The 99,802-nt window shown below is 64.2% G+C and carries 100 protein-coding genes, 1 tRNA gene and 1 pseudogene (1 of these 102 only partly in view); 24 read left to right on the forward strand and 78 right to left on the reverse strand.

Annotated elements, in window-relative coordinates; translation table 11 throughout:
* The 3 genes from ACFO5X_RS25605 to ACFO5X_RS25615 form a co-directional block, all read left to right on the forward strand.
* Positions 1–236, forward strand: the 3' portion of a protein-coding gene (locus ACFO5X_RS25605; RefSeq protein ID WP_380723028.1) for a flavin monoamine oxidase family protein. It extends 997 nt beyond the left edge of the window; only the last 236 of its 1,233 coding nucleotides appear in the window; its start codon lies off the left edge, out of view; the stop codon is at positions 234–236.
* 98 nt (positions 237–334) lie between these two features.
* The gene (locus tag ACFO5X_RS25610) at positions 335–535 is read left to right on the forward strand and encodes a hypothetical protein (protein ID WP_380723030.1); all 201 of its coding nucleotides are present in this window, start codon (positions 335–337) and stop codon (positions 533–535) included.
* Entirely contained in the window at positions 504–980 is a 477-nt protein-coding gene (locus tag ACFO5X_RS25615) for a hypothetical protein (protein ID WP_380723032.1), read from the forward strand. Before ACFO5X_RS25610 ends, ACFO5X_RS25615 begins: the two co-directional genes overlap by 32 nt.
* A gap of 178 nt (positions 981–1,158) precedes the next feature.
* Here the strand turns inward: ACFO5X_RS25615 and tsf are convergent, their stop codons facing one another.
* Together tsf and rpsB are read right to left on the reverse strand one after the other, a co-directional pair.
* Positions 1,159–2,064, reverse strand: a complete 906-nt coding sequence (gene tsf / locus ACFO5X_RS25620; RefSeq protein WP_380723035.1) for a translation elongation factor Ts — start codon at positions 2,062–2,064, stop codon at positions 1,159–1,161.
* 80 nt (positions 2,065–2,144) lie between these two features.
* Positions 2,145–2,927, reverse strand: coding sequence for a 30S ribosomal protein S2 (gene rpsB / locus ACFO5X_RS25625; RefSeq protein WP_380723037.1), 783 nt, complete (start codon positions 2,925–2,927; stop codon positions 2,145–2,147).
* A gap of 210 nt (positions 2,928–3,137) precedes the next feature.
* Between rpsB and ACFO5X_RS25630 the strand changes: the two genes are divergently transcribed.
* Positions 3,138–3,731: a 2-hydroxychromene-2-carboxylate isomerase gene (locus ACFO5X_RS25630; protein ID WP_380723039.1), complete on the forward strand. Its 594-nt coding sequence runs from the start codon at positions 3,138–3,140 to the stop codon at positions 3,729–3,731.
* On the opposite strand, the gene olsA is transcribed toward ACFO5X_RS25630, so the two are convergent.
* The 3 genes from olsA to ACFO5X_RS25645 form a co-directional block, all read right to left on the reverse strand.
* Positions 3,728–4,558 carry a lyso-ornithine lipid O-acyltransferase gene (olsA, locus tag ACFO5X_RS25635; RefSeq protein ID WP_380723041.1) on the reverse strand — a complete coding sequence of 277 codons (831 nt, stop codon included), beginning with the start codon at positions 4,556–4,558 and terminating at the stop codon, positions 3,728–3,730. The two genes, ACFO5X_RS25630 and olsA, sit on opposite strands and share 4 nt — an antisense overlap.
* Complete coding sequence (olsB, locus tag ACFO5X_RS25640) at positions 4,555–5,304, reverse strand: L-ornithine N(alpha)-acyltransferase (RefSeq protein WP_380723043.1); 750 nt, start codon at positions 5,302–5,304, stop codon at positions 4,555–4,557. The genes olsA and olsB overlap by 4 nt, the downstream gene beginning before the upstream one ends.
* Before the next feature lie 109 nt (positions 5,305–5,413).
* Complete coding sequence (locus ACFO5X_RS25645; RefSeq protein ID WP_380723045.1) at positions 5,414–5,602, reverse strand: DUF3553 domain-containing protein; 189 nt, start codon at positions 5,600–5,602, stop codon at positions 5,414–5,416.
* 30 nt (positions 5,603–5,632) lie between these two features.
* Here ACFO5X_RS25645 and ACFO5X_RS25650 point away from each other — a divergent pair, with 30 nt between their 5' ends.
* Positions 5,633–6,232, forward strand: coding sequence for a histidine phosphotransferase family protein (locus ACFO5X_RS25650; RefSeq protein ID WP_380723047.1), 600 nt, complete (start codon positions 5,633–5,635; stop codon positions 6,230–6,232).
* On the opposite strand, the gene ACFO5X_RS25655 is transcribed toward ACFO5X_RS25650, so the two are convergent.
* The 9 genes from ACFO5X_RS25655 to ACFO5X_RS25695 form a co-directional block, all read right to left on the reverse strand.
* Positions 6,229–7,494, reverse strand: coding sequence for a glutamate-5-semialdehyde dehydrogenase (locus ACFO5X_RS25655; RefSeq protein ID WP_380723049.1), 1,266 nt, complete (start codon positions 7,492–7,494; stop codon positions 6,229–6,231). The two genes, ACFO5X_RS25650 and ACFO5X_RS25655, sit on opposite strands and share 4 nt — an antisense overlap.
* A gap of 18 nt (positions 7,495–7,512) precedes the next feature.
* Positions 7,513–8,619, reverse strand: a complete 1,107-nt coding sequence (gene proB, locus ACFO5X_RS25660) for a glutamate 5-kinase (protein ID WP_380723052.1) — start codon at positions 8,617–8,619, stop codon at positions 7,513–7,515.
* The gene (obgE, locus tag ACFO5X_RS25665) at positions 8,607–9,668 is read right to left on the reverse strand and encodes a GTPase ObgE (RefSeq protein WP_380723054.1); all 1,062 of its coding nucleotides are present in this window, start codon (positions 9,666–9,668) and stop codon (positions 8,607–8,609) included. Before obgE ends, proB begins: the two co-directional genes overlap by 13 nt.
* Positions 9,669–9,701: 33 nt before the next feature.
* Positions 9,702–10,238 carry a GNAT family N-acetyltransferase gene (locus ACFO5X_RS25670; protein WP_380723056.1) on the reverse strand — a complete coding sequence of 179 codons (537 nt, stop codon included), beginning with the start codon at positions 10,236–10,238 and terminating at the stop codon, positions 9,702–9,704.
* A gap of 72 nt (positions 10,239–10,310) precedes the next feature.
* Positions 10,311–11,708: an RtcB family protein gene (locus ACFO5X_RS25675; RefSeq protein WP_380723058.1), complete on the reverse strand. Its 1,398-nt coding sequence runs from the start codon at positions 11,706–11,708 to the stop codon at positions 10,311–10,313.
* A gap of 150 nt (positions 11,709–11,858) precedes the next feature.
* On the reverse strand, positions 11,859–12,128 hold the full coding sequence (gene rpmA, locus ACFO5X_RS25680) for a 50S ribosomal protein L27 (RefSeq protein WP_380723060.1): 270 nt from the start codon (positions 12,126–12,128) through the stop codon (positions 11,859–11,861).
* A 12-nt stretch (positions 12,129–12,140) separates the two neighbouring features.
* Positions 12,141–12,776, reverse strand: coding sequence for a 50S ribosomal protein L21 (locus tag ACFO5X_RS25685; RefSeq protein WP_380723062.1), 636 nt, complete (start codon positions 12,774–12,776; stop codon positions 12,141–12,143).
* A 189-nt stretch (positions 12,777–12,965) separates the two neighbouring features.
* Complete coding sequence (locus tag ACFO5X_RS25690) at positions 12,966–13,790, reverse strand: DUF2059 domain-containing protein (RefSeq protein ID WP_380723064.1); 825 nt, start codon at positions 13,788–13,790, stop codon at positions 12,966–12,968.
* A 2-nt stretch (positions 13,791–13,792) separates the two neighbouring features.
* The gene (locus ACFO5X_RS25695; protein ID WP_380723066.1) at positions 13,793–14,647 is read right to left on the reverse strand and encodes a DUF2059 domain-containing protein; all 855 of its coding nucleotides are present in this window, start codon (positions 14,645–14,647) and stop codon (positions 13,793–13,795) included.
* A gap of 119 nt (positions 14,648–14,766) precedes the next feature.
* On the opposite strand from ACFO5X_RS25695, the gene ACFO5X_RS25700 reads away from it, so the two are divergent.
* Positions 14,767–14,856 (forward strand) — tRNA-Ser (locus ACFO5X_RS25700).
* A gap of 166 nt (positions 14,857–15,022) precedes the next feature.
* Here the strand turns inward: ACFO5X_RS25700 and ACFO5X_RS25705 are convergent.
* From ACFO5X_RS25705 to ACFO5X_RS25760, 12 genes are all read right to left on the reverse strand, one after another.
* Positions 15,023–15,535 carry a PDDEXK-like family protein gene (locus tag ACFO5X_RS25705; RefSeq protein ID WP_380723067.1) on the reverse strand — a complete coding sequence of 171 codons (513 nt, stop codon included), beginning with the start codon at positions 15,533–15,535 and terminating at the stop codon, positions 15,023–15,025.
* Positions 15,535–16,410: a hypothetical protein gene (locus tag ACFO5X_RS25710; RefSeq protein WP_380723069.1), complete on the reverse strand. Its 876-nt coding sequence runs from the start codon at positions 16,408–16,410 to the stop codon at positions 15,535–15,537. The genes ACFO5X_RS25705 and ACFO5X_RS25710 overlap by 1 nt, the downstream gene beginning before the upstream one ends.
* Positions 16,411–16,523: 113 nt before the next feature.
* Positions 16,524–17,270 (reverse strand): hypothetical protein, encoded by a 747-nt coding sequence (locus ACFO5X_RS25715; protein ID WP_380723071.1) that lies wholly within the window; start codon positions 17,268–17,270, stop codon positions 16,524–16,526.
* The gene (locus tag ACFO5X_RS25720; protein ID WP_380723073.1) at positions 17,270–19,840 is read right to left on the reverse strand and encodes an N-6 DNA methylase; all 2,571 of its coding nucleotides are present in this window, start codon (positions 19,838–19,840) and stop codon (positions 17,270–17,272) included. Before ACFO5X_RS25720 ends, ACFO5X_RS25715 begins: the two co-directional genes overlap by 1 nt.
* 10 nt (positions 19,841–19,850) lie before the next feature.
* Positions 19,851–22,400, reverse strand: coding sequence for a DEAD/DEAH box helicase family protein (locus tag ACFO5X_RS25725; RefSeq protein WP_380723075.1), 2,550 nt, complete (start codon positions 22,398–22,400; stop codon positions 19,851–19,853).
* A gap of 96 nt (positions 22,401–22,496) precedes the next feature.
* Complete coding sequence (locus ACFO5X_RS25730; protein ID WP_380723077.1) at positions 22,497–23,516, reverse strand: tyrosine-type recombinase/integrase; 1,020 nt, start codon at positions 23,514–23,516, stop codon at positions 22,497–22,499.
* A 49-nt stretch (positions 23,517–23,565) separates the two neighbouring features.
* Positions 23,566–23,991 (reverse strand): helix-turn-helix domain-containing protein, encoded by a 426-nt coding sequence (locus tag ACFO5X_RS25735; RefSeq protein ID WP_380723079.1) that lies wholly within the window; start codon positions 23,989–23,991, stop codon positions 23,566–23,568.
* Positions 23,992–24,286: 295 nt separating this feature from the next.
* Positions 24,287–25,006, reverse strand: coding sequence for a hypothetical protein (locus tag ACFO5X_RS25740; protein WP_380723081.1), 720 nt, complete (start codon positions 25,004–25,006; stop codon positions 24,287–24,289).
* Positions 25,003–26,304 (reverse strand): tyrosine-type recombinase/integrase, encoded by a 1,302-nt coding sequence (locus ACFO5X_RS25745; protein WP_380723083.1) that lies wholly within the window; start codon positions 26,302–26,304, stop codon positions 25,003–25,005. The genes ACFO5X_RS25740 and ACFO5X_RS25745 overlap by 4 nt, the downstream gene beginning before the upstream one ends.
* 346 nt (positions 26,305–26,650) lie before the next feature.
* Positions 26,651–27,169 (reverse strand): hypothetical protein, encoded by a 519-nt coding sequence (locus ACFO5X_RS25750; RefSeq protein WP_380723085.1) that lies wholly within the window; start codon positions 27,167–27,169, stop codon positions 26,651–26,653.
* Positions 27,170–27,404: 235 nt separating this feature from the next.
* Positions 27,405–28,049 carry a ComEC/Rec2 family competence protein gene (locus tag ACFO5X_RS25755; protein WP_380723087.1) on the reverse strand — a complete coding sequence of 215 codons (645 nt, stop codon included), beginning with the start codon at positions 28,047–28,049 and terminating at the stop codon, positions 27,405–27,407.
* Between the two features lie 89 nt (positions 28,050–28,138).
* Positions 28,139–28,300, reverse strand: a complete 162-nt coding sequence (locus ACFO5X_RS25760) for a hypothetical protein (RefSeq protein ID WP_380723089.1) — start codon at positions 28,298–28,300, stop codon at positions 28,139–28,141.
* A 138-nt stretch (positions 28,301–28,438) separates the two neighbouring features.
* On the opposite strand from ACFO5X_RS25760, the gene ACFO5X_RS25765 reads away from it, so the two are divergent.
* The 6 genes from ACFO5X_RS25765 (at position 28,439) to ACFO5X_RS25790 (ending at position 32,677) form a co-directional block, all read left to right on the forward strand.
* Positions 28,439–28,834 (forward strand): hypothetical protein, encoded by a 396-nt coding sequence (locus ACFO5X_RS25765; RefSeq protein WP_380723091.1) that lies wholly within the window; start codon positions 28,439–28,441, stop codon positions 28,832–28,834.
* A gap of 60 nt (positions 28,835–28,894) precedes the next feature.
* Entirely contained in the window at positions 28,895–29,113 is a 219-nt protein-coding gene (locus tag ACFO5X_RS25770) for a hypothetical protein (RefSeq protein ID WP_380723093.1), read from the forward strand.
* The gene (locus ACFO5X_RS25775) at positions 29,110–30,522 is read left to right on the forward strand and encodes a TolC family protein (RefSeq protein ID WP_380723095.1); all 1,413 of its coding nucleotides are present in this window, start codon (positions 29,110–29,112) and stop codon (positions 30,520–30,522) included. The genes ACFO5X_RS25770 and ACFO5X_RS25775 overlap by 4 nt, the downstream gene beginning before the upstream one ends.
* Positions 30,519–31,871, forward strand: a complete 1,353-nt coding sequence (locus tag ACFO5X_RS25780) for a multicopper oxidase family protein (protein ID WP_380723097.1) — start codon at positions 30,519–30,521, stop codon at positions 31,869–31,871. The genes ACFO5X_RS25775 and ACFO5X_RS25780 overlap by 4 nt, the downstream gene beginning before the upstream one ends.
* A gap of 61 nt (positions 31,872–31,932) precedes the next feature.
* On the forward strand, positions 31,933–32,232 hold the full coding sequence (locus ACFO5X_RS25785) for a copper-binding protein (protein ID WP_380723099.1): 300 nt from the start codon (positions 31,933–31,935) through the stop codon (positions 32,230–32,232).
* 154 nt (positions 32,233–32,386) lie between these two features.
* Positions 32,387–32,677, forward strand: coding sequence for an SHOCT domain-containing protein (locus ACFO5X_RS25790; protein ID WP_380723101.1), 291 nt, complete (start codon positions 32,387–32,389; stop codon positions 32,675–32,677).
* A 21-nt stretch (positions 32,678–32,698) separates the two neighbouring features.
* Here the strand turns inward: ACFO5X_RS25790 and ACFO5X_RS25795 are convergent, their stop codons facing one another.
* The 6 genes and pseudogenes from ACFO5X_RS25795 to ACFO5X_RS25820 all read right to left on the reverse strand — a co-directional run.
* Positions 32,699–33,127: a c-type cytochrome gene (locus ACFO5X_RS25795; protein ID WP_380723103.1), complete on the reverse strand. Its 429-nt coding sequence runs from the start codon at positions 33,125–33,127 to the stop codon at positions 32,699–32,701.
* Positions 33,124–33,558: a c-type cytochrome gene (locus ACFO5X_RS25800; protein ID WP_380723105.1), complete on the reverse strand. Its 435-nt coding sequence runs from the start codon at positions 33,556–33,558 to the stop codon at positions 33,124–33,126. The genes ACFO5X_RS25795 and ACFO5X_RS25800 overlap by 4 nt, the downstream gene beginning before the upstream one ends.
* Positions 33,559–33,582: 24 nt before the next feature.
* Positions 33,583–33,804: a multicopper oxidase domain-containing protein gene (locus ACFO5X_RS25805; protein WP_380723107.1), complete on the reverse strand. Its 222-nt coding sequence runs from the start codon at positions 33,802–33,804 to the stop codon at positions 33,583–33,585.
* A gap of 62 nt (positions 33,805–33,866) precedes the next feature.
* On the reverse strand, positions 33,867–34,295 hold the full coding sequence (locus ACFO5X_RS25810) for a c-type cytochrome (protein WP_380723109.1): 429 nt from the start codon (positions 34,293–34,295) through the stop codon (positions 33,867–33,869).
* A gap of 85 nt (positions 34,296–34,380) precedes the next feature.
* The gene (locus ACFO5X_RS25815) at positions 34,381–34,713 is read right to left on the reverse strand and encodes a hypothetical protein (protein ID WP_380723112.1); all 333 of its coding nucleotides are present in this window, start codon (positions 34,711–34,713) and stop codon (positions 34,381–34,383) included.
* Positions 34,714–34,791: 78 nt separating this feature from the next.
* A pseudogene (locus ACFO5X_RS25820) lies at positions 34,792–35,133 on the reverse strand (MauE/DoxX family redox-associated membrane protein); the annotation flags it as partial.
* A 162-nt stretch (positions 35,134–35,295) separates the two neighbouring features.
* Between ACFO5X_RS25820 and ACFO5X_RS25825 the strand changes: the two are divergent.
* Positions 35,296–35,571, forward strand: coding sequence for a hypothetical protein (locus ACFO5X_RS25825; RefSeq protein WP_380723114.1), 276 nt, complete (start codon positions 35,296–35,298; stop codon positions 35,569–35,571).
* 4 nt (positions 35,572–35,575) lie between these two features.
* Here ACFO5X_RS25825 and ACFO5X_RS25830 read toward each other — a convergent pair whose 3' ends face one another.
* Entirely contained in the window at positions 35,576–36,232 is a 657-nt protein-coding gene (locus ACFO5X_RS25830; protein WP_380723116.1) for a L,D-transpeptidase, read from the reverse strand.
* Positions 36,233–36,522: 290 nt separating this feature from the next.
* Complete coding sequence (locus ACFO5X_RS25835; protein WP_380723118.1) at positions 36,523–39,048, reverse strand: calcium-binding protein; 2,526 nt, start codon at positions 39,046–39,048, stop codon at positions 36,523–36,525.
* Between the two features lie 103 nt (positions 39,049–39,151).
* Between ACFO5X_RS25835 and ACFO5X_RS25840 the strand changes: the two genes are divergently transcribed.
* Entirely contained in the window at positions 39,152–39,292 is a 141-nt protein-coding gene (locus ACFO5X_RS25840) for a hypothetical protein (protein ID WP_380723120.1), read from the forward strand.
* A gap of 14 nt (positions 39,293–39,306) precedes the next feature.
* Here ACFO5X_RS25840 and ACFO5X_RS25845 read toward each other — a convergent pair whose 3' ends face one another.
* The 4 genes from ACFO5X_RS25845 to ACFO5X_RS25860 are packed head-to-tail and all read right to left on the reverse strand — an operon-like array spanning position 39,307 to position 43,860.
* Positions 39,307–40,683: an HlyD family type I secretion periplasmic adaptor subunit gene (locus ACFO5X_RS25845; protein ID WP_380723122.1), complete on the reverse strand. Its 1,377-nt coding sequence runs from the start codon at positions 40,681–40,683 to the stop codon at positions 39,307–39,309.
* Positions 40,680–42,443: a type I secretion system permease/ATPase gene (locus ACFO5X_RS25850; RefSeq protein ID WP_380723123.1), complete on the reverse strand. Its 1,764-nt coding sequence runs from the start codon at positions 42,441–42,443 to the stop codon at positions 40,680–40,682. The genes ACFO5X_RS25845 and ACFO5X_RS25850 overlap by 4 nt, the downstream gene beginning before the upstream one ends.
* 53 nt (positions 42,444–42,496) lie before the next feature.
* Entirely contained in the window at positions 42,497–43,015 is a 519-nt protein-coding gene (locus tag ACFO5X_RS25855; RefSeq protein ID WP_380723125.1) for a hypothetical protein, read from the reverse strand.
* Positions 43,012–43,860: a helix-turn-helix transcriptional regulator gene (locus ACFO5X_RS25860; protein WP_380723127.1), complete on the reverse strand. Its 849-nt coding sequence runs from the start codon at positions 43,858–43,860 to the stop codon at positions 43,012–43,014. Before ACFO5X_RS25860 ends, ACFO5X_RS25855 begins: the two co-directional genes overlap by 4 nt.
* 948 nt (positions 43,861–44,808) lie before the next feature.
* On the opposite strand from ACFO5X_RS25860, the gene ACFO5X_RS25865 reads away from it, so the two are divergent.
* Positions 44,809–45,459, forward strand: a complete 651-nt coding sequence (locus tag ACFO5X_RS25865) for a helix-turn-helix transcriptional regulator (protein WP_380723129.1) — start codon at positions 44,809–44,811, stop codon at positions 45,457–45,459.
* Between the two features lies 1 nt (position 45,460).
* Here ACFO5X_RS25865 and ACFO5X_RS25870 read toward each other — a convergent pair whose 3' ends face one another.
* The 12 genes from ACFO5X_RS25870 to ACFO5X_RS25925 form a co-directional block, all read right to left on the reverse strand.
* The gene (locus tag ACFO5X_RS25870) at positions 45,461–45,553 is read right to left on the reverse strand and encodes a DUF2474 domain-containing protein (RefSeq protein WP_380723131.1); all 93 of its coding nucleotides are present in this window, start codon (positions 45,551–45,553) and stop codon (positions 45,461–45,463) included.
* Positions 45,553–46,557, reverse strand: coding sequence for a cytochrome d ubiquinol oxidase subunit II (gene cydB, locus ACFO5X_RS25875; RefSeq protein WP_380723133.1), 1,005 nt, complete (start codon positions 46,555–46,557; stop codon positions 45,553–45,555). Before cydB ends, ACFO5X_RS25870 begins: the two co-directional genes overlap by 1 nt.
* 3 nt (positions 46,558–46,560) lie before the next feature.
* Positions 46,561–47,967, reverse strand: a complete 1,407-nt coding sequence (locus ACFO5X_RS25880; RefSeq protein ID WP_380723136.1) for a cytochrome ubiquinol oxidase subunit I — start codon at positions 47,965–47,967, stop codon at positions 46,561–46,563.
* A gap of 138 nt (positions 47,968–48,105) precedes the next feature.
* The gene (locus ACFO5X_RS25885) at positions 48,106–49,497 is read right to left on the reverse strand and encodes a TRAP transporter large permease (protein WP_380723138.1); all 1,392 of its coding nucleotides are present in this window, start codon (positions 49,495–49,497) and stop codon (positions 48,106–48,108) included.
* The gene (locus ACFO5X_RS25890) at positions 49,497–50,075 is read right to left on the reverse strand and encodes a TRAP transporter small permease subunit (RefSeq protein WP_380723140.1); all 579 of its coding nucleotides are present in this window, start codon (positions 50,073–50,075) and stop codon (positions 49,497–49,499) included. Before ACFO5X_RS25890 ends, ACFO5X_RS25885 begins: the two co-directional genes overlap by 1 nt.
* A gap of 150 nt (positions 50,076–50,225) precedes the next feature.
* Positions 50,226–51,320, reverse strand: a complete 1,095-nt coding sequence (locus ACFO5X_RS25895; RefSeq protein ID WP_380723142.1) for a TRAP transporter substrate-binding protein — start codon at positions 51,318–51,320, stop codon at positions 50,226–50,228.
* A gap of 153 nt (positions 51,321–51,473) precedes the next feature.
* On the reverse strand, positions 51,474–52,532 hold the full coding sequence (locus ACFO5X_RS25900; protein ID WP_380723144.1) for a dipeptidase: 1,059 nt from the start codon (positions 52,530–52,532) through the stop codon (positions 51,474–51,476).
* The gene (locus ACFO5X_RS25905) at positions 52,529–53,299 is read right to left on the reverse strand and encodes an ABC transporter ATP-binding protein (RefSeq protein ID WP_380723146.1); all 771 of its coding nucleotides are present in this window, start codon (positions 53,297–53,299) and stop codon (positions 52,529–52,531) included. Before ACFO5X_RS25905 ends, ACFO5X_RS25900 begins: the two co-directional genes overlap by 4 nt.
* The gene (locus ACFO5X_RS25910; RefSeq protein WP_380723148.1) at positions 53,296–54,129 is read right to left on the reverse strand and encodes an ABC transporter ATP-binding protein; all 834 of its coding nucleotides are present in this window, start codon (positions 54,127–54,129) and stop codon (positions 53,296–53,298) included. Before ACFO5X_RS25910 ends, ACFO5X_RS25905 begins: the two co-directional genes overlap by 4 nt.
* Complete coding sequence (locus tag ACFO5X_RS25915; RefSeq protein WP_380723254.1) at positions 54,126–55,028, reverse strand: ABC transporter permease; 903 nt, start codon at positions 55,026–55,028, stop codon at positions 54,126–54,128. Before ACFO5X_RS25915 ends, ACFO5X_RS25910 begins: the two co-directional genes overlap by 4 nt.
* A gap of 2 nt (positions 55,029–55,030) precedes the next feature.
* Positions 55,031–56,095 carry an ABC transporter permease gene (locus ACFO5X_RS25920; RefSeq protein ID WP_380723150.1) on the reverse strand — a complete coding sequence of 355 codons (1,065 nt, stop codon included), beginning with the start codon at positions 56,093–56,095 and terminating at the stop codon, positions 55,031–55,033.
* Position 56,096: 1 nt separating this feature from the next.
* A complete protein-coding gene (locus tag ACFO5X_RS25925; protein ID WP_380723152.1) occupies positions 56,097–57,692 on the reverse strand; it encodes an ABC transporter substrate-binding protein in 1,596 nt (531 codons plus the stop codon).
* 344 nt (positions 57,693–58,036) lie between these two features.
* On the opposite strand from ACFO5X_RS25925, the gene ACFO5X_RS25930 reads away from it, so the two are divergent.
* Positions 58,037–58,798 (forward strand): sulfite exporter TauE/SafE family protein, encoded by a 762-nt coding sequence (locus ACFO5X_RS25930; protein ID WP_380723154.1) that lies wholly within the window; start codon positions 58,037–58,039, stop codon positions 58,796–58,798.
* 95 nt (positions 58,799–58,893) lie between these two features.
* On the opposite strand, the gene prfB is transcribed toward ACFO5X_RS25930, so the two are convergent.
* The 6 genes from prfB to ACFO5X_RS25960 form a co-directional block, all read right to left on the reverse strand.
* On the reverse strand, positions 58,894–60,021 hold the full coding sequence (prfB, locus tag ACFO5X_RS25935; protein WP_380723156.1) for a peptide chain release factor 2: 1,128 nt from the start codon (positions 60,019–60,021) through the stop codon (positions 58,894–58,896).
* Positions 60,022–60,146: 125 nt separating this feature from the next.
* Positions 60,147–62,189 (reverse strand): calcium-binding protein, encoded by a 2,043-nt coding sequence (locus tag ACFO5X_RS25940; protein WP_380723160.1) that lies wholly within the window; start codon positions 62,187–62,189, stop codon positions 60,147–60,149.
* A 344-nt stretch (positions 62,190–62,533) separates the two neighbouring features.
* Entirely contained in the window at positions 62,534–62,968 is a 435-nt protein-coding gene (locus tag ACFO5X_RS25945) for a hypothetical protein (RefSeq protein ID WP_380723163.1), read from the reverse strand.
* A gap of 207 nt (positions 62,969–63,175) precedes the next feature.
* Positions 63,176–65,767, reverse strand: a complete 2,592-nt coding sequence (locus tag ACFO5X_RS25950) for a penicillin-binding protein 1A (protein ID WP_380723165.1) — start codon at positions 65,765–65,767, stop codon at positions 63,176–63,178.
* Between the two features lie 97 nt (positions 65,768–65,864).
* Positions 65,865–67,076, reverse strand: a complete 1,212-nt coding sequence (locus tag ACFO5X_RS25955; protein WP_380723167.1) for an N-acetylmuramoyl-L-alanine amidase — start codon at positions 67,074–67,076, stop codon at positions 65,865–65,867.
* Positions 67,073–68,218, reverse strand: a complete 1,146-nt coding sequence (locus tag ACFO5X_RS25960) for a pyridoxal phosphate-dependent aminotransferase (RefSeq protein ID WP_380723168.1) — start codon at positions 68,216–68,218, stop codon at positions 67,073–67,075. Before ACFO5X_RS25960 ends, ACFO5X_RS25955 begins: the two co-directional genes overlap by 4 nt.
* 95 nt (positions 68,219–68,313) lie before the next feature.
* On the opposite strand from ACFO5X_RS25960, the gene ACFO5X_RS25965 reads away from it, so the two are divergent.
* A complete protein-coding gene (locus ACFO5X_RS25965; protein ID WP_380723170.1) occupies positions 68,314–69,066 on the forward strand; it encodes a DsbA family protein in 753 nt (250 codons plus the stop codon).
* Here ACFO5X_RS25965 and ACFO5X_RS25970 read toward each other — a convergent pair.
* The 5 genes from ACFO5X_RS25970 to hemA form a co-directional block, all read right to left on the reverse strand.
* Positions 69,063–69,683 (reverse strand): RES family NAD+ phosphorylase, encoded by a 621-nt coding sequence (locus ACFO5X_RS25970; protein WP_380723172.1) that lies wholly within the window; start codon positions 69,681–69,683, stop codon positions 69,063–69,065. The genes ACFO5X_RS25965 and ACFO5X_RS25970 overlap by 4 nt on opposite strands.
* 50 nt (positions 69,684–69,733) lie before the next feature.
* Positions 69,734–70,231 (reverse strand): MbcA/ParS/Xre antitoxin family protein, encoded by a 498-nt coding sequence (locus ACFO5X_RS25975; RefSeq protein ID WP_380723174.1) that lies wholly within the window; start codon positions 70,229–70,231, stop codon positions 69,734–69,736.
* 59 nt (positions 70,232–70,290) lie between these two features.
* Positions 70,291–71,412 carry a flavodoxin-dependent (E)-4-hydroxy-3-methylbut-2-enyl-diphosphate synthase gene (gene ispG, locus ACFO5X_RS25980; protein ID WP_380723176.1) on the reverse strand — a complete coding sequence of 374 codons (1,122 nt, stop codon included), beginning with the start codon at positions 71,410–71,412 and terminating at the stop codon, positions 70,291–70,293.
* Positions 71,413–71,471: 59 nt separating this feature from the next.
* The gene (locus ACFO5X_RS25985; RefSeq protein ID WP_380723178.1) at positions 71,472–72,710 is read right to left on the reverse strand and encodes a helix-turn-helix domain-containing protein; all 1,239 of its coding nucleotides are present in this window, start codon (positions 72,708–72,710) and stop codon (positions 71,472–71,474) included.
* A gap of 128 nt (positions 72,711–72,838) precedes the next feature.
* Positions 72,839–74,062: a 5-aminolevulinate synthase gene (gene hemA, locus ACFO5X_RS25990; RefSeq protein WP_380723180.1), complete on the reverse strand. Its 1,224-nt coding sequence runs from the start codon at positions 74,060–74,062 to the stop codon at positions 72,839–72,841.
* Positions 74,063–74,630: 568 nt separating this feature from the next.
* Here hemA and ACFO5X_RS25995 point away from each other — a divergent pair.
* Complete coding sequence (locus ACFO5X_RS25995) at positions 74,631–76,007, forward strand: M20/M25/M40 family metallo-hydrolase (protein ID WP_380723182.1); 1,377 nt, start codon at positions 74,631–74,633, stop codon at positions 76,005–76,007.
* Positions 76,008–76,010: 3 nt separating this feature from the next.
* Positions 76,011–76,886: an alpha/beta fold hydrolase gene (locus ACFO5X_RS26000; protein ID WP_380723184.1), complete on the forward strand. Its 876-nt coding sequence runs from the start codon at positions 76,011–76,013 to the stop codon at positions 76,884–76,886.
* Here ACFO5X_RS26000 and ACFO5X_RS26005 read toward each other — a convergent pair.
* The 6 genes from ACFO5X_RS26005 to ACFO5X_RS26030 all read right to left on the reverse strand — a co-directional run bounded on the left by ACFO5X_RS26005 (position 76,883) and on the right by ACFO5X_RS26030 (position 82,818).
* Positions 76,883–77,251, reverse strand: coding sequence for a c-type cytochrome (locus tag ACFO5X_RS26005; RefSeq protein WP_380723186.1), 369 nt, complete (start codon positions 77,249–77,251; stop codon positions 76,883–76,885). The genes ACFO5X_RS26000 and ACFO5X_RS26005 overlap by 4 nt on opposite strands.
* Before the next feature lie 63 nt (positions 77,252–77,314).
* Positions 77,315–78,271: an ABC transporter permease gene (locus ACFO5X_RS26010; RefSeq protein WP_380723188.1), complete on the reverse strand. Its 957-nt coding sequence runs from the start codon at positions 78,269–78,271 to the stop codon at positions 77,315–77,317.
* A complete protein-coding gene (locus tag ACFO5X_RS26015) occupies positions 78,268–79,299 on the reverse strand; it encodes an ABC transporter permease (protein ID WP_380723190.1) in 1,032 nt (343 codons plus the stop codon). The genes ACFO5X_RS26010 and ACFO5X_RS26015 overlap by 4 nt, the downstream gene beginning before the upstream one ends.
* Positions 79,299–80,819: a sugar ABC transporter ATP-binding protein gene (locus tag ACFO5X_RS26020; protein WP_380723192.1), complete on the reverse strand. Its 1,521-nt coding sequence runs from the start codon at positions 80,817–80,819 to the stop codon at positions 79,299–79,301. Before ACFO5X_RS26020 ends, ACFO5X_RS26015 begins: the two co-directional genes overlap by 1 nt.
* 58 nt (positions 80,820–80,877) lie before the next feature.
* On the reverse strand, positions 80,878–82,011 hold the full coding sequence (locus ACFO5X_RS26025) for a sugar ABC transporter substrate-binding protein (protein ID WP_380723194.1): 1,134 nt from the start codon (positions 82,009–82,011) through the stop codon (positions 80,878–80,880).
* Between the two features lie 78 nt (positions 82,012–82,089).
* Entirely contained in the window at positions 82,090–82,818 is a 729-nt protein-coding gene (locus ACFO5X_RS26030) for a FadR/GntR family transcriptional regulator (protein WP_380723196.1), read from the reverse strand.
* A gap of 198 nt (positions 82,819–83,016) precedes the next feature.
* Between ACFO5X_RS26030 and ACFO5X_RS26035 the strand changes: the two genes are divergently transcribed.
* Both ACFO5X_RS26035 and ACFO5X_RS26040 read left to right on the forward strand, forming a co-directional pair.
* Positions 83,017–83,916: an SMP-30/gluconolactonase/LRE family protein gene (locus tag ACFO5X_RS26035; RefSeq protein ID WP_380723198.1), complete on the forward strand. Its 900-nt coding sequence runs from the start codon at positions 83,017–83,019 to the stop codon at positions 83,914–83,916.
* A gap of 53 nt (positions 83,917–83,969) precedes the next feature.
* A complete protein-coding gene (locus tag ACFO5X_RS26040; RefSeq protein ID WP_380723200.1) occupies positions 83,970–84,239 on the forward strand; it encodes a DksA/TraR family C4-type zinc finger protein in 270 nt (89 codons plus the stop codon).
* Here ACFO5X_RS26040 and ACFO5X_RS26045 read toward each other — a convergent pair whose 3' ends face one another.
* The 9 genes from ACFO5X_RS26045 to ACFO5X_RS26085 all read right to left on the reverse strand — a co-directional run bounded on the left by ACFO5X_RS26045 (position 84,240) and on the right by ACFO5X_RS26085 (position 95,208).
* Positions 84,240–85,337 carry a mandelate racemase/muconate lactonizing enzyme family protein gene (locus ACFO5X_RS26045; protein WP_380723202.1) on the reverse strand — a complete coding sequence of 366 codons (1,098 nt, stop codon included), beginning with the start codon at positions 85,335–85,337 and terminating at the stop codon, positions 84,240–84,242.
* A 3-nt stretch (positions 85,338–85,340) separates the two neighbouring features.
* Positions 85,341–86,948: a GMC family oxidoreductase gene (locus ACFO5X_RS26050; RefSeq protein ID WP_380723204.1), complete on the reverse strand. Its 1,608-nt coding sequence runs from the start codon at positions 86,946–86,948 to the stop codon at positions 85,341–85,343.
* Positions 86,949–87,086: 138 nt separating this feature from the next.
* Complete coding sequence (locus ACFO5X_RS26055) at positions 87,087–88,970, reverse strand: PhoX family protein (protein ID WP_380723206.1); 1,884 nt, start codon at positions 88,968–88,970, stop codon at positions 87,087–87,089.
* Positions 88,971–89,065: 95 nt separating this feature from the next.
* Entirely contained in the window at positions 89,066–89,746 is a 681-nt protein-coding gene (gene phoB / locus ACFO5X_RS26060) for a phosphate regulon transcriptional regulator PhoB (protein WP_380723256.1), read from the reverse strand.
* A gap of 5 nt (positions 89,747–89,751) precedes the next feature.
* Positions 89,752–90,471, reverse strand: a complete 720-nt coding sequence (gene phoU / locus ACFO5X_RS26065; RefSeq protein ID WP_380723208.1) for a phosphate signaling complex protein PhoU — start codon at positions 90,469–90,471, stop codon at positions 89,752–89,754.
* A 5-nt stretch (positions 90,472–90,476) separates the two neighbouring features.
* On the reverse strand, positions 90,477–91,274 hold the full coding sequence (gene pstB, locus ACFO5X_RS26070) for a phosphate ABC transporter ATP-binding protein PstB (RefSeq protein ID WP_380723210.1): 798 nt from the start codon (positions 91,272–91,274) through the stop codon (positions 90,477–90,479).
* Between the two features lie 14 nt (positions 91,275–91,288).
* The gene (gene pstA, locus ACFO5X_RS26075) at positions 91,289–92,629 is read right to left on the reverse strand and encodes a phosphate ABC transporter permease PstA (protein ID WP_380723214.1); all 1,341 of its coding nucleotides are present in this window, start codon (positions 92,627–92,629) and stop codon (positions 91,289–91,291) included.
* Complete coding sequence (pstC, locus tag ACFO5X_RS26080) at positions 92,626–94,098, reverse strand: phosphate ABC transporter permease subunit PstC (RefSeq protein ID WP_380723216.1); 1,473 nt, start codon at positions 94,096–94,098, stop codon at positions 92,626–92,628. The genes pstA and pstC overlap by 4 nt, the downstream gene beginning before the upstream one ends.
* 66 nt (positions 94,099–94,164) lie before the next feature.
* Positions 94,165–95,208 carry a substrate-binding domain-containing protein gene (locus ACFO5X_RS26085; RefSeq protein ID WP_380723219.1) on the reverse strand — a complete coding sequence of 348 codons (1,044 nt, stop codon included), beginning with the start codon at positions 95,206–95,208 and terminating at the stop codon, positions 94,165–94,167.
* A 407-nt stretch (positions 95,209–95,615) separates the two neighbouring features.
* Between ACFO5X_RS26085 and ACFO5X_RS26090 the strand changes: the two genes are divergently transcribed.
* Entirely contained in the window at positions 95,616–96,011 is a 396-nt protein-coding gene (locus ACFO5X_RS26090) for a BLUF domain-containing protein (protein ID WP_380723221.1), read from the forward strand.
* Between the two features lie 108 nt (positions 96,012–96,119).
* Here ACFO5X_RS26090 and ACFO5X_RS26095 read toward each other — a convergent pair whose 3' ends face one another.
* Complete coding sequence (locus ACFO5X_RS26095; RefSeq protein ID WP_380723223.1) at positions 96,120–96,416, reverse strand: HigA family addiction module antitoxin; 297 nt, start codon at positions 96,414–96,416, stop codon at positions 96,120–96,122.
* A gap of 436 nt (positions 96,417–96,852) precedes the next feature.
* On the opposite strand from ACFO5X_RS26095, the gene ACFO5X_RS26100 reads away from it, so the two are divergent.
* Both ACFO5X_RS26100 and ACFO5X_RS26105 read left to right on the forward strand, forming a co-directional pair.
* Positions 96,853–97,098, forward strand: coding sequence for a hypothetical protein (locus tag ACFO5X_RS26100; protein ID WP_380723225.1), 246 nt, complete (start codon positions 96,853–96,855; stop codon positions 97,096–97,098).
* Between the two features lie 70 nt (positions 97,099–97,168).
* Positions 97,169–97,741, forward strand: a complete 573-nt coding sequence (locus tag ACFO5X_RS26105; RefSeq protein ID WP_380723227.1) for a VPLPA-CTERM sorting domain-containing protein — start codon at positions 97,169–97,171, stop codon at positions 97,739–97,741.
* Here ACFO5X_RS26105 and ACFO5X_RS26110 read toward each other — a convergent pair.
* A partial coding sequence (locus ACFO5X_RS26110; RefSeq protein ID WP_380723229.1) for a hypothetical protein occupies positions 97,725–99,802 on the reverse strand: 2,078 nt, incomplete at its 5' end. The genes ACFO5X_RS26105 and ACFO5X_RS26110 overlap by 17 nt on opposite strands.

Below are 99,802 nucleotides of genomic sequence, written 5' to 3' on the forward strand. Positions count from 1 at the left end.
GCGCCAAGGTCGGTCGCTCGCTGATGACCAATTGGGGCGGAGAGCGCCTGACCCGCGGCGCCTATGCCGCCGCCCGCCCCGGCAAGGCTGCCGCGCGCGCGACCCTCGCCCAGCCTGTGGGCGACCGCATCTGGTTCGCCGGCGAGGCACTGGGCGGCTCGCTGGTCCAGACCGCCGGCGGCGCCCGCCTCTCGGGCGAGGCGGCGGCGCGCGCGGTTCTGGCCCAACTTGGCTGAACCGCCCGCCATTGGGCGCAGATGCGCTTCGTCCGCTGAGCCGAGCATGACCGGTAATTGACCCCGTGAAGATCAGACGGAAAGGCTCGGATGACTGCTTGGAGCCCTATCTCACCGATGCTTCGATCAGCTTGAAGCCGAAGATCAAGCCTGCCAAGATGCTGCAAGCCCATATCTCATGGCAGGCAGATCCCGCATTTGAAGTCAATTCTCAAAAAGCTACTGAATTTACGGAAGAGAGAGATTTCGAACGCTCACCGTTCGGGCATGGCAGGTTCTTCATCTTCGGATGTCATTGATGTCAAAGTCGTCGGTTTCCCTCTGGTTCCTGACGACTTTCATCTTCAGCACGTAGGTAAGACCGCACAAGGCAACGGTTTCTGGATCACGCCCCAACTTTCAGTCGAAGACGGTGACACCCGCGATTTCGTTGCAGCGTATCTATTTGACAAACTGGGGAACCTCATATCTTGCGAAGTGATGGATTTGGGTATGCGCAGGAAGTCCGCGGGGATATCGACTGACACGATTATCCAGGGATTAAGACGCAAGATTGACGCAAATGAAAATGGGGAAATCTGGGTGAAGCCGTTTTCAACCACGTTCTACGGACACACCTTTGGTTTGATTGTCCGCGAAACAGACGAGCTTGAAGCGGGTTCCGGCGAAACCGTTGTTGATGCAATGCCGGGGTCGACCTTGATGTTCCATGGCCCATGGAGCCACTGCAACTACGACAGCTAAAGGTAGTCGAAAGCCATTCGGTCGACGAAACGGCAGCTACGTTCGCATAGCCGACATTTATGACGGCATCCTTATTCCCATGCCCTGAAGCAATGCCCGCTTGCCGAGACTCACCCCCCCAAAACAAAAGGGGCGGCGACCTCTCGGCCCCGCCCCTCCGCAAACCTATTTAGCCGGCTCAGCCCTTGGCGGCCTTGGCAACCTCGGCGGCAAAGTCTTCCTTCACCACTTCGATGCCCTCACCCACCTCGAAGCGGACGAAGCCGGTGATGGTCGCGCCGTTCTGGGCGGCGGCCTGGGCGACGGTCTGCTTGTCGGCCGAAACCACGAACTGCTGGTCCAGCAGCGAAACGTCGGCGACGAACTTCTTCATCCGACCCGGGATGATGTTGTTGTGGATCACCTGCTCCGGCTTCGGCTTGTCCGAGGCGGCGTTCTCTTCCAGCGCCTTGGCAGTCTGGATTTCCAGCTCTTTCGCCATGATCGCCGGGTCCAGTTCCGACTCGTTCAGCGCCTGCGGGCGCGGGTCGGCGGCGGCGATGTGCATCGCGACCTGACGGCCGAAGTCTTCCGAACCGCCGGTCATGGCGACCAGAACGCCGATCTTGCCCATGCCGGGCGCAACCGAGTTGTGGACATACGAGAAGACGTTGTCGCCCGACACCTTGGCCATCCGGCGCAGGGTCATGTTCTCGCCGATGGTGGCGATCGCTTCGGTGACGGTCTCTTCAACGGTCTTGCCATTGACGGTTGCGGCCTTCAGCGCGTCCAGATCGTCTACATTGATCGCGGCGGCCGCGATGGCGCCGACCATCTTCTGGAAATCCTCGTTCTTGCCGACAAAGTCGGTTTCCGAGTTCAGCTCGATCGCAACGCCCTTGCCACCGTCGACAACGACGGCCACCAGGCCCTCGGCGGCGGTGCGGCCGGCTTTCTTGGCGGCCTTGGCCAGGCCCTTGGTGCGCAGCCAGTCAACGGCGGCGTCCATGTCGCCGTCGGTCTCGGTCAGCGCCTTCTTGACGTCCATCATGCCTGCGCCGGTCGCTTCGCGCAGTTCCTTGATCATGGATGCAGTGACTGCCATGTCTGGCTCTCCTCAAATCTAGCGGGATTGGGGCAGGTCATGCCTGCCCCAGATGTCATTTACGTGACGCTGCGGGCCGATCAGGCCTCGGCAGCGGCCTCGGTCTCGATCTCTTCGACCGCGTCCTCGGCCGGAGCCTCTTCCATCGCGCCGATATCGACACCGGCCGCGCCCAGCTGGGCGCTCATGCCGTCCAGCGCCGCACGGGCGGCGAGATCGCAGTAGAGCGAGATGGCGCGGGCCGCGTCATCGTTGCCGGGGATGATATAGTCGATGCCATCGGGCGAGCAGTTGGTGTCGACCACGGCCACAACCGGGATACCCAGCTTGTTGGCTTCCAGGATCGCCAGCGCCTCTTTCTTCACGTCGATCACGAACAGCAGGTCCGGCACGCCGCCCATTTCACGGATCCCGCCCAGCGAGGCGGTCAGCTTGGCCTGGTCGCGTTCCATGCCCAGCCGTTCCTTCTTGGTCAGGCCTTCGAAACCGCTGTCCATCTGCTCGTCGATCATCTTCAGACGGCTGATCGACTGCGAAACGGTCTTCCAGTTGGTCAGCGTGCCGCCCAGCCAGCGGTGGTTCATGAAATACTGCGCCGACTTCTCGGCGGCTTCGGCGATCGGCTTCTGCGCCTGGCGCTTGGTGCCGACGAACAGGATGCGGCCGCCGCGCGCGACGGTGTCACGGATGACCTTCAGCGCCTGGTCCAGCATCGGGACGGTCTGGGTCAGGTCCATGATGTGGATGCCGTTGCGGTCGCCGTAGATATACGGCCCCATGCGCGGGTTCCAGCGTTGGGTCTGGTGGCCGAAGTGAACGCCTGCTTCCAGCAGCTGGCGCATGTTGAACTCGGGAAGAGCCATGCTCGTTTTCCTTTCCGGTTTGGCCTCGGCGGGGACTGTCACTGGGTGACAACCGGCGGACAGCTGGGGATGTCTCCCCCAACGGCCCAAACCCCGCCTGCGGGTTTGAGTGGCGCGCGTATAGGCCAGGGCGCGGACGGGCGCAAGAGGCGTTTGACACGGCCTGCAATCGCGGGCAACTCTAGACCGACCGGTCCAGAGGAGTTGCCGATGTCCAAGCCCGTTCTGCACTTCTGGTTCGAGTTCGCCTCGACCTATTCCTATCTCTCCGCCATGCGGGTCGAAGACATGGCCACGGCGGCCGGAGTCGAGGTCGCCTGGCACCCTTTCTGGCTCGGCCCGATCTTCAAGGCCCAGGGCTGGGACACCTCGCCCTTCAACCTCTATCCGCTCAAGGGCGCCTATATGTGGCGCGACATGGCGCGGATCTGCGCCGCGCGCGGCCTGCCGCTGCGCCAGCCCGATCCTTTTCCGCAGAACGCGATCCTGGCCGCCCGCACCGCGCTGCTCGCCCTTCAGCACCCGCAGGGCCCGGCCTTCTGCCGCGCGGTCTATGCGGCGGAGTTCGGCCAGGGCCGGCGGATCGACAGTCAGGAGCTGATCCAGGAGCTTCTGGCCGAAACCGGTCTGCCCGCGCAGCTTGCCGAAGAGGCCAGCGGCGACGCCGCCAAACAGGCCCTGCGCGACAGCGTGGCCGAGGCGATGCGGCTGGGCATCTTTGGCGCGCCCTCCTTCATCGCCGATGGCGACCTGTTCTGGGGCGACGACCGGCTCGAAATGGCGCTGGCGCGGCTGAGCGCCTAAGGCGCCAGCGCTTCCCTGTGGCTCTCGCGGATCACCCGCTCCACATGCGCCGCCAGCGCCTTGCGGTCGGCGAAATCGGCCACCCGCACCGGCGGATGATAGAGGATTTCGACCGATCCCTGCCGTGCCGCGCCCAGCACCTTCAGCAGATGCGGCCCGAAATCCATGTCGCCCCACCAGCCGTAGAAATCGGCCCGCGCGCCCGGCGGCGCGTGATAGATCACCGTGACCGGCTGGATCGCCATCTGCGCGCGCAGCCCCGGCGCGAAGAAGGCAGCAAACAGCGTCGTCTTGAACGGCAGCACGCGGCGCCCGTCGGTCGAGGTGCCCTCAGGAAAGAACAGCAGCTTGTGCCCGGCCAGCAGCCGCGTCGTGAAAAGGTCGGTGTGCTCGCGCGCGCGTTTGCGGTCGCGCTCGATGAACACCGTGCCGGTGGCCCGCGCCAGCCAGCCGATCCCGGGCCAGCCCGCCACCTCGGCCTTGGACACGAAATAGATCCGCTTGCGCGCGTTCAGCGCGAAGATGTCGAGCCACGAACTGTGGTTCGCCACCACCGCGCCCCGCGTGTGCATCAGCTCCCCCCGGGTTGAGAAACCGATGCCCATGATGCGAAAGGCATTGCGGCAGACAAACTGCGTGATGAAGGGCGTAACGGGGCGATGCAGCCCGCACAGCGGCCGCTCCACCAGCCGCACCATCAGCAACAGCGCCAGACAGCCGAAGACCAGCACCGCCAGCACCAGCCCCCGCCCTAGCGCGCGCAGCCAGCCCAACGGCGACAGGCGCAGCGGCTCGGGCGGTTCGTCCCTGTGCCAGGTGCCGCTCATGCGCCGCTGTATCGCCGCCGTTGCTGGTCGCTCATCCGCGCGGTGTCGAGGATCAGGCAGATGTCCGTCGTGTTGAAGGCGTGGTCGACATAGGCGCCGTCGCCGACAAAGCCGCCCAGCCGCAGATAGGCCTTGATCAGCGCCGGCGTGCCGACGATGGCGCGCTTGCGGTCGATCTGATCGGATGGGATCAGGTCCATCGGCTGATAGACCCGCGCCCGCACCCGCAGCTCGGGCGGCGCCAGATGTGCCGCGTGCAACAGCGACAGCGGTTCGGCCAATGCCGCCACGTCGGTGCCGTGGAACGAGGCGACGCCGAACAGGATCTCGATCCCCTCGCGCGCCACATACTCCGACAGCGCGGTCCAGAGGTGATACAGCGCCAGCCCGCCGCGATAGTCGCGGTGCAGGCAGGACCGGCCCAGCTCCAGCAGGCGGCGGCCGCTCTGGCGCAGCGGGGTCAGGTCGTATTCGCTCTCGGAATAGAACCGCCCGGCCGCCTGCGCATGCGCCTCGGTCATCAGGCGATAGACGCCCACCACCGCGCCCCGGCTCTCGTCGCGCAGCAGCAGATGCGCGGCATGGGCGTCGAAGTCGTCGCACTCCAGACCCTGCGCGTGATCCACGCCCGCGCCGCTGCCGCCCAGTTCGCGCACGAAGACATCATAGCGCAGCGCCTGCGCGGCGCGCAGGTCTTCGGGCGTTCTCGCGATGTCGACGCTAAAGGCGGGTCCGGCATCCGGCATGTGACTGCGTTTTCCGGCAGGGTCTGGAACGGTTGCAGGCACATAGCGCAGGGCGGTCCGTCTTGGCAACAGCGCTAACCCCGACCCGCGCGCATTAACCCATGGTTAATCAGTTTCCCCCATCAAAGACCGGCAGCAATTCGATGCGGGATCCGTCGATGACCACCTTGCCCTCTTCCCGGAAATTGACGGTGATCCGTCCGCCAATGTTCGACTGCACCTGCCCCGTGCCCCAGTCGGGCCGCTCGGGATGGCGCACCAGCATTCCGGGCGTTAGGATGGCGTTCAGGTCGGTCATGGCGCATGGGTCTCGATACGGAGGGAGGACATGAACGACACTAACGCACGTCTGGCGACGCTGATAGGGTCGCGTATCTGCCACGATCTGATCAGCCCGATCGGGGCGATTTCGAACGGGCTTGAATTGATGGGCCTCGCGGGCCAGATGAAAGGCCCGGAATACGACCTGATCGCCGACAGCGTGCAGAACGCCGGCGCGCGGATCCGCTTCTTCCGCATCGCCTATGGCGCCGCCGGCGACCAGATGCTGGGCCGGCCCGAAATCATGTCGGTGCTGACCGACATGAACCATGGCAGCCGCGTCAAATTCGCCTGGCGCCCGGCCGACCCGCAGGCGCGGGCCGATGTCCGGCTGGCCTTCCTCGCCATGCAATGCTGCGAGGTCGCCCTGCCCTATGGCGGCACGGTCGAGGCCTTCGAGACCGATGGCAGCTGGACGGTCACCGGCACCGGCGAGAAGATGGCGCACAACCCCGACCTCTGGCGCCTGCTCGACACCCGCCTGGAGGAGACAACCGAGATCACCCCGGCCTTGGTCCAGTTCGCCCTTCTGCCGCTGGCGGTCGCCGATGCGGGCCGCCCCCTGCACCACGAGGCCGGGCAGCGCCGGATCACTGTCTCGTTCTAGCCTCGCAGGGTGCCCTTGCCGGTGACCAGATACTTGAAGCTGGTCAGCTGTGTCGCCCCCACAGGCCCGCGCGCATGCAGCTTGCCGGTCGCGATGCCGATTTCCGCCCCCATCCCGAACTCGCCACCATCGGCGAACTGGGTCGAGGCGTTGTGCATCAAAATCGCGCTGTCCAGCCGCTCGAAGAACCGCGCCACCTCGGTGGCATCCTCGCTGAGGATGCATTCGGTATGGTTCGACCCATACTGCCGGATATGCGCAATCGCCGCATCGACCCCGTCGACCAGCTTGGCCGCGCAGATCATGTCGAGGAATTCGTGCCCGAAATCCTCGGGCGCGGCCTTCACCGTGCCCGGCACCTTGGCAAGCTCGCCCTCGGCGCGCACCTCGACGCCGGCTTTCAGCAGCGCCTCGATCAGGATCGCGCCGTGCTTGGTGTAGAACTTCCAGTCGATCAGCAGGCATTCCAGCGCGCCGCAGATCCCGGTGCGCCGGGTCTTGGCGTTCAGCACCACCTGCACCGCCATGGCCGGATCGGCCGAGGCGCCGACATAGGTGTGGCAGATGCCCTCCAGATGCGCGAATACCGGCACCCGCGCCTCGCGCTGCACCAGCCCGACAAGGCCCTTGCCGCCGCGCGGCACGATCACGTCGATATACTGTGTCATGGTCAGCATCTCGCTGACCGCCGCACGGTCGCGCGTCGGAACCAGCTGGATCGCATCGACCGGCAGATTGGCCGATTTCAGCCCCTCCACCAGACAGGCATGGATCGCGCCCGAGGAATGAAAGCTTTCGGACCCGCCGCGCAGGATCACCGCATTGCCCGATTTCAGGCACAGCGCCCCGGCATCGGCGGTCACATTGGGCCGGCTTTCATAGATCACGCCGATAACACCCAGCGGCGTGCGCACCCTCTGGATGTGCAGGCCCGACGCCATGTCCCATTCGTCCATGACCTCGCCCACCGGGTCCTTGTGCTCGGCCACCGCGCGCAGGCCGTCGACAATGCCGCGAATGCGGTCCTCGTCCAGCATCAACCGGTCCATCATTGCCTTGGACAGGCCCTTGTCGCGCCCGTATTCCATGTCGCGCGCATTGGCGGCGATGATCTCGTCGCGGCGATTCCACACCGCCTCGGCCGCGCCCAGCAGCGCGGCGTATTTCCGCTCCTGGCTGGCAAAGGCCAGCTCCTGCGAGGCCGTCTTCGCACGCGCGCCGATATCGGCCATCAGGGCGGGGATATTGTCGAGGACTTTCATGATCGTGTCTCCCTGCGCTCAGAGTGCCATATCGTCACGATGGATCAAGGCCGACCGCCCGGGATAGCCCAGGATCGGCTCGATCTCTGTGCTGCGCCGCCCCTTGATCTGGGCGGCCTCGGCGACGGTATAGCGCGTCAGCCCCTGCCCCAGCTTCTCGCCCGCCGGTCCCAGGATCGCCACCGGATCGCCGCGCCCGAACCGACCGGCAACGGCGGTCACACCTGCCGGCAGCAGGCTCTTGCCGCCCGACAGCGCAGCGACCGCGCCCGCATCCACGGTGATCTCGCCGCGCGGCTTCATCGCCGCGATCCAGCGCTTGCGCGCCGCCTGCGGATCGTCCTGCGCGGTGAACCAGGTCGCGTTCGCCCCGTTCTCGAGCAATCTCAACGCGTTAAGCGGCGATCCTTCGGTGATCGCCATGGCGCAGCCGCCGGCGGTCGCCATCTTCGCCGCCATCAGCTTGGTCTTCATCCCGCCCTTGGACAGCCCCGACCCGGCATCGCCGGCCATCGCCTCGATCTCGGGCGTGATCCGCTCGATCAGCTCGAACCGCTTGGCCGTCGGATCCTGCGTCGGGTTGGCCGAATAGAACCCGTCCACATCCGACAGCAGCACCAGCACATCCGCGCCCACCGTCACCGCCACCTGCGCTGCCAGCCGGTCGTTGTCGCCATAGCGGATCTCGTCCGTCGCAACAGTATCGTTCTCGTTGACGATCGGCACCACGCCGAAGCCCAGCATCGTCTCCATCGTCGCACGCGAATTCAGATAGCGGCGGCGGTCGGCGCTGTCTTCCAGCGTCACCAGCACCTGACCCGTCGTGATGCCATGCGGCGCCAGCCCTTCCTCATAGGCCCGCGCCAGCCGGATCTGCCCAACTGCTGCGGCGGCCTGCGACTGTTCCAGCGGCAATGTCCCCGCGCCCAGCCCCAGCACGCTGCGCCCGAGCGCGATCGACCCCGACGACACCAGGATCACGTCCGACCCGCCGCCGCGCAGCCAGGCCACGTCCTCGGCCAGCGCGCGAAGCCAGTCAGCGCGCAGGGCGCCACTGACCCGGTCGACCAGCAGGGCCGACCCGATCTTGATCACAACCCGGCGCGCGCCGATCAGGGACGCCATTTTTCTTCCGCCTCGGGCTCTTCCGCCGCCTTGGTCTCGGTCACCTTCTGGCGCAGCCGGCCGTCGTCGATCTGCGCCCGCAGCGCGCGCAGCACCTCGGTCACGCCCTCGCCGGCGGCCCCGGACATAAGGTGCACCGTTTCCCCGTCCGACGCCTTCTCCAGCTTGCGCCGCCCGGCCGAGCGGCCCTTGGCGTCCAGCGCGTCGATCTTGTTCAGCACCAGCACGATGGGCTTGTCCTCAAGCCCCGCGCCATATTCCACCAGCTCCTTGCGGATGGTGCGGAAATCCTTGGTGATCGTCTCGGAGGTGCCATCGACCAGATGCAGCAGCACCGCACAGCGCTCGATATGGCCCAGGAATTCGATCCCCAGCCCCTTGCCCTCATGCGCGCCCTCGATCAGGCCCGGAATGTCGGCCACCACGAACTCGACCCCATCCACCCCGACGACGCCCAGGTTCGGGTGCAGCGTGGTAAAGGGATAATCCGCCACCTTCGGCCGCGCGTTCGACGTTGCCGCCAGGAAGGTGGACTTGCCCGCGTTCGGCAGCCCGACCAGCCCCACGTCTGCGATCAGCTTCAGCCGCAGCCACAGCGTCCGCTCGACGCCCTCCTGCCCCGGGTTGGCGCGGCGCGGGGCCTGGTTGGTCGCCGTCTTGAAATGCAGGTTGCCGAACCCGCCGTTGCCGCCCTTGGCCAGCAGCACGCGTTCGCCCACCTCGGTCAGGTCGGCGATCACCGTTTCCTCGTCCTCGTCCAGGATCTCTGTGCCCACCGGCACCCGCAGGATGATATCCTCGCCGGTCTTGCCGCTGCGCTGGCGGCCCATGCCGCCCTGACCGTTCCTGGCAAAGAAATGCTGCTGATAGCGGAAGTCGATCAGCGTGTTCAGCCCCTCGACCGCCTCGGCCCAGACCGAGCCGCCATTGCCGCCGTCACCGCCGTCCGGCCCGCCGAACTCGATGAACTTCTCGCGGCGGAAACTGACACAGCCGTTACCGCCGCTGCCAGAGCGGACATAGACCTTGGCCAGATCGAGAAATTTCATGATATCGACTTCCGTTGCGCCGGCGCGCGGGGATCAGAGCTTCCGGCTGTAGGTCCAGGTGGGTAGCGTCGCGTTGCGCGACAGGCAATAGCTTTCGGCATCGCCCAGATACTTGAACCCGCAATGGGTCAGCACCTGCGCCGAGGCGGGGTTGTCCTGAAACACGCTGGCGAACATGGTGGCATTGCCCAGCGGATTGGCCTGCACCAGCGCGGCGACGGCTTCCGAGGCCAGCCCCGTGTTCCAGAACACCGGCGCGACCCAATAGCCGACCTCCGACTGGTTGCGGTCCAGCCGGACCAGCGAAATCAGCCCCATCATCTCGGAGCCGCCCGTGCGGCTGGCGTCCATCGCCCAGACATCCTCGGCCCGGTTCTCGGTCAGCGAGCGCGCGATAAAGGCCTCGATGGTGCCCGGCGGCAGCGGATGCGGAATCGACGTGGTCATCCGCGCCACGCGCGGATCCCCGGCATAGAGCTCGATCAGGCCCAGGTCCGAACGGCGCAGCGGCCGCAGGTCAAAGCGCTCTGTCTCGACCACGGGTTGGACGACGATCTGATCCAGTTTCATTTCCCTTTACTCCTCCAAACTCTTCATAACCCGCCGGCGTGGTGTTTACCAACACCGGCGGGCCGCCTCCTGTTACCCTGCGATTGTGCGCGCCGCATGACGGGCTTGCGCCTTTTTTCGCCACGGCGCATCGCGCTCCCAGTCGCCCGCCATGATCGAGCCGTAGGGGCGGATCTCGTCCACTACATCAGCCAGACCGAAGCGGCGCATCTGATCCCGCACGCTGGCCGCCGGCTTGTAGGCCGAGGGCAACTCGGAGATGTCGATCTTGCCGCTGTAGAAGCGGGCATCGAGCCCCTCCGTCTCCTCCGCAAAGATCGACTCCGCGCTGCGGCCCGCCTTGGTCCGCTTGTGGGCGGTCCGCGACATGTTCCGCCCCGCCCCATGCGGCGCGAAGCCCAGGTTCGCGTCGTTCGGCGCGCCCCGGATCAGCAGCACGGGCTCGGCCATGTTCATCGGCACGATCTGCGTCCCGTTGGTGTCGGGCAGCAGGGTCGTGTCGATCGGCGTCGCGCCCTTGGCGTGCCAGAACAGATCGCCCTGACGGAACACGAAGTTGTGCTCGTTCCAGAACCGCTCACGCACCTTGGCCCCGGCAAAGACGGTCGCCGCCTGATGGAGGGCGTTGTGGTTGCTCTTGGTCCACTTGCGGACCAGTTGCAGCGCCTCCCAATAGGCCAGCCCGTCGGCGCTGTCCGCGGGAATCCAGGCGTTCTCCTTCAGCACCCCGACCGACAGTTTCTTGCGCCAGCCCTCGGCCACGCGCATGCCCAGCTTGTACAGCCCCGCCCCCGGCCCGCGCGAGCCGTGGTGCGTGACCAGACAGGTGGTCCCGTTGGCCGCCGAGACGCCGACAAAGGCAAAGTGGTTGCCGTCGCCCTGGGTGCCCAGATGCTCCTGCGCGGCCTGAAGGATCTTCTTGTCGCTCAGGAAGGCATTCGCCCGGAAGGCGTCATAGAGATCGGGCGACATGGTATAGCGCTGCCCGTTCGGGCGTCCGCCGGGGCCGAAATGTGTGGCCTTGTGCACCGCGTCCAGGATGTCCTTCGGACTGGCCTCGGCAAATTCGGTGATCATCACCGAACAGCAGATGTCGGCCGAGTGCATCCCCGGATGAATCGCGTTCTTCGCCGCCACGACCCCGCCAACCGGAATCGTGCCGACCGGACCCGCCGGACAGGCGTCGGGCATCACCGCCCCCTGGCGCAGCGTGGGCGTGCGCATCAGCACATCCATCGTCTCGCGCACCTTGGCGACGTTCTCGGCCTCGGCCTCGTCCTCGGCGTCCAGATTGAACCGGTAGGCGGGCGCCTCCTGCAGGCCCGCGCGCGGCGACGGCTTGTTGCGCACCACCCACTCGGCCAGCGCCGGGCCCGAAAGCCCGAGCGCGTTCACCGCGTCGATGGCGCGACCGAGGTCCGCGCCCTGTTCAAATCCGAGTGCCATCAGGTCCTTGCCGGTGACGGTCATCTTTCTGGTCCAGTCCTGTTGCGGGGGGACGCCTGTGGCGTCCGTCAAGACCGGTCCCCGTGTTCCTGCGGGAGCATTCCCGCGAAAACGAAAAAGGGGACCGGCGTTATCGCCGATCCCCTGGATTTTCAAACCCGTTGCGGTTTCGGCTTACTCAGCGGCCTCCGCCACTGGGAGAACCGAAATAAAGGTGCGGCCCTTGAGGCCCTTGTGGAAGGTCACGGCGCCCTCGGTCACGGCGAAGATCGTGTGATCCTTGCCGATATCGACGCCATTGCCCGGCCAATACTTGGTGCCGCGCTGACGCACGATGATATTGCCGGGGATGGCCGTCTGGCCGCCGTAGAGTTTCACGCCAAGGCGTCGGCCCGCGGAGTCGCGGCCGTTGCGGGAGGAGCCGCCTGCTTTTTTATGTGCCATGCTAGTCTCTCCTTAACCTTTAGCCAGTTCCTTGGCCTGTTCGATCCAGCCTTCACGCTCGATCCGGCCCTTGAACGACAGTTTCTCGTCCATAGCAGCAACGTCCGCTTCCGTCCATGCCGCGATCTGCGCGAAGGTGGTCACGCCAGCTTCGTTCAGCTTCTTTGCCAGCGCCGGGCCGACGCCCGACAGTTTCTTCAGGTCGTCGCCACCGGCTGCGGCGGCTTTCTGCGCGGCCTTGGCCGGCTTCTTCTCGGCCTTCGGAGCAGCGGCGGCGGCGGAAACGCTCACCGAACCGGCGCCCACGGCGGCCTTGACGCCCGACTTGTCTGCGCCCGACGACAGGATCTCGGTCACGCGGATCAGCGACAGCTTCTGCCGGTGGCCCTTGGTGCGCTGCGAGCTGTGCTTGCGGCGGCGCTTGACGTAGTGGATGACCTTGTCGGCCTTCACGAGGTCGACGACCTCGGCCTGCACGCCCGCACCCGCGATCATCGGGGCGCCGACGACAAGGCTGTCGCCGCCGAGCATGAGGACTTCGTTGAACTGGACGGTTTCGCCGGCATCAGCTGCAAGTTTCTCGACACGGAGCATATCCCCGGACTGAACCTTGTATTGCTTGCCGCCGGTCTTGATGACCGCGAACATGGCGTCTTCCTTATCGTTGCCGCGTCCTGGGGTCCCCCTTGGCGGGGCGTTCGCAGCCCTTGGGCCACCCGTGAACAGCGCGCCCCTTGCGGGCGGAATGAGAACAAAGCCCGGCGCGAGAGTTCGGCCGGGCGCCGCGCTTATCCGCATTTCGCCCCCGACTGTCAACCGCAATGATCGCGCGGCGCGTCAGATATCGCGCGAGTTCAGAACGCGGCCCGCCGCCTGCCCCAGCTCGTAATAAATCCGGTCAAAGGCCGAGTCGAACCCGGCAAACAGCGCCTTGTTCAGGCTCTGCCCCGCCGGTGTCTCCGAGAAATCGACATAGGCGCGCATCTCCTCGTCGCTCAGCGGCCCATAGGCCATGAACAGGAACCCGTTCATCCAGTCGACCGTGTCCCGGCGCACCTCCGCTTCCTGCTCCCAGACCCGGTCCATGATCTCACCTTCGCTCATCTTCTCCGAACTGGCATCGCTCAGCCCCCGGAAAAAGCGATAGTTCGAGCTTAGCGCCCCCGCGACGTTATGGTCGATCAGCGCATTGACCTCGATGAACCGCGCGATCAATTGCAGCCGTGGCAGCCCCTCCGCCTCGGCTTTCGCATAGGACTCCTTGGCGAAATCGGCCACCTCCGTGTCCGTCATCGCATCGCGCGCGGTGACCTCCAGACGCAGGATGCGCTGCCCGACGGGGGATTCGAGGAAGTCCAGGCAGGCATCCATCTCCTCAGCCGTCAGCCCCTCGCCCAGCTTGGTTTCCATCGTCGCCAGAATGCGGCCGGTGTCATAGATCTCCGACACCTGCGCCGCGAAATGCGCGCCGCCCGCGCCGCCCAGCATGTCGGTGTCGATGTCTTCGCCATAGGCCAGCCCCTCGACCCGCAGCGTGTCGACCACCTCGGGGAACATCAGCGCCCGGGCCAGCCGGGCCACCTCGTCCGCCGCCGCCGCCGGCAGGGCCAGACCCAGCGCCGCAACCACTCCCAGCACTGCGCGCCGCGTAAAGCCCGTCATGATCAGAGCGACTGCTGCGGTTGCAGGTCGGCCATTTGTCGCGCCAGTTCCTCGAACCGGTTCGCGGTGATCTCGAACTGCACCGCGTTCAGCAGCTCATAGACCTTGCGCATCTCCGGCCCTTCCAGCGCCTCGGTGTAGTCGGTCAGTTCCTCGACCGAGAAATCGCGATAGGTATAGGCCGAGGCCGCCAGCGAGGATTCGCGGATCGCGCGCAGCACCTCGCCCTCGCGCGTCTTCATCATCGCCCGCAATTCGTCGATATCCACCTTCAGGTCGATCACCCCCGCCGCGCTTGCCGCCAGCAGAAAGCGCACCTGAATCTCCTGATAGGCCCGCAGGCCCGCCTCGGCCCCGCCGATCGCGGCGCCCATCCGCTTGTAAAGCTCCAGCCGCGGATCGCCCGACTTGACCATCTCGGCCACAAGACGCGCCCCCTCGGTGCGCTTCATCTCGTCATCCGTGCCATGCGACTCGTTCTCTACCGCAACCAGCCGCTGGCCCAGATCGCTGGCGTAGAAATCCACCGCGACGTTCAGCATCGAATCGTCCAGCGTCTGCTCCAGGATATCCAGCGCCATCGCCCGCATGACCTTGGTGTCGAACACCTTGCCCGCCATCCGCGTCCACTCGATGCCGAAGTCCTGCGCCTCGAACCCGAGCATCCGCGGCGCGCTCTCGGCCGACTCGGCGATACTGTCCAGCGCCACATCGAAGCCGGTCACGTTCAGAAAGGCCTCGATTCGCGCCCGATCCGCGGCCTCGGCCATGCGGAACGGCCAGGCCAGGGTCAGGGCGACCACCAGCAGAAGCGGCAGGAAGACGGACGGGCGGGGCAAGGCGGACAGCTGTCTCATGGCCTGAATCTAAGCTTTTTGCCCGTCACGGCAACGTCAAAAAAGCGGCACGCGACAACCTGCCCGAAACGCCCCTTGCCAGCCCCCCCAATCCCGGCTAAACGCACACCCCAGACCGCGGAGAGGTGCCGGAGTGGTCGAACGGGGCGGTCTCGAAAACCGTTGAAGGTGCAAGCCTTCCCAGGGTTCGAATCCCTGTCTCTCCGCCACTATCCCCTGAAATCTATGCATTTTATTGGGTATTTTTCGACTTACCCATCATTGAACCCCACAAAGAAAAATCGCTTGATTGGGGCCGACCTTTGACCTTCGAAGTCAACGCGGGGCGGAAGGTCTTTCTCAGATACTGCAGCGGTGTTCGACCGATGCCGCGGCCTAAGTCTGAGGCTCCGTTAAGGCATTTTCGACCAAGGCCCAGTTGTCGCGATACGCTTCCAACTTCGCAAGCGATAGGCCGATATGGGTAGATTGCGGATTGCGTGGTCTGATCCCCCCATGCTTTGCCAGCCATGAAATGTGGCCGTCATGGATCAACTCCCGCAGCTGGTGGTCCTGGATCAGGTAGAACTCATCGTAGCCCAGTACATCCCCAATGCCGACGAAGACATAGATCAGGCCTTCACCCTGTTTTGCGGCTTGCTCGGTCACGATTTGCCGGTCCCCGTCAAAGTCGATCTGCATGAATCGTCTCGCATCGAAACTGACCGAACCGGAGCGCAGAGCCTTGACCTGGAGCGCGATGGTGCGTCCGTCGCGATAGGCAAGAATGTCGATGTCAGGCACGTTGCCGGTGAAAGACGTGGCGACAATGCCCCGCCGTCCCAGCTCGGCCACCACAAGGCCTTCGCCGATCTGCCCGGCGAGTTGCGTCTTGAAACTGCGTGGCATCAGCCTTCGCGCCTGTCACGGGCTTCGTCGATTAACTGTCTGAAAAGGTCAGTGTGTGTTTTGATATCTTTTTCCGTCACGCGAATGCGGTAGTGATTCCAACGCGTCGCATATTCGAGCGTTTCAAGACCAGCGGCCTCAAGCATTGCATCCGTTTCATCGGTTCGGGGTAGCTTGGGCTCCAGTGTCATGGAAGTTCTGTTTGGCCGAAACGTCACATAGTTCTGGGCGCGGCCCTGCTTGATCAGCCCGACATAGAACTTGTTGTATTTCAGCTCGACCTCGGGATCGGCTTCCTTGACCAGATCGAACACCTTTTCCATCAGGGCCAAAGTCTTTGGTGTCGCCTTCTGGTTCTCCCAATAGGAACGGTCAGTGGGTGCGCTGATGGCGTCTTCGTCTTCGTCGACAAGACCACGCTCAACCTGATCAAGAACTTTTGTGAAGACTAGGGTCGTGTGCCCGCTGACTTCATAGGCCTGCAATTGAATGGCTATGATCGGCAGAGCACCGTTGAACAGCGAAATCACATTCAGAAAGCGGCTTGTGATGTCTTCCGCTACGATCACTGCACAGTGTTCGTATTGGGGGTAACGTTTGCGCTCGATGTCCCAATATTCGATTGTTCGGATAATATGGTTTTCGTCTGTCGCACCAAGCTGCAACTCGACCTCGTATCGTTTGTAGGTTTCCGGGTCTTGCAACAGCAAGTCCAGGCGCCCTGCGCGGGGGTGGATACGTTCCCGATCGCGCAGGACCAGGTCGCCAAGGCCCAACACCGATGGGTCAGCGGCGATGATGTCCTGCACCCAGTTTTCCGACAGAACGGGGTGTTGCCTCAGCCAGATGCGCTTGGGCTTGGTGTATAGTGTCATGTGGCAAGTTCCATTGCGTTCGTTTGCATGATCTGGTCTATCTCGGCCATGATCTTCTGGATGTCCCAGCAATGCTTCATGTCATCGTCTTTCAGCGATTGCGAAAAGTGATGTCATGCTGCCGCCTCAGCTTCTTCAGGTGGATAGAGGGCAATGAGGGCTTGGTGGAGGGTCTGCTTCGCGACGTGCCCCGGTTCAGCTTGTAGACTGGCAATGTCAAACGTCCGGCAGAATGCGAGGTCGGCAGCCGACATGTAATTGGCGTGCAGGAGGTTCGCCGTCACCTCGTCGCCAGGCGCTGAGAACTGCCAGAGTTCGTCGTCGGCCCTTTCAGTCAGGAAGCGGCGATAGAGTTCGAAGATAATCGGCTGCATGTGTGCCTCGATGTTGCGAACTTCTTTCATCATGTCGGCGATTTCGGCGTCGATGGCGGGCCGGTCGTTGAAGAACACCGTTCCTGTAGGGTGGGCAATCTTGTTGCGGCGCTTAACGAATTTGGCGAACTCGCCGACCTGCTGGTTGGTGCAGCCGATCAGTTTCAGGAACCGGAAAATCTGGCTCTCTTTGAGCCGGTCGTAGAACTTGAAGGGGCTTTCGCAGTCCATCAAGCTGCCCTCTTCGTCCGAACGGAAACCGACCATGGCCATGGCGAATTGCTCGGGTTTGGCCAGCCTGATCTGCCAGATCGAGAAGCTGACGAAGCTCATATAAAGCAGGTGGAAGGCAAGGCTGGCGAACTCGTAGCGTTCGGCCTCGTAGTTTGTCTGAAAAGCTGACCAGAGGAAATCAAGGTACCTCTGTTCGTCCGCACTCGCAAAGGACTGCGGCAGGTAGGTGCCCAGTTCCAGCGCCTCGTCCATCAGGCTTCGCCCTCGGCCTTCGCCTCGCCCCAGACGCGGGCGATGGCAGCGTCGATCTTTCTTTCGAAGCGGGCGATCAGGTCGCGGTTGCCGTTGACGAGGGCCTGCTCGGTTTCGATTTCTGCGACGATCGCCTGTTGTGTCTCAACAGGCGGGATCGGAATGCTGATGGTGTTTAGGCTTCGTATCGGAAGCTGAGGCTGAGCAGAACCGGACGCCACCGATTCCCGCTGCATCACAAAGTTCTCAGATTGGAAAAATGCAAACAGATAGCCGCTTTCCAGCTTGTCCCGATCGGGACGAAAAATCAGCATTCCAGAATTAATGCGAACGTTTTCATAGGGCACTGAACCATCATAGATACCTGTGTTTCCGATTGTTCCCCTTGTCGTCAGGACGACATCGCCTCGAACCAATTTTCCTTTTCGAAGCGCTGCGTCTTTGCCTTCAGAAATGAACTCAAGACGTTCGAACAGAAATCCATCGGGTCGGACGTTTGCGGTGCTTAAGAAGAGGCAGTGCCCTGTTGGAGTGAAATCCTCTTTTGAGGGATAGTTAGCGCCCCGGTCACCGTCGATGATTTCCAGAGGGGCTTCCGCAAGCCTCATTATTGGCCACTCAGGATCAGCCGGGATGTGGGGACGGTAGTTGTCAAGGACCGCGCGGGCACCGTCGATGACGCGCTGATAGCCCTCGACCTCAGCCACAATCTCGCGCTGCACCTCAAGCGGCGGGAGGGGGATGGGGATAGCTTCGACATCTTTTCGGTTGATGGCGGCGAACGCAGCACCGCTTTGCCCGACAATTGTAGCCTCGGCAGACCTGAGGATTGCAAAAAGGTAGTTTCCATCGACACGCTCGCTTGGTCGAATAGCGGCAAGGCCGCGCCCCACACACATCCGATAAGAAGTCAAATTAACTGGGCCAACTGGTGCACGAACTGACATTAAGATGTCGTTCGGTTCGGCAAACTTCGTCGGTGCCGTTGTCCATTTTCGCGGAGGCAGTATCCAACGGTCGCCGAAATCGGTCTTGCCTTGGTGAAACGGAACGCCTTGACCGCTGTCGTTGACGGTTTCGCCATCGGGAGATTGACCGGAAACGACCTCCGCGATTTCGCCCAAGCTGACAATTGGAAATAGCGACTGCCGAGCATCCTTCTCTGTGTATCGCTCTCCGCTCAGGTTATAGTCCCCACCCTCCGCCAGCCGTTCTCGCTCCACCGCGCTGCCAAGGCTGCTTTCCAGCCCCTCACCACCGCCTGCCCGTGCGGCATGCAACCAAACCTCAAGCTCGGCCTTCACCTGCGCCAGTTGCGAACCTTTAACTGCCTTGCGCTGTGCGCCAAGGGCGAAGCCGTCATTCTCGATCTTGAAGAAGGCAACGTGCTTGCTGGCTTTGGCCACGGCGCGGTCGAGGATCAGGATCGAGGTCTTAACACCCGAATAGGGGTTGAACACGCCTGCGGGCAGCGAGATGACGGCGGCAAGGTGGTTTTCCACCAGCATCTTGCGCAGGGCCACATAGGCGCTTTGGCTTTGAAAGATGATGCCCTCGGGCACGACGATAGCGGCGCGACCGTTCGGCGTCAGGTGCTCGGCGATGTAATCGACAAACAGCACTTCGCTGCGCTTCGAGTGCACCTGAAAGCGGGTGTGCGGCTTGATCCCCCCTTTGGGCGACATGAAGGGCGGGTTGGCGAGGATGACATCGGCCGTCTCGGTCCATTTGTCCTCGGAAGTCAGCGTGTCGTATTCCTCGACCTTCGGGTCGGCAAAGCCGTGCAGGTAGAGGTTCACCAGCGACAGGCGCACCATGTCGGGCGAGATGTCATAGCCCTTGATGTTGCGGGCAAGGCGGGCGCGGTCTTCGGGCTGCAACAGGTCACCCGGATAGCGCATCGGGCTTTCCAGCGCCTGATCGGTGGCGTCGCCCTCAGCACCTGCGCCATTGCCGTTCACCACCCCGGTCGAGTTCTGTTTCAGGATGTGCTTGTAAGCCGAGATCAGGAAGCCCGCCGTGCCACAGGCCGGGTCCATGATGACCTCGGTCTTCTGCGGGTCGATGATTTCGACAATGAAGTCGATGATGTGGCGGGGCGTACGAAATTGGCCCGCATCGCCTTGGCTACCCAGCACAGAAAGCAGGTATTCGAAAGCATCGCCCAACTTCTCGCTGTGGTCATATGTGAAGGTGTCGATCTCCCGCAGGAAAGCGCGCAGCGTCTCTGGGTCGCGATAAGGCAGATAGGCGTTGCGGAATATGTCGCGGAATAGCTTGGGAAGCCCCTCGTTCTGAACCATGTTGGTAAGGGCTTCCGAATAGGTGTTCAGCATGTCTTGGCCTGACACTCCTGGGGCGACCAATTTTGCCCAGCGGTAACGCTCGAAGTCCTTGGTGAAAAACGTGGGCTTGCCGTCCATTTCAATTGCGTCGGCGTCCATGTCGTCCATGAACTTGTAAATCAGGGCGATGGTGATCTGTTCGACCTGACTCTTCGGATCGGGGACCTTGCCCACAAGGATGTCGCGGCAGGTGTCGATGCGGCGCTTGGTATCGGTGTCAAGCATGGCAGCTCTTTCAAAGGAACGGGTTCAGGGACACGTAGTCCTTGATGTATTCGGGGATGCGCTTGCGCCACGTAGCCGGGACGTCCTTAAGGTCGCGCGTGGTGAAGGTGGGGTTTACGTTCAGATCGGCGAAATGGCCAGCATCGATCTTGGCGCGGACATGGGCATCGCGGATGTAAGCCTCGAAGAAATAGCGCATTTCGCGGATGCGGTCGGCCTCTTCGGGCTGCTGGTCGGCAAGGAACTTCTGGAACTCGTCCTCGATCAGTTCCGCCTTGCTCTTGAAGCCAGGGATGAAGCCGAAGGCCTTTTCGATCAGCTCACGCACCGAGATGCGGCGATCCACTCCCGCAGCGCGGCGCAGCTTATCGAGGGTGTAAAACTCGTTCGGCTTGTTGAAGATTTCTTCGATGACGTGGCGGGTCGCGGCCTCCCAGTTCTGGGCGGCGACCAGATCGGCCAGAGTTGTGTCAGAGCGGGCGGCATCCTCGAACTTGCGGAAAAGTTCGCGGTCAATCCGCATGCCGTCCGCGCCGATCTGGGTCTCAACCTGGCTAACCACATCGTCGGGGTCGAAGTGCTCATAGGTGCCGATCCCGCCCGTGACGGTTGTTGGTCCATCCCCGCCGTCGCCGCCCGTGGACAAGGGCATGGAGGGCGGTGTGGGCAGGCTGATTTCCTCGTCGTAGTCGAAGGTCTCTTCGAAAAATTCGCAGTTGGCGAAAAAGTCGAAGAGGCGGAAGGCCGTCTTCTTCACCTCGCCAAGCGCGGCCTTCTGAGCCGGATCGAACATTTCTTCCGCGAAATTATGCTTGCGGGTTCCCCGTCCTTTGATCTGCACGAAATCGGAGGGCGAGAAGATCGGCCGCATCATGGCAAGGTTTAGAATGTCCGGCGCGTCATAGCCGGTGGTCATCATACCCACGGTTACGCAGACCCGCGCCTTGCTAGTGCGGTAGTTCTCAACAAATCCGCTGTGCCCGGCGAGGTTGTTGTTGGCGAAGTTCACGGTCATCTTCTGTGCGTCGGTGACATGGCTTGTCACCTGCAGAGCAAAGTCTGATTTGTAGCGACACGGCCAAAGCTGATCAGCCATCTCGTTCAGGATTTGCACGATCTTGGCCGCGTGGTTCTGACTCACGGCGAAGGCGATGGTCTTACCGAACTCGCCCGAGATCGGATCGCGAAGCCCATGCTGCAAGAGAGTCTTGCAAAAGGCCCGGTTCGTGTGTTCGGCAAAGAACTTCTTTTCGAAGTCACGCCCAGCGAAGGCTTCTTCAAGCTCGTTTCCATCGGCATCAGTCGTGGTGACCACGAAGCCCTGATCTGACAGAAGTTGTGTCGTCACGGCCGTCCGGGCATCCACGACATAAGGGTTGATCAAGAACCCATCCCGCACTCCATCGATAAGCGAATAGCGATAGGTGGGCTCGCCTGCTGCACAACCGAAGGTCTTGTAAGTGTCCAGCAACATCCGTCGCTCTGTTTCGCGAGGATCACGCTCTATTGAACGGCTGCTGGATTGCTTGAGATAATCCTTTGGTGTCGCGGTCAGGCCAAGTTTGTATCCGATGAAATACTCGAAGACAGCTCTGGCGTTCCCGCCAATTGATCGATGCGCCTCGTCTGAAATGACCAGATCAAAGTCGGTCGGCGCAAACAATCGGCGATACTTGTCACTGAACAGCAGCGACTGGACAGTGGTAACGAGAATATCCGCCTTGCGCCAATCGTCCTTCTGCTCCTTGTAGACTACCGAGGTAAAATCGTTCTTTAGATAAGCCTTGAATGCTTTGTCGGCTTGAATCTCCAATTCGAGACGGTCCACGAGGAACAGAACTCGCTTTGCGTTTCCAGTCTTGAGAAATAGCTTAATGAGCGCCGCCGAAGTTAGCGTCTTTCCCGTTCCTGTTGCCATTTCGAACAAAAAACGTGTCGATCCTTTCAGGGCGTCTTCTTGAACCCGCTCAATTGCACGTTGTTGATAACGCCGAAGGAATCGAAGCTTGTTCCTTTCGATGAATAAGGTGCGCTCTGCTTCGACCTTCCATCCAGCTTCCTCAGTGTAGGAAGGCATTTGCGTTAGAGCGATATAGTCAAGACCTACCTGTTCACCCGAAAGCCGCTGTGCATCAGGCGCGAAGGCATAGTGGTTCCCAATTTCCTTAGGACTGGGGAACTTAGAAATGACCACTGGGTTTCCCTGCTCGAGATCCCAAAGATAGTGGATGTTTCCATTGCTTAGTATCACGAAACGCGCGTTCTGTGATCGGGCATACTTGCGCGCTTGCTCTTTAGCCGACAGCGGGTTCTTATCTTCTGACTTAGCTTCTAGAACGACAAACGGCTTGCCACTACCATCAAGCAGTAGGAAATCAACAAACCCGTTCTTGGTCTCTTCAAGGTCCGCGCCAAGCGCGTCGAGATTAGGCTGCGAAATCTTGACGTTGGGTTCGAGAACTATATTGGCGGGGCCGCTCGAATCATCGAAAAAGCGCCAACCGGCTTCATCGAGAAGGCGATTGATCTTGATTCTGGCTGCCGCCTCCTTGCCCGCCACGTCGACGCCTCCCTAAGCTCGAAACCTTTGAGATTTATAGGGGATTGCTGAGGTAATGCCAGAGCTGGCGATGGGATGGCGGTTGATGAGTTAACTTTAAGCCATGCCGCGGATCAGCTGCCCCTGCCGTTGCGGGGATACCGGGCAATAGGCGCTGAGAGTGGTGGCGATGTTCTCGTGCCCCAGATTGAGCGACCAAGCCTTGAACTGTTCCGGCGTTTTGCAGTGATCATTCGCCAGAACGCCCAACGTCTTGCGGAAGCTGTGAGGGCCAAAGGACGGCAGGCCCGCGCCGATGAAGGCGTCCTTAATCACGGCACGGATTTTGCCCGCGTTGCCATAGTTGCCTCGGGACAGGCCCAGACATGCGAATTCGCCGTCGCGCAGTCCCATTAGCGGCTTAGGAAACAGGGCGTCGCCGGAACCAAACAGCTGATCATGACGCAAGAAGCCCACCCAGTCCCGGAGCGTATCGAGATAAGCAGCATCGACCGGGAAGAACCACGTAGTGAAGGTTTTGGCGAACTTCGTGTTCACGTCGCGCCCGTCCTGATATACGCAGCCCTCTACAACATTGATGTGCTTGAGGCGCAGGGACGCAACCGCGCCATCCCGCGCGCCGGTCAGCATGAGGAAGGCGAACAGGGCTTTGTCACGGCGCTGCAAGGGTGTGGTGGCGGGCATCTGGCCAAACGCATGGCGGCATTGTTCTGGTGTCGGAAAGGGCGTGTCGCGCTGAGCATGGGCGACGCGAGCGTCCTTGGCGTTCAGGTTGAAGTATTGGGCGTCGGCGTAGGCGATGCGCGACTTGTAACCAGGTTGACCCGCCACCCAAAGGAAGAAGGCTTTGATAGCACGCAAGGTGCTGTCGATAGTAGCCTTTGCAAGGGGCGCTCCCGTGCGCGCATTCTTTTCAGTCGTCAATTTTTGTTTGAAGCTGATGGCCTGATCGATATGGAAGCGTTTGAAGGGCTTGAACCCGGTGCTGCGTTCAAAGCGCACGATAGCCTCGGCGGCCTTGTCCACCGTGGCCATGTCGCAGCCCTTGGCTTCGCGCAAAAAATGCATGTAGCGGCGCTTGATTCGTTCATTATCTTCGTTGAACTTCCGGGCCATGTTCTTGCCTTTGTGAAGTGACAGTTTCAGAGGGGTTTGTCGGTATCCTTTAAGCTGTCGAACCGTCCTTCATGGCGACGCTGAAAATCCGGACGATTTGCTCAATCTGCGCGTTGCCGATCATGCGGTTGCAGGTGCCGCCGCAGACGTCACACAGGCCCAACAAGCGCGCGGTTTTGTCCGTCTGAGGGATGCAATCGACCATGTGGCCCATAGGTGTGCGGGCAGCCTTGCAGGTCAGGCAATAGAGCTGATCGGGCTGCAGCGTGACCTTGGCACCTGCTGCCCTGTCCTGAAGGAAGCTGCGCAGGGTGTCGCCCAGGATCAGGAACGGCCGTTGCGACTTCATAAGGGGCAGGCCCGCCTTGACCCAGCTTCGCACGGTGCCGGTCGATACACCCAGCGCCGTCGCGGCTTCGTCAATCGTGTATGTGCGTGCGGCGCGAATGACGCGGGAATTGGGACGCTTAGCCATAGAGCGCCGCCGCACCCGGTGACGGCCAACCAATCATGCCACGGGCCGATTGCTGGCTTTTTCAGCTTCCCAAGCTTCGATTTCAGATAGTTTCCACCTTGAGCAGCCAGGTGAGAGCTTAACGGGGCGTGGAAAGGACGGGTCTTCGCGGACCCATCGACGCGGCGTTAGATGATGAACGCCGAAGCGCTCGCCGATCTGACGATCAGAAAGGTAGGTTTCATGCATTCGATCACATCCAACTTGTTGCGACTGAATGCTTCTTATCTGGCCCTGAACCTTACCGCATGGTCATCTAAAATGGTGTTTTCTTGTCACCACGGGTCAACCAAACTCGCTTCACGCTGGAAAACGTAGCCGGTTGCATCCCCATTTCGCGAAGAAACCCGGCGACGACGTCACAACCAGATTGTTCCAAAGTCGCATCGTTGCGGGTCGGCATCAGGCCGAGCGCTCGGCCCACCTCAAGAGCATCTACAATCAATTTGTCCCTTCGATAGTTCATTGTTGAGGACACGCCACGTTTCTCCTTTGGTCGCTGAATGTCGCGTCGAAGCAGGTCCACCACAAACGCTATGACATCCGGACGGATTTCCGACGATTGCCTAATGTACATGCTTGCAATATCGCAGGTAACGTCGAATGCAATCGGATCAAATTTCGCCGCTTCCCTATAAACCGAAAAATCGACTGGTGCAGCTTTGTATTTTCCTCGAATATGCGCTTGCGTTGTTGGTTCAAGGTTACTCCGATAAAAGGAAAGGAACGCCCTGACCATCGTCTCGGCAAGCTGTGCCCCCTCTACGCCGAGTTCCTGGGCCTCTGTTTCAATTCGGTCAACGTAGCGAATTAAAGATTCAACCTCGTCAGCGTAACTAAGGCTTGCACTATGAGGCGAGTACGAGCGAAACAAAGCGATCTCATTTAACGCTTTTAATCGCTCCATTGCGCTTAAATGGAAGGCATGCGAATCGAAGTAAACAATCCGCTTGAAAGATTCCTCTCTCAACTTCACTTGGAGACTGACTTATTTTGAGACGCGTCACCAGGAACCAACGAATGATTAAGAAACTGTTCCCAAGCCGTCATCATGCTGCGCCGTTTTTCGATCATGTCGCCGCGCCGGTAACTGGCCTCTACCGCATTGCTAATGCGGTGTGCTAAGGCAACCTCGGCCATGTCGCCGGGGAAGGTAGTGCGTTCGGCTACCCAGTCGCGAAATGTGCTGCGCAAGCCGTGGGGAACGGCAGTTCGCTTTGACGTCCGGTCCACAAAACCCGATCTACCCTCGGCGACTTCGCCCTCGTGCATGCGCTTCATAGTAGCGGAAAGGGTCATGTCGGACAGTTTTCCTCCACGTGGCGCCGGAAACACCAGTGGATTGTCTTCAAAACGGGGTAGCGCCTCCAAAAGCGCTTTGGCTCCGGAGGGCAACGGCACGCGATGTTCTTTGCCCATCTTCATCCGCGCGGCGGGAATAACCCACAACGCCTTGTCCAAGTCGATTTCATCCCACTCAGCACCGCGCACCTCCTGCGACCGGGTAGCAGTCAGGGCCAGAAACTCCAAGGCCCGCGCCCCGAATCCATCCCGGTTCTGCAACGCCACGAACCAACGCTTTGCATCGTCCAAGGAGATAGCGGGGTGATTGCCTTCCGTCGCCACTTTGGAAGGTGCAGGCAGTAGTTCCTTAAGATTGCCAGCCCAGCGCGCCGGGTTGTCGCCCACACGGTGGCCCGCCACGGTGGCCCAGCTTAGAACCGCCTCGATCCGCCCACGCAGACGTGAGGCGGTTTCGGTCTTCTCCAACCAAAGGGGGTGGAGCACGCGTAGCACGTCTTGCGTGGTTATATCCTGCACCAGCATCTTTCCCAATTCGGGGCTGGCGTAAGTCGCGAGAGTGTTTTCCCACTGCTGGCGGTGCTTTGCATTCTTGAAGGCTTCCAATTTGGCCACAAGGCACTTCTCGGCCGCCTTGTCGAAAGTCAGTCCCCGGCGCTGGGCGGCAATAAGCGCGGCCTTTACAGCCTTGCGTTGCTCCACTGGATCGATCCCGCGTTCGATTTTGGCGCGGGCATCACGGGCCTTGTCTCGGGCCTGTGAGAGGGTCACGCCGGGAAAGCTCCCCAACCCAATATCGCGTCGCAGGCTGCCCACCTTAGCGCGCAAGACCCAAGACCGCCCGCCGCCGGAGGTAACCTGCAGGTGAAGGCCAGGAACTCCACCGACCGAATAGAGGACGTTCCGCTTTCCGCCCGGATGGGCCAGCCGTTTCACATCAAGAGCGCTAAGTTCGGCGGCAACCTTGGGCATCTAATTATCCTACATCCCACCCCACATAGGAAATATAACGGGATGCATCGGATTGCACAAGCTTGTAGCTTGAGAAGTGGGATATCGCCTTATTTTCCTCCCATCAGGGAAGGCTTATGCATATGATTGAAAGAGGAAAAAAAAGCATCGTGGCGGCCTGTCTCTCCGCCACTTGCCCCCCTGCGGGTGATGGCAACATCCTGAAAAGCTAAGACTTTAAGGGCAACGCCCATTCTTGGGGCGAATTTTTGCTCCACATTTTGCTACACATTTTTCGTCGAGAAAATGTTCGACCCACGCGGCAATCGTTTCAGATGCTTCTGCTACTCGCCCCGAAAGTCGCGTTTCAGTCGATGCCGTTGAGCTCACAGTCCAGGCTGTCGACGCTGACCCGCATCACCTGACTGTAGGAATAGAAATCGACTGAAAGCGTCACGGTCTCGCGGTCCGTTCCCGATCCCCAGAAATCAAGCTCGGCGTCTTCACTTACTGTCTCATACTTCCGGAAACCATTAGCGTCGGTAGTCGTGAGCGACATCTCACAAGTAAATTCGAGAGACGCGCTACGATCATCCTCGCTGTCGGCGTAAGATGTTCCCTCGATTTCCACATCCAGTTGGCAGGAACGGAAACCACCGTCGTAGTTTTCGTCGCAGTCCAGCTGACCTGGGTCGAACTCATAGTCAAAGCCTCCTTCGACAACTGGCTTCCGGGATAGCATACGAATGAGGTAATATAGGTCTGGATCGCTGTCCTTTAGAGCCTCGAGACGGCGCATTGTATCCTGGATTGGCTCTGCGTTGGCGACACTTGCCATCGCGAAGGCGACGCCGAAAACGCCCTGTAACATGCATCTGGAACCCATGTTTTCCTCCTACCCCCCCCTCTTCACCGGCTAAAGACCCCAAGCTACCCGCCGTTAGGCCTACTGACCGCAATCGTTTTAACTACGGTCCTGATTACGAGTGGCTCGTCAACCTTTTCTCGAGAAGCATTCCTCCATTGCCCGTCAGCCTATTGCCGACGACGCATCATGTTCCATGTAAAGAGATTTGAGACTGATAGGCTGTATCAGAACGGATCACTCTCATCGAAAAACTCTACGCTGTCAGCAGATCGCCGATGCGCAGCTTCGTGCGGTCTTTCGAAGGCGTCACGACATAGTTTCCCCACACGCCTACTGTGATGGAAATCGTTCCAACACTCCGTGTCGTGTAGACATGCCGCAGATCTCGGACACCGAAAGCATTTTCCGTGCCGAAAACCGGTATTCCGTTTACACGGTCCCGATACCCCTGTGTAGACTTCGGCTGCGTGCCGTATCGGATGCCGTCATCGGACATCACAGCAATGTCGGGGCGCAAGATCTGAAATAGCTCGGGGCATTTCCCATTCTCACGCCCATGATGAGAAGTCACGAACACGTGTGTGCCTACCAGCAGATGACGGAAATCCTGGTTCCTCAACATCATCCGCCACCCTGCGGTTTCGAGGTCGCCACCGAAAAGGATCGTGAAGTTTCCCCACCTGAAAAAGGTCGCCAGGCTCAGGTCGTTCGTGTCCGTGAAGTGCGGCCCGAAACGGCGGTAGAAATGAACGACTTCAACTTCGCCAGTGTCAGGCCATTGCCCGATCAGACCCGGACCGAAGTCGCTCAGGACATCGTGCGCGGTCGACACACCCGTCCGCATCCCATCGGGCTTCATTGAGGCGAGAACGTTTGCTGTCACCGACGGATTGCTCACGATGCTCCGAACGGCGACCCTCCGGCACGCTTCGCCCCTCCGCAGTCGATCATGTATCTCGCACCATTTGGCCAGGCCCAGGATTTGCGTTAATCGAGGTCTACGGTGTGGACGATCAATGTGACCGGCGCCGCAGCATTCGGGCCGAAGCCGGTCGTCTGCTTTGCTTGTTGGGATGCAAGGTGAATCTCGAACCCGGTTACGATGTGTTCACTGTGCATCCCACCCGCGCCGAGATGGCGCACCAGCATCTCAGGGCCCTCAAAGTCGTGCGTAGCGCACGATAAATCGGCGGGTCGGACGACAGCGGCGGATTTGCACCAATGCCCATGTTGCTGAAGCGCTTGTGACTTGCCACGACGCCCGCGCTGCAAGATGATGCGATCACGATGACGAAATACCTGCTCGCACTCTTCCTGGCGCTGACCGGGCTGATGACGGTGGCCGCCCCGGTCGCCGTCATGGCCATGTCCGGCTCCATGCTGTGCGAACAGCAGGCAAGCGTCAGCATGAAGCTTGCCGCGCACCAGCCTCCGGCTGCCGCGATGGACCATTCCCACCATGCAGCGGACCACGGCATGAAGCAGGTGGTCGAGACCTCGGGTGAAGCCTCGACGGACTCGACGCCGATCTGCTGCGATCATGCCTGCGTTGCGGAGCTGACGGTGATGCCCGTGGTGCTGGGCAATGGCCAGATCGCATCACGCGCGCCGCATGATCTGTCTTCGGCCGACCTGGCCGAACTGACGCACCCGAACGGGCTGCGACGACCTCCGAAAGCGTGATCGCGCTGTCGTAGGGCGCTGTCCGGCGCCTGCTCTGCCGATCCCTTCCGGAGACCCATCATGAAGATTCTCTTGGCGGCCACGGTGCCGCTGGCGCTCGCGGGCTGTTCACAGCCGTTCGAGCCCCCGTTGGCTGCCCCGCTCATCCGGGCCGCCGATCCGATGACCGCACGCGCCGCCCCCGCCGGGCCAGCCGTCACGCATACCTCACGCGCCATCGAGGCGCCGGGCGATTGGCGCCAGCTGAACGACGCGCAGGCGCCGGGAGGGTCGTCATGAAGAGGACCTTGAAGATGGGCGTGGCACTTCTGCCGCTGGCCCTTGCGGCCTGTGCGGATGCCGGGCTGGTCGGCCAGGCATCGGCCCCCGGCGTGGGGTTCTCCCTCGTGGCGAGCGGGTCAAAACAGGCCACCGGCGCGTCGGGCGTCTGGCCTCAGTCGGCCGCCGAGGTGGCCGCGAACGAGGCGCGGGCCCGGGCGCTGGTGCACCGGAAAACCATCGGGCCCGACACGGCCGTGCAGGTGGCGCTGATGAACAACCGTGGACTTCAGGCGGCCTATGCCGATCTGGGACTCTCGGCGGCGGACCTCTGGGAGGTCGCCATGGGTCCGGTGCCCTCCTTCGGCGTGACCATCTCCGGGATCGGCGACGTGGGGCTGGCCCGCTCGCTGGAAGCTGTGGTGACGGGCGCGATCCTCGACGCGGCGACCGTGAAGCCCCGCCGGGCGATTGCGCAGACAAAGTTCCAGCAGGCGCAGTTTGCTGCTCTCGGGGCGACCATCGCTCTGGCGACCGAGACCCGCCAGGCGTGGATCGACGCGGTCGCGGCCTTCGAGGCCGCCGCGCTGATCGGGCGGGCGCAGGGCACAGCAGATGCGGCGTCGGAACTGGCCGCCGAACTGGGGCGCACCGGGGCGATGAACCGGGCCGATCAGGCGCGGGAGCATGTGTTTACCGCCGAACTTGCCGCCGAAAGGGCCGATGCCCGGCTGGAGGCGCAGCTTGCGAAGGAGAGGCTGACCCGGCTCATGGGGCTCTGGGGCGCAGATATCGACTTCTATGTGCCGGATCGGCTGCCGGGACTGCCCGGTCGCAGGCCCGGCCGGTCGGATGTCGAGAAGCTGGCGCTTGAGCACCGCACCGACCTCGCCATCGGGAGGCTGGAGCTGGAGGCCATCGCGCAGGAATACCGGCTGGAGGGTCAGACGCGGATGCTCTCGGATATCGAGATCACCGCGGGCGCTGAAGTCGAACGCTCCGACACGCCAACGGGACGGGAGACGGAGACCTCGCGCGTTCTGGAAGCGAGCTTCGAGATCCCGCTCTACGACACCGGCAAGCTGACCAGCCGCCGGGGCGAACTGGCCTACATGCGCGCGGCGAACGAACTGGCGCAGTCGGCCGTGAACGCCCGGTCCGAGGCGCGGTCGGCCTATGCCGCCGTCACCGGCAAATATAACATCGCCCGGCACTGGCGGGACGAGGTGCTGCCGCTGCGCCGCATCATCGATGCAGAGGCGCTGAAGTCCTACAACGGCATGCTCACCTCGACCTTCGAACTGATCGCCGACGCCCGCGAGGGCCTTGAAGCCGAACTCAGCTATGCCAAGGCAAGGGCCGATTATTGGCGTGCCGAAACCGCAATGACCGCAGCCATCTGGGGTGGCGCGACAGGAGGTGCAGAATGAACCGCAGACAACTTCTTGCCGGCGGTGCCGGCCTTGCCATGGCGTCTGCCGCGCAGGCGCAGACCCGATTCCGGGACCTTCCTGAGGCCGCGAGCAATGATAGCCCCAATACGCAGGTCCCGCCACGCCCGTCCAACGGCCCCGACTATAACCCGGTCGTGACGCTGAACGGCTGGTCGCTGCCCTGGCGCATGAACGGCAATGTGAAGGAGTTCCACCTCGTTGCCGAGCCGGTCGAACGCATCATGGCCAACGGCATGATGGCGCGGCTTTGGGGCTACAACGGCCAATCCACCGGCCCGACCATCGAGGCGGTCGAGGGCGAGCGGGTGCGCATCTATGTCACCAACCGCCTGCCCGAGCATACCTCGGTCCACTGGCACGGGCTGATCCTGCCCTCGGGCATGGACGGCGTCGGCGGCCTGTCGCACCCGGCGATCCCGCCCGGCAAGACCTTCGTCTACGAGTTCGACCTGACCAAGTCCGGCACCTTCATGTATCACCCCCACGCCGACGAGATGGTGCAGATGGCCATGGGGATGATGGGCCTCTTCATCGTGCACCCGCGCGATCCGTCCTTCATGCCGGTCGACCGGGATTTCGCCTTCCTCCTCGCGGCTTACGACATCGATCCCGGCACATACATCCCGCGCGTGGCCGAGATGACGAACTTCAACATGTGGACCTGGAACAGCCGGATCTTCCCGGACATTGACCCTCTGGTCGTCAACAAGGGGGATCGGGTCCGCGTGCGTTGCGGCAACCTGACCATGACCAACCATCCGATCCACATGCATGGCTATGATTTCGAGGTCACCTGCACCGACGGCGGCTGGGTGCCCGAGAGCGCCCGCTGGCCCGAGGTCAGCATCGACATCCCCGTCGGCGCCATGCGCGCCTACGAGTTCGACGCGATCCACGAAGGCGACTGGGCCATCCACTGCCATAAGTCTCACCATACGATGAACGCCATGGGCCACGACCTGCCGACCTTCATCGGGGCCGACAAGCGCAAGCTGACCGGCATGATCCGGAAGGAGACGCGCGGCTACATGCCCATGGGCACCGCCGGGATGGCCGACATGGGCGAAATGTCGATGGAGCTGCCCGAAAACACGATCCCGATGATGACCGGCTGGGGCCCCTACGGGCCGCTCGAGATGGGTGGCATGTTCAGCGTCGTGAAGGTGCGCGAGGGCATCGCGCCCGGCGATTACTCCGACCCCGGCTGGTATGAGAACCCGCCCGGCACCGAAGCGTGGGAATGGACCGGCGAGCTTCCTGAAGAGGCCCGCAATACCAGCCCCGACACCATCATCTCACCCCGCGACCATGTGCGTCGCGGGTGATTTCCCCCGGCGGCCGGCCTGTCCGGACGCATCCCCCCTCAAGTCTTGAAAGGACACCCCTATGAAAACCCTGATGACCCTTGCCTTCGCCCTCTTCGCCACCACCGCCGTCGCGGAGGGCACCAACAGCCATGGCGACATGAAGATGAGCATGGGCAAGATCACCAAGATCGACACCCAGTGGAACCGTCTGACCATCGACCATGGCCCGCTCGCCAACCTGGAGATGGAAGCAATGACCATGGTCTTCGAGGTCGCCGATCCCGCGATGCTGGACGGCCTGTCGGAAGGCCAGGAGGTCGAATTCATGGCCGACCGCGTGAAGGGCAAGCTGACCGTGACCGAGATCATCGCCGAGTAATCCATCCGGCCAGCCATGTGACGGTGACGGGGCGTTCCTGGAAACAGGGGCGCCCCTTCTTCTGTCACGATCGCCTGCGGTTGCGATGGATCAAGGACATTCACAGCAGTCTGCCAGACTATGAAGGCGCGATATCTCACCCCAGGAGGGTAACATGAAACGACTCGCACTTTCCCTTGTCCTGCTCGCGCAGCCGGCTTTGGCAGACCCGGAGGGCTATGATCACATGATGAACTACGGTCCCGGGATGATGTTCGGACCGGTTCTCTGGCTGATCGTCCTTGGCCTGGTCGTGGCCGGGATCGTCTGGTTCGTCCGCCGCATGGATGGGCACGCCCCGGTCGGCAAGGCGCCCGGGGCGCTGGCAGAACTCGACATGCGTTTCGCCCGTGGCGAGATCGACGCCGAGGACTATGCCGCCCGGAAGAAGCTGCTGGCCAGCTGACCGGCGCCCACAGTCAGGCTGTCAGTCGGCGGCATGCGTCCGCTGGCTCTGCACCTCCTGCGCCCGCTCGGGCCAGGTCGACCGGATGAAGGCGAGGATATCCAGCACCTCGTCTTCGGTCAGCGTCTCCTCGAAGGCTGGCATCCCGCTCTTGAACCCTGTGACGCCACGCGCCTCCAGCGCGGCCTGACCACCCTTCAGCGTGTATTCCAGGAGGAGCGGCGTGTCGTGATGCCATGTGTGGCCCGTCACATCATGCGGGGGCGCGGGTAGAACGCCGTCCTCCCCGGGCGCGCGCCAGTCGGGCTGGCCTTCCAGCTTGGCGCCATGGCACGACGCACAGGACTCGGCATAAAGGGCGGCGCCGACCGAGAGGTCCCGGCCTTCGAAACGGTGATCGGCCTGTGCAGTCGTCGCCACGCAGGCCAAAAGTGCAGCCCGCAGCCTCATTTGGCCCGGAAATCGGAATGGCAGGCACCGCAGGCCCGGCCGATCTCGTGCATGACCTGCATCAGGTCTCCTGAGCCTTCGACCGTCCCGGCAAGGCCTGCGGCCGTGGTCCGGAGCGCTTCGGCGCGGGCCGTGAAGGTCGCGAAGTTGTCCCAGATCACCGCTAGCGCCTCGGATTTGGGATCGAGGGCTTTTTTCTCAAAGAGCGAGGGAATGTAGGAGGCTTCCTCCGCTATCTTCTCGAGCGCAGCATTGACCGCCGCCTCGTCGAACGAGGCCTGACCCATGTGCATGCTGCCGATGACCTTCATCTGCTTGGCCAGTTCCGACATGCCCATCATGCGGTTCATCACATCGGGATCCTTCACGCCGCTATGTGCGAAGGCCGCCGTGCCGGTGGCGATCACAGCAATGGCGATGTATTTCTTCATTTTATTTCACTCCTGTTGAGGGGATTAGCTTACGTTGATCCATGTGGTCATGCCCGACGACGCATGTCCGGGCATGTGGCAGTGGAACAGCCACTTGCCGGGGGTGTCGGCGACAAAGGCGATCTCCAGCGGCGGCATGTCGGTCATGCCGACCTGCCCGGACAGAGCCCGGAACTGGCCCTGCCCCGCCATCTCGCGAAACCCCATGGAGCGGCCGTGCATCATGGCGCCGGACATGCGGCCCATGCAAGCCGGCCGTTCCCGCCACCGCGCCGCAGAAGCTGCGGCGTGTCATGCGAAGGGTCATGTCACTCGATTCCATTGGCGCGCTGAAGTTCGCGGACATAGGCGACGATATTGCCGACATCGGCCTTGGTCAGCCCAGACTGGGCGGGCATGTCGCCGAAGGTCCAGTGATGCGACCGGACACCGTTCTGGACGGCCATCAGAAAGGCCATGTCCGCGTGATGGTTCGGTTCGTAGATCTTGTGGACCAGCGGCGGGCCGAAGCCCTGCTTGCCGGTTGCATTGGTGCCATGGCAGGCAGCACAGGTCGCGTCGAAGGCCCGCTGGCCCATAATGGCATCGGCCGACAGAGTTTCTGGCACCGTGATCGAGACGAGCGGTTCGCCTTTTGCTGGCGGTGCGCTTGGCTCCGGGGCATCGGGCCGGGTGAAGTAGTAGGCTCCGCCTGCGATGGCGACGACGGCCAAGGCGGCGGGAATGATCTTGTTCATGGGTCATGATCCTGAAGGGCTCGGCCGGGGAGGCCGAACAAATCGAAGAACTGCGAACAGGGTCGCAGTCGCGGCTCCAAAGCCGTCAGGATCGTGGAGGCGGCAGGTCTCGGGGGAGGCAGACGGATTTAAGGTCAATCGTGTCGTGCGGACGCAAGCTGCGGGACGTCGCCGGTTCCAGAGTGAAAGCCAGGGATGTCGTCAAGGCGTGGACCGCCGGACCGCAACCCGCCCAGTTATGACAGTCGACGCCCGGGGCGTGCCCGCCCAAGTCGTCCATGCCCGGGCAGTCGGCGCAGTCGCTCTCCATCGCAGCGGCGCCTGTGTCAACATGCGGCATGTCATGCGCCTGCGCCGCTCCGGGCAGAAACGCCCAGGCGGTGACGATCAGCGCGATGATGACGAAGATATGCCGCACGAGACCTCCGGATGAATGACCGGACTATGACGCGATGCGCGTTGCAAGGTCAACCGTGGCAGGCGATCCCCCTTCGGCTCATCCGGCGAAAGCCCGCACGCCCATCCAAATCCCCATGAACATCATCGAGAGGTTCTCGGTCAGCGAGATGAACCCGAGCGGCACATTCGAACCCCCGCCTACGCAGGCGCATGTCAACTCGCGCTTGTCGATATAGACCGCCTTGAACACGCTGACCGCGCCGATCGTCCCGATGAAGAGTGCCACCGGGGCCGAGTTCCACGGCAGGATCCCGGCCGTCATCAGGATACCGGCCAACGCCTCGCCATAGGGATAGATCTTGCCGTCGGGCACCCATCTTTTCGCCAGCAGGTCGTAGTTGAGGATCATGGTCGAGAACTGATCCACATCCTGCAACTTCTATCTCCATGACTCCGTTGGGGATTAGTCCATCTGGGGTTATGCGCGCTTTCCGCCACGCCCCTGCCCCCATCTCCCGCGCCCAACCACAGCACAAATTGCAGCCGCGCGCGTGACGTGCGAAGGTCGCCTTCAAACCTGACCTTTGAAGGACCAACACCCATGAAAGCACTTCTCGGCCTGGCCCTGCCCGCCTGCCTCATCCTCGCGGCCTGCGTCGAACAGCCGGTCGACGCAACCACCGGCGACCGTCTCGTCGATGCCTCCAAGCTGCCTGAGGATGTGCGCGCGATGGCTGCGCCCGATCAGAACCTGTCCGACGTGCGGGTCATGGCGACGGATGGCTGCTACTGGTATCGCTACAGCGGCCCGGTCGAAACGACCTATCTGCCGCTGCGCACCGTGGACGGCCGCCCGATCTGCACCCGCCCGCAGTAACCGCTCAGCTCGCCGCGGCCAGCAGCGTCTCGGGCGGATAAAGCACCGCGGTCGAGCCGATGGCGACATCGTCATACAGGCTGATGATGTGCGGCATCGCCATCCGCACGCAGCCTGAACTGGCGCGCCCGCCAATCGACTGCGGCTCGGGCGTGCCGTGGATGCGGAGCAGCGTGTCGCGGTTGCCTTCGAACAGATAGAACGCGCGCGACCCCAGCGGGTTGTTCGGCCCACCCGGCATCCCGTCGGCAAATTGCTTGTAGGTGCCCGGATCGCGCTCGATCATCTCGGCCGTGGGCGTCCAGGTCGGCCATTTCGCCTTGCGTTTGATCGTATAGGTGCCGGCCTCGTAGAGGTTGCCGCGTGCGATGGCGACGCCAAAGCGCAGCGCGCTCCCGTCGGGCTGGATGTGATAGAGATAGCGTGCCACCGCATCGACGTGGATGGAGCCTGGCTCCAGCCCCGGATTGGCCTCCACCCGGGTGGCCAGGAAGCGGGGATGCATCCCCCAGGGGTTGGACGTTGCCGGATCGAAGAACGGCGGCGTCACCTGCGCGTCCCAGGCTGCCCATTGCGATTCCGACGCCGCCAGGGCCGGGCCCGCGAGGGGGGCGGAAAACAGCGCGGCACTCGTGGCGATGAAATGGCGTCTGGTCAACATGGTTCTGTCCTCTCGATCTGACACATCTCTCCGGGCGCACGCCCTGAATGACGGGCCGGAGAAGGATAGGACAGCGCAGCGCATCCCGAAAGAGCCCGGCGCCGCCGATCACCTGAAACTGAACGCTGCGCGGCGCAAACCGTTCCCTGTGCCCCAAAAGGGTGCGCCCCGACCCGTCCCGGAGGCAGGAACCCGTTTGGGGGGATCTGCCCGTGGAGAAGGATCGAGGCGCTGGATTGCCAGAGGGCCGGAGCGGCTACTGGCAATCCATCCGGTACGCGAGTGTCAGATCAGGACGAGCCGGTGACGCTGCAGAACCAGTCTTCCACTTCCGGAAGATCCGGGCAGTAGATGTCGTTGGCCTGGTCCCAGGACCCGATGGCGGTATAGCCGCCCGAGTCCAGTCCGTTGGCCGTCGAGTTGATGCCGACACCGCCGTTCAGGTTCGAATCCTGCCCCAGCGAGCTGAAGGTCGTCGCCGGGATCGGGAAGGCCGTCACATCCTGCCAGTTGATGTCCTGCAGGATGATCGTGTGGCCGCCGATCTGGATCGTGGTATCCGCGGCTCCGGTACCGACGCCGGCATTGCCCTCGCTGACCACCGCCTGCGCGTCCAGCAGCTCGAAGATCTTCGTGCGCACCTGGGCCATCGTCGAGCCAAGGGTGCCAGCCGCCGAGTCATCCACCGTCACACGGAAGCCGATCACATCCTGGTCTTCGTTGAAGTCGAAGTCGCGGATGATGTCCGTCCCGTCGGTCGAGCTGAACGAATAGTCGTCGCCGTCGAAGGACAGGGTCAGATCCGAGAAGAAGACGTCCTTGCCCTCGCCGCCGGTCAGGTCGTCGTCGCCTTCACCGCCAAGGATGAAGTCGTCGCCGCCACCGCCGTGCAACGTGTCGTCGCCAACGCCGCCGCCCAGGAAATCGTCGCCGTTCCTGCCATAGATCGAGTCGTCGCCCTCCTCGCCGAACAGGATGTCGTCATCGGCGCCGCCATCCACGGTGTCGTTGCCGACGCCGCCGAAGATCACGTCGTTGCCCCAGTCGCCGGAGATTTGGTCTCCGCCGGCCTGACCGAACATGATATCGTTGCCCGCGCCGCCATACATCTCGTCGGCCGCGTCCTCGCCCGGATCGGCCGACACGTCCGGCCCCTCGACGCAATCATAGGGGATCTGCAGTTCGGGCACCGGAGAATAGTCCTCGCAGATGCCGTTCTGGTCCAGATCGAGATCGCTGAGGCCATCGCCGCCGAACATGATGTCGTCGTCATCGCCGCCATCCATCCGATCCGAGGCGGCATTGCCCTGAAGCACGTCATCGCCGTCCTCGCCCAGGATCCTATCGCTCTGGTTGCCGCCTTCGATCCAGTCGTCGCCTTCGCTGCCGAACAGCTTGTCATTGCCGTCGTTGCCCTTCAGCGTGTCGTTTCCGGTGTCGCCGACAAGCTTGTCGTTGCCCGTGCCGCCATAGGCCGTGTCGTTGCCGGCGCCGGCATAGATCTTGTCGTCGCCCTGATCGCCCGCCAGCAGGTCGTCGCCGACGTTGCCCTTGATCAGGTCGTCGCCCTGGCCGCCCGAGATGGTATCGTCACCGAACTGACCATACAGGCGGTCATCGCCACCTTCGCCGAAGATCATGTCGTGGCCGCCGCCGCCGTGCATCAGGTCGTTGCCGATGTCGTCGCTGTCGCCTTCCGGCGGAAGCGCTTCCGGGCAGGCTCCGTCATGCTTGAGCGCCTGGCTGCCAAAGTTGATCGGCGCGCAGCTCCAGTCGATATCGCAGTCATACCCATTGATGCCTTCGATGTCGCCGTTGTCACCGAACAGGATATCCGACCCGGCACCGCCGTCGACGATGTCCGAACCGCCGCCGCCGCGCATGGTGTCGGTATGAGCGTCGCCGTTCATGGTGTCCTTGCCTTCGCCACCACTCATCTGGTCCTTGCCCCGGCCGCCGAACATCAGGTCGCGATCGTTACCGCCGAACATCGAGTCGTTGCCGCCCTGACCGTCCATCTCGTCGTTGCCGTCACCGCCGAACATGCAGTCGTTGCCATCTTTGGTGGTGTCGGTGCCGTAGTTCAGGTTCGGACCCAGGCCAACGCGGTTGTCGCCGAACATCTCGTCGTCGCCGGAACCGCCCAGCATGAGGTCGTTGCCCAGGCCGCCCGCCATCCGGTCGGCTTCGCTCTGACCATCCATCCGGTCGTGACCCGTGCCGCCATACATGAGGTCCTCGCCAGAGCCGCCCCACATGCAGTCGTCTCCGCCTTCGCCGTCCATGCAGTCGTCGCCGGCGCCGCCATCCATCCAGTCGTTGCCGTCACCGGGGTTGTTGGTGTCGATGGTGCCGTCGTCGCCCATCATCACGTCCGCACCGTCGCCGCCCCACATGGAGTCCGCGCCCAGCCCGCCGAGCATGTCGTCGTCGCCGTATTCGCCCCAGAGGCAATCGTTGCCGGTCTCGCCGTTCAGATAGTCGTCGTCCGACGCGGGATAGCCGAGATAGTTGAAATCCCCGTCATAGCCATAGAGGAAGTCGTCATCCTCGCCGCCGAGGATATAGTCGTCGCCGTCCAGACCCCAAAGGGTGTCGGCGCCCTGTTCCCCGTCCATGTAGTTGAAATTTTTGTTGCCAAAGATGCTGTCGTTGCCCTTGCCGGCCTCGATGTGATCCGCGTCATAGTCCGAGGTCAGGGTGCCGACGTTGTCGTCGTCCCCAAGCTGGAGCACCGGCGGAACAAGATCGGGCGGCGGCTGGTTCGGATCGCACTCACCCCAGTTGTCGTATGCGACATCGTTTCTGTCAGACATGATAGTATCTCCACTGAAAAACAACTCTCAGGCCGGGTTCCCACCGCCTCGAGCCATCGAACGCCGGCGTCCGCCGGCAGGATCACGAGCAGGGAATGTGCTCATGACCCCGATTGAACCCCTGAAAGCGCCCGCGCTCTGCCCCCATTCAGGGATGAATGCAGGCACCCGCAAAATACTGATCGGAAAAAACAAAACGCTGCGACCGCTGGCCGGGATCGATCCCGCCAGCGGCCGCGACTGAAGACTTGGTATGGTTCAGTTGCTTTCGCGCATTGCGGTTTCGATACCGCTCAGGATCGGCCCCAGCAGGTAATTGGCGACCGTCTGCTCGCCCGTCGCAATCATCACCTGCGCCGGCATCCCCGGCGCGATCTCGACGCCCGGAAGATCGTCCAGTGCGGTCTCCGGAAGGCGCACGTTCACCTTGAAGAAGGCCGCGCCCGTCCGCGTATCGGTGAAACTGTCCGCCGAGACATAGCTCACCACCCCCTCGACCGGCGGCGTGGTGCGGTAGTTGTAGGCCGTCAGGCGCACATGCGCCTTGTACCCCTCGTGCACCTGGTCGAAATCCTCGGGCCGGATCTGCCCCTCGACCACATAGCTCGCCCCGTCCGGCACGATCCGCAGGATGTCCTGCCCGTTGCCGATCACCTCGCCCGGCGCCGTAAAGCCCAGGTCGATGACGCGCCCGCCCACCGGGGCGCGCACCAGCAGCCGCTGTTTCACGTCCTCGTTCGCCACGATCCGCTGGCGGATGTCGAACAGCTGCGCCTTCACCTGCTGGCGTTGCTCGGACAGCGCCCGTGCCCGGTCGCGCTTGACCTGCAGCATCCGCTCGCGGGTTTCCGACATGCGCTGCTGCAGCCCGTCGATCTGCGACGAGACATAGTCGATATCCCCGATCAGCGAGACCTCGGCATCGCGCCGCGCCAGCAGCCGCGACTTGGTCACCAGCCCGCTGGAAAACAGCCCCTCCAGATCCACCAGCTCGTCCTGAACCAGCGCCAGCCGCTTGTTCAGCGCCCCCAGCCGGGAAGTCATGCCCGAAAACTGGTTCTCCTGCTCGGCATATCGGTCGCTCAGGATCGAAAACTGGCCGCGCCACATCTGGTTGTTGGACTCAAACAGCTCGTGCTGCGTCTGCACGGCCTCGGCAAAGGAGGGATCGCTCGCCACCAACGCCTGCAACTCACCGCTCAGCGCCATGTCGGGCGCATCAGTGAACTCGGCCGCCAGACGCTGATCCTGCGCCAGCGCGTTCACCAGCTGGTTCATCAGGATGCGGTCCTGCGCGGTCGGCAGCGTATCGGCCAGCTCGACCAGCACCTGCCCGGCCACCACCCCCTGGCCCTCGCGCACATGCACCTTGCGCACAAGCCCGCCCTCCAGGTGCTGTATCACCGGCAGGCTGCCCTCGACCTTGAAGGTCCCCGGCGCGACCACCGCGCTCGCGATCGGGGTCCAGGCGGCCCAGAGCACCAGCCCGCCCCAGAAGGCGCCGGTCGCCACCAGCAGCGCCAGCACCAGCGGCCAGATGTTGGTCGGCGGCCGCGGCGGGGCCGCATCGGCCTGCGGCATCAAATCCGGCAGCGACAGCGCGCCGCCCCGATGCAGGTTCACAGCCGTGCTCATGATACACCTCCCTGCCCGCTCGCGCGGTTCTTGCCTCCGGCAATCGGCTTGCCCGGATCCAGCGGCGGCAGCTTGCGCCCCATGGTGTCGGTCGTGACCCGCCCCGCCATCGGCAGCACGTTGTCCGCGCCGAACACCGCCTTCGCCTTGCCAAACCGCACCATGCGCCCCTGCTCCAGCACCGCGATGTGATTGACGGCCTTCAGCACGCTCATCCGGTGCGACACCACCACCACGACGGCCCCCTCGGCCGTCGCCTGGGTGATTGCCTCGGCCAGCGCCTCCTCGCCCTCCGGGTCCAGGTTGGCGTTCGGCTCGTCCAGCACGATCAGGCAGGGCGCGCCATAGAAGGCCCGCGCCAGCCCGATCCGCTGCCGCTGACCCGCCGAGAGGAAATCGCCGTTGCGACCGACCTGGGCGTTATACCCGCCCGGCAGCGACAGGATCAGCTCGTGCACCTGCGCCCGCTTGGCCGCCCGCACGATCTCCGAGGGTTTCGCCTCGGCGTCCATCAGCGCGATGTTCTCGGCGATGGTCCCCTCGAACAACTCCACCCGCTGCGGCAGGAAGCCGATGTGGCGCCCGATCTGCTCGGCCGGCCAGTCCTCCAGCGCCGCGTCGTCGATCCGCACATGGCCCCGCGTCAGCGGCTGCAACCCCACCAGCGCGCGCACGAAAGTCGTCTTGCCCGCCCCCGACGGCCCGAACAGCCCCAGCGAATCCCCAGGCCGCAGCTCCAGGCTGATCCCCATCACCAGCGGATCCTGCCGTCCCGGCGACACCACCGTCGCATCCTGCACCGACAGCCGCCCCGTGGGCTCGGGCAGGCTCATCCGGCTCTCCTGCGCCCGCGTCTCGGCCAGCACCGCGTTCAGCCGCTGCACCGCGACCCGCACCGCCAGCATCCCGCGCCAGCCGGCAATCGACTGCTCCACCGGCGCCGCCGCCCGCCCCAGCAGGATCGAGGCGGCGATCATCATGCCCGGCGCCAGCGCACCCTCCAGCACCAGCCAGACGCCCGTCGCCATCACCGCGATCTGCAGCGCCATCCGCACCATCCTGGCCAGCGACGACATCCGCGACATCCGGTCATGCGCCCGCGTGCCCGTCGCAATCGCGGCGAAGGCCTGCCGCTGCCAGCGCGCCACCAGCGTCGAGGTGCGCCCCATGGCCCGCACGATCTCGGCATTGCGCAGCACCTCATCCGCCGTCGCGTTCGACTTGCGCACCGACTCCGACGCCGCCCTGGCCGGCACCCGCCCGGCAATCTCGCTCATCACGCCCAGCAGCAGCAGGATCGCCAGACCCACCGTCGCCACCAGCCCCAGCAGCGGATGGAACAGATAGATCACCCCCAGGAACAGCACCGACCAGGGCGCATCCAGCAGCGCAGTAAAGGACGGCGACATCACAAAGGCGCGCACCTCGTGCAGGTCGCGCACCGCCTGCGTGTCGGCGCCGCCCGCCCCCTGCACGACCGATCCCAGAACGATCGGCCCGATATCGGCCTCGATCCGATTGCCCAGCCGCGTCAGCAGCTGCGCCCGCAGCGCATCGAAGATCATGTAGAACACCAGCGCGATGCCTGCCGCGACCGTCAGCGCGGCCAGGGTGGCCAGGCTGTGCGACGACATCACCCGCGTGAACAGCTGCAGCATGTAGATCGGTGCGGTCAGCACCAGAAGATTCAGGCACAGGCTGGCGAAGAAGATCGCGCCGACAAGCCCGCGCTGGCCGTGAAAGACCCGACGTGGAGACATGGTTGTCCTCCTGATTCAGCCAGTCGGCCCGAAGGCCCCGGCCTTTGGGGCCCTTACCGGCCCGTGAAAGACGCGAGATAGGGCGAGACCCTCGCCTGCACCCCGGCGGCCTGACGCTCGATGGCCGCGTGCCAGACCGTGCCGATGGCCACGCCACCGATCAGGCCCAGACCCAGCCACAGCCCGCGCCACCGTCCCGGCCGCCTGCCCGCGCTCTCGCGCACCGCCGCGCTCACCGCCTTGCCAAGATAGGGCGCAAGCTCGATTCGCAGCGCGCCTTCCAGCCCGTCCAGCGAGGCGGCCAGCGCCTCCAGCCGGGTGTCGATCTGCTTCAGCCCGCCCGTCACCGCCACGGGCGGCTCACGGATCTGCTCCGCCAACTCCTGCGGCAGCTTGGCGAATTTCTCGCCGATCCGGCGATGGAGCTCGACAAGATCGCCCTGCCGGGCAAAGCCCGACAGCCCCTGCGGCTGCGCCGCAGGATCCGGCCGCGCCGCCTCAGTCGCCGGCCTCTCTGCCTCGGACACCGAAAGCTTGATCCGCGGCTGCGTTGTTTGAGTTTGCGTGTTCATAGCGGACGCTCCATTGCGGTTTGCCAGGTCAGCATCTGCGCCATCTCGGAACGGCAACTGACGTTCATTTTGGACAGCACGCGCTTGGCATAGGTGTTGAAAGTCTCGACCTTCAGGCCGGCCACCTCGGCCGCGCTGCGGTTCGACAGGCCCGACCGGATCAGCGCCGCGACCCGCGCCTCGACCGGGGTCAGCCCCAGTTCCACCGCGATCTTCTCGATCCACTTCTGCTCGGGCGGCAGCGGCAGCATCGCCAGGAACAGGGTTCGCTCGCCCGCCGAGTCGGGATAGACCGAAAGCGACATCGGCACGTGGGATTTGCGCTGGGCACCGCGAAGGATCAGGATGAATTCCGGCCGCGCGCCCTCGTCCGCCGCGCATTCGCTGACCGCGGCCCTCAGCGCGCGGGTCTCCTGCGGATTGGAACAGACCAGAGCGCCGTTCCGCACCGCCAACAACTGCCCCTCGCGCAGCAGCTGCCCCCCGGCGTCATTGCACTTCAGCAGGCCCAGCCGCGCATCCATCACCAGGATCGCTGCATTCACCTTCTGGTCGATCATCCACAGCATTGCGTCGTCGGACATGTCCTTGGTCCGCACGGCCGAGTGCTGCAGACAGAACCGGCGCAATCCCGGCCAGGCCGACTGCAGGAAGGCCGGAAAGACCGCGCAGTCGCCTTCGGCGCAGATGTGGACCCGGTCCTCGATCCCCGAAGGAAACCGGCAGCGGAAGGAAAACCAGACGCCGGCATCGGCCCCTGCCGAACCCACCCCGGCCAGTTCCGCGATCCTGCGTGCCGGAATGTCGTTGCGCACCGCGATCATGAGATCGCGGATATCGGGCATCTCGCCACCGGCCGCACCGGGCCGCCTGGCATGTCCAGCCGTCGCAGAAACGACGTCAAGCTCGATCCCGACGTGATGTATTTTCGATTTCAGAACCGGTTCAAAAATATCCCGGATCGTATTGCATAAAATGTCGTCCGCAAGTGCTGCGGTCGGTTGTGTCAAACGCATGGCATCCCCCCAGTTCACCACGTGACGTTTATAAATGTACTAGATTTCCAGTTAATTTGCGCTCCAGTAATGACAGTATCCAGACAATTGTAAGTTGGCGGCCGGAATTGACAAAGCGATTGAACGGGTTAATTCGAACGTTTCCCAGACAATTCAAGGAAATCTGACTCAAATTTTTGGAATCCCTCCTCCGGCAATACGATTGGCATACTCCTTTTGGCCAGGGACCCCAGACAACGGGCTACGTCTTTCGGGTCCGACATCGCGGCTGGGCGGCATCACCGGCAGGCCGGCTTCCTGCGGACCCGCCATCGCGATCTTGCGGATAGAGTGGGATATCAGAGATATACCGAGATAATCCAGGTACTTACAGCAACTACCTCACACGGGCGGACTTTTTGCCGGGGCGCATAGGCAAAAAGTTGGCCAGAGAAATCACCCGTTCCAAGCTCAACCTAGGGCCACCCAGGTTGTGCAGAGGTTTCAACACGATAGCAAAATCCGAAAGGTGTTAGAATCTACTCTGCTCAATCCATGGTTGCATTGACAGGCACATTTCACCGCGGATGATTTACGAATCACCCATTTTGAAGTAGATTGATTTTCCGGGAGGGGGTCTGCCGCAATTTTGGCGGCAGGCGCCTAATATTGTACAATTTATTATACATTTTTTGGGGGATTTACCAAATGCCCTTAATTGTCGCATCTGAAAGTAATCTATTTGGGGAACTCCTCAGCCAATCGTGCCGCGCAAACGGAATCTCCGTCGACGGAGTGGTGCGAAACCTGTCGCAGGTCGATTGCACGCAATCCGATCTGATCGTCCTTCTGCATGTCGAACGCGACGCTACCGTAGAAAGCCTGCATCTGGACAGTCTGAATGCACCCGCCTGCGCCGCGCGCGTGATTGCCATCGTCAACGCCAATGTCGCGCCCGAGGTCGTGTCGGTGCTCTCCGCCCGGGTCGAGGCGGTGTTGAACGAAGACACCTCAAGCCGGGTGCTGGTCAGCGTCCTGACCGTGGTATGCGAGGGCTTCCAGCTGTCCGGTGCCGTTCCGCCGGCGAGCCCGGCGGCTCTGGTCTCCATGATCGAACCGGAACCGCAAGCGGTGGACATCCATCGGGGAAATTCCGGCTACGCCGGAAACCATCCGGCCGCGGAAAAACCGAACGCGCGCGCGTCTCCGGAAATGACCCTCTCGGCGCGCGAGCTGGAAATCGTCCGATTGCTGCTGCAGGGCGCCTCGAACAAGGAAATCGCCAAGAACCTCGACATTGTCGAGAACACGGTAAAGGTGCACCTGCGGTCCTGCTATGGCAAGATCGGCGTGCGCAACCGAACGCAGGCGGCACTCTGGGGCTCGCGCCATCTGGCCCGCACCACCTCCACCCGCAAGAACGGCCTCTTCAACTGTCCGCCCGGCTAGGTCACATCAGGACGGATCGGATCAGGAAGGCGATACTGCCCAGCACGGCCAGCCCGGCAAGGTAGAGACCCGCGAACCACAGCCAGCGGCGCATCAGTGATAGCCTTCCCCGGGCCGGACCTTGCCGCGAAACACCCAATAGGAATAGGCGGTATAGGTCAGGATCATCGGGATCAACACCACCGCCCCGATCAGCAGGAACCTCAGCGAGACATCCGGCGCGGCGGCCTCGGCGATGCTCAGCGACGGCGGCACCAGGTTAGGATAGAAACTGACGCCCAGCCCCGAATAGGACAGGACGAAGATCCCGACCGTGGCCAGAAACGGGCGCAGGTCGTCTTCGTTGCGCAGCCCCAGCCACAGCTGCCAGACCGCCACCGCCAGCAGGAAGGGCACCACCGCGCTCCAGATCCCCGTGGGCCAGCCGAACCAGCGTTCCATATACTGCGGATGCAGGAACACCGTGGCGAGGCTTACGGCCCCGATCAGCAGCACCAGCGCCGCGCCCAGCGGCCGAGACCACTGCCGCGCCCGTTCCTGAATGCCGCCCTCGGTTTTCAGGATCAGCCACGTCGCTCCCAGCAGGGCATAGCCCGCGACCAGCGCCACCGCCGTCAGCACCGAAAAGGGCGTCAGCCAGTCCCAGTTGCCCCCGCCATAGGCGCGGCCTTCGACCGTGATGCCATGCACCAGCGCACCCAGAGCCATGCCCTGCGCGATGGTCGCGATCAGCGAGCCGCCCCAGAAGCCGAACTCCCAGAACCCCTGTCTCCGACGCGTCCGGAAGGTGAACTCGAAGGCCACGCCGCGAAAGATCAGCCCCAGCAGCATGGCAATGATCAGCGGATAAAGCGCGGGCATGACAATGGCATAGGCCAGCGGAAACACTGCGAACAGCCCGCCGCCGCCCATCACCAGCCAAGTCTCGTTGCCGTCCCAGACCGGAGCGACCGTGTTCATCGCCAGGTGCCGTTCCTCGCGGTTCTTGAGGAACGGAAACAGAAGGCCGATCCCGAGGTCAAAGCCGTCCAGCAGAACATAGGCCAGTACCGCAAAGGCGATCAGCCCGGCCCAGATGAAGGGAAGATCGAATTCCATGTCCTATTCCCCCGGATGACTTTGCGTCGCCGCCCGCCCCGGCGTCGTGCCGGCCGACCGCGTCAGTCCGATGTCGTCGATGTCCACCTCCCTCGGCCGCATCGCCATCAGGCGCAACACGTAGATCGTGCCGCTGCCGAAGACGAAGAAATAGACGAGGATGAATGCGACCAGCGAGGCGGCCACCGCCTCCGCCTGCAACGGCGCCATGCTCTGGTCCGTGCGCAGCAGGCCATAGACGGTATAGGGCTGCCGCCCCACCTCGGTCGTGATCCAGCCGCAGAGCACCGCCAGGAACCCCGAGGGCCCCATCAGCACCGCCGCCCGGTGCAGCCAGCGCGCCTCCAGCAGCTTGCCCCGCAGCCGTGCCCAGGCCGACCACAATCCCACCCCCAGCATCGCAAAACCAAGCGCGACCATGATCCGGAAGGTCCAGAAGATCAGCGTCGCCGGCGGCCGCTCGTCCTCGGGAAAGGCGTCCAGCCCCTGCAGCGGTTTGTCCAGCGCGTGGGTCAGGATCAGCGAACCAAGCAGCGGGATTTCGACCTTGTAGCGCGTCTCCTGCGCCGCATCGTCGGGCAGGCCGAACAGGATCAGCGGCGCCCGTCCCTCGGGGAAGCTCTCGTAATGCCCCTCCATCGCGGCGATCTTGGCGGGCTGGTGCTCCAGCGTGTTCAGCCCGTGCATGTCCCCTGCGACGATCTGGATCGGCGTCACGATCAGCGCCATCCACATCGCCATCGAGAACATGATCGCCGCGCCCCGGCTGTCGGGATGGCGCAGCAGATGCCAGGCCCCGACCCCGCCGACGACAAAGGCGGTGGTCAGATAGGCCGCCAGCACCATATGGACCAGCCGGTAGGGGAAGGACGGGTTGAAGATGATCGCCCACCAGTCCTCGGGCACGAACTGCCCGCCCTCGTCGTAGGAAAAGCCCTGCGGCGTGTGCATCCAGCTGTTGGCGCTCAGGATCCAGAAGGCCGAGAACAGGGTGCCGACCGCAACAATGGCCGTCGCCGCCATATGCAGCCGCTCGCCCACCCGCTCGCGCCCGAACAGCATGATCCCCAGGAACCCCGCCTCCAGGAAAAACGCCGACAGCACCTCGTAGCCCATCAGCGGCCCCATCACCGGCCCGGCCTTGTCGGAAAAGACCGACCAGTTGGTGCCGAACTGATAGGACATCACGATGCCCGACACGACGCCCATGCCGAAGGTCACGGCAAAGATCGTCTTCCAGTAGTCGAACAGCCGCAGATAGGCCCTGTCGCGCGTCCACAGCCAGCAGGCGTTCAGCACTGCCAGATAGCTGGCAAGACCGATGGTAAAGGCCGGAAAGATGATATGCGCCGACACCGTGAAGGCGAACTGAAACCGGGCCAGCTCAAGGGCGGTGAAAAAGTCGGTCATCCGGAGCCTCGCGACGGGAACGTCCCTGCGCAAGACTTAAAGCCGTGGGAAGCAGGCTCAAGCGGATTGGCCGTGACAAACCCGCGCATGGCCCGCGCGGATCGGGCGGCACAACGGCTGCGCCGCCCGATAGGCGCACTATCCCGCGATCAGCTTCGGCAGCCAGGTCACGATCCCGGGGAAGGCGAACAGCAGCGCGATGGCGACGATCTGCAGGCCCACGAAGGGGACGATCCCGCGATAGATCGCCGAAGTCGGCAGATCGGCCGGCGCCACGCCGCGCAGATAGAACAGCGCGAACCCGAAGGGCGGCGTCAGGAAGGACGTCTGCAGGTTCACCCCCACGATCACGCCCAGCCACACCGGATCGACATCCAGCGCCAGCAGCACCGGCGCCGTCACCGGGATCACGATGAAGATGATCTCGAAGGTGTCCAGGATGAACCCGAGGAAGAACATGATCAGCATGACCACGGCCACCGCCGCCAGCCGTCCGCCCGGCAGGTTGCCCAGGAACTCGTGCACCAGGTTGTCGCCGCCCATCATGCGGAACACGACCGAGAAGACCGAGGCCCCCAGCAGGATCACGAAAACCATGCTGGTGATCGTCGCGGTCGAGATCACGGTCGATTTCAGCACGCCGAACGACAGCCGCATCCGCAGCGCCGCCAGGATCATCGCGCCCACCGCACCGACCGAGGCCGCCTCGGTCGGGGTGGCAATCCCGCCCAGTATCGACCCCAGCACGGCCAGGATCAGCAGCAGCGGCGGCACCAGCGCCACCAGCACCTCGCGCCCCAGCGAGCCGCGCTCCGAGGCCGGCACCGGCGTCGCCGGGCAGGACTCGGGATCCGTCACCGCCTTGAAGATCACCCAGGCCAGATACAGCGCGACCAGCAGGAACCCCGGCAGCAGCGCCCCGGCGAACAGGTCGCCCACCGACACCGGCACCGGCGCGAAATTGCCCTTGGCCATCTGCACCTGGCTGTTGATCCCCGACAGCATGTCGCCCATGAAGATCAGCACGGTCGAGGGCGGCACGATCTGGCCCAGCGTGCCGCTTGCGCAGATCACGCCCGTGGCCAGCCGCGGGTCATACCCGGCGCGCAGCATCGCGGGCAGCGAGATCAGGCCCATCGTCACCACCGTCGCGCCCACCACGCCGGTCGAGGCGGCCAGCATCGCGCCCACCACGATGACCGAGATGCCCAGCCCGCCGCGCAGGTTGCCGAACAGCCGGCCCATGGTCATCAGCAGCTGTTCCGCGATCTGGCTGCGCTCCAGCATCACCCCCATGAAGATGAACAACGGCACCGCCACGAGCACCTCGTTGGTCATGAAGCCGATATAGCGGTTGGGCAGCGAACCGAAGTTGCTCGGGTCGAAGACGCCCAGCGACATGCCCGCCAGCCCGAACAGCAGCGAGACACCCCCCAGCGTGAAGGCCACAGGAAAGCCGATCAGCAGGAAACCGATCACGCCAAAGAACATGAACGCGGCGAGCAGCTCGCCAATCATCACGGGATCCATCAGGCCGCCTCCTCATGGGTGCCAACCGGGGCCTGATCGGTGGAATATTGCATCAGCGCCGGCACCAGGTCGGGCCGCCCGGCCAGCACCAGGATCGACCGGATCGCCATTGCGACACCTTGCAGCGCGATCAGCACCGCAAAGGCGATGATGAACGCCTTGAGGATATACAGCCCCGGCATCCCGCCCACATTGGCCGAGGCCTCGCCATAGCCCCAGGCGCGCACGACGAAGGGAATGGAATAGGTGTAGACCACCCAGCAGAAGGGCAGCAGGAACAGCAGAACGCCGAGCAGGTCGGCGATCGCGCGGCTGCGCATCCTGGCCGGGCGATAAAAGATGTCGACCCGCACGTGATCGTCCCGCAGCAGCGCGAAACCGGCGACGGCGGTGAACATCGCACCGTTCATCCAGACGTAAAGGTCCTGCATCCAGACATGGCTGGTCGCAAACAGATAGCGCTGCACCACGACGGTGAAGCAAACCAGAACGATGCCGACCGCCAGCCACGAAAACACCTTGCCGATCACAAGGTTAAGGCCGCAGATCAGGGCGGCCACCCACGCAAGGATGCGCATCGTACTTTTCTCTCCTCCCGTCGGGGGTGCGGCCCTGTTCCGGTCGTTTGATCGCCGGAAGAATTGCGTCAGGCGCGCCTCTTTTACGAACTCTTGAACGCCGAATGGCCCGGACTGTCAATCCGGGCCACCCTGCGATGACGTCTTGAGTCAGATGGTGAAATACTTCTCGCGGGCCTGAACGAAGGCGCCATCGGTGTCACGCGACCGCGTACGCACGATGTTCAGCGCCTCGATGAAGCTCTCGGTGGTCTTCTTGACCAGCGGATCGCTCGAATCGCGCAGGCCGCCGATGATCTCCTGGGCGGCTTCCGCGCCGGCCTTGAGGATTTCCTCGGGGAACTGCAGCACGTTGACGCCGTGATCGTTGATCAGCGTCTTCAGCGCGCGCGGGTCGTTGGCATAGAAGTCCGAAGCGACCTGATCGTATTCCGCCTGGCTGATGTCCTTGATCAGCGCCTGCAGGTCCGACGGCAGCTCCTGGTATTTCTTCTTGTCGACCACCAGTTCGGTGGCGAGACCCGGCTCCACGAAGGAGGGGAAGTAATAGTTCTTCGCCACCTGATAGAAGCCAAGCGCGAGGTCGTTGTACGGCCCCACGAATTCCGCCGCGTCCAGCGTGCCCGACTGAAGCGCCTGGAAGATCTCGCCGGCCGCCATGTTGGTCACGGTCGCGCCCAGCTTCTCCCACACGCGGCCACCCAGGCCGGGGGTGCGGAAGCGCAGTCCCTTGACCGAGTCGACCCCGGTCAGCTCGTTGCGGAACCAGCCGCCGGCCTGCGTGCCGGTGTCGCCCGACAGGAAGCCCTGAACGCCGAACTGGTCATAGATCTCGTCCCAGATTTCCTGACCGCCCATGTAGCGGACCCAGGCGGTCAGCTCGCGCGAGGTCATGCCATAGGGCACCCCGGTGAAGAACGACAGCGCCTGCGACTTGTTCTGCCAGTAATAGGCTGCGCCATGGCTCATCTCGGCAGTGCCGTCGATCACGGCGTCCAGCGACTGCAGCGGCGGAACCATCTCGCCGGCCGAGAAGACCTGAACGGTCAGACGGCCGCCCGAGGCGGCGGTGATGCGGTCGGCCAGGCGCTGCGCGCCGACGCCCAGACCCGGGAAGTTCTTCGGCCAGGTGGTCACCATCCGCCAGGTGATGTTGCCCTGGGCGATGGCGGGCGCAGCCAGCGTGCTTGCAGCCGCGGCCGCACCAAGCGTGCCCGCGGTGCGGATAAAGGAACGACGATCCATGTTAAACCTCCCTGGTATTTCGTCTTCACAACGCTCCGCCACGGCGGAAACCGTTGTCAGCGACGGACCTAAGCCATTGAACCGAGGAATGTCCAGATCTCACGTGGCGTACGGGAAAGCCGCCGCTTCACCTGTTTGTGAAGCCGATGCGCCCTAACCGCCCCAGGTGCGTTCCAGCACGCGCAGCCAGTTGCCGTGACACAGCTTCTCGATCAGCGCCGTGCCATACTGGTGCTCGGCCATCGCCTGCTGGAAGGCCGGCAGCCCGGTCACATCGCCCAGCGGCGCCGGCACCTGCGCCCCGTCGAAATCCGACCCCAGGCCAACGCCGTCCTCGCCGACCTTCTCGATGAGATGGTCCAGATGGCGCAGCATCGGCTCCCAAGTCATGTCCTCCGACCGCTTGCCGTCCTCGCGCAGGAAACAGGTGGCGTAATTCAACCCCACCATCCCGCCGCTCTCGCGGATCACCGCAAGTTGCCGGTCGGTCAGGTTGCGGGTCGAGGCCGAGATCGCATGGGCGTTGGAATGGGTCGCGACCAGCGGCGCATCGCTGATCCGGGCCACGTCGTCAAAGCCCTTCTCGTTCAGATGGGACAGATCCACCATGATCTTCAACGCGTTGCAGGCGCGCACGAAGTCCTTGCCAGCATCGGTCAGCCCCTCGCCGGTATCCGGCACCCCCGGAAAGCGGAACGGCACGCCATGGCCGAACAGCGTCGGCCGGCTCCACACCGGCCCGACCGAGCGCAATCCCATGGCATGGAAGGCATAAAGCGCGTCCAGATCCGCCCCGATCGCCTCGGCCCCCTCGATATGCATGATCGCCGCGATCACGCCCTTGGCCATGCAGTCGCGGATCTCGGCCACACTGCGCACGATCCTGAACCGCCCGCCCGACACCCGCTCCATCCGCATCAGGATGCCCGCCATCGCCAGCGCCACCGGCTGGGCGTCGGCCACCTCGATCATCTCGGGCAGCGGAAAGTCGTAGGGCGGCGAATCCATCGCCTTGTCCAGATCGCCCCCGCCCGGCGGCGAGGGGATGTAGATCGCGAAGAACCCGCCGGCAAAGCCGCCCTTGATCATCCGCGGCAGGTCCAGATGCCCTGCGCCGTCGCCCTCCAGCCAGATCCGGTCGCGGTCTTCCGGCCGGGCTCGCCACAGCTTCAGCAACAGGTCGTTGTGACCGTCGAATACCGGAACGCTCATGCAGGGGTCTCCATCGGGGTATATCCTTCGCTCGCCGCCAGCAGCCGGCGGGTATAGTCTTCCTTGGCGCGGCCGGCCTGAAGGTCGGCCCGCGTCATCTCTTCCACCGCCCGGCCGTGCTGCATCACCATCAGGTCCTCGCACATATGCGCGACCACCGCCAGATCATGGCTGACCAGAACATAGGTCAGCCCGCGTTCCGCCCGCAACCGGTCCAGCAGGTTCAGCACCTCGGCCTGAATCGAGGCATCCAGCGCCGAGGTCGGCTCGTCCAGCAACAGCACCGTCGGCTCCAGGATCAGCGCCCGCGCCACCGCGACCCGCTGCCGCTGCCCGCCCGACAGCTGGTGCGGATAGGCAAAGCGGAACCGCGGCCCAAGGCCCACATCGCGCAGCGCCGTCTCGGTCCGCCGGTCGCGGTCGGAAAATCCGTGGATCGCCAGCGGCTCGGACAGCACCCGGTCAATCGTGTGGCGCGGATGCAGCGAGGCGTAGGGATCCTGAAACACCATCTGCACATTGCGATAGAACCCCGCATCGCGCGGCTCGCTGACCTCCTTGCCGTCCAGAAAGACCTGCCCCCCCGTCAGCGGTGCCAGCCCGCAAATCGCGCGCAGCACGGTCGACTTGCCCGACCCGCTCTCGCCCACGATCCCGTAACTCGCGCCCTTGGCCACGGTGAAGGACACGCCCCGCACCGCCTGCACCCGCTGCGTGCCCTGATGAAAGGTCACATGCAGGTCGCGGATATCCAGATGCGCGCTCATTCCGCCCACCTCGCGTCACGCTGCAACACCGGCAGCGGCCGGATCGAGCCGTCGATCTTCGGCAGGCAGTTATACAACCCCCGCGTGTAGGGATGCTGCGCGTTCAGCAGGTCCGAGGCCTGCAACTCCTCCACCACCTTGCCCGCATACATCACCAGCACCCGGTCGCAGAAGGACGACACCAGCCGCAGGTCGTGGCTGATCAGGATCAGCCCCATCCCCCGTTCGCTCACCAGCCGGTCGAGGATGCGCAGCACCTCGATCTGCACCGTCACGTCCAGCGCCGAGGTCGGCTCGTCCGCGATCAGCAGATCCGGCTCGGTGATCAGCATCATCGCGATCATTGCCCGCTGGCCCATGCCACCCGACAGCTCGTGCGGATAGGCGCCGAAGACCCGCTTGGGGTCGCGGATCTGCACCGCCTCCAGCATCGCCATCGCCCGGTCCTTCGCCTCGGACTTCTGGCCGCCGGCGTGCAGGTGCCAGCATTCGACCAGCTGCTTGCCGATGGTCATCACCGGGTTCAGCGAATACTTCGGATCCTGCATCACCATTGAGATCCGCGCGCCGCGCAGCTTCCGCCACATCGCGCGGTCGGCCTGGCGCAGGTCGATCCCGTCGAACTCCAGCCGTTTCGCCACCGCCTTGCCCGGCGGCGGCGTCAGCCCCAGGATGGCCCGGCCCGTCTGCGACTTGCCCGACCCGCTCTCGCCCACGATCCCCAGCCGCTCGCGCCCCAGCGCGAAGGTGACGCCGCGCACCACCTCCACCGGCCCCTGCCGCGAGGGGAAGCTGACCCGCAGGTCCTCGACAGTCAAAAGATCGCTCATTTGCGCGCCTTCGGGTCAAGCACATCGCGCAGCCCGTCGCCCAGCAGGTTGAACCCCAGCGAGACGGTAAAGATGGCAATGCCGGGAATGGTGGCGACCCACCAGAAGTCGATCAGGAACCGCCGCCCCGAGGCGATCATCGCGCCCCACTCCGGTTGCGGCGGCTGCGCGCCAAGCCCCAGGAACCCCAGACCGGCGGCGGTCAGGATGATCCCCGCCATGTCCAGCGTCACCCGGATGATCACCGACGACAGGCACAGTGGCGTGATATGCCCCCAGAGGATGCGCAGCGACGACGCTCCCTGCAGCCGCGCTGCATTGATGAAATCGCTGTCCCGGATCGTCAGCGTCTCGGCCCGCGCCAGACGCGCATAGGGCGGCCACGAGGTGATGGCGATGGCGATGATCGCATTCTCGATCCCCGGCCCCAGCGCCGCCACGAAGGCCAGCGCCAGGATCAGCCGCGGGAAGGCCAGGAAGATATCCGTCGTGCGCATCAGCACGGTATCGACCCAGCCGCCGAAATACCCCGCCGTGGTGCCGACCAGCAGCCCGATGGGCGTCGCGATCACCGCGACCAGCGCCACCACCATCAGCGTCAGGCGCGAGCCATGGACGATCCGGCTGAAGATATCGCGCGCCTGCTCGTCGGTCCCGAAGGGATGGGCCCAGCTTGGCGGCAACAGACGCTCGGTGCGCAGATCGCCACCCACAAGCGGATCGTAGGGCGCGATCACATCGGCAAACAGCGCCACAAGGATCAGCACCACCACGATGGCCAGCCCCACCATCGCCAGCCAGTTGCCCCGCAGGTTCAACCAGGTGCGATAGACCTGCCCCAGCCGCGCCTGCCGGCGCGACGCCGGCTGCTCCGACAGAAGCCATTCGGCGGAAAACACGCTCATCCGCCCCTCCTCACACGTGGATCCAGCAGGCTGTAGAGCAGATCCGAGAACAGGTTCAGCCCGACAAAGATCGCGCCGATCACCAGGGTGCAGCCCAGCACCGCATTCATGTCGGCGTTCTGCAGGCTGTTGGTCAGATACTGCCCCAGCCCCGGCCAGGCGAAGACCGTCTCGGTCAGCACCGACCCCTCCAGCAGGTTGGCATAGCTCAGCGCCACCACGGTGATCAGCGGCACCGCCGCATTGCGCAGCGCGTGCAGCCAGATGATCCGCCATTCCGGCACACCCTTCACCCGGGCGGTGACGACATATTCCTGGCTCAACTCCTGCAACATGAAGCTGCGCGTCATCCGGCTGATATAGGCCATCGAGAAATAGCCCAGCAGCGCGGCGGGCAGGATGATGTGGCTGAACACGTTGCGGAAGGCCGACCACTGGCCCTGCATCGCCGTGTCGATCAGCAACAGCCCGGTCTGGCGCGTCACCGAATATTCATAGGCGATGTCGATCCGCCCCGGCCCGGCCACCCAGCCCAGATTGGCATAGAACACCAGCAGCCCGATCAGCCCCAGCCAGAAGATCGGCGCGCTGTAGCCGACAAGACCCAGCACGCGGACGACCTGATCGGCCAGCCCGCCCTGCCGCACGGCGGCCAGAACGCCCGCCGGAATCCCCACAACGGTGCCGATGATGATCGCCACGCTGGCCAGTTCCAACGTCGCCGGAAACACCCGCGCGATATCCTGCGCGATGGGCTTCTTGGTCAGCAGCGACTCTCCGAAATTCCCGGTCAGCATCTTCTGCAAGTAGATCAGGAACTGCTCCCAGATCGGCTTGTCCAGCCCAAGCTCGATGAAGGCCTTGTCATAGGTCGACTGGCTCGCCCGGTCTCCGACCACCGCCAGCACCGGATCCACCGGCACCACGCGGCCGATCAGGAAAGTGACCAGCAGCAGCCCGAAAAAAGTGACGGCGACCGTCAGGACCAGCTTCGCCGCCTTCCATGAAACGGATCGAAGGGCGCTGCCGCGCCCTTCGTCCTGCGTATCGGCCAGGGCCATCTTACTTGGTCACGGCCTTGAACGAGTTGTCGTTGAACGACGGACCCACGATGAACCCCTCGACGTTCTTGCGTCGTCCCAGAACCTCGATCTCCTGGAACATGATGACAAAGGGCGAGGTCTCCTGATGCTCTTTCTGGATATCCAGATACATCTGCGCCCGCTTGTCCGCATCCGCCTCCAGCACGGCGGCATCCGCCATCTTGGTCATCTCCGGGATGTCCCAGGCATTGCGCCAGGCCAGCGGCTTGGAGGCCGCATCATCCGCGTTGTCCGGGTTGCGCGCAAAGGTGTCGGCATTGGTGTGCGGGTCCTGATAGTCCGGTCCCCACCGGCCGATGTAGATGTCATGGTTGCGCGCGCGATACTTGGTCAGCGTCTGCTGCCCGTCGCCCGGGATCAGCTCCATCTTGATGCCGGCCTGCGCCATCGTCTGCTGGATCGCCTGCGCCATGCCGGTGATCTCGGGCGTGTTGCGCGTGTCCATCGTCACGCTGAAGCCATCGGGCAGCCCGGCCTCGGCCAGCAGCTCCTTCGCCTTCTCGACGTTCAGCGAGAACGGCGTATCCTCCAGCGCGCCAAGGAAGCCCTTGGGCAGGAAGGCCTGATGCACCTGCACCTTGCCCTTCATGATGGTGTCGGCGATCGCCTGGTAATCCACCAGATACTTCATCGCCTGCCGCACCTGCGGCTTGGCCAGGTTCTCGTTCTTCTGGCTCAGGCCCAGGTAATAGATCGACCCCTTCACGCCGCTCTCGATCACGATATCCGGGTTCGAGGACAGCGCGTCGATCTCTTCCGCGCCCAGGTTGCGCGCGATGTCGATGTCGCCCTGCTCCAGCAGCAGCCGCTGGGTCGAGGCTTCGGGAATATGGCGATAGATCGCCCGCGCCATCGGCGGCGCATCACCCGAGTAATTGTCGTTGCGCTCCAGCACGACCACCTCGTTCGCCCGCCAGTCGCGGATGGTGAAGGCGCCGGACCCGGCGTAATTGGTCTTCAGCCAGTTATAGCCGAAATCGCCATCCGCCTCGTGCTCCATCGCCACCTTCTTGTCGACGATGAACCCCACGGTGGCGGTCAGGCAATACAGCACCAGCGTCGGCGCATAGGCCTGATCCATCTCGAATTCGAAGGTCATGTCGCCGGTCTGGCGGATCTTCTCTTCCACGTTGTCGGCGCTCAGCCCGAACTGGGTCAGGATGAAGGCCGGCGACTTGTCGAGCTTGACCGCCCGCTGCAACGAAAACACCGCATCCTCGGCGGTGATCGGATTGCCCGAGGCGAATTTCATCCCCGGCCGGATGGTAAAGGTAAAGGTCTTGCCGTCGGCCGAGATATCCCATTTCTCGGCGATCACGCCAAAGATCTTGGACACGTCCTTCACGTCATAGCCGATCAGCCCCTGATAGCTGTTGCCCAGGATCTCGGAGGCAGTGAATTCGAAGACCTCGGCCGGATCGAGCGAGATGATATCGTCGATCGACCAGGCCTGAATCAGCGTGTCGGGTGGAGTCTCTGCCCGTGCCGTCAGCGGCGTCAAAGCCGTCGTGATGGCAAGCGAGGCGGCAGCGACCAGAAGGTTGAACTGGTTCATCTTGATCCCCTATCGGATTATGCGGCTTGTTGTTTTTATGGCCTGCCGCGTCGTGGCACTGGGCAAAGCTTAAGGGGCCGCCGTTTCATCCGTCAAGCGCCGGTTGGGATGCCCCGGCGGCAAACGTCCGCCCGGGCGATAGCGCTATCGGCAAAGCGGCGCGAAATGGCACAAGCCCTTGTGCCCACCACCCAATCCGCCCCTGCGCAGCCGGTCCCTTGGCAAGTCGCAATCTGCACGGTATACAACGGCATACAGTTTCAACCCCCTGAGTCTTCCGCAGGCCGACCCCGCCCGCGCCCCCGGCGCGCCGGCACTCCTGCACGCGCGCCAAAGGCCAGCCCATGACATTCCTCCCGTCCCTCCTGCTGCCCGACGGCATGACCGATCTGGTCTTCTGCCTGCTCATCGCGCTCAGCTTTGCCGGATCTCTCATCAGCGTTTCCTTCGGCCTCGGCGGCGGCGCCATGCTGCTGGCCGTCATGGCCACGCTGGTCCCGCCCGCCGCGCTGATCCCGACTCATGGGGTGATCCAGCTCGGCTCGAACCTTGCGCGGGCCTCCCTGCTCTTCCGCAACATCCACCGCCCGGCCCTGCCCGCTTTCGCCCTCGGCTCGGTCCTCGGCGTCACGCTGGGCGGCAGCGTCGCCGTCAACCTGCCACCGGCCTGGGTGCAGATCGGCGTCGGCGGCTTCATCGCCTGGTCCGTGCTCGGCCGCCCGCCGCGCGGCGTGCGCGACTGGCCGTTCCTCGTCGGCCTCGTCTCCAGCATCCTGACGATGTTCTTCGGCGCGACCGGCCCCTTTGTCGCCACCTACGTCAAGGCGTTGGCCCTGCCGCGCCACGCCGTGGTCGCCACCCAGGCCGCGCTGATGTGCGTGCAGCACGTGGTCAAGACGATCGTCTTCGGCCTGCTCGGCTTCGCCTTCGCCGACTGGTGGGCCTTCATCGCCGCGATGATCCTCGCGGGTTTCCTCGGCACGCTCACCGGGCGCCGCGTGCTGAACCGCATCGACGACCGCCGCTTTCGCAGGGTGCTGAACGCCATCCTGCTCCTCCTCGCCGCGCGCCTCGTCTACGCCGGACTGCGCGCCCTGCTGGGCTAGACGCGAAAGGGCGGCCCGCAAGGCCGCCCCCTGTCCTGTGAAATCAAGATCGCCGCCGGCCGGACGTCCTGACGGACCGGCCGCAGCCGCCGTCGTCAGCCCGCGCCCTGCGCCTCGGCCCGGCTCTTGCCCGATACATCCATCGCCAGCGTCGCCGCCATGAACCCGTCCAGATCACCGTCGAGCACGCCCTTCGTGTCCGAGGTCTCGTGATTGGTGCGCAGGTCCTTCACCATCTGGTAGGGCTGCAACACGTAAGAGCGGATCTGGTTGCCCCAGCCCGCCTCGCCCTTGTTCTCATGCGCCTCCAGTGTCGAGGCCATGCGCCGGTCCAGCTCCAGCTGATACAGCCGCGCCTTCAGCGTCAGCATCGCCTGTTCCCGGTTCTGGTGCTGCGACTTCATCGAACTCGTCACCACGATGCCGGTCGGGAAGTGGGTGATCCGCACCGCCGAATCCGTCGTGTTCACGTGCTGCCCGCCCGCACCGGACGACCTGTAGGTGTCGATGCGGATATCGTTCGGCGCCACCTCGATCTCGATATTGTCATCCACCACCGGATAGACCCAGACCGAGCTGAACGACGTATGCCGCTTGGCCGCGCTGTCGAAGGGCGAGATGCGCACCAGCCGGTGCACGCCGCTTTCGGATTTCAGCCAGCCATAGGCGTTGTGACCGGAAATCTTGTAGGTCGCCGACTTGATCCCCGCCTCTTCGCCCGGGCTTTCCGACTGAAGCTCGACCTTGTAGCCCTTCTTTTCCGCCCAGCGGACATACATCCGCGCCAGCATCGACGCCCAGTCGCAGCTTTCCGTGCCGCCGGCCCCGGCGTTGATCTCGAGGAAGGTGTCGTTGCTGTCCGCCTCGCCGTCCAGCAGCGCCTCCAGCTCCTTCTGCGCGGCCTTTTCGCGCAGCGCGCGCAGGGCGTTCTCGGCCTCGGTCACCACCTCGGTGTCGCCCTCGGCCTCACCCAGCTCGATCAGTTCCACGTTGTCGTCCAGCTCGCGCCGGATGCCGCTGTGGGTGTCCAGCGCGTCGACCAGCATCTGCCGCTCGTGCATCAGCTTGCGCGCCTTTTCCGGATCGTTCCACAGATCCGGCGCCTCGACCCGCGCGTTGAATTCCTCAAGCCGGTGCGGCGCCGTCTCGTAATCCATCCGTTGGGCCAGCAGGTCCAGGGTCTTCTCGATCTCGGCCACGATGTTCTGGATTTCGGCGCGCATGAGGGTCCTTCAGGGGTCGGCTTCGCGCGTGGTGATAGACCACGGCGGCGGGGTCGGCAAGCCGCCAGCCGCCGGCACCGGCCAGCACGGCGGGCGCGGACCGGCCGCGCCCGCCGCCATTCGCCTCAGAAGATGAAGTCGTCGGCGTCCAGCTGTCCGATCCGAACCCCCAGCAGCTGGATCGAATTGGCCCCGCTGCCGATCACAGTCGTGTTCTGGAACAGGAACGACCCGGCCACGACATCGGCAAAGCTGTTGAACCCGTCATGGCCCGAAAAGTCGATCCGGTCCACATTGACTTCGAAGTCCTCGACGGTGTCGCTGCCATCCAGCGTCGCAAAGACAAAGATGTCGGCCCCGGCGCCGCCATTCAACTTGTCGAGTCCGGTGCCGCCCTTCAGCACGTCGTTGCCCGCTCCGCCCAGCAGCGTGTCGCTGTTGTCGCCGCCGTCCAGGTCATCCCGCCCGGCGCCGCCGACCAGCCGGTCGCGCCCGGTGCCGCCCTTGCCGATGTCGTTGCCGCCGCCCAGGATCAGCCGGTCGTTGCCGTCGCCGCCGCTCAGCACATCGTGGCCGACCATGCCGTTCAGCACGTCGTTCCCGTTCTTGCCGACGATGGTGTCGTTGCCCTTGCCCCCGAGGATCACGTCGCGCAGCACGCTGCCGGTCAGGGTGTCTGCGAACCGCGATCCCGTCAGGTTCTCGATCGAATCGAGATAGTCGCCGTCCGCATGTCCGCCCGTCGCCCGGCCGGTCGTCAGATCGACCGTGACCGCCGCATCCGACAGGGAATAGGACACCCGGTCGACACCCGTGCCGCCCAGCAGGACGTCGCCGCCCGCTCCGCCTTCCAGCGTGTCGTTGCCAGCCCCGCCGATCAGGATGTCCAAGCCCGCGCCGCCCTGCAGGTCGTCGTTGCCCAGCCGCCCCGACAGTACGTCGTCCCCGGCGCCGCCCTTGATCAGGTCGTTGCCGGCCCGCCCGATCAGATCGTCGTCGCCGACAAGGCCGATCATCCGGTCGTCGTCCTCGGTCCCGACAATCGGATCGTCGCCGCCGCCGATCTCGATCGCGGTCACCCGGTCCGCCTGATCGGCCGCCGCCAGCAGGAAATGCCGCCCGCCGATCATCACATAGGTAACGTCGTTCGCCCCGTTCAGCTCGGTGCTGCTCAACCTCTGGACGATCTCCATCCGGTCGTCCGCGCCAATCGTGTAGATCGCCACGGAATCGTCGGCATAGCCCTGCGAAATCAGGAAATCGACACCGTCGATCTCGACGATCTTCACCACATAGTTCCGGTAGATTTGGTTGCCCGATTCCTCATAGGCATCGAAGGTCGAGGCAAAGACCGGAATGCCGTCGGCCCCAATCGTGTAGATCTCGAATTCGCCATTGTTGCTGTCGGTCAGAACCAGGTAATTCTTGCCGTTGAAACTGCCGGTGGTCAGACCGTTCAGGTCGATGCTGCCCAGGTCCACCACATCGACAAAGCTCAGCTTGCCGGTATTGGCCACCTCGAAGATCATCACCCCGTTGTCGTCCTGCGCGCCGACGTAGAGATAGGATGTGTTGCCGATGGTGAGATAGGACGATCCCACCGTCCCGCCCAGCCGATAGCCGGCATCCTCGGTGTCGCGCGCCCAATCCACCAGCGCCAGCGACCCGTTCAGCGCCACCCTGTAGATCGAGACCGCATCCGAGTAATAGGCCGTGACCGCCGCGAATGTGCCGCTCGGCGTCGTGAAGACCTCGATATCATTGGCATAATCCAGCAGATCGCCATTCCCGTCGGACACCGCGATCGAATCCGCCACCGTCAGCTGCCCCTTGGTCTTGCCGCCCTGCGAGATCTTCAGCGCCGTCAGACCGTCCTCGTAGAGCGACGTCGCCAGCAGATAGAAGTTGCTGCCCACCTGTGCGATGTTGACATCGCCGACGCCACTCAGGAAGACCGAATTCGTATCCTCGAACACACCGACCGGGGTCAGCTTGCCCGCCTCGCTCATCTTCAGGATCTGAATGCCGGCATCATCGCGCCCCGCGACATAGACGAAGGTCGTCCCGCCGATCTCCACCGTACAGACGGCCGCCGCGCCATTCAGTTCCGGAGATGTATTGAAATCCACCACAGAATCACTGATCTGCAAGCTTCCGAGTATATTCATCGTGTAATCCCCACCAATTGCGGTCGAAAAAACGGCAGCGCACCGCGCCGCCGACAACCGCGTACAGGGTAAAAAAGGAATTCCCTCAGGTAAAGAATTTAAGGCGCTTCAGGACGAAAAACCGGGCCGCGCCCAAGGGTACGCCAACGGGCGCGCCGACGGCAGCCGCATGGGCCCGCGTCCGGGGCGACGACAGATCGTAGCCTCCCCATCTGCTCGTCGGTCAGCCTGATCAAGTTGCCCATCACCCCCCAAAAAGCTCAGGGAGTGAATCACGCGGCCAACACTTCCTCAAGCCGATCAATGGGTCCTGACTCTATGCATCAGTCAACCACGAGACGCGACTAATCCCACATATGTTCACCGGTTTGATAGTCATATCGATCATGCGGATGCGCATAATACGTAGGGACGTAAGGCAGCTCTTCGCCAGCATTTAAGGCATCAAAGGCAGGCTCCAAAATCCCATAGTCGAAGAAGACAAACGCTTTTTCAAGGTAGGGCTGAGCACATTCAATAATGTTTTGCCCAAACCTACTGTGACGCGCGTGAAACAAGCAGTAGGCCTCGTGATCCCATCCCAAGTAAGTCTTGTCGGCAAGCGCGCCGGGATCGGGAATGCAATTTCCCCAATCACCCAAACGATACCTTTTGTACAGCAACGATATCCAGAAGAAATGCATCTCCGGACTTTGACTCCGAAGCGCACTTTCCAGCATGCTGTGAGTGAGTCTTTTCGTTTCATACAGCTTCCAGTCACCTTCCGAGACTTCAATCATGGAAATCTTCCTATCCAAAAATTGGCCAGTATGACTTGATACAGTTCCCTGTTCTATGGAAGCCAATGCTAAAGCCCGCTGCGTCCGCCCAACCGCTCCCCAACCTCCCCAACGAACGTCCGCATCAGGCCACCCCACGCAGCCAAAAGCACTGCGCCTGACGGCAAAGACAGCCCTCTCCGCCGCCCCTCCCCTGCACCTGTCGCGTCAATACAGCCCGCCCGAGCTCACCGTGCCGAAGTTGGCCTTCGGCCCCACGATCACCGTATTGCCCGACGACGTGGTGACCTGCCGCCCGGACTGTGCCACTTCCTCGAACAGGGGCAGGTTCGCCCCCATGGCAAAGCCGCCGTCGAATGTCAGACCAAAAGCAGGGTCTGTACCGTCGCGGAAGTATTCGGCCACCACATAGGGGCCGCTGGCGTCATCGGGCAGCGGGCTGCCGGTATAGCGGTCGATCTTGATGAAGTGGCCGCCCGGCGGCACTTCGAACGGACCGCCGCCGAACTTCTTGACCGCCTGGGTCATGAACTCCTGGAACACCGGCCCGCACATCGAGGCGCCATAGGCCCCGCGTCCCAGCGGGCGGGGCTGGTCATAGCCGATATAGCAGCCCGCCACCACGTTCGAGGTGAAGCCGACGAACCACACGTCGCGCGCGTCATTGGTCGTCCCGGTCTTGCCCGCGGTCGGCACCGGCAGGTTGACCGTGCCCGCCGCCGTCCCGCGCTCGACCACGCCCTTCATCATCGAGGTCAGCTGATAGGCGGTGATCGCATCCATCACCCGCTCGCGGTTGCTCTGGATATGCGGCGCCTGCCCCGGCGGCAGCGAGGGCGAATTGCAGTCGCGGCAATCGCGCTTGTCATGGCGGTAGATCGTCTTGCCATAGCGATCCTGCACCCGGTCCACCAGCGTCGGGATCACCCGCTCGCCGCCATTGGCGAACATCGCATAGGCCGCCACCATCCGGAAAAGAGTCGTCTCCTCCGACCCCAGCGCATTGGCCAGATAGGCGCCCATGTTGTCATAGACCCCGAACCGCTCGGCATAGCCGGCCACGACCTCCATCCCGACCTCCTGCGCCAGTCGGATCGTCATCAGGTTGCGCGACTGCTCGATGCCGGTGCGCAGGGGCGTCGGGCCATAGAACTTGTTCGACGAATTGCGCGGCCGCCACAGCCCCTGGGGCGTGTTGATCTCGATCGGCGCGTCGATCACGATGGTTGCCGGGCTGAACCCGCTGTCCAGCGCCGCCGCATAGACGAAGGGCTTGAACGATGACCCCGGCTGGCGCATCGCCTGCGTCGCCCGGTTGAAGACCGAGGCCTGATACGAGAAGCCGCCCTGCATCGCGATCACGCGGCCGGTGTTCACGTCCATCGCCATGAACCCGCCCTGCACGCCCGACACCTGCCGCAGGCTCCAGCGGACGAACTTGCCCTCCTTGTCGGTGATCGCCCGCACCAGCACCACGTCGCCGACATCGACCAGATCGCCCGGCACCTTCGCCTTGGGCCCCAGCTTGCCGTCCTTGCCCTGCTTGCGCGCCCAGGTGACGTCCTTGGCCTCGATCCAGTGGCCGTCCTCGTCCTCGTCGACGTTCTCGATACCGATCCGGGCGCCCTTGTTCGTGACCTGCAGCACCACCGCCGGATACCACTGGCCGTCCAGCGCGATATCGCGCGGCACGGACACCGCGGCCAGCGCCGCGCGCCAGTCGGCCTCGTCCTTCAGCTTGGCCGCGTCGATGCTCTCGCCGGTGCCATGCCAGACGCCGGTGCTGCGATCGAACTTCTCCAGCTCGCGCCGCAGCGCCTGCTCGGCCACGCCCTGCAGCTCCTCGTCCACGGTCGCCCGCACCGAGAAGCCGCCGGTAAAGAATTCGCCATCGCCGAAGTCGCGGCCCAGCTGCCGCCCGATATCCGCCCGCAGCGAGGAATTCTCGCTCAGCTGGCGCCGGATTTCGTCGGTGAAATAGTTGCGCGGCGGCAGCGCCGTCCGGAACCCTTCGAAATCGCCGTTCTGAACCGACCGCAGCGGCTGCGCCACCTCATGTTCATAGGTGGCCTCGTCGATATAGCCGTTCTCGCGCATCTCGCGCAGCACATAATCGCGCCGCTGCGTCAGGCGTTTCTTCGCGCGCACCGGGTGATAGTCGCTCGGTGCCTGCGGCATCGAGGCCAGCATCGCCGCCTCATGCGGGGCCAATTCGCCCAGGGTCTTGTTGAAATAGGTCTGCGCCGCCGCCGCCACCCCATAAGAGTTCTGCCCGAGAAAAATTTCGTTCAGATACAGTTCCAGGATCTGCTCCTTGCTCAGCGTCTCCTCGATCCGCGAGGCCAGGATGATCTCCTTGATCTTGCGTTCGATCTTCCGGTCGCCCGACAGCAGAAAGTTCTTCATCACCTGCTGCGTGATGGTCGAGGCGCCGCGCACGCTCTGGCCACGCGTCTTGATCGCCTCGATCCCCGCCGCCGCGATGGATCGCAGGTCATAGCCCTTGTGGGTGTAGAAGTTCTTGTCCTCGGCCGAGATGAAGGCCTGTTTCACAAGATCCGGAATCTCCGCCGCCGGCACGAACAGCCGCCGCTCCTGCGCGAACTCGTCGATCAGATGGCCTTCGCCCGAATAGATCCGGCTGATCGTCGGCGGCTTGTACTGCGCAAGCGATTCATGGCTGGGCAGATCGCGCAGATACATCCAGAACACGCCGCCGATAACGACCGCGCCCATGACGATACCAAGGGTGATCGTCGTAAAGATCGCCCCGAAAAAGGATAACACGAACCGGATCACGCAACTGCCCTTATCTCTGGAATTGCCCGCAATATACGCGCTGCCCGCGGCGGGGTCAAAACACGATACCGGCAGGCGGCGGCGCCAAAGCGCGCATCTATTGCCGCACCAGCGGCCGCAGCGCCGCGTCGCTGTCCCGCCAGCGGACCAGCCCGTTGCGGATGCCCTGCGCCATCCGCGCCCGCCATTCGGGCGTCTTCAGGTTCTTCAGGTCGCGCGGGCTGGTCAGAAAGCCGATCTCGATCAGCACCGAAGGGATATCCGCCGCCTTCAGCACCGAAAACCCCGCCGCGCGCAGCGGCCGCCGGTTCATCGGCCCGCCCATTTCGGCCATTCCCTGCACCAGCGCCTCGGCCATCGCCTGCGTGCGCGGCTGCGTCTCCTGCCGTGCAAGGTCCAGAAGGACCGAGGTCACCTCGTCGTCCGCGCCGCTCAGATCCACCCCGGCCAGCAGGTCGTCGCGGTCATGCCGCTCGGCCAGCTTCTCGCTTGCCACGTCCGAGGCCTCGCCCGACAGCACATGCACCGTCGCCCCATGCGCCAGCCCCTCCGACAGCGAATCCGCGTGCAGCGAGAGGAACACATCCGCCCCCGCCTCATGGGCGATGGCGATCCGCCGCTCGAGGCTGACAAAGTAGTCGTCGTCCCGCGTCAGCACCACGTCGAAGCCGCCGCTGCGCACCAGCACCTCGCGCAGCTCGCGCGCAAAGTTCAGCATCAGCGTCTTTTCGTCGATCCCAGCCGCCTCGGCCCCCGGATCGATGCCGCCGTGGCCCGGGTCGATCACCACCCGCAGCGGATCGCCGGGCTGGCGCGCCGCGCGCGGCTCCAGCGTCTCCGGCGGCGGCAGATCCCAGCGCGGATCGTGCGGCGCCCCGGCGGCGGCGGCAAAGGCCTCGGCCGTCACCGGGGCCAGCGCGATCGTCAGCCGCGCGGTGCCGCCGGCAGGGTCGATGGCAATCCCCGCCCGCGTCACCGCCAGCGGCTCGGCCAGCTCCGCCACCAGCCGCGACCAGCCGGGCACATAGGTGCCGAACTGCACCGCGCTCACCCGCCCCGGCGCCAGCAGCGCCTCGGGACGCAGCCCGGTCCAGTCGACCTCCTGGAAATCCACCACCAGCCGGCGCGGCGCATCCAGCGTGAAGACGCGATAGGGCACGCCCTGGCTCAGCGACAGCTCGATCCGTGCGCCCGCGCCCTCGTCCGCGATCCGGCTCTGGCCGGGGTCGATCCGCGCGGCAACACCAAAGGTCTGCGCCATCCCGGCCGTGGCCAGCAGCAGCGCCAGCAGGACGGCCCCCAGCCTCATGCCCGCGCCGCCATGAACCGCTCCAGCCGCGCCAGTCCCTCGGCGATATCCGCGCTCGACCGGGCATAGGAGAACCGCAGCGTCGTCGCCCCGCGCACCGGGTCGAAATCGAGTCCCGGCGTCACCGCGACCCCCGCCTGCTCCAGGATCTCGGCCGCAAAGGCGCGGCTGTCCGTGGTCAGCCCGGACACATCGGCATAGACATAGAACGCCCCGTCCGGCGGCGCGATCCGGGTGAACCCGGCCTTCGGCAACCCCTCCAGCACCAGCTTCCGGTTCGCCTCGTAAACCCGTAGATTCGCTTGCAATTCCTCGTCGCACTCCATCGCCGCCAGCGCGGCGACCTGGCTCGCATGAGGGGCGCAGATGAACATGTTCTGCGAAATCCGCTCCAGCACCCGCACATGATCCTCGGGCACCACCATCCAGCCGATCCGCCATCCAGTCATCGAGTAATACTTCGAGAAGGAATTGATGACATAAAGGTCGTCGCTGATCTCCAGCGCGCTTACCGCCTTCTCCTCATATTCCAGACCGTGATAAATCTCGTCCGAAATGAAACTCGCCCCCGCCTCCTGCGCCGCGCCGATCAGCCCGGCCATCGCATCGTGGCCCAGCATCGTGCCGGTCGGATTGGCGGGCGAGGCGACCATCAGCCCCGCCAGATCGCGCCCCGACAGATCGGCGGGCACCGGCTGATACCGGTTCTCGACCGCCGTCTCGATGTCCACCGGCACCAGATCCAGCGCCCGCAGGATCTGACGATAGGACGGATAGCCCGGCGCGCCGATGCCCACCCGGTCCCCGGTGTCGAACAGCGCGGTGAAGGCAAGGATGAACCCCGCGGACGAGCCCGAGGTGATCACCACCCGCTCGGGGTTCAGATCCAGCCCGTGCCGCTCGCCATAGACCTGCGCGATCCGCCGCCGCAGCGCCGGCAGGCCCAGCGATACGGTATAGCCCAGCGGTTCGGCCTCCAGCGCGCTCTGCAGCGCGGCAATCGCCCCCTTCGGTGCGCCGGTGCCGGGCTGGCCGACCTCCATGTGGATGATGTGGCGCCCCGCGTCCTCGGCGCGGCACGCGGCCTCCATCACATCCATCACAATGAAGGGATCGACACGGGACCGGGTTGAGTTTCGCATGACCATCTTCCATTGTCTCGGGCAAGCGTGTTTGACCGCGTTCAACCGATGGCGTCAATCGCCCCAACCGCAATTTTCCCGGGATCCCAGACCACATGAACCTGACCGCCCTCCGCCCTGCCCTGATCTCCGCCCTGCTGCTGTCCGCCGCGCCGGCGCTGGCCTTCGATCCCGCCGCCATGTCGGATGCCGAGCGCGAGGCCTTCCGCGCCGAAGTGCGCGCCTACCTCATGGAACACCCCGAGGTAATCTTCGAGGCGGTCGATGCCATGAAGGCGCGCGAGGCCAATGCCGCCGCCGATGCGGACAAGCAACTGGTCAAGGCCTATCACGCCGAAATCTTCGAGGACGGCTATTCCTGGGTCGGCGGCAACCCCGAAGGCGATGTGACCATTGTGGAATTCATGGACTACCGCTGCGGCTATTGCCGCCGCGCCGTGCCCGAGGTCGCCAGCCTGCTGAAATCCGACGGCAACATCCGCCTGATCGTCAAGGAATTCCCGATCCTGGGCGAGGCGTCGATGATCTCCTCGCGCTTTGCCATCGCCACCCGCATCGTCGCCGGCAACGACGCCTATGAACAGGTCCACGACGCCCTGCTCTCGCTCGATGGCGAGATGAGCGATGTCGCCCTGCGCCGCCTCGCCGATGGCCTCGGGCTCGACGCCGAACCGATCCTCGCGAAAATGGACAGCGAAGAAGTCACCCGCGAAATCGCCGCCAACCGCGATCTCGCCCAGCGTCTCCAGATCAACGGCACCCCGACCTTTGTGCTCGAAGGCCAGATGCTGCGCGGCTACCTGCCCGCCGACCAGATGGCCCAGATCGTCGCCGAGGAACGCAGCTAGGACCGCGCCAGCGTCTCGACCAGCACTTTGCCGGCTGCGCCCACGCGCAGCCGCCAGTGCTGGCCCTGCCGCACATCCTCCACCAGCGGCGGACGATAGCACACCAGGTTCCACCCGCCCCCGTCGCGCACGCTGTCATAGCTGATCCCCGCCAGGTCTCCGGCCCGCACCGACTCGCCAAAGACCTGTCCCGCCGCATGGCTGTCGGGATCGTGCAGATCGGGCGCCGCCCCGCGGATGTCGATGTAAACCCCGCCCAGCCGCGCGACATAGCCGCGATATTCCGCCGTCATCTCGGGCAGCGCCGACAGCACCACCTCGCGCCGCAGTGCGCTCGCCACCTCGACCAGCGCGGTGGTCGTCGTCGCCGCCGCATACCAGGCGCCCAGCTCGCCCGAGGCGAACCGCGACCCGTTGGGCGAGCCATGCAGAAAGGCCGCCATCACCACGCTGGCATTGGCCCGCCCCCAGACCCATTGCTCGGGCGGCAGCCGCCGCAGGCGATGCGCCACCAGCCGGTCGTTGGTCCAGCCCTCCAGCTCCATCACCGCCGCCAGATCGTCGGCACTGGCCACCGTGTCGAAGGCATCCACCGGGGGAAACCGGCTCGGCACCACGCGATGCGTCCGCGCCGGGGCGGAAACACTTGGAAAATCCTCGGGCCGGGTCACGCGAAGACAAGGCTTTCGCGCGTCACCGGCTCCATCCCCTCGGGAGGCACGCCCTGCCCCCCGCCGCCGCGCCAGGCGTCGAGATAGCGGCGCAGGCTCATCAGCCCGTCCTGCGTGCCCGACTCCAGCAGCTCGATCGGCGCCTGCCCCGAAAACGGCAGCCCGCGATGCGCGCCCTTCAGCCAGACCATCGCCTGCACCGGATCGTGAAACAGGATCGTCAGCGCCTTGTGAATGCCCAGCACCGCCGAGACCCGCAGCAGGGTATCCAGCGGCAGCGCAATCGCCTCGCCCGCCTGCGCCTTCTTGACCCAGGCATAGAAGGCCGAGCGCGACGGCTGCCCCAGAACCGCCAGCCGCTGCTTCTCGCTCAGCCCCCAGAGGTCGGCAATCGCCAGAAACGCCCGCAGCCCCGGCGCGCCCAGCTGCTTGCGCTTCGCCGGGCCCATGTCGGTGGGGGCAATCATCTCGGGGGCTAGGGCTGGTCGGGCCATGGCGGGCACTCCTTCTGTCCTGATCCGAACATAACGTCCAGATATGGACAAATCAAGCCCTACTCGGCCGCCGCCGCCAGCGCCTCGATCTCGGCGGCCTTCTTCTCGACCTCCTCGACGATATGGTCGATCATCCGCTCGTTGCCCATCTTGTGGCTCTGCTTGCCGGCAAGGTACACCATGCCGGCCCCGGCCCCACCGCCGGTAAAGCCCACATCGGTCATCAGTGCCTCGCCCGGCCCGTTCACCACGCAGCCGATGATGCTCAGGCTCATCGGCGTCTTGATGTGCTCCAGCCGCTTTTCCAGGATCTCGACCGTCTTGATCACGTCGAACCCCTGCCGCGCGCAGGACGGACACGAGATGATGTTGACCCCGCGATGGCGCAGGCCCAGCGACTTGAGGATCTCGAAACCGACCTTCACCTCTTCCACCGGATCCGCCGAGAGGCTCACCCGGATGGTGTCGCCAATCCCCATCCACAGCAGGTTGCCGAGGCCGATGGCGCTCTTGACCGTGCCGGTCATCAGCCCGCCCGCCTCGGTGATGCCGAGGTGGATCGGCGCGTCGGTCGCATCCGCCAGTTGCTGATAGGCGGCGGCGGCCATGAAGACGTCCGACGCCTTCACCGAAATCTTGAACTCGTGGAAATCGTTGTCTTGCAGGATGCGGATATGCTCCAGCCCCGACTCGACCATCGCATCCGGGCAGGGCTCGCCGTATTTCTCCAGCAGATGCCGCTCCAGGCTGCCCGCATTCACCCCGATCCGGATCGAACAGTTGTGATCGCGCGCCGCCTTGATCACCTCGCGCACCCGCTCCGGGCTGCCGATATTGCCCGGATTGATCCGCAGACAGGCCGCGCCGGCCTCGGCGCTCTCGATCCCCCGGCGATAGTGGAAATGGATATCGGCCACGATCGGCACCGGGCTTTCGCGCACGATCTCCTTCAGCGCCTTCGACGAGGCCTCATCCGGAACCGAGACCCGCACGATATCGGCCCCCGCATCCGCCGCGGCCTGCACCTGAGCGATGGTACCCGCGACATCGGTGGTCAGCGTATTGGTCATCGTCTGCACCGAAATCGGCGCACCGCCTCCGACGGGCACATTGCCCACCATGATCTGGCGCGACTCCCGGCGCTGGATCGAACGCCAGGGGCGCACAGGATTATGCGACATCAGAAGGCTCCCATCCGGTGTGTCGTGGGGAAGATAGGCCGCTTCCGCGCCGACCGCAATCAGTCGGCAGCCGGAGCGGCCCCCAGGCCGCGGGCTTCGGCATAGCGCACCAGGCCCTTGTCCGAGCTCACATCGACCGGAAGATAGGTTTCCTGGAGGCTGGCCACCGACAGCGGCAGGTTCGAGGTGATCGCCCCCGACTTGCCGACCGGCCCGTAGAACTTTTGGTTCATTGCGAAGTAGATCGCGCCGCTTTCGCCGGTGCGCAGCTTCGGCGGCTCTTCCGTCAGCGGCGCTTCCCAGGTGTCGCCGGGCTGCATCGTCGCCTCGTAGATCACCGTGCCGCTGGCATCGGTCACCTGCACCCAGCTCGTGCGTACCGCCACCATCTGCAGCGCCGGGGCCGGCGTCTCGACCACCTGCGGCATCATGTCCGCGGGCTGTTCCCCCGTCATGCCCGGCTCCGTCACGCTGGCGAGCGCAATCAGGCTGCCGTCCGAGTCCTGAACGGTGGGCAGCTCGGGCGCGCGGAAGGTGCCGACATTGCGCGGATCAAGCGTGGAGATCGGGGCATCCCGCGCCACCAGCACCGGCACGTCCAGCGCCTGCGGACGATAGAGGCGGTCGAAGGCCTCGGCCGACGGCGCCACCATGCGCGCGGCATCCGGCTTCTGGCCCGCCGCGCCGGCCAGCGGATCCAACTCTGACAGCACCACGGGCGCCTGGTCGACCGGCGCGAGCTGCACCTGCTGCACCTCTTTCAACAGCGACCAGCCGCCATAGCCGATACCGCCGATCAGCCCGAGCAGAACCAGAGTCGAGCCGACGGCGCGCGGCTCGATCCGGCTCAGCAGGCTGTCGCCCACCGGCGCAAAGGGGGTGTTGGGCGAGGCGAAGGGATCGCGCACCGCCGCCGTCCGCCGCCCGGTATCGCCCCGCAGCGGCTTCTTGACGACCGAGGCCTCGGCCGACATGCCATGGGCGACCGAAAACCCGCTTTCGCGGCAGAAGGTGGTAAAGGACTCATCCGGGTCCATGCCCAGATATCGGGCATAAGAGCGGACATACCCGGCGATAAAGCCGGGTGTGTCAAACGCGGAAGGGTCCGAATTCTCGATGGCGGCGATGTAAGAGGCCTTGATGCGTAGCTCGCGCTGCACATCCAGTAGAGATTTTCCCATCGTGGCGCGTTCGCCGCGCATCGTGTCGCCCAGGCGCAACTCGAAATCGTCAAAGCCTTTCAGCTCGACGGCATCACCCTCATCGTCAGATCTGCGCGGGGTTCTGCGCCCAATCATGCCTGCCGCCCCATTCCGCCTGCATTGTCCCAACTCCAGCGTATTGGAATCGTCCCATCGATTCGTCCACGCTTTTCGTTGCTGTCAGATTAACAGAAATCGGACAATTTGCCCATCAGTTGTGACGATCAGCCGGCAAGTTCGGCGCGATTCAGCGCACAATGCGACCACAGCGCGTCCATCGCCTTGATCAGCTTGTCGATCTCCTTCGGACCGTGCACCGGCGACGGCGTGAACCGCAGCCGTTCGGTCCCGCGCGGAACCGTCGGGAAATTGATCGGCTGCACATAGATTCCATAGTTCTCCAGCAGCATGTCCGACAGCAACTTGGTGTGCTTCGGATCGCCGACGATGACCGGGACGATATGGGTTCCGTGGTCGATGATCGGCAGGCCCATCGCCTTGAATCGGGTCTTCAGGATCGTCGCGTTGGTCTGGTGCAGACTGCGCAACTCGGGCGCCCGCTTGAGGAACGCGACCGAGGCCGCGGCCCCCGCCGCCACGGTCGGCGGCAGCGAGGTCGTGAAGATGAACCCCGGCGCATAAGACCTTATGGCGTCGCACATTTTCTCCGAGGCCGCGATATAGCCTCCCATCACGCCATAGGCTTTGGCCAGCGTCCCGTTGATGATGTCGATGCGGTGCATCAGCCGCTCGCGCTCGGCCACGCCGGCGCCGCGCGGGCCATACATGCCCACGGCATGCACCTCGTCCAGATAGGTCAGCGCGCCGAATTCGTCCGCCAGGTCGCAGATCTCGGCAATCGGGCTGATGTCGCCATCCATCGAATAGATCGATTCAAAGGCGATCACCTTCGGCGCATCGCTCTCGTCGGCCTCCAGCAGTTGGCGCAGATGCGCCACGTCGTTGTGCCGGAAAATTCGCTTGGCCCCGCCATTGCGGCGCACGCCCTCGATCATGCTCGCGTGGTTCAGGCTGTCCGAGTAAATGATCAGCCCCGGGAACAGCTTGGGCAGCGTGCTTAACGTGGCGTCATTGGCGATATAGGCGCTTGTGAAAAGAAGCGCCGCCTCTTTTCCGTGCAGATCCGCCAGCTCGGCCTCAAGCCGCTTGTGATAGACCGTGGTGCCCGAAATGTTGCGCGTCCCGCCCGAACCGGCGCCCGTCGCGTCCAGCGCCTCGTGCATCGCGTCCAGAACCACGGGGTTCTGCCCCATGCCCAGATAGTCGTTGCCGCACCAGACGGTGATATCGTCCCTGGCGCCATCGGGGCGCGTCCAGACCGCATGGGGAAACTGCCCGTTGACCCGTTCAATGTCGATGAAGGTACGATACCGGCCTTCGTCGTGCAGACGCCCAATCGCGGCGTCGAGTTTCGCGGTGTAGTCCACCGGAGGTCCTCCATCTTTACGTTGCCGCCCGCGCGGCAGACCGGCCGGCCCAGGCCGTATTCATGTTCCGGAATGGATACAGTCCCGGACCGCCACGTTCAACTGCCTAACCGCGGGCGACATGTCGCAGCCTTGATCTGCATCAAGCAAACCGCAACCCGAAGCCCCGGTCAGGAATACCTGACTTTACGGAAACGGCCCCCGGGCGCAGGCTGCCGGCACGGAGTGGGTAAAGAGTTTCATGACGAGTCGGGCGAATTGAACGCCCAGAGGTAACCAATTGATTTCCGGTATCATGTCCGCGCCGGCCCCGCGCCGGCGGATGCTGCCGCGCATCTCCGGGTGGCCTGTGCCGCTGCCCGGACGGCCATGATCCGGCAACGGCCCATGCCTCTCCCCGTCGGCGCGAGGGCCGTTGCCGGATTGCTCCGTGCGGCGCGGATATGAATTCAAATTTCAGTATTTTCCGCCGCCGCGGACCGACAGATCTCCGGCAACTGCGGGCTGGACACCGCGCACCGCGCTGCTACGGTCGCGCCAAATCCTCAAGACAACGGAGACTGCCGCGATGTCCCTTGACGCTGTCCTCGCGCGAATCGACGCCGACCTGCCCGCCGCCACCGAGCGTCTGCTCGACCTGCTGCGCATTCCCTCGATCTCGACCGACCCCGCCTTCAAGGGCGACTGCGACACCGCCGCAGACTGGCTGGTCGCCGAACTCAACGGGCTGGGCATCGACGCTTCCAAGCGCGTGACCCCCGGCCATCCGATGGTCGTCGGCCATATCGACGGCGAAGGCCCGCACCTGCTGTTCTACGGCCACTACGACGTCCAGCCCGTCGACCCGCTCGACCTCTGGGACCGCGATCCATTCGACCCCGAGGTGCAGGAGACCCCGAAAGGCACCGTGATCCGTGGCCGCGGCGCCGCCGACGACAAGGGCCAGCTCATGACCTTCGTCGAGGCCTGCCGCGCCTGGAAAGAGGTCAACGGCACCCTGCCCTGCAAGCTGACCTTCTTCCTGGAGGGCGAAGAGGAATCCGGCTCCCCCTCGCTCGTCCCCTTCATGAAGGAGAACGCGGAAGAGCTGAAATCCGACCTCGCCCTGATCTGCGACACCGGCCTGTTCGAATCCCGCGTCCCCGCCATCACCACCATGCTGCGCGGCCTGCTGGGCGAGGAACTGACGATCACCGGCCCCTCGCGGGACCTGCATTCCGGCATGTACGGCGGCGTCGCGATCAACCCGGTCCGGGTGCTGTCGAAAATCATCGCCGGCCTGCACGACGACACCGGCCGCATCACCGTTCCCGGCTTCTACGACGGTGTGCCCGAGCTTTCGGACGAGATGCGCGCCCAGTGGCAGGGCCTTGCCTTCGACCACGCCACCTTCCTCGGCGATGTCGGCCTCAGCCAGCCCGCCGGCGAACAGGACCGCACCCCGCTGGAAATGATCTGGTCGCGCCCGACCTGCGAGGTGAACGGCATCTGGGGCGGCTACACCGGCGCCGGCTTCAAGACCGTGCTGCCCTCCAAGGCCCACGCCAAGATCTCCTTCCGCCTCGTCGGCACCCAGGATCCGCTGAAGATCCGCGAAAGCTTCCGCGAGATGGTCCGCGCCCAGCTGCCGCCCGACTGCGAGGTCGAGTTCAAGCCCCACGGCGCCTCCCAGGCCGGCGCCTTCGACACCTCCGACCCGGCCTTCGAGAAGGCCCGCCAGGCGCTGTCGGACGAATGGCCGGACACGGCGGCCTATATCGGCTGCGGCGGATCGATCCCGATTGCCGGGCACTTCCTCAACATCCTCGGCACCACGCCCATGCTCATCGGCTTTGGCAAGGACGACGACCAGATCCACTCGCCGAACGAGAAATACGACATGGAAAGCTTCCACAAGGGCATCCGCAGCTGGGCCCGCGTGCTGGCCGCGCTCACCAGGGGCTGAGCGATGGGCGGCCCGATCCCCGGCTTCAGCGACCATAGCGCGCAGGTGAACGGCCAGACCATCGCCTTTTCCTGTGGCGGCGAGGGGCCGCCGCTGCTCCTGCTGCACGGCTTCCCGCAGATGCGCGCCATGTGGCACGCCATCGCCCCGGCGCTGGCCGACCGCTTCACCGTCATCGCCGCCGACCTGCGCGGCTATGGCGACAGCTCCAAGCCCTCAGGCACCGCCGCCTATGCCTTCCGCGAGATGGCGGCCGACCAGCGGGCGCTGATGCAGTCGCTGGGCTTTGACCGCTTCCACCTCGTCGGCCACGACCGGGGCGCGCGCACCTCGCACCGGCTGGCGCTCGACGCGCCCGAGGCGCTGCTCAGCCTCACGCTGATGGACATCGTGCCGACCCATCTGATCCTGACCGACCTGCAGACAAAGGTGGCCCGAGCCTATTACCACTGGTTCTTCCTCGCCCAGCCCGCGCCCTTCCCCGAAACGATGATCGGTCACGACCCCGATTACTATTTCGAAACCGCGATGGCCGGGTTCGGCGCCGCCGGGCTCGACGCCTTCGACCCCGCCGCGCTCGACCTCTACCGGCGGCACTGGCGCGATCCGGCGGCCATCGCCGGCATGTGCAACGACTACCGCGCCGCCATCGAGATCGACATCCGCCACGACGCCGAAGACCTCGCCCGCCGCGTCGCCTGCCCGTCTCTCGTGCTCTATGGCGCCGACGGGATCATGGCGCGCTGCTACGACGTGCCCGCCACCTGGGCCGACCGCCTCGCCGACCTGCGCGCCAAGGCGATCCCCGGCGGGCATTTCTTCCCCGACACCCACCCGCGGGAAACCACCGCCGCGCTGCTGGACTTCCTGCCGGCCTAGTCGATCCCGTTGGCCCGCTGGACCTCGCGGATATAGGCGACGATCATCGCCACGTCGCCGCGCGTCAGCCCCTTGACCGGCGGCATGTCGCCAAACCGCCAGTGATGCGCCCGCACGCCCTGCGCGGCGGCGCGTTGAAACGCCTCGTCACCGTGGTGTGACGGCTCGTAGATCCGGTGGATCAGCGGCGGTGCGGTTCCGGCGAGCCCGGCCGCGTTCTCGCCATGGCAGACGGCGCATTTCGCGGTGTAGACGGCCTGCCCGATGGTAGCCTCGGGCCCGAGCGTCGCGGGCAGCTGCACCTCCGCCATCGGCGCCTCGGCCCCCGCCGCCATGACCATCGCCAGCGCCATCCATGCCTTCATCTGTCCTGTCCTTTCGCGTTCGGTCGCCGTCCTGCGGCCTTCCCGCGCTGGAAGGTCAACCGCTCAGGAGGTCTTGCGCCCGCCGCGCCCGTAGACCAGCAGCATCCCGATGATCACCGCGCCATAGATGATCTGGCGCGCCGATTCCGGCATCTGCATGATCGACAGCACCGAATTGAGAAAGACGATCAGCACAACCCCCACCAGCGTGCCCAGATACCGCCCGCGGCCGCCCAGGATATGGGTGCCCCCCAGCACCACCGCCGCAATCGCCGGCAGCAGGAAGGCATTGCCCATCCCCTGATAGGCCTTGTTGGAATAGCCGGCCAGCAGCACCCCCGCCGTCGCCGCGCAAAGGCCCGAGGTCATGAAGGCTCCGACGATCACCAGCCGCGTGCGGATGCCCGAGAGATACGCCGCGCGCTCCTTCGCGCCGGTGGCATAGACCGACCGCCCGAAGGCCGTCCGCCGCAGCAGCAGCGCGATGATGACCGAGACCCCGGCCCAGACGAAGATCGGCACCGGGATCCCCAGCACCTTCTCGGCCGCCAGCGTGCGCATCAGCGGCGTGGCGGCGGTCTGGGGCGCAAAGCCGCCGGTATGGGCCACCATCAGCCCGCGCATCACCGAATCGACGCCCAGCGTGAAGATCATCGAGGGGATGCGCAGGAAGGCCACGCCAAAGCCGTTGAACAGCCCCGCCGCCAGCCCGATGGCCAGCCCGACGGGAATCGCCGCAGGCCCCCCCACCGCCGTCGCCATCATCGCGGCGGCGGTCAGCACCCAGGGCACCGACAGGTCGATATGGCCCAGCAGGATCACCACCATCATCCCCGCCGCGCAGATCCCCAGAAACGCGCCGATCTGCAGCTGCTGCAACAGATAGCCCGGGTTCAGCAGCGGCGCGCTGCCCTGCGTGGCCAGCGTATAGCCGGTGCCGACCAGCACGATCACCAGGACGAAGGCCGCCGCGATGGCGATGGGCCGGTTCTCCGGCGCAAGACGCGTCAAGGGGTTCATCGGAACAGCTCCAGCGTATTCTTCACCCGCAGCGTCTTGATCGCGCCCAGGCTCACCGCGGCCAGCAGCACGATCCCCTCGATCAGCGGCTGCAACAGAGGATCGATCGACAGGATACGGAAATAAAAGGAAAACACCCGCAGGATGCCGGCCCCGATCATCGAGCCGACAACGCCCCCGATCCCCCCCATCAGCGAGGTGCCGCCCAGCACCACGGCGGCAATCGAGTTCAGCGTATAGGCCCCGGCCTGCGTCACATCCGCATTCCCCGACGAGGTCTGGATCGCCAGATACAGCCCCCCGCAGGCCGCAAAGAACCCGGCCATGGTAAAGGCCGCGATCTTGGCCCGCGCAATCGGCAGCCCCGACATGAAGGCCGCGCCCTCGGCCGAGCCGATGGCATAGATCGTCCGCCCGGTGACCGTGCGCTTGATCGGCAGCCAGACCGCCAGCCCGATCCCCAGCAGCAGGATCAGCGGCACCGGGATATCGGCGAAGGGCGCCAGCCAGGCGGCATTGCCATCCTCCGCCAGCCCATAGGTCTCGGCAAGGTCGAAGACCGTATTGGTAAGCGCCCAGTTCAGGTCGCCATCCACCTCGCCGCCGGGGCTCGGCCGGATGGTCAGCGCCAGGCCGATGGCAATCGCCCCGGTCGCCAGCGTGGCGATGATCGGCTGGATCCGCCCCAGCACCACCACCAGCCCGTTCATCAGCCCGAACAGCGTGCCCGCCAGCAACGTCACGACACAGCCCAGCAGGATCTCCAGCGGCGTCCCGTTCACCATCTCCGAGGCGATGCAATTGGCCAGCGTCATCACCGCGCCCACCGACAGATCCAGCCCGCCCATCAGCACCGGCAGGGTCTGCGCCATGGCGACAAAGGCGATGGCGACGGTCTCGTTGGCGTTCTGCACGAAAACGGCGCTGGAAAAGCCGCGCGGGTGCATCGACTGATAGACCAGGAACAGCACCGCGAACATCAGCACCGCCCCGGCAAAGGCCTTGTTGGCCAACAGCGCGCGCCGCATCAGGCCGGCTCCGCGTGGATGTTCAGCGCCGCCGACAGGATCGCCTCCTCGGTCAGCGCCGCGCCGCTCAGCTCGGCCGCCACCCGCCCGTCATACATGACCGCCACCCGGTCGCAGCAGCCGATCAGCTCGGCATAATCGCTCGAATAGAACAGGATGGCCCGCCCCTCCTCTGCCAGGCTGCGCATCAGCCGGTAAATCTCCTGCTTGGTGCCCACGTCGATGCCCCGCGTGGGATCGTTCAAAAGGATCACGTCCGGCGCGATCATCAGCCATTTGGCGATCACCACCTTCTGCTGGTTGCCCCCCGACAGCGTGCCCACCGCATCCTCGGGCCGCCCGATCTTGATGCGCAGCGCCTCGATCCCCGCAGCCACCGCGCGCCCCGCCAGTCCGGCGTCGATCACCGGCCCGCGCGACACCTGTTTCAGCCCCGCCGCCAGCAGGTTGTCCGCAATCGGCAGCTCCAGCATCAGCCCCTCGGTCTTGCGATCCTCGGGCACCAGCGCCACCCGCGTCGCCCCGGTCTTGGCCGCGGCGGGCGAACCCGGCGCGTAAGGCGCCCCGCTCAGCACCATCCGCCCCTCGACGCCCCGCAGCACGCCGAACAGCGCCAGCAGCAGCTCGCGCTGGCCCTGCCCGTCCAGGCCGCCCAGCCCCACGATCTCGCCCGGCGCCAGATCCAGCGTCACGCCCTTCAGCCGCCGCTCCCAGCGCAGGTTCTCCACGCTCAGCACCGGAGCGCGTCGCCCCTGCGCCGCGGGCTTGGGCGGAAACTGCGCCTCCACATCGCGCCCGATCATCAGCCGCACGATCTCGCCATCACTGCGCGCGCCCTTGGCAAAGGTCTCGATATGCTGCCCGTTGCGGAACACCGACAGCGTGTCGCACAGCTTCTCGACCTCCTGCATTCGGTGCGAGATGAACAGGCAGGCAACCCCCTGCGCCTTGAGATCGGCCAGCAGGTCATAGACCGTCTCCACATCCCGCGCCGTCAGGGCCGAGGTCGCCTCGTCCAGGATCAGCACCGAAGGGTTCTTGCCAATCGCCTTGGCAATCTCGACCATCTGCCGCCGCGACAGGCTCAGGTCGCGCACCATCATGTCCGGGTCCACATCCGCGCAGCGGATCCGCGCCAGCAGCTCGACCGCCCGCGCCCGCTGCGCCCGCGCGTCGATCAGCCCGAACCGGCGCGGCGGCGCGTCAATCGAGATATTCTCGGCCACCGTCAGGTCGGGGATCAGCGACAGTTCCTGAAAGATGCAGACGATCCCCGCCGCCTGCGCCTCGGCCGGGTTGCCAAAGGCCACCGGCTGGCCATTAACCAGCACCTGCCCGGTGCTTGGTTCAAGAACGCCCGACATGATCTTGATAAGCGTCGATTTTCCCGCGCCGTTCTCGCCCAGGATCGCATGGATCGACCCGCGCCGGCATTCGAAATCGACCTCCGTCAGCGCCTTCACGCCGGCAAAATCCTTCGAGACGCCATGCAGCGCCACAAGCGGAGGAGTCTCGGTCATGCGATGTATTCCGGTATTGTGGCCCCGGCGGCGGCGACCCGCCGCCGGGACAGGTCCTTTACTTCACGTCGTCCTCGGTCTGCGACATGATCGCAGGCCCCGAAATGTTGACGCCACAGGGCGGGAATTCGTTCACCGTGAAGAAGTTGTCCGGCAGGTCCGACCAGAAGTTCTTGCCGTCCTCCAGGTTCTCGTAGGTCGCCACCGGCAGCGGCACCGAGATCAGCTGCGGCATCACATTGCCCTCCAGCGCCGAAATCGCCGCCTTCATCGCCACCGCCACCAGACCCGGCGACTGGCCGATCGAGATGCCCTTCAATCCCTCGTCCGAATACTCGGCGATGGCCTTGCGATAGCCGTTCTCCGACTCGCCCGCCACCGGCACCCAGGGATGGTTGGCATCCTTCATCGCCTGAATGACCCCGTTCGACCCGCCCTGCCCGACAATCGCGTCGAACTGGCCGTGCACCGCGATGGCATCCGCCACCACCTTCTGCGTGGTTCCGTCGTCCCAGTTGCCGACGACCGAGACGAACTCCCAGTTGCCGCCATCCTTCTTGAAGGTCTCGTTGATGCCGATCGACCGGTCCCGGTCCACCGAGTTGCCGGGCAGCCCGCGCACCTCTAGGATCTTGCCGCCGGTCTTGCCCTCGGCCTTCAGCTCCTTCAGCGCGAATTCGGCCCACATCCGACCCATGGCCAGCTGGTCCTCGTTCACCTGCATCACCTTGTCGGTGTCCAGCACGTTGTCGAAGGGCACCAGCACGACGTTGTTCTTGTCGGCCAGCCGGATCACCCGGTCGAACCCGTCGGGCGCGACCGCAATGGTGACGATGGCGTCATAGCCCTGGTTGATGAAATCCTCGATGGCTCCCAGCTGCGCCGGCGCGTCGGTGCCGGTCGAGACCACCTTGAACTCCTTGATCTTGTCCTTAACCGCCGGATCCTCGGCATAGGCCTTCGCGGTCTTGATCATCTGGATCCGCCAGGTGTTGCCGACGAACCCGTTGACGATGGCAATCCGGTAGGGCCCCTCGCGGGCCTCCCACTTGAAATGCTTGGTGGTCGCGTCCCAGGGCGCGAAACAGGTCGGATCGACCCCGGGCCCCGAGACGACCTCAGGCCCCGCCAGCGCCGTCCCCGCCATCAGGAACGCCGCCAAAGTCGTTGATACGGCAAATCTTTTCGTCATGTCTTCCTCCCTTGCCACGCGCGGCTATCCCGCGCCGGTCCTGTTGCCTGACCCGATGCACGGGCCTCTGCTGCCCGATCAGGTCGCTGCCCGATCCTCCGCCTTGGTCCAGCGGTTGTATCCCTCGGTCAGGTGACTGCGCATGAGGTACTGATAGGCCACCCGGTCGCGCGCGGCCAAAGCCTCGATGATCCGGCGATGGTCCTCGTAATTCTCGCCCTCGAAGACCCGCCGCGTCTTGTTGCGGATCATGATGCGCAGGATCACCGGCTTCATGATCCGGTAGACGTCCAGGATCGCCTTGTTGTCCAGGATCGACACCAGCCGCGTGTGCAGGCGAAAGTCGCGCTCGCCCGCCTCCTCCACCGGCACCGAGATCTTGAAGCCCTCGTTGATGTCATGCAGCGCCGCGACATCGGCATCGGTCAGACGCTCGAACAGCTGCTCCCAGGCGGTCACCTCCAGCAGCATCCGGAACCCCTGAATGCTGTCATAGGTCTCGCGCGAGACATCCATGACGTTCAGCGAGAACATCTGGAACGCCGATTCCATCCGGTTGTCGATCAGCGTCGCGCCGATCTTGGGCCGCACCTCAACCATGCCGTTGGCCTTGAGGATGCGCATCGCCTCGCGCACCGTGTTGCGGCTGGTGCCGAAGCGCTCGCACAGCTCGCGCTCGGTGGGCAGGCTGTCACCCACGCCCAGGCCCCGCTCGGCGATCATCGTGCGGATCGCGGCGACGATCCCGTCGACCGCGGACCGCCCCGCGCGTCCTTCCGTGCCGATTTCCGCCCCGATATCGCCCATCGCCTCGTACTGCCTCCCCAGGCTGTAACGGGACGCTATTTGTCCAACCAGGATTCGTCAATCATAACGTTTACTTATCTCATAACTCGTTATAACCATTGACTTGACCAACCAGATCAAGGGAATAGCTGTCAGCCACCGGCGCAATTTCCGACCAAAACCGCGCTGATAACCAGCAGGAAACAGGGAGCAATCACCATGCCGGCACAGGATTACGACATCCGCGACGACCGGTTCCGCCGCCTCATCTTCACCAACGCCGGCCCCGAGGTGCTCTGGTCCGGCGGCCGCTGGTGCGAAGGTCCGGCCTATTTCCCCGCCGGCAGATATCTCCTCTGGTCCGACATCCCGAACGACCGCACCCTGCGCTGGGACGAATGCTCCGGCGCCGTCTCGGTCTTCGAGTCACCCTGCCGCAACCAGAACGGCCACACCGTCGACACCCAGGGCCGGCTGATCTCCTGCGAACACCGCGGCCGCTGCGTCAGCCGCATCGAACACGACGGCACCCGCACCGTTCTCGCCAGCCACGTCGACGGCAAGCGCCTGAACTCGCCCAACGACGTGGTGGTGAAATCCAACGGCTCTGTCTGGTTCACCGACCCCTCCTACGGCATCGACAGCGATTACGAAGGCGACGCCGCCCCCTCGGACATCGGCGCCCAGAACGTCTACCGCATCGGCACGGACGGCACGCTCACCACCGTCTGCACCGATCTGGTCCAGCCCAACGGCCTTGCTTTCTCGCCCGATGAATCGCTGCTCTACATCGCCGACACCGGCAGGACCCATGTTCCCGACCGCCCGGCCCTGATCCGCGCCTACCCGGTGAATGGCGACAGCCTCGGCGCGGGCCACGATTTCGCCACCTGCGACAGCGGCCTCTTCGACGGCTTCCGCGTCGACACGAACGGCAACCTCTGGAGCTCGGCCGGCGACGGCGTCCACTGCTTCGCCCCCGATGGCACGCTGATCGGCAAGATCCGCACCGACGAGGTGGTCGCCAACGTCACCTTCGGCGGCCCCAAGCGCAACCGCCTGTTCATCTGCGCCACCACCACGCTGCGTGCGATCTACCTCAACGCCCGCGGCTGCTGATCTTGCACGCCCGGCGATCCGGATTATCTTCGGATCCGAAAGGGAGTCGCATCATGGCCGGTGGTTGGGCAAAAGACGGCGCTGTCAGCGAACAGATCGAGGCCTCCATCGCCGACGAGCTGAAGCGCCTGCAATCGCGCAAGGCCCCGGTCGGCGACAGCCTGACCCATTGCGCCGAATGCGAAGAGCCGATCCCCGAGGCGCGCCGCACCGCGCTGCCGGGCGTCAAGCTCTGCCTCGACTGCCAGCAGGAACGCGATAGCCGCTTCGTCGCGCGCGGCGGCATCAACCGCCGCGGCTCCAAGGACAGCCAGCTGAAGTGATCAGAGCTCGCTGACCCGGTACACCGACCGCGCCAGCCACTCCGGGTTGATCTCCACACCCCAGCCCGGCGCGTCACTCACCCGCGCCTTGCCGTCCTCGATCCGATAGGGGTCCTCGACAAACAGATCGTATTGCCATGGATAGTAATCCTGCCCCTCGATCGAGAACTCCAGGTATTTCCCCGCGTTCGGAATCGCCCGCAGCAGGTGCATGGTGAACAGCGTCACCAGCCCCAGGTTCGCGCAATGCGGCGTCACCGGCAGCCCCGCCGCCTCGGCCATACGCACCACCCGCATCGTCCGGCAGATACCGCCCAGATAGAGGATATCGGGCTGCACGATATCCACCGCCCGCATGTCGATCATCCGCCGCCAGGTCGGCAGGTCGCAATCCTGCTCGCCGCCGCTGACCGCGATCTCCAGCGCCTCGCTCACCGCGCGGGTCTGCTCCAGCTCCCAATAGGGGCAAGGCTCCTCGAAATGCTCGAAACCCTCGCCCTCCAGCAGCCGCCCCACCTCGATCGCCCGCTTCGGCGAATAGCAGCTGTTGGCGTCGATCAGCAGGCTGGCGTCGGGCAGCGCGCGCCGCATCGCCGGGATGATCTCCTCGGTCCGCCCCACCCATTCGTCGCGGTCGCGGCCCACCTCGGCCCCGGCGCGCACCTTGAAGGCGTCGAACCCGAAGTCGTCGCGCAGCCGGACCATTCGCGCCGCCTCGTCCTTCGGCGTGATATCCCGCTTCATCGAGCTGGCATAGGCCCGCACTGTCCCGGCCGACCCGCCCAGCAGCGCCGCCACGGGCTTGCCTGCCTGCTTGCCGCGCAGATCCCAGATTGCCGTGTCCACCCCCGACATCGCCCGCCGCAGGTAGCTGCCCGGATACTTGTGCTCGCGCTCGGTCACGACATCCATCAGGTCGTCCAGGTCCGTCGTATCCTGCCCCAGCACCCAGGGCGCCACCTGCCGGTGCAGCACCCGCTGCGTGATATCGGCGTTATAGGTCGACACCTGCCCCCAGCCCTGCGCGCCGTCCTCGGCGGTCACCCGCACGAAGCCGATGAATTCATTGGCAAAGCTCTCGATGCGCTTCAGTTTCATGTCCTACCTCGCCTCCGCCCGGATCAGATCCGCGGCCCGTTCGCCCACCATGATCGCCGGCGCATTCGTATTCCCCGTGGGGATCGTCGGAAAGACCGAGGCGTCGACCACCCGCAGCCCCTGAACCCCATGCACCCGCAGCCGCGCATCCACAACCGACTCTGCCGGATCCGTCCCCATCCGGCAGGTACCGCACTGATGGAACACCGTCCAGGCCTTTTGGCGAATGAATTCAGCCATCTGCGCGTCGTCCTTCACCTCGGCGCCGGGATAGACCTCGTCCTCGATCACCTCCGAAAACGCCGGCGTCGCCGCGATCTCTCGCATCAGCCGCATCCCCGCCAGCATCACCGCCCGGTCGTAATTGGTGTCGAGATAGTTCGAATGCAGCTCCGGCGCGGCAAAGGGATCGGCCGAACGGATCTGCAGATACCCCTTGCTTGTTGGCTTGCAGGGATTGAACCCGATCAGCATCCCCGGAAACGGATCCGGGTTCATCAGCGGCCGCGTTCCCACCGGCGCGCGGGTATAGGAGACGGGCGAGAAATACAGCTGGATATCCGGCCGGGACGCCCCCTCCATGATCCGGATGAACCCGCCGCCCTGGTTCAGGCTCAGGCTCAGCAGCCCCTTGCGCGTCAGCAGATACTGCAGCCCTGCCCGCACCTTGCCCAGCACCGGCCCCAGCTGCTGGTTCAGGGTCGGCACGTTGACCCGATACAGCGCATCCGCCCCCAGATGGTCGGCCAGGTTGCGCCCGACCTGCGCATTCTCCTGCACCACCGCGATCCCATGCCGCTGCAACAGCGCGCCCGGCCCGATCCCGGACAGCTGCAACAGCTGCGGCGAGTTGATCGCCCCGCCCGACAGGATCACCTCGCGCCCGCGCGCGCTGCGCATCCCGCCCCGGCGATACTCGACCCCCACGGCGCGCCTGCCCTCGAACAGCACCCGCGTCACATGGGCGCCGGTCTCGACCCGCAGATTCGCCCGCCGCAGCGCCGGCCGCAGATAGCTGCGCGCGGCCGAAGCCCGCATCCCCCCGCGCGTGGTGATCTGGTAGAACGCCGCGCCCTCCATGTCCGGTCCGTTGTAATCCGGGCTCTGCGGGAACCCGGCCTGCGCCATCGCCTCGACATAGCGATGCGTCAGCGGATGCACCTCGTCGCGCACGTCATGCACATGCACCGGCCCGCCGCTGCCGCGCACCCCGTCGTCGCCGCCTTCCCAGTCCTCGATCCGCCGGAACAGCGGCGCAACCTCGTCCCAGCCCCATCCCGGCGCCACCGCGCCCCATTCCTCGTAATCGCTCGGATGCCCCCGCGCCCAGACCATCGCATTGATCGAAGACGACCCGCCCAGCACCTTGCCGCGCGGCCAATAGGTCTGCACCCCGTCCCGGTTCGGATCGGGCTCGGTCGTGTACTTCCAGTTGAACCGCTTGTCGTAGAAGACCTTGCCATAGCCGATGGGCATCTGGATCCAGGGATGCAGATCCGACGGCCCCGCCTCCAGCAGCAGGACGCGCGCGCGCCCGTCCTCGCTCAGCCGCGCCGCCAGCACCGACCCGGACGACCCCGCGCCGACGATGATGTAATCGTAATCTTCCAAGCCGCTGCTCCGCCCGTGCCTCGTGCGGGCCAGATAAGCCCGGGGGACGGCGGCGCAGCTTGCCGGAAATCGTCAAAGCGCGTCGCTTACCGACGCCAAAAGCGAATGGAGGGGGCCGCAGCCCCCTCCACACCAGGATCAGCCAACCAGCGCGCCATCCGTGCGCCGCACGGCGATGACCGCCGACCGCGGCAGGCTGCCCTCGCCATCCGGGAAGGGCGCGTCCGGGTGCTGGATGCCGACGAACATCGTCTTGCGGTCCCCCGACCAGCAGAGCCCGGTCACTTCCGCCCCCTTCGGCGCGGTCAGGAAGCGGCGGATCTCGCCGCTCGCCGGATCGCCCGCCAGCATCTGGTTGTTGCCCTGACCCTCGAAGTCGCCTTCGTTGCTGTCATCGCCATCGGTCTGGATCCACAGGATCCCGGTGCTGTCGAAGGCCATCCCGTCGGGCGAGTTGAACATGTTCCCCGCCGTGACATTGCGCGACCCGGCATAGGCATCCGTATGCTTCGCCGGATTGCCCGCCATCACGTAGAGATCCCAGGCAAAGGCATCCGCCGCATGGTCGCCGCCCTCGGGATACCAGCGCACGATCTGGCCGTACTGGTTCTTCTCGCGCGGGTTCGGCCCGCCCACCGGCGTCTCGTCGCCGCCCGCGTTCGGCTTGACCCCGCGCCGCGTGTTGTTGGTCAGCGCGCAATAGGCCTCGGGCTTGATCGGATTGACCGAGACCCACTCGGGCCGGTCCATCGTCGTCGCGCCCACCTTGGACCCGGCCATGCGGCTGAACACCAGCACCTCCTCGGCGCTCATGCCCGTCGCTTCCGGCGTCAGCGCGACCCACACGCCCTTGCCATCCTCGGTGAACTTCGCAGCGTAAAGCGTTCCCTTGTCGAGCAATTCCGAGGTATCTCCGCCCGGCACATAGGGCGCGTCTGACACGAAGCGATACAGGAACTCGCCCCGCTCGTCGTCGCCCATATAGACCACCACACGCCCGTCCGCCGCCAGCACCACTTCGGCATTCTCATGCTTGAAGCGGCCAAGCGCGGTGCGCTTCACCGGCACAGACGCAGGGTCCGCCGGGTCGATCTCGACCACCCAGCCCTGCGTGTTCGGCTCGTTCGGATCGGTGGACAGATCAAACCGCGGCGTGAAGGCCTCGTAGCCATACCGCCCCTCGCCGCCGATGCCATAGCGCTTCTGCTCCGGGGTCTGGGCGAAATCCGCCGCCGTCGCGCCGAAGTAGCCGTTGAAGTTCTCCTCGCAGGTCAGATAGGTGCCCCAGGGCGTCCGCCCCGACCCGCAGTTGTTCAGCGTGCCCCGCGCGGTCAGGCCCGCAGGGTCGGAAACGGTCTGCACCAGCGCATGGCCCGCCACCGGCCCGGCCAGGCGCATCTCGGTGTCCTGCGTGATGCGGCGGTTGAACGGGCTGTCGACCACGATCTGCCAGCCATCTGCGTCCTCGGCCACTTCCATCACGGTCACGCCCTGCAGGTTGCGCAGCAGCTGCGCATCCTCGGCGCTGGCCGCCTTGCCATCCGCATGACGCCCCGGCAGGTTGATCTCGTTGTTGGTGTATTCGCTGTTCACCGCGATCAGATGATGGCCATCGACCTCAAAGAACTCCATCCCGTCGGTGTTTTCCCCGAACACCCGGTCGGACGAGGCCAGCGCGACCCCCTCTTTCGGATCGAACGCCGCCGCATCACCGAACAGCGCATCGCCCCAGCGCGCGACGACCTTCCACTCGTAGCCCTCCGGCACATGCACCGTCGCATCCGTGGTGGCCGCGATGCCCTCGAAGGCAAAGCGCGGCGCACCCGCCGCCCGCGCGGCGGTGCTGCCCAGCAGCCCGCCCAGGGCCCCGGCCGCCGAGCCGAGGGCGATCACCCCCGACAGGAACCCGCGGCGCGACAGCGCGCTCGCGACAACCCGGTCGAAACCGGTTTCCATCGGGCGCGGATCGCGCAGTTCGTCCCAGGCATCCGCACTCAGTCGGCTGTGATCTTTATCGGTCATGGCATGAGTCTCCGTGGTCATGATGGCGACTCCGATAGGCCCCGAACGCAATAGTCACATGACCGTCAGGCAACAGCTTTGTGACTGTCCCGACGTCACCCCAGCGCGTAGCCCGACCCGCGCACGGTACGGATCGCATCGCTGCCGCCATGCTTGCCAAGCGCCTTGCGCAGCCGCCCGATATGCACGTCCACGGTGCGCGTATCGACATAGATGTCGCGCCCCCAGACCCGGTCCAGCAGCTGTTCGCGACTCCAGACCCGGCCCGGCTTCTCCATGAAGGTCGACAGCAGCCGGAACTCGATCGGCCCCAGCTTCAGCTCGCGCTCGCCCCGGAATACCTTGTGTGCCTCGGAATCGAGCAGGATGTCCTCGAAGACCAGACGCTCACCCACCGTGGCGGGCCGCGACCGGCGCAGCTGCGACTTCACCCGCGCCATCAGCTCGATCACCGAATAGGGCTTGGTCACATAGTCGTCCGCGCCCGTCTCCAGCCCGCGCACCTTGTCCAGTTCCTCGGACCGCGCCGAGATCATGATCACCGGAGTCAGCCGCGAGGCCGGGCGCAGCTTGATCCGCCGGCAGACCTCGATCCCCGAGGTGCCCGGCAGCATCCAGTCCAGCAGGATCAGATCCGGCGCCTCTTCCTCGACCAGAAGCAGCGCCTCGGTCCCATCCGCCGCGCGGATCACACGAAAGCCTTCGCTTTCCAAGTTATAGGCCAGCATCTCGGCCTGCGCCGGTTCGTCCTCGACCACCAGCACCGATGGCGACATGTCACTCACGGTGCGGCACTCTCAGGCAGGGTCAGCGCGGTCCGGTCCTTCTTGGGCCGGTCGTCGTCGGGCATCTCGCCGGTGACCAGATAGATCGTCTGCTCGGCGATATTGGTGGCGTGGTCGCCCACCCGCTCGATGTTCTTGGCGATGAAATGCAGCTGCATCCCCACGGCGATATTGCGCGGGTCTTCCATCATATGCGTCAGCAGCGACCGGAACAGCGTGTTATAGATCTGATCCGCCTCGGCATCGCGCGCGATCACCTCCTGCGACTTGGCGACGTCGCGCTGGATATAGGCGTCCAGCGCGTCCTTCATCATCGCCTCGACAAAGCGCGACATCCGCCGCAGCGCGCCATGCGCGCCTTCGATCTCGGTCCCGCCCGTCACCGTCATCGTCCGCTTGGCGATGTTCTTGGCGTAATCGCCGCAGCGCTCCAGGTGCGAGCTGATCTCCATCACCGACAGCACCATGCGCAGATCGCCCGCCGTGGGCGCGCGCAGCGCGATCAGCCGCGCCGCGTCGGTCTTCACCGCGATATCCAGCGCATCGACCGCCTTGTCGCCCGCGCGCACCTTCTCGGCCAGTTCCACGTCGCGCGCTTCCAGCGCGGTCGCGGCATCGGCCAGCGCCGCCTCGACCAAGCCGCCCATCTTCATCACGCTGGCCTGAATGCTCTCCAGGTCGCGATCGAAAGAGGAAAGGATATGTCTCTCGTTCATGGCGCTCACCCGATCCGTCCTGTGATATAACTTTCCGTCCGGCTGTCCTGCGGCTTGGTGAAGATCTGGTCGGTATCGCCGAACTCCACCAGATGGCCCAGGTGGAAGAAGGCCGTCTTCTGGCTCACCCGCGCCGCCTGTTGCATCGAGTGCGTCACGATCACCACCGAGTAATCCTGCCGCAGCTCGTCGATCAGCTCCTCGACCTGTGCCGTCGCGATGGGGTCGAGCGCCGAACAGGGCTCGTCCATCAGCAGAACCTCCGGCTCGGTCGCCACCGCCCGCGCGATGCACAGCCGCTGCTGCTGCCCGCCCGACAGGCCGGTGCCGGGTGCCTGCAGGCGGTCCTTCACCTCGTTCCAGATCGCCCCGCGCCGCAGCGCCTTTTCCACGATCTCGTCCAGCTCGGCCTTGTTGCGCGCCAGCCCGTGGATGCGCGGCCCATAGGCCACGTTGTCATAGATCGACTTCGGAAACGGGTTCGGCTTCTGGAACACCATGCCAACCTTGGCGCGCAGCTGCACCGGATCGACGCGACGGTCGTAGATATCCTCGTTGTCCAGCAGGATCTGCCCCTCGACGCGGCAGATGTCGATCGTGTCGTTCATCCGGTTGATGCAGCGCAGGAAGGTCGACTTGCCGCAGCCCGACGGCCCGATGAAGGCCGTCACGGTCTTGTCCTGGATGTCGACGTTGACATCCTTGATGGCATGGGTGTCGCCGTAATAGACCTGCACGCCCTTCGCGGCGATCTTGATGGCTTTCTGGTCCAACTTCATTTCTTTCTCGGGGCTGTCATACATGGTCTGGTCCTTTCCTACCACCGCCGCTCGAACCGGCGGCGCAGGATGATGGCGATGATGTTCATGCTCAGCAGGAACACCAGCAGGATGATGATGCCGCCCCAGGCCCGTTCGTAATAGGCCGGATCGGCGCGTTTGGCCCATTCGTAGATCTGCGCCGGCATCGCCGAGTTGGGCGAGAAGAAGCCCGAGACGATCCCGTCCGGGTAGTTCGAGGCGATGAACCCCACCATCCCGATCAGCAGCAGCGGCGCGGTCTCTCCCAGCGCCTGCGCCAGGCCGATGATGGTGCCGGTCAGGATGCCCGGCATCGCCAGCGGCAGCACATGATGGAACACCGCCTGCATCTTGCTCGCCCCGACGCCAAGCGCTGCATCGCGGATCGACGGCGGCACCGCCTTCAGCGCCGCGCGGGTCGAGATGATGATGGTCGGCAGCGTCATCAGCGTCAGCACCAGCCCGCCGACAACCGGCGCCGACTGCGGCAGCCCGGCGAACTGGATGAACACCGCCAGACCCAGGATACCGAAGACGATGGACGGCACGGCGGCCAGGTTCGAGATATTCACCTCGATCAGGTCGGTCCAGCGGTTCGTCGGCGCGAACTCCTCCAGATAGATCGACGCGGCCACCCCGATGGGCAGCGACAGCACCAGCACCACCAGCATCATGAACAGCGAGCCCAGCATCGCGACGCCGATCCCCGCCTGCTCCGGCCGGCTTTCCGAGGCGTCCGAGCCCAGGATGAAATCCATGTTGAAGGACGAGGCCATCAGCCCCTTGGCTTTCATCTGATCGGCCACGTCCAGATGCTCGCCGTCCAGGTTCTTGTCCCGCGCCAGGCTCTCGCGCGTCACCCGGCCCTTGAAATAGCCATCCACCCGCGACGAGGCCAGCAGGCGGAACTCCACCGTCTTGCCCACCAGCGTCGGGTCGGCCAGCACCGTGTCGCGCACCTGCGCCAGCGCCGAGGATGACAGGATGTCGGCCACCTTGGCCGGCTTCTTGAACGGGTTGTCGATCCCGTTGTCCGCCAGCGCCTTGATCAGCGCCGCCTCGATCACCGGCTTGTAGCCAAAGGTCGAGACCTTCGCCATTTCCGCCGGATCCCGGTTGCCCTTCTTGTCCAGTTTGGCCGCCGGCAGCTCGATGGGCAGCGTCACGAAAGTCTGCGTGAAGGCCGGCAGCCCGTTGCGGACAATCGCGAACATCAGCGTGACCAGGAACACCAGCCCGATCCCGATGGCGATCAGCCCATAGGCCTTGAACCGGGTCTCGGCGGCATTGCGGCGGCGCGTGCGGGGATCCTGTTCCAGCAGCGAGGCGGCATGGCGCGGGTGCGCGGCGTCGGTCATTCGTATTGCTCCCGGTATTTGCGCACGATCCACAGCGCGAAGACATTCAGCCCCAGCGTGATGACGAACAGCGTCATCCCCAGGGCAAAGGCCACCAGCGCCTCGGGGCTGGCGAAATCGGCGTCCCCGGTCAGCTGGCTGACGATCTTGGCTGTCACCGTGGTCATCGCGTCGAACGGGTTCATCGACAGCCGCGCCGCCGCCCCCGCGCCCAGAACCACGATCATCGTCTCGCCGATGGCCCGGCTCGCCGCCAGCAGGATGGCCCCGACGATCCCCGGCAGCGCCGCGGGCAGAACTACCTGCCGCACCGTCTCCGACGGCGTCGCGCCCAGCCCAAGCGAGCCGTCGCGCATCGACTGCGGCACCGCGTTGATGATGTCGTCGGACAGCGAGCTGACGAAGGGGATCAGCATGATGCCCATGACCAGCCCCGCGGTCATCACCGCCGTCCCGCCGCTCATCCAGTCGACGCCAAGCGCGCCGTCCCGCCCGAAAAGCGACACCAGCATCGGCCCCACCGTCACCAGCGCGAACAGGCCGTAGACGATGGTGGGGATACCCGCCAGAACCTCCAGCAGCGGCTTGGCCACGGCGCGGAAGGCAGGCGAGGCGTATTCCGACAGATAGACCGCCGCGAACAGCCCGATGGGCACCGCCACGGCCAGCGCGATCACCGAGATATAGAAGGTGCCCCAGAACAGCGGCAGGATGCCCAGCTCCGACCCGCCCCCGAAACTCGGCGACCACGTGGTGCCGAAAAAGAACTCGGTCGCCGGATAGAGACGGAAGAACTCGATGGTGTTGAAGATCAGCGACAGAACGATCCCCAGCGTCGTCAGCACCGCCAGCGAGGCCGCGCCGATCAGCAGCCCCAGCAGCGCCTTCTCGACCGCGTTGCGCGCCCGGAAATCGCGGTTGGTCCGCAGCATCGCCAGCCCCAGCCCGGCCGCGGCCAGCACCAGGATCACCACATTGCGCGCCGCATTCGCCCGCCCGCTCATCTCGCGATAGGCCTGCGCCGCGTGCAGCGTGGTTGCATCCACATCCGAGCCCAGCGCCACGCCGACCTCGGCCAGCCGCTCGCGCACATTGGTGAACTCGGTGCGGATCGTCCCGGCCTCATCGGCCTCCAGCACGCCCCGCGCCACCGCCACGTCCAGCCCATCGGCGACGCGGCGCACATCCGACATGATCAGCGACAGCTGACCGGAATTCTCGTAACGCTCGGCCGGGATCATCCCCCGCACCCGCGCGTCGATCAGCATCGGCTGCACGATCAGCCAGGCGACCAGCAGCAGCAACGCCGGCAGCAGCGCCCAGAGCGCCGCGTTGAACCCGTAATAGGACGGCAGCGAATGCAGCATCCGGCTGTTGCCCCCCGCCGAGGCCAGCGCCCGGCTTCGCCCGGCGACAAATCCGGCGGCCGACAGCGCCAGAACGATCAGAAGTAGCAGCGTCGCAGACATTCGGTCCCCACCATCCCAGTCAAAGGCAGACCGGGGGACGCCATGCGCCCCCCGGCCCGGGCCCGATCACATGTTCGAGCCAAGCACTTTTTCTTCTTCGACCAGCGCCTGGGTCTTGGCCAGCTCGGGGTCGGCAACCAGACCGTAGGTGGACAGCGGCCCGCCTTCACCGGCCATGTCGTCGCTCACGAAGAACTCGGCGAACTCCTTCAGGCCGGGGATCACGCCGATATGGGCCTTCTTCACGTAGAAGTACAGCGGGCGCGACACCGGATAGTCGCCCGAGGCGATGGTCTCGGTCGACGGCTCGACACCCGACATGGTGGCGACCTTCAGCTTGTCGGTGTTGTTCTCGTAGAACGCCAGGCCGAACACGCCGACACCGTTGGCATTGCTGTCGATGCGCGCCAGCGTCTCGGTATAGTCGCCGTCGATGTCGATCGACTTGCCGTCGGTCCGCAGGTCGGCGCAGGACTTGGCCGAGGCCTTCTTGTCGCCGCCATTGGCCGCCGAGAAGGCTTCCATCGCTCCGGTCTCTTCACAACCCGAATGCAGCACCTTCTCTTCGAACACCTCACGGGTGCCGTGCTTGGTGCCCGGGATGAACACCAGGATGTCTTCCGCCGGAAGATCGGCGTTGAAATCCGACCACTTGGTATAGGGGTTGTCGACCAGCTTGCCGTCGACCACGACCTGCTTGGCCAGGGCGTTGTAGATGTCGGACGGGGTCAGCGCGTCATAGGCCGGGCCGTTCAGCTGGCTGGCGAAGACGATCCCGTCATAGCCGATCTTCACTTCGATGATGTCGGTCACACCGGCGTCGGCGCAGGCCTTGATCTCGCTGTCCTTGATCTTGCGGCTGGCATTGGCGATGTCGATGGTGTTCTCGCCCACGCCCTCGCAGAACCGCTTCAGACCGGCGGACGAGCCGCCCGATTCCACGACCGGCGTCGGGAAGTCGAAGTTTTCGCCAAAGGCTTCGGCGACGATCGAGGCATAGGGAAGAACCGTCGAGGATCCTGCAACCTGCACCTGATCGCGCGCAGCGCCTGCGGTGGCGGACACGGCCAGAAGGGCCAGCGCCGAGACGGACATCTTGATGGTGAACATGGAGTGCTCCTGAGTTTTATCCGAGGGGCCGTTTCTGTGGCCTCGGGGGCTGCCTAGAGGGCTTCCGTGATCCTTATGCAAAGATTCCATGACAGTTTTGTAACAGCCACCGCTGCCGTCGCGGCAGCGTTGTGACAATAGGTTTACCAAGTCAGCAAGACCTCGCGCAGGGGTTGAAACCCGCATCGGGAACACCGGCGGCATCACCGGCGTTGCAATTTCAACCAATGCGTGCGCCAATATCTGCCGACATCGGGTGTCTAGGTCTGTCCTATGTGGAACATTTGAGGTAAGCGGGCCGGAAATACGCGCACCGCCCACCGGCCGGCTGCGTGCCCCGCTCCGCGGAAACCACTGTCCTGTGGGACGCGCAGCGCACTCACCCCATAAGATGCACGAGGCCAACGATGACTGAACTATTGACCGTTTCCTATCGCAGTGTTGCGCGCTTGTCCGAGCCGGACACCGCTCTGCAGGCGATCCTCGCGGAAAGCCGGAACAACAACGCGAGGTTCGGGATAACTGGAATCCTGCTGTTTGACGGCACCTACTTCATGCAGACCATCGAAGGCCCCTTGGATGAAACTTCCACCCTCTTCACGCGGATCGTCAATGATCGCCGTCACGACGACGTGGTGCCCTTCGGGGTCTCGAAGATCGAAACCCGGTCCTTCCCGGACTGGACGATGGAACTGATCGGCCCCGAAACCGCATCGCGCATCGTTCCGGACATGGCGGATTTCGATTTCACCGACAGGCGTCTCAGCCAGGTCCACAAGACCGTCACAGCTCTCGCCGCCTAGCCCGGACCGATCGCCCGGCGGCTCGGATCAGCAGCCGAGCAAAGCTGAAACGCCGGCCGTCAGCTGCGCCCTGATGCTCAAAGCGCACCCACACTTCCGCCAGCCGGATTATGCAGCCTCGATGACAGGTATCGCCGAGACGTCAATTTCACGGGTTGCATGCCATGCGTCATAGGCTCCCTGCATGCGAAGCCAGAACTCTGGCGAGCCACGGAACATCTTGGCGAGCCGGACGGCAGTGCCAGCCGTTACTGGCTTCTTCTCATTCAGGATGTCGTAAAGATGCTGGCGAGAGATACCAAGCATCTCAGCGATCCGCACCTTAGGGACCCCCGTCGCCGGGATCACATCTTCGCGCAGCAACGTGCCGGGGTGGGTCGGACAACGGTTCTGATAACGGGCCATGTCGGTTCCTCAGTGGTATTGTTCGAAGTCGAGCACGTAAGCGTTGCCGTCACGGAATTCGAAGGTGATGCACCAAGGACCATTGACGTCAACCTTGTAGCGCTGTGGGTCGAATCCCCGACTATCGGGCAGGTGTCTATACCCTACTCTGCCCTGCAAAATCCGGCCCCATTACCGGACAACTGGTTTTCGCGGAGTCAAAACTTCCGTCAAAATCCATGGTATTTTGATGGTGGGTGATGAGGGACTCGAACCCCCGACATCTTCGGTGTAAACAAAGGCCGTTCCGCGCAACCTGCAGCTTTTCCCGAAACCAAGCGCTTTTTAAAGGCGCCGTTTCCGCAATGTTCGCAATCTGTGCCGGTTCACGAAGGTTCACTGAACCTCTGAGCACTTCGCAAATGCGGCTGCCCCCTATCATAGAGGGAGTAGCCCAGTGACAGACAAAGAACCACTTCAGTCGGCAAACCAGTCGAGCGCTGACCAGTCCGGAAAGGGCGGCGATCCCCACCAGGACCGTCCGTTGGGTGCGAAATCATCATCCAATGGCTTCTGGGACATCGGCCCCGACAAGCCGGCCAAACCGCCATCGTTTCGAGAATGGCTCCTGATCGCCGCGGTGATAGCCGGCACCCTGTTGATCGTTGGTGGATACGCCCTGAGCGTCGGTCTGCTGCGCTAGCGGCAGATTTCAGCTTGCCCCGAATCGACCCGCTCGCCATGGTGAGCGGGTTTTACCGGGGGGTTAACACATGAAATATATTGCTGCGCTGATCGCGCTGGTTCTTGCTGCATCTGCGCAAGCAGCGCCAATCACAATTGAATTCCAAGCGCGTCTGAACAAGGTTGTCCTGTTCAACTATACGGCAGAGCCGGTCACACCTGGTCTTACAAAGACCTTCTTTCAAGATGCGGTGTTTTCACCTGGCTTTGACATCATGGCAATGACGGATTGGCAGTGGCGCCATGTAAGCCTTTCTTATGATCCAGACAACTTCACCAGTTTGACATGCTTTATTGGAGAGCTCGATTGCAGCATGACACCGAGCTACCCTCCGTATGTCAGTTCTGATGGCTTTTACAGCTATACCAATGGCGGCTTCTTTTTGATAGAATACCATCCGGGATACCTAAAATATCTGAAGGACGGGCCGGTTGGTGGGTATGTAAATGGCGAAGGCTTTTACGCGAGATCGGCGGACTTCTTCTTTGAGACCGCACCATTGCCCGTACCACTTCCAGCCTCTGCACTGCTTTTGCTCGCTGGAGTCGGCACAATTGCCCTCGCGCGTAGACGTCACTCTAAACCTAAGTATTGTTCGTGACCGCCGTCGCCCCGGTCCCGAGGGTCATTGTCACGGTCGTCAGGGTCTTGGTGACCTCGATCGTGCGACCAGCATTCCCGACCGGGGCGATGTCGTCGAAGCTTCCCGATATACTGTCCGCTTCGACAAAGACATAAGACCCGTTCTCCATGCCTGTCACATCAGGCGCGAATGTGCCCCCCAAGGTGACGGGGAACACTACGTCAGTCGGGGAAAACATGTTCATGCCGGATCGGAACTTTGCGATCTTTCCGAGCGTCGGAACGTCGATGCTATCGACCAAACCGATGCCTCCTGAACCAATCTCCTGATCCCAAAGCCATTGCCGACTGCTGGCGTTCAGATCGTCGTCTTCCGCGAACTCTCCGACCAGGTCATCCAGGGCAAACATATAGTCCGTGGTGCTGAATGCGCGGCGATACTGCCACTCGCGCAAAACCCCCGAAGCTCCAGCGCCGTTGTCGATCATGCAGCTTCGGTTCGCGATCACCGGAAAATCATACCCGTGATAGCTGCTGAACGCCGTCGGGATTGTGCCGGCGACCAGGCGCAAAGTCGGCTTGAGGGCCAACGTTCCCTGCAAGATCAGTGCGGCCGTCCCGCCAGCCGCCCCGTCTACACCAACCAGGCTTTCGCCATAAATGGTAAGCGTATCGTCCGGGCCGACTGTGAAAGTGGCATCATCATAGCCGAGGATCACTTCGGAGCGGTGTCGGGCGGCTATGCTCACGCCGCCCGTCACGATCCCGGAGTTGACATAGCGGCCATCTGCAAGATCGACAAAGATCGGGTTCGCTCCATCATATCCCGAGGTCATGACCCGTCCGCCGCCATAGACGGAGAAAAGATTGCCATCTACATCTGCGGTGATATCGCCCGCGATGTCGATTAGCCCAACAACCCGCATCCCAGCGCCTTTGCGCATGGTGAAGTCTTGGATCTGGTTTCGGGGGATTATGTCCCAGGTAATGACATGTTCGCCCAGATCCACGCTGTCGCCCGCAACGTCGCCAGGAAGCCCGTCTAGACCATTCGGGTGCCAATCCAGCTCGACGCTTGCTCGGTTGCCGGGCGTGTGCTGGCGCGCGTTCGGAAGGAAATTCAGGGTCTTCGGAGTGGTCCGAACGGTCACGTCGTTCCCGAGCCTGCCCCGCGTCCAGCGGATGTAGTCCAGATATTCGCCCCACGGATCGTCCATGGCCAGCCAACGGTTGATCAGGTCAAGGTGTGTGCCACCGGACCCACCGGTCAGGAAATCATAGAACGCGCCGGCAGTTGTTCCGTCGAGGACTACTTGCTCGATGCCTTCGACGTTCAGGTCGTCTTCGGATCCCCAGTTAAAGCGTTGCAAGAAGGAGTAGGCCAACGTCGCACCGCTTTGGAACTTCAGGGACGAACCAGATGATCCAGAGCCACCAAGCCCGACAGGGCCAGGTGGGGACGTGCTGTTTATGAGTGTCGGCAGGGTTGCGCGCGGAAGCTCGTCATTCCCGATAACGGCGCGATCGAGCCCGGCCAACTTGGTGAAGCCGAAGACAATCCCCCCATTATTCACGTTTCCGACAAGTTGCCCGGCCGTCCCGTTCCAGAACGCCTTGCCCCCGCCAACTGTCCCGACGTAATTGTCAAGAAGTGAGTAGTTTCCTTTCGCTTCGCCACCACCACGGGAAATGAGTATTTGCCACTGGTTGTCCATCGTGATGACGTTCAGACCGATGAAACCCGACCGGAATTGACCTCCGTTCAAAGCACCCCGTGAAAGGAATATCCGTCGCGCCGTTTGCCAGAGGCTGCTGTGTTGGCCGTAAAAGCAGTGGCTGAACTGTGTCGGCAACATCGGATTGGACCCGTCGCCGTTCGGCAAATATCCGTCAGCCCAGCCGGATTGGTCGATAAAGATATTTTCCATGATATGGTTGATATTTTCGGAAAGATATATCCCGGCAAGTCGATCGTTCTGATCCCCTGCCTGCGCCCAATTCGTCCCATGCGGGGCCGGCTTGACGTTCTTGTGGGTTTTCATCCCTCTGATGAAATTGTTGAACTTCAGGAAATAGGCAT

The organism is Seohaeicola nanhaiensis, assembly GCF_042654245.1.
GTDB classification, from domain to species: Bacteria; Pseudomonadota; Alphaproteobacteria; order Rhodobacterales; family Rhodobacteraceae; genus Seohaeicola_A; species Seohaeicola_A nanhaiensis.

Coding starts and splice junctions, on each gene's coding strand:
- ACFO5X_RS25615 (WP_380723032.1), top strand. CDS start 504: ATGGCAGGTTCTTCATCTTCGGATGTCATTGATGTCAAAGTCGTCGGT.
- tsf (WP_380723035.1), bottom strand. CDS start 2,064: ATGGCAGTCACTGCATCCATGATCAAGGAACTGCGCGAAGCGACCGGC.
- rpsB (WP_380723037.1), bottom strand. CDS start 2,927: ATGGCTCTTCCCGAGTTCAACATGCGCCAGCTGCTGGAAGCAGGCGTT.
- ACFO5X_RS25630 (WP_380723039.1), top strand. CDS start 3,138: ATGTCCAAGCCCGTTCTGCACTTCTGGTTCGAGTTCGCCTCGACCTAT.
- olsA (WP_380723041.1), bottom strand. CDS start 4,558: ATGAGCGGCACCTGGCACAGGGACGAACCGCCCGAGCCGCTGCGCCTG.
- olsB (WP_380723043.1), bottom strand. CDS start 5,304: ATGCCGGATGCCGGACCCGCCTTTAGCGTCGACATCGCGAGAACGCCC.
- ACFO5X_RS25645 (WP_380723045.1), bottom strand. CDS start 5,602: ATGACCGACCTGAACGCCATCCTAACGCCCGGAATGCTGGTGCGCCAT.
- ACFO5X_RS25650 (WP_380723047.1), top strand. CDS start 5,633: ATGAACGACACTAACGCACGTCTGGCGACGCTGATAGGGTCGCGTATC.
- ACFO5X_RS25655 (WP_380723049.1), bottom strand. CDS start 7,494: ATGAAAGTCCTCGACAATATCCCCGCCCTGATGGCCGATATCGGCGCG.
- proB (WP_380723052.1), bottom strand. CDS start 8,619: ATGGCGTCCCTGATCGGCGCGCGCCGGGTTGTGATCAAGATCGGGTCG.
- obgE (WP_380723054.1), bottom strand. CDS start 9,668: ATGAAATTTCTCGATCTGGCCAAGGTCTATGTCCGCTCTGGCAGCGGC.
- ACFO5X_RS25670 (WP_380723056.1), bottom strand. CDS start 10,238: ATGAAACTGGATCAGATCGTCGTCCAACCCGTGGTCGAGACAGAGCGC.
- ACFO5X_RS25675 (WP_380723058.1), bottom strand. CDS start 11,708: ATGACCGTCACCGGCAAGGACCTGATGGCACTCGGATTTGAACAGGGC.
- rpmA (WP_380723060.1), bottom strand. CDS start 12,128: ATGGCACATAAAAAAGCAGGCGGCTCCTCCCGCAACGGCCGCGACTCC.
- ACFO5X_RS25685 (WP_380723062.1), bottom strand. CDS start 12,776: ATGTTCGCGGTCATCAAGACCGGCGGCAAGCAATACAAGGTTCAGTCC.
- ACFO5X_RS25690 (WP_380723064.1), bottom strand. CDS start 13,790: ATGACGGGCTTTACGCGGCGCGCAGTGCTGGGAGTGGTTGCGGCGCTG.
- ACFO5X_RS25695 (WP_380723066.1), bottom strand. CDS start 14,647: ATGAGACAGCTGTCCGCCTTGCCCCGCCCGTCCGTCTTCCTGCCGCTT.
- ACFO5X_RS25705 (WP_380723067.1), bottom strand. CDS start 15,535: ATGCCACGCAGTTTCAAGACGCAACTCGCCGGGCAGATCGGCGAAGGC.
- ACFO5X_RS25710 (WP_380723069.1), bottom strand. CDS start 16,410: ATGACACTATACACCAAGCCCAAGCGCATCTGGCTGAGGCAACACCCC.
- ACFO5X_RS25715 (WP_380723071.1), bottom strand. CDS start 17,270: ATGGACGAGGCGCTGGAACTGGGCACCTACCTGCCGCAGTCCTTTGCG.
- ACFO5X_RS25720 (WP_380723073.1), bottom strand. CDS start 19,840: ATGCTTGACACCGATACCAAGCGCCGCATCGACACCTGCCGCGACATC.
- ACFO5X_RS25730 (WP_380723077.1), bottom strand. CDS start 23,516: ATGGCCCGGAAGTTCAACGAAGATAATGAACGAATCAAGCGCCGCTAC.
- ACFO5X_RS25735 (WP_380723079.1), bottom strand. CDS start 23,991: ATGGCTAAGCGTCCCAATTCCCGCGTCATTCGCGCCGCACGCACATAC.
- ACFO5X_RS25745 (WP_380723083.1), bottom strand. CDS start 26,304: ATGCCCAAGGTTGCCGCCGAACTTAGCGCTCTTGATGTGAAACGGCTG.
- ACFO5X_RS25750 (WP_380723085.1), bottom strand. CDS start 27,169: ATGGGTTCCAGATGCATGTTACAGGGCGTTTTCGGCGTCGCCTTCGCG.
- ACFO5X_RS25760 (WP_380723089.1), bottom strand. CDS start 28,300: ATGCTGGTGCGCCATCTCGGCGCGGGTGGGATGCACAGTGAACACATC.
- ACFO5X_RS25765 (WP_380723091.1), top strand. CDS start 28,439: ATGACGAAATACCTGCTCGCACTCTTCCTGGCGCTGACCGGGCTGATG.
- ACFO5X_RS25770 (WP_380723093.1), top strand. CDS start 28,895: ATGAAGATTCTCTTGGCGGCCACGGTGCCGCTGGCGCTCGCGGGCTGT.
- ACFO5X_RS25775 (WP_380723095.1), top strand. CDS start 29,110: ATGAAGAGGACCTTGAAGATGGGCGTGGCACTTCTGCCGCTGGCCCTT.
- ACFO5X_RS25780 (WP_380723097.1), top strand. CDS start 30,519: ATGAACCGCAGACAACTTCTTGCCGGCGGTGCCGGCCTTGCCATGGCG.
- ACFO5X_RS25785 (WP_380723099.1), top strand. CDS start 31,933: ATGAAAACCCTGATGACCCTTGCCTTCGCCCTCTTCGCCACCACCGCC.
- ACFO5X_RS25790 (WP_380723101.1), top strand. CDS start 32,387: ATGAAACGACTCGCACTTTCCCTTGTCCTGCTCGCGCAGCCGGCTTTG.
- ACFO5X_RS25795 (WP_380723103.1), bottom strand. CDS start 33,127: ATGAGGCTGCGGGCTGCACTTTTGGCCTGCGTGGCGACGACTGCACAG.
- ACFO5X_RS25800 (WP_380723105.1), bottom strand. CDS start 33,558: ATGAAGAAATACATCGCCATTGCTGTGATCGCCACCGGCACGGCGGCC.
- ACFO5X_RS25805 (WP_380723107.1), bottom strand. CDS start 33,804: ATGGGCCGCATGTCCGGCGCCATGATGCACGGCCGCTCCATGGGGTTT.
- ACFO5X_RS25810 (WP_380723109.1), bottom strand. CDS start 34,295: ATGAACAAGATCATTCCCGCCGCCTTGGCCGTCGTCGCCATCGCAGGC.
- ACFO5X_RS25825 (WP_380723114.1), top strand. CDS start 35,296: ATGAAAGCACTTCTCGGCCTGGCCCTGCCCGCCTGCCTCATCCTCGCG.
- ACFO5X_RS25830 (WP_380723116.1), bottom strand. CDS start 36,232: ATGTTGACCAGACGCCATTTCATCGCCACGAGTGCCGCGCTGTTTTCC.
- ACFO5X_RS25835 (WP_380723118.1), bottom strand. CDS start 39,048: ATGTCTGACAGAAACGATGTCGCATACGACAACTGGGGTGAGTGCGAT.
- ACFO5X_RS25840 (WP_380723120.1), top strand. CDS start 39,152: ATGACCCCGATTGAACCCCTGAAAGCGCCCGCGCTCTGCCCCCATTCA.
- ACFO5X_RS25845 (WP_380723122.1), bottom strand. CDS start 40,683: ATGAGCACGGCTGTGAACCTGCATCGGGGCGGCGCGCTGTCGCTGCCG.
- ACFO5X_RS25850 (WP_380723123.1), bottom strand. CDS start 42,443: ATGTCTCCACGTCGGGTCTTTCACGGCCAGCGCGGGCTTGTCGGCGCG.
- ACFO5X_RS25855 (WP_380723125.1), bottom strand. CDS start 43,015: ATGAACACGCAAACTCAAACAACGCAGCCGCGGATCAAGCTTTCGGTG.
- ACFO5X_RS25860 (WP_380723127.1), bottom strand. CDS start 43,860: ATGCCCGATATCCGCGATCTCATGATCGCGGTGCGCAACGACATTCCG.
- ACFO5X_RS25870 (WP_380723131.1), bottom strand. CDS start 45,553: ATGCGCCGCTGGCTGTGGTTCGCGGGTCTCTACCTTGCCGGGCTGGCC.
- cydB (WP_380723133.1), bottom strand. CDS start 46,557: ATGGAATTCGATCTTCCCTTCATCTGGGCCGGGCTGATCGCCTTTGCG.
- ACFO5X_RS25880 (WP_380723136.1), bottom strand. CDS start 47,967: ATGACCGACTTTTTCACCGCCCTTGAGCTGGCCCGGTTTCAGTTCGCC.
- ACFO5X_RS25885 (WP_380723138.1), bottom strand. CDS start 49,497: ATGGATCCCGTGATGATTGGCGAGCTGCTCGCCGCGTTCATGTTCTTT.
- ACFO5X_RS25890 (WP_380723140.1), bottom strand. CDS start 50,075: ATGCGCATCCTTGCGTGGGTGGCCGCCCTGATCTGCGGCCTTAACCTT.
- ACFO5X_RS25895 (WP_380723142.1), bottom strand. CDS start 51,320: ATGGATCGTCGTTCCTTTATCCGCACCGCGGGCACGCTTGGTGCGGCC.
- ACFO5X_RS25900 (WP_380723144.1), bottom strand. CDS start 52,532: ATGAGCGTTCCGGTATTCGACGGTCACAACGACCTGTTGCTGAAGCTG.
- ACFO5X_RS25905 (WP_380723146.1), bottom strand. CDS start 53,299: ATGAGCGCGCATCTGGATATCCGCGACCTGCATGTGACCTTTCATCAG.
- ACFO5X_RS25910 (WP_380723148.1), bottom strand. CDS start 54,129: ATGAGCGATCTTTTGACTGTCGAGGACCTGCGGGTCAGCTTCCCCTCG.
- ACFO5X_RS25920 (WP_380723150.1), bottom strand. CDS start 56,095: ATGGCCCTGGCCGATACGCAGGACGAAGGGCGCGGCAGCGCCCTTCGA.
- ACFO5X_RS25925 (WP_380723152.1), bottom strand. CDS start 57,692: ATGAACCAGTTCAACCTTCTGGTCGCTGCCGCCTCGCTTGCCATCACG.
- ACFO5X_RS25930 (WP_380723154.1), top strand. CDS start 58,037: ATGACATTCCTCCCGTCCCTCCTGCTGCCCGACGGCATGACCGATCTG.
- prfB (WP_380723156.1), bottom strand. CDS start 60,021: ATGCGCGCCGAAATCCAGAACATCGTGGCCGAGATCGAGAAGACCCTG.
- ACFO5X_RS25940 (WP_380723160.1), bottom strand. CDS start 62,189: ATGAATATACTCGGAAGCTTGCAGATCAGTGATTCTGTGGTGGATTTC.
- ACFO5X_RS25945 (WP_380723163.1), bottom strand. CDS start 62,968: ATGATTGAAGTCTCGGAAGGTGACTGGAAGCTGTATGAAACGAAAAGA.
- ACFO5X_RS25955 (WP_380723167.1), bottom strand. CDS start 67,076: ATGAGGCTGGGGGCCGTCCTGCTGGCGCTGCTGCTGGCCACGGCCGGG.
- ACFO5X_RS25960 (WP_380723168.1), bottom strand. CDS start 68,218: ATGCGAAACTCAACCCGGTCCCGTGTCGATCCCTTCATTGTGATGGAT.
- ACFO5X_RS25965 (WP_380723170.1), top strand. CDS start 68,314: ATGAACCTGACCGCCCTCCGCCCTGCCCTGATCTCCGCCCTGCTGCTG.
- ACFO5X_RS25975 (WP_380723174.1), bottom strand. CDS start 70,231: ATGGCCCGACCAGCCCTAGCCCCCGAGATGATTGCCCCCACCGACATG.
- ispG (WP_380723176.1), bottom strand. CDS start 71,412: ATGTCGCATAATCCTGTGCGCCCCTGGCGTTCGATCCAGCGCCGGGAG.
- ACFO5X_RS25985 (WP_380723178.1), bottom strand. CDS start 72,710: ATGATTGGGCGCAGAACCCCGCGCAGATCTGACGATGAGGGTGATGCC.
- ACFO5X_RS25995 (WP_380723182.1), top strand. CDS start 74,631: ATGTCCCTTGACGCTGTCCTCGCGCGAATCGACGCCGACCTGCCCGCC.
- ACFO5X_RS26000 (WP_380723184.1), top strand. CDS start 76,011: ATGGGCGGCCCGATCCCCGGCTTCAGCGACCATAGCGCGCAGGTGAAC.
- ACFO5X_RS26005 (WP_380723186.1), bottom strand. CDS start 77,251: ATGAAGGCATGGATGGCGCTGGCGATGGTCATGGCGGCGGGGGCCGAG.
- ACFO5X_RS26010 (WP_380723188.1), bottom strand. CDS start 78,271: ATGAACCCCTTGACGCGTCTTGCGCCGGAGAACCGGCCCATCGCCATC.
- ACFO5X_RS26015 (WP_380723190.1), bottom strand. CDS start 79,299: ATGCGGCGCGCGCTGTTGGCCAACAAGGCCTTTGCCGGGGCGGTGCTG.
- ACFO5X_RS26020 (WP_380723192.1), bottom strand. CDS start 80,819: ATGACCGAGACTCCTCCGCTTGTGGCGCTGCATGGCGTCTCGAAGGAT.
- ACFO5X_RS26025 (WP_380723194.1), bottom strand. CDS start 82,011: ATGACGAAAAGATTTGCCGTATCAACGACTTTGGCGGCGTTCCTGATG.
- ACFO5X_RS26030 (WP_380723196.1), bottom strand. CDS start 82,818: ATGGGCGATATCGGGGCGGAAATCGGCACGGAAGGACGCGCGGGGCGG.
- ACFO5X_RS26035 (WP_380723198.1), top strand. CDS start 83,017: ATGCCGGCACAGGATTACGACATCCGCGACGACCGGTTCCGCCGCCTC.
- ACFO5X_RS26040 (WP_380723200.1), top strand. CDS start 83,970: ATGGCCGGTGGTTGGGCAAAAGACGGCGCTGTCAGCGAACAGATCGAG.
- ACFO5X_RS26045 (WP_380723202.1), bottom strand. CDS start 85,337: ATGAAACTGAAGCGCATCGAGAGCTTTGCCAATGAATTCATCGGCTTC.
- ACFO5X_RS26055 (WP_380723206.1), bottom strand. CDS start 88,970: ATGACCGATAAAGATCACAGCCGACTGAGTGCGGATGCCTGGGACGAA.
- phoB (WP_380723256.1), bottom strand. CDS start 89,746: ATGTCGCCATCGGTGCTGGTGGTCGAGGACGAACCGGCGCAGGCCGAG.
- phoU (WP_380723208.1), bottom strand. CDS start 90,471: ATGAACGAGAGACATATCCTTTCCTCTTTCGATCGCGACCTGGAGAGC.
- pstB (WP_380723210.1), bottom strand. CDS start 91,274: ATGTATGACAGCCCCGAGAAAGAAATGAAGTTGGACCAGAAAGCCATC.
- pstA (WP_380723214.1), bottom strand. CDS start 92,629: ATGACCGACGCCGCGCACCCGCGCCATGCCGCCTCGCTGCTGGAACAG.
- pstC (WP_380723216.1), bottom strand. CDS start 94,098: ATGTCTGCGACGCTGCTACTTCTGATCGTTCTGGCGCTGTCGGCCGCC.
- ACFO5X_RS26085 (WP_380723219.1), bottom strand. CDS start 95,208: ATGTTCACCATCAAGATGTCCGTCTCGGCGCTGGCCCTTCTGGCCGTG.
- ACFO5X_RS26090 (WP_380723221.1), top strand. CDS start 95,616: ATGACTGAACTATTGACCGTTTCCTATCGCAGTGTTGCGCGCTTGTCC.
- ACFO5X_RS26095 (WP_380723223.1), bottom strand. CDS start 96,416: ATGGCCCGTTATCAGAACCGTTGTCCGACCCACCCCGGCACGTTGCTG.
- ACFO5X_RS26105 (WP_380723227.1), top strand. CDS start 97,169: ATGAAATATATTGCTGCGCTGATCGCGCTGGTTCTTGCTGCATCTGCG.